109 protein-coding genes, 1 tRNA gene and 2 pseudogenes (1 of these 112 running past the window's edge) are annotated in these 111737 nt (G+C 62.5%); 58 read left to right on the forward strand and 54 right to left on the reverse strand.

Annotated features, from left to right (window positions below; translation table 11 throughout):
* Positions 1–148: 148 nt before the first annotated feature.
* Both msrA and NKI22_RS22570 read right to left on the reverse strand, forming a co-directional pair.
* Positions 149–811 carry a peptide-methionine (S)-S-oxide reductase MsrA gene (msrA, locus tag NKI22_RS22565; RefSeq protein ID WP_023719003.1) on the reverse strand — a complete coding sequence of 221 codons (663 nt, stop codon included), beginning with the start codon at positions 809–811 and terminating at the stop codon, positions 149–151.
* Positions 812–883: 72 nt separating this feature from the next.
* Entirely contained in the window at positions 884–1207 is a 324-nt protein-coding gene (locus tag NKI22_RS22570) for a hypothetical protein (protein ID WP_352958906.1), read from the reverse strand.
* A gap of 421 nt (positions 1208–1628) precedes the next feature.
* Here NKI22_RS22570 and NKI22_RS22575 point away from each other — a divergent pair.
* Positions 1629–1718, forward strand: a tRNA-Ser gene (locus tag NKI22_RS22575).
* Positions 1719–1901: 183 nt separating this feature from the next.
* On the forward strand, positions 1902–2390 hold the full coding sequence (locus NKI22_RS22580) for a GNAT family N-acetyltransferase (protein WP_352548339.1): 489 nt from the start codon (positions 1902–1904) through the stop codon (positions 2388–2390).
* A gap of 419 nt (positions 2391–2809) precedes the next feature.
* On the opposite strand, the gene NKI22_RS22585 is transcribed toward NKI22_RS22580, so the two are convergent.
* The 4 genes from NKI22_RS22585 to NKI22_RS22600 all read right to left on the reverse strand — a co-directional run bounded on the left by NKI22_RS22585 (position 2810) and on the right by NKI22_RS22600 (position 5359).
* On the reverse strand, positions 2810–3217 hold the full coding sequence (locus NKI22_RS22585; protein ID WP_023719001.1) for a heme-copper oxidase family protein: 408 nt from the start codon (positions 3215–3217) through the stop codon (positions 2810–2812).
* Positions 3218–3488: 271 nt separating this feature from the next.
* Complete coding sequence (locus NKI22_RS22590; protein ID WP_031194005.1) at positions 3489–3761, reverse strand: hypothetical protein; 273 nt, start codon at positions 3759–3761, stop codon at positions 3489–3491.
* A gap of 443 nt (positions 3762–4204) precedes the next feature.
* A complete protein-coding gene (locus NKI22_RS22595) occupies positions 4205–4813 on the reverse strand; it encodes a YdeI/OmpD-associated family protein (protein WP_023718999.1) in 609 nt (202 codons plus the stop codon).
* 120 nt (positions 4814–4933) lie between these two features.
* A complete protein-coding gene (locus NKI22_RS22600) occupies positions 4934–5359 on the reverse strand; it encodes a cupin domain-containing protein (protein ID WP_031194003.1) in 426 nt (141 codons plus the stop codon).
* Between the two features lie 320 nt (positions 5360–5679).
* Here NKI22_RS22600 and NKI22_RS22605 point away from each other — a divergent pair, with 320 nt between their 5' ends.
* The 13 genes and pseudogenes from NKI22_RS22605 (at position 5680) to NKI22_RS22665 (ending at position 18628) form a co-directional block, all read left to right on the forward strand.
* Positions 5680–6114, forward strand: a complete 435-nt coding sequence (locus NKI22_RS22605) for a DUF3597 domain-containing protein (protein WP_023718997.1) — start codon at positions 5680–5682, stop codon at positions 6112–6114.
* 408 nt (positions 6115–6522) lie between these two features.
* Positions 6523–6753, forward strand: coding sequence for a hypothetical protein (locus tag NKI22_RS22610; protein WP_023718996.1), 231 nt, complete (start codon positions 6523–6525; stop codon positions 6751–6753).
* Between the two features lie 255 nt (positions 6754–7008).
* Entirely contained in the window at positions 7009–7197 is a 189-nt protein-coding gene (locus NKI22_RS22615) for a DUF3606 domain-containing protein (RefSeq protein ID WP_023718995.1), read from the forward strand.
* Positions 7197–7379, forward strand: a complete 183-nt coding sequence (locus tag NKI22_RS22620) for a hypothetical protein (protein ID WP_036244723.1) — start codon at positions 7197–7199, stop codon at positions 7377–7379. Before NKI22_RS22615 ends, NKI22_RS22620 begins: the two co-directional genes overlap by 1 nt.
* Positions 7380–7535: 156 nt before the next feature.
* Positions 7536–9017, forward strand: coding sequence for a hypothetical protein (locus NKI22_RS22625; protein ID WP_352548342.1), 1482 nt, complete (start codon positions 7536–7538; stop codon positions 9015–9017).
* Between the two features lie 335 nt (positions 9018–9352).
* Entirely contained in the window at positions 9353–9442 is a 90-nt protein-coding gene (locus NKI22_RS22630; protein ID WP_023675300.1) for a K(+)-transporting ATPase subunit F, read from the forward strand.
* A gap of 25 nt (positions 9443–9467) precedes the next feature.
* Positions 9468–11173, forward strand: a pseudogene (gene kdpA / locus NKI22_RS22635) (potassium-transporting ATPase subunit KdpA).
* A gap of 213 nt (positions 11174–11386) precedes the next feature.
* On the forward strand, positions 11387–13480 hold the full coding sequence (kdpB, locus tag NKI22_RS22640; RefSeq protein ID WP_023718990.1) for a potassium-transporting ATPase subunit KdpB: 2094 nt from the start codon (positions 11387–11389) through the stop codon (positions 13478–13480).
* A 12-nt stretch (positions 13481–13492) separates the two neighbouring features.
* Positions 13493–14062: a potassium-transporting ATPase subunit KdpC gene (gene kdpC / locus NKI22_RS22645; RefSeq protein ID WP_023718989.1), complete on the forward strand. Its 570-nt coding sequence runs from the start codon at positions 13493–13495 to the stop codon at positions 14060–14062.
* A gap of 52 nt (positions 14063–14114) precedes the next feature.
* On the forward strand, positions 14115–16850 hold the full coding sequence (locus NKI22_RS22650; RefSeq protein WP_023718988.1) for a DUF4118 domain-containing protein: 2736 nt from the start codon (positions 14115–14117) through the stop codon (positions 16848–16850).
* Entirely contained in the window at positions 16847–17539 is a 693-nt protein-coding gene (locus NKI22_RS22655) for a response regulator transcription factor (RefSeq protein WP_023718987.1), read from the forward strand. The genes NKI22_RS22650 and NKI22_RS22655 overlap by 4 nt, the downstream gene beginning before the upstream one ends.
* Positions 17540–17686: 147 nt before the next feature.
* Positions 17687–17992, forward strand: coding sequence for a hypothetical protein (locus NKI22_RS22660; RefSeq protein ID WP_023718986.1), 306 nt, complete (start codon positions 17687–17689; stop codon positions 17990–17992).
* A gap of 126 nt (positions 17993–18118) precedes the next feature.
* Positions 18119–18628 carry an NUDIX hydrolase gene (locus NKI22_RS22665; protein ID WP_023718985.1) on the forward strand — a complete coding sequence of 170 codons (510 nt, stop codon included), beginning with the start codon at positions 18119–18121 and terminating at the stop codon, positions 18626–18628.
* A gap of 72 nt (positions 18629–18700) precedes the next feature.
* Here the strand turns inward: NKI22_RS22665 and NKI22_RS22670 are convergent, their stop codons facing one another.
* The 6 genes from NKI22_RS22670 to NKI22_RS22695 all read right to left on the reverse strand — a co-directional run bounded on the left by NKI22_RS22670 (position 18701) and on the right by NKI22_RS22695 (position 24709).
* The gene (locus tag NKI22_RS22670; protein WP_023718984.1) at positions 18701–19552 is read right to left on the reverse strand and encodes a citryl-CoA lyase; all 852 of its coding nucleotides are present in this window, start codon (positions 19550–19552) and stop codon (positions 18701–18703) included.
* 19 nt (positions 19553–19571) lie between these two features.
* The gene (locus tag NKI22_RS22675; protein WP_023718983.1) at positions 19572–20756 is read right to left on the reverse strand and encodes a CaiB/BaiF CoA transferase family protein; all 1185 of its coding nucleotides are present in this window, start codon (positions 20754–20756) and stop codon (positions 19572–19574) included.
* A gap of 15 nt (positions 20757–20771) precedes the next feature.
* Positions 20772–22295 (reverse strand): tripartite tricarboxylate transporter permease, encoded by a 1524-nt coding sequence (locus NKI22_RS22680; RefSeq protein ID WP_352483579.1) that lies wholly within the window; start codon positions 22293–22295, stop codon positions 20772–20774.
* Between the two features lie 4 nt (positions 22296–22299).
* Complete coding sequence (locus NKI22_RS22685; RefSeq protein WP_023718981.1) at positions 22300–22833, reverse strand: tripartite tricarboxylate transporter TctB family protein; 534 nt, start codon at positions 22831–22833, stop codon at positions 22300–22302.
* Between the two features lie 155 nt (positions 22834–22988).
* A complete protein-coding gene (locus tag NKI22_RS22690; RefSeq protein ID WP_352453995.1) occupies positions 22989–23966 on the reverse strand; it encodes a Bug family tripartite tricarboxylate transporter substrate binding protein in 978 nt (325 codons plus the stop codon).
* A gap of 203 nt (positions 23967–24169) precedes the next feature.
* The gene (locus tag NKI22_RS22695) at positions 24170–24709 is read right to left on the reverse strand and encodes a GNAT family N-acetyltransferase (RefSeq protein ID WP_352816808.1); all 540 of its coding nucleotides are present in this window, start codon (positions 24707–24709) and stop codon (positions 24170–24172) included.
* Positions 24710–24936: 227 nt separating this feature from the next.
* Between NKI22_RS22695 and NKI22_RS22700 the strand changes: the two genes are divergently transcribed.
* From NKI22_RS22700 to NKI22_RS22715, 4 genes are all read left to right on the forward strand, one after another.
* A complete protein-coding gene (locus tag NKI22_RS22700) occupies positions 24937–25392 on the forward strand; it encodes a DUF2214 family protein (RefSeq protein WP_023718978.1) in 456 nt (151 codons plus the stop codon).
* Positions 25393–25576: 184 nt separating this feature from the next.
* Entirely contained in the window at positions 25577–26554 is a 978-nt protein-coding gene (locus NKI22_RS22705) for a tripartite tricarboxylate transporter substrate-binding protein (RefSeq protein WP_023718977.1), read from the forward strand.
* A gap of 76 nt (positions 26555–26630) precedes the next feature.
* Positions 26631–27098, forward strand: coding sequence for a tripartite tricarboxylate transporter TctB family protein (locus tag NKI22_RS22710; RefSeq protein ID WP_023718976.1), 468 nt, complete (start codon positions 26631–26633; stop codon positions 27096–27098).
* A gap of 9 nt (positions 27099–27107) precedes the next feature.
* Positions 27108–28619 carry a tripartite tricarboxylate transporter permease gene (locus NKI22_RS22715; protein ID WP_023718975.1) on the forward strand — a complete coding sequence of 504 codons (1512 nt, stop codon included), beginning with the start codon at positions 27108–27110 and terminating at the stop codon, positions 28617–28619.
* Between the two features lie 34 nt (positions 28620–28653).
* Here NKI22_RS22715 and nth read toward each other — a convergent pair whose 3' ends face one another.
* A complete protein-coding gene (gene nth / locus NKI22_RS22720) occupies positions 28654–29475 on the reverse strand; it encodes an endonuclease III (RefSeq protein WP_352495480.1) in 822 nt (273 codons plus the stop codon).
* A 22-nt stretch (positions 29476–29497) separates the two neighbouring features.
* Between nth and NKI22_RS22725 the strand changes: the two genes are divergently transcribed.
* Positions 29498–29992, forward strand: coding sequence for a DUF2244 domain-containing protein (locus NKI22_RS22725; protein WP_352816811.1), 495 nt, complete (start codon positions 29498–29500; stop codon positions 29990–29992).
* Between the two features lie 3 nt (positions 29993–29995).
* On the opposite strand, the gene NKI22_RS22730 is transcribed toward NKI22_RS22725, so the two are convergent.
* Positions 29996–30811: a class I SAM-dependent methyltransferase gene (locus tag NKI22_RS22730; protein WP_352816813.1), complete on the reverse strand. Its 816-nt coding sequence runs from the start codon at positions 30809–30811 to the stop codon at positions 29996–29998.
* A gap of 114 nt (positions 30812–30925) precedes the next feature.
* Here NKI22_RS22730 and NKI22_RS22735 point away from each other — a divergent pair, with 114 nt between their 5' ends.
* The 6 genes from NKI22_RS22735 to NKI22_RS22760 all read left to right on the forward strand — a co-directional run bounded on the left by NKI22_RS22735 (position 30926) and on the right by NKI22_RS22760 (position 35930).
* Positions 30926–31819 carry a methylated-DNA--[protein]-cysteine S-methyltransferase gene (locus NKI22_RS22735; protein WP_352816815.1) on the forward strand — a complete coding sequence of 298 codons (894 nt, stop codon included), beginning with the start codon at positions 30926–30928 and terminating at the stop codon, positions 31817–31819.
* A gap of 112 nt (positions 31820–31931) precedes the next feature.
* Positions 31932–32840: a ribokinase gene (locus NKI22_RS22740; RefSeq protein ID WP_352816818.1), complete on the forward strand. Its 909-nt coding sequence runs from the start codon at positions 31932–31934 to the stop codon at positions 32838–32840.
* 6 nt (positions 32841–32846) lie between these two features.
* Complete coding sequence (locus NKI22_RS22745; RefSeq protein WP_352816820.1) at positions 32847–34307, forward strand: amidase; 1461 nt, start codon at positions 32847–32849, stop codon at positions 34305–34307.
* Between the two features lie 103 nt (positions 34308–34410).
* Positions 34411–35025: a LysE family translocator gene (locus NKI22_RS22750; RefSeq protein WP_023675274.1), complete on the forward strand. Its 615-nt coding sequence runs from the start codon at positions 34411–34413 to the stop codon at positions 35023–35025.
* A gap of 98 nt (positions 35026–35123) precedes the next feature.
* Positions 35124–35444 carry a hypothetical protein gene (locus NKI22_RS22755; RefSeq protein WP_352816822.1) on the forward strand — a complete coding sequence of 107 codons (321 nt, stop codon included), beginning with the start codon at positions 35124–35126 and terminating at the stop codon, positions 35442–35444.
* Between the two features lie 249 nt (positions 35445–35693).
* Positions 35694–35930: a hypothetical protein gene (locus tag NKI22_RS22760; protein ID WP_352816825.1), complete on the forward strand. Its 237-nt coding sequence runs from the start codon at positions 35694–35696 to the stop codon at positions 35928–35930.
* 6 nt (positions 35931–35936) lie between these two features.
* On the opposite strand, the gene NKI22_RS22765 is transcribed toward NKI22_RS22760, so the two are convergent.
* On the reverse strand, positions 35937–36878 hold the full coding sequence (locus NKI22_RS22765) for a nucleoside hydrolase (protein ID WP_352816827.1): 942 nt from the start codon (positions 36876–36878) through the stop codon (positions 35937–35939).
* Positions 36879–37022: 144 nt separating this feature from the next.
* On the opposite strand from NKI22_RS22765, the gene NKI22_RS22770 reads away from it, so the two are divergent.
* Entirely contained in the window at positions 37023–37448 is a 426-nt protein-coding gene (locus tag NKI22_RS22770) for an Hsp20 family protein (RefSeq protein ID WP_023718964.1), read from the forward strand.
* Between the two features lie 63 nt (positions 37449–37511).
* Positions 37512–37769 (forward strand): BQ00720 family protein, encoded by a 258-nt coding sequence (locus NKI22_RS22775; RefSeq protein WP_352483584.1) that lies wholly within the window; start codon positions 37512–37514, stop codon positions 37767–37769.
* A gap of 71 nt (positions 37770–37840) precedes the next feature.
* On the opposite strand, the gene ptsN is transcribed toward NKI22_RS22775, so the two are convergent.
* From ptsN to lptC, 6 genes are all read right to left on the reverse strand, one after another.
* Positions 37841–38305 (reverse strand): PTS IIA-like nitrogen regulatory protein PtsN, encoded by a 465-nt coding sequence (gene ptsN / locus NKI22_RS22780; RefSeq protein ID WP_023718962.1) that lies wholly within the window; start codon positions 38303–38305, stop codon positions 37841–37843.
* Positions 38306–38364: 59 nt separating this feature from the next.
* Positions 38365–38949, reverse strand: a complete 585-nt coding sequence (gene hpf / locus NKI22_RS22785) for a ribosome hibernation-promoting factor, HPF/YfiA family (RefSeq protein ID WP_352483585.1) — start codon at positions 38947–38949, stop codon at positions 38365–38367.
* Positions 38950–39237: 288 nt separating this feature from the next.
* Positions 39238–40764 carry an RNA polymerase factor sigma-54 gene (rpoN, locus tag NKI22_RS22790; RefSeq protein WP_352483586.1) on the reverse strand — a complete coding sequence of 509 codons (1527 nt, stop codon included), beginning with the start codon at positions 40762–40764 and terminating at the stop codon, positions 39238–39240.
* 197 nt (positions 40765–40961) lie between these two features.
* Positions 40962–41780 carry an LPS export ABC transporter ATP-binding protein gene (gene lptB / locus NKI22_RS22795; protein ID WP_023718959.1) on the reverse strand — a complete coding sequence of 273 codons (819 nt, stop codon included), beginning with the start codon at positions 41778–41780 and terminating at the stop codon, positions 40962–40964.
* A complete protein-coding gene (locus NKI22_RS22800; protein WP_023718958.1) occupies positions 41780–42391 on the reverse strand; it encodes an LptA/OstA family protein in 612 nt (203 codons plus the stop codon). The genes lptB and NKI22_RS22800 overlap by 1 nt, the downstream gene beginning before the upstream one ends.
* Positions 42378–43091, reverse strand: coding sequence for an LPS export ABC transporter periplasmic protein LptC (gene lptC / locus NKI22_RS22805; RefSeq protein ID WP_023718957.1), 714 nt, complete (start codon positions 43089–43091; stop codon positions 42378–42380). The genes NKI22_RS22800 and lptC overlap by 14 nt, the downstream gene beginning before the upstream one ends.
* Before the next feature lie 305 nt (positions 43092–43396).
* Here lptC and sppA point away from each other — a divergent pair, with 305 nt between their 5' ends.
* From sppA to lhpI, 4 genes are all read left to right on the forward strand, one after another.
* Positions 43397–44353, forward strand: coding sequence for a signal peptide peptidase SppA (gene sppA / locus NKI22_RS22810; RefSeq protein WP_023718956.1), 957 nt, complete (start codon positions 43397–43399; stop codon positions 44351–44353).
* Between the two features lie 78 nt (positions 44354–44431).
* Complete coding sequence (locus tag NKI22_RS22815; protein ID WP_006200394.1) at positions 44432–44716, forward strand: integration host factor subunit beta; 285 nt, start codon at positions 44432–44434, stop codon at positions 44714–44716.
* 49 nt (positions 44717–44765) lie between these two features.
* Complete coding sequence (locus NKI22_RS22820) at positions 44766–45098, forward strand: lipopolysaccharide assembly protein LapA domain-containing protein (RefSeq protein ID WP_023718955.1); 333 nt, start codon at positions 44766–44768, stop codon at positions 45096–45098.
* A gap of 51 nt (positions 45099–45149) precedes the next feature.
* Positions 45150–46115, forward strand: coding sequence for a bifunctional Delta(1)-pyrroline-2-carboxylate/Delta(1)-piperideine-2-carboxylate reductase (gene lhpI, locus NKI22_RS22825; protein ID WP_023718954.1), 966 nt, complete (start codon positions 45150–45152; stop codon positions 46113–46115).
* Between the two features lie 98 nt (positions 46116–46213).
* On the opposite strand, the gene NKI22_RS22830 is transcribed toward lhpI, so the two are convergent.
* Together NKI22_RS22830 and NKI22_RS22835 are read right to left on the reverse strand one after the other, a co-directional pair.
* A complete protein-coding gene (locus NKI22_RS22830) occupies positions 46214–46582 on the reverse strand; it encodes a VOC family protein (protein WP_031193999.1) in 369 nt (122 codons plus the stop codon).
* 86 nt (positions 46583–46668) lie between these two features.
* On the reverse strand, positions 46669–47352 hold the full coding sequence (locus NKI22_RS22835) for a helix-turn-helix transcriptional regulator (protein ID WP_023718953.1): 684 nt from the start codon (positions 47350–47352) through the stop codon (positions 46669–46671).
* 124 nt (positions 47353–47476) lie between these two features.
* On the opposite strand from NKI22_RS22835, the gene NKI22_RS22840 reads away from it, so the two are divergent.
* From NKI22_RS22840 to olsB, 7 genes are all read left to right on the forward strand, one after another.
* Positions 47477–47962: a DUF1772 domain-containing protein gene (locus NKI22_RS22840; RefSeq protein WP_023718952.1), complete on the forward strand. Its 486-nt coding sequence runs from the start codon at positions 47477–47479 to the stop codon at positions 47960–47962.
* 89 nt (positions 47963–48051) lie between these two features.
* Entirely contained in the window at positions 48052–49116 is a 1065-nt protein-coding gene (locus tag NKI22_RS22845) for an RsmD family RNA methyltransferase (RefSeq protein WP_352592651.1), read from the forward strand.
* Positions 49117–49980 carry a TrmH family RNA methyltransferase gene (locus NKI22_RS22850; RefSeq protein ID WP_023718950.1) on the forward strand — a complete coding sequence of 288 codons (864 nt, stop codon included), beginning with the start codon at positions 49117–49119 and terminating at the stop codon, positions 49978–49980.
* Between the two features lie 26 nt (positions 49981–50006).
* Complete coding sequence (lspA, locus tag NKI22_RS22855; RefSeq protein WP_023718949.1) at positions 50007–50483, forward strand: signal peptidase II; 477 nt, start codon at positions 50007–50009, stop codon at positions 50481–50483.
* A 52-nt stretch (positions 50484–50535) separates the two neighbouring features.
* The gene (gene acuI, locus NKI22_RS22860) at positions 50536–51525 is read left to right on the forward strand and encodes an acrylyl-CoA reductase (NADPH) (protein ID WP_023718948.1); all 990 of its coding nucleotides are present in this window, start codon (positions 50536–50538) and stop codon (positions 51523–51525) included.
* 88 nt (positions 51526–51613) lie between these two features.
* Positions 51614–53902 carry a hybrid sensor histidine kinase/response regulator gene (locus tag NKI22_RS22865; protein WP_352483592.1) on the forward strand — a complete coding sequence of 763 codons (2289 nt, stop codon included), beginning with the start codon at positions 51614–51616 and terminating at the stop codon, positions 53900–53902.
* A gap of 149 nt (positions 53903–54051) precedes the next feature.
* On the forward strand, positions 54052–54927 hold the full coding sequence (gene olsB, locus NKI22_RS22870) for a l-ornithine N(alpha)-acyltransferase (RefSeq protein ID WP_023675251.1): 876 nt from the start codon (positions 54052–54054) through the stop codon (positions 54925–54927).
* A gap of 9 nt (positions 54928–54936) precedes the next feature.
* On the opposite strand, the gene NKI22_RS22875 is transcribed toward olsB, so the two are convergent.
* On the reverse strand, positions 54937–55569 hold the full coding sequence (locus NKI22_RS22875; RefSeq protein WP_352483593.1) for a trimeric intracellular cation channel family protein: 633 nt from the start codon (positions 55567–55569) through the stop codon (positions 54937–54939).
* A gap of 75 nt (positions 55570–55644) precedes the next feature.
* Between NKI22_RS22875 and NKI22_RS22880 the strand changes: the two genes are divergently transcribed.
* Both NKI22_RS22880 and NKI22_RS22885 read left to right on the forward strand, forming a co-directional pair.
* Positions 55645–56295 (forward strand): TetR/AcrR family transcriptional regulator, encoded by a 651-nt coding sequence (locus tag NKI22_RS22880; RefSeq protein WP_084642653.1) that lies wholly within the window; start codon positions 55645–55647, stop codon positions 56293–56295.
* Positions 56296–56348: 53 nt separating this feature from the next.
* The gene (locus tag NKI22_RS22885; RefSeq protein ID WP_352495491.1) at positions 56349–57128 is read left to right on the forward strand and encodes a quercetin 2,3-dioxygenase; all 780 of its coding nucleotides are present in this window, start codon (positions 56349–56351) and stop codon (positions 57126–57128) included.
* Positions 57129–57247: 119 nt separating this feature from the next.
* Here the strand turns inward: NKI22_RS22885 and grpE are convergent, their stop codons facing one another.
* A complete protein-coding gene (gene grpE / locus NKI22_RS22890; protein WP_023675250.1) occupies positions 57248–57883 on the reverse strand; it encodes a nucleotide exchange factor GrpE in 636 nt (211 codons plus the stop codon).
* 236 nt (positions 57884–58119) lie between these two features.
* Here grpE and NKI22_RS22895 point away from each other — a divergent pair, with 236 nt between their 5' ends.
* Both NKI22_RS22895 and NKI22_RS22900 read left to right on the forward strand, forming a co-directional pair.
* A complete protein-coding gene (locus tag NKI22_RS22895; RefSeq protein WP_023718943.1) occupies positions 58120–58323 on the forward strand; it encodes a hypothetical protein in 204 nt (67 codons plus the stop codon).
* Positions 58324–58444: 121 nt separating this feature from the next.
* Positions 58445–59467, forward strand: coding sequence for a fatty acid desaturase (locus tag NKI22_RS22900; protein WP_023675248.1), 1023 nt, complete (start codon positions 58445–58447; stop codon positions 59465–59467).
* A 146-nt stretch (positions 59468–59613) separates the two neighbouring features.
* Here the strand turns inward: NKI22_RS22900 and NKI22_RS22905 are convergent, their stop codons facing one another.
* The 6 genes from NKI22_RS22905 to cysG all read right to left on the reverse strand — a co-directional run bounded on the left by NKI22_RS22905 (position 59614) and on the right by cysG (position 65360).
* Positions 59614–60234, reverse strand: coding sequence for a DJ-1/PfpI family protein (locus NKI22_RS22905; RefSeq protein WP_352483597.1), 621 nt, complete (start codon positions 60232–60234; stop codon positions 59614–59616).
* A 137-nt stretch (positions 60235–60371) separates the two neighbouring features.
* On the reverse strand, positions 60372–60908 hold the full coding sequence (locus NKI22_RS22910) for a DUF934 domain-containing protein (RefSeq protein WP_352958909.1): 537 nt from the start codon (positions 60906–60908) through the stop codon (positions 60372–60374).
* A gap of 215 nt (positions 60909–61123) precedes the next feature.
* On the reverse strand, positions 61124–61888 hold the full coding sequence (locus NKI22_RS22915) for a phosphoadenylyl-sulfate reductase (RefSeq protein ID WP_352816834.1): 765 nt from the start codon (positions 61886–61888) through the stop codon (positions 61124–61126).
* Positions 61863–63533 carry a nitrite/sulfite reductase gene (locus NKI22_RS22920; protein ID WP_023718939.1) on the reverse strand — a complete coding sequence of 557 codons (1671 nt, stop codon included), beginning with the start codon at positions 63531–63533 and terminating at the stop codon, positions 61863–61865. The genes NKI22_RS22915 and NKI22_RS22920 overlap by 26 nt, the downstream gene beginning before the upstream one ends.
* A gap of 73 nt (positions 63534–63606) precedes the next feature.
* Entirely contained in the window at positions 63607–63912 is a 306-nt protein-coding gene (locus NKI22_RS22925; protein WP_023718938.1) for a DUF2849 domain-containing protein, read from the reverse strand.
* Positions 63909–65360 (reverse strand): siroheme synthase CysG, encoded by a 1452-nt coding sequence (gene cysG / locus NKI22_RS22930; RefSeq protein ID WP_352592662.1) that lies wholly within the window; start codon positions 65358–65360, stop codon positions 63909–63911. The genes NKI22_RS22925 and cysG overlap by 4 nt, the downstream gene beginning before the upstream one ends.
* Before the next feature lie 441 nt (positions 65361–65801).
* On the opposite strand from cysG, the gene NKI22_RS22935 reads away from it, so the two are divergent.
* The gene (locus tag NKI22_RS22935) at positions 65802–66251 is read left to right on the forward strand and encodes a baeRF12 domain-containing protein (protein ID WP_023718936.1); all 450 of its coding nucleotides are present in this window, start codon (positions 65802–65804) and stop codon (positions 66249–66251) included.
* A gap of 420 nt (positions 66252–66671) precedes the next feature.
* Here the strand turns inward: NKI22_RS22935 and NKI22_RS22940 are convergent, their stop codons facing one another.
* Entirely contained in the window at positions 66672–67169 is a 498-nt protein-coding gene (locus NKI22_RS22940; protein ID WP_023718935.1) for a GNAT family N-acetyltransferase, read from the reverse strand.
* A gap of 451 nt (positions 67170–67620) precedes the next feature.
* On the opposite strand from NKI22_RS22940, the gene NKI22_RS22945 reads away from it, so the two are divergent.
* Entirely contained in the window at positions 67621–69393 is a 1773-nt protein-coding gene (locus NKI22_RS22945; protein WP_352789318.1) for a cation:proton antiporter domain-containing protein, read from the forward strand.
* Between the two features lie 114 nt (positions 69394–69507).
* Here NKI22_RS22945 and NKI22_RS22950 read toward each other — a convergent pair whose 3' ends face one another.
* The 5 genes from NKI22_RS22950 to NKI22_RS22970 form a co-directional block, all read right to left on the reverse strand.
* Positions 69508–70260 (reverse strand): SDR family NAD(P)-dependent oxidoreductase, encoded by a 753-nt coding sequence (locus NKI22_RS22950; protein WP_023718933.1) that lies wholly within the window; start codon positions 70258–70260, stop codon positions 69508–69510.
* Positions 70261–70320: 60 nt separating this feature from the next.
* Positions 70321–72573, reverse strand: coding sequence for a transglycosylase domain-containing protein (locus NKI22_RS22955; RefSeq protein WP_352816839.1), 2253 nt, complete (start codon positions 72571–72573; stop codon positions 70321–70323).
* A gap of 289 nt (positions 72574–72862) precedes the next feature.
* Positions 72863–73114, reverse strand: a complete 252-nt coding sequence (locus tag NKI22_RS22960; protein WP_352816841.1) for a hypothetical protein — start codon at positions 73112–73114, stop codon at positions 72863–72865.
* 43 nt (positions 73115–73157) lie between these two features.
* Positions 73158–73778, reverse strand: a complete 621-nt coding sequence (locus tag NKI22_RS22965) for a ribonuclease D (RefSeq protein ID WP_352816844.1) — start codon at positions 73776–73778, stop codon at positions 73158–73160.
* Positions 73779–73881: 103 nt separating this feature from the next.
* The gene (locus tag NKI22_RS22970) at positions 73882–75267 is read right to left on the reverse strand and encodes a M20/M25/M40 family metallo-hydrolase (protein ID WP_352816847.1); all 1386 of its coding nucleotides are present in this window, start codon (positions 75265–75267) and stop codon (positions 73882–73884) included.
* Positions 75268–75712: 445 nt separating this feature from the next.
* On the opposite strand from NKI22_RS22970, the gene polA reads away from it, so the two are divergent.
* On the forward strand, positions 75713–78661 hold the full coding sequence (polA, locus tag NKI22_RS22975) for a DNA polymerase I (protein WP_352958911.1): 2949 nt from the start codon (positions 75713–75715) through the stop codon (positions 78659–78661).
* A 229-nt stretch (positions 78662–78890) separates the two neighbouring features.
* Here the strand turns inward: polA and NKI22_RS22980 are convergent, their stop codons facing one another.
* The gene (locus tag NKI22_RS22980) at positions 78891–79295 is read right to left on the reverse strand and encodes a Fur family transcriptional regulator (RefSeq protein ID WP_023721937.1); all 405 of its coding nucleotides are present in this window, start codon (positions 79293–79295) and stop codon (positions 78891–78893) included.
* Positions 79296–79506: 211 nt separating this feature from the next.
* On the opposite strand from NKI22_RS22980, the gene NKI22_RS22985 reads away from it, so the two are divergent.
* The 3 genes from NKI22_RS22985 to NKI22_RS22995 all read left to right on the forward strand — a co-directional run bounded on the left by NKI22_RS22985 (position 79507) and on the right by NKI22_RS22995 (position 82892).
* On the forward strand, positions 79507–81708 hold the full coding sequence (locus NKI22_RS22985) for a caspase family protein (protein ID WP_352816852.1): 2202 nt from the start codon (positions 79507–79509) through the stop codon (positions 81706–81708).
* 111 nt (positions 81709–81819) lie between these two features.
* Complete coding sequence (locus NKI22_RS22990) at positions 81820–82191, forward strand: hypothetical protein (protein WP_352483640.1); 372 nt, start codon at positions 81820–81822, stop codon at positions 82189–82191.
* Positions 82188–82892 (forward strand): DUF4760 domain-containing protein, encoded by a 705-nt coding sequence (locus NKI22_RS22995; RefSeq protein WP_352483605.1) that lies wholly within the window; start codon positions 82188–82190, stop codon positions 82890–82892. Before NKI22_RS22990 ends, NKI22_RS22995 begins: the two co-directional genes overlap by 4 nt.
* A gap of 151 nt (positions 82893–83043) precedes the next feature.
* On the opposite strand, the gene NKI22_RS23000 is transcribed toward NKI22_RS22995, so the two are convergent.
* Entirely contained in the window at positions 83044–84126 is a 1083-nt protein-coding gene (locus NKI22_RS23000; protein ID WP_031194911.1) for a trypsin-like serine peptidase, read from the reverse strand.
* Between the two features lie 350 nt (positions 84127–84476).
* Between NKI22_RS23000 and NKI22_RS23005 the strand changes: the two genes are divergently transcribed.
* Positions 84477–85610, forward strand: a complete 1134-nt coding sequence (locus NKI22_RS23005) for a S1 family serine peptidase (protein WP_245278721.1) — start codon at positions 84477–84479, stop codon at positions 85608–85610.
* 73 nt (positions 85611–85683) lie between these two features.
* On the opposite strand, the gene NKI22_RS23010 is transcribed toward NKI22_RS23005, so the two are convergent.
* On the reverse strand, positions 85684–86034 hold the full coding sequence (locus NKI22_RS23010; protein WP_352816855.1) for a hypothetical protein: 351 nt from the start codon (positions 86032–86034) through the stop codon (positions 85684–85686).
* A 191-nt stretch (positions 86035–86225) separates the two neighbouring features.
* Here NKI22_RS23010 and NKI22_RS23015 point away from each other — a divergent pair, with 191 nt between their 5' ends.
* Positions 86226–86555, forward strand: a complete 330-nt coding sequence (locus tag NKI22_RS23015) for a DUF2934 domain-containing protein (RefSeq protein ID WP_352592770.1) — start codon at positions 86226–86228, stop codon at positions 86553–86555.
* 81 nt (positions 86556–86636) lie between these two features.
* Here the strand turns inward: NKI22_RS23015 and mgrA are convergent, their stop codons facing one another.
* The 7 genes from mgrA to NKI22_RS23050 form a co-directional block, all read right to left on the reverse strand.
* Positions 86637–87683, reverse strand: coding sequence for an L-glyceraldehyde 3-phosphate reductase (gene mgrA / locus NKI22_RS23020; RefSeq protein WP_352495501.1), 1047 nt, complete (start codon positions 87681–87683; stop codon positions 86637–86639).
* A gap of 129 nt (positions 87684–87812) precedes the next feature.
* Positions 87813–88961 carry a Gfo/Idh/MocA family protein gene (locus tag NKI22_RS23025; RefSeq protein WP_352816858.1) on the reverse strand — a complete coding sequence of 383 codons (1149 nt, stop codon included), beginning with the start codon at positions 88959–88961 and terminating at the stop codon, positions 87813–87815.
* Between the two features lie 12 nt (positions 88962–88973).
* Entirely contained in the window at positions 88974–89720 is a 747-nt protein-coding gene (locus NKI22_RS23030) for a sugar phosphate isomerase/epimerase family protein (RefSeq protein ID WP_023721947.1), read from the reverse strand.
* An 87-nt stretch (positions 89721–89807) separates the two neighbouring features.
* Positions 89808–90938 carry an ABC transporter ATP-binding protein gene (locus tag NKI22_RS23035; RefSeq protein ID WP_051409752.1) on the reverse strand — a complete coding sequence of 377 codons (1131 nt, stop codon included), beginning with the start codon at positions 90936–90938 and terminating at the stop codon, positions 89808–89810.
* A gap of 5 nt (positions 90939–90943) precedes the next feature.
* Positions 90944–91879 carry a carbohydrate ABC transporter permease gene (locus NKI22_RS23040; RefSeq protein WP_352483609.1) on the reverse strand — a complete coding sequence of 312 codons (936 nt, stop codon included), beginning with the start codon at positions 91877–91879 and terminating at the stop codon, positions 90944–90946.
* Complete coding sequence (locus NKI22_RS23045) at positions 91872–92765, reverse strand: carbohydrate ABC transporter permease (protein WP_023721950.1); 894 nt, start codon at positions 92763–92765, stop codon at positions 91872–91874. Before NKI22_RS23045 ends, NKI22_RS23040 begins: the two co-directional genes overlap by 8 nt.
* 107 nt (positions 92766–92872) lie before the next feature.
* Positions 92873–94111 carry an ABC transporter substrate-binding protein gene (locus NKI22_RS23050; protein ID WP_031194918.1) on the reverse strand — a complete coding sequence of 413 codons (1239 nt, stop codon included), beginning with the start codon at positions 94109–94111 and terminating at the stop codon, positions 92873–92875.
* A gap of 402 nt (positions 94112–94513) precedes the next feature.
* Between NKI22_RS23050 and NKI22_RS23055 the strand changes: the two genes are divergently transcribed.
* Positions 94514–95563, forward strand: a complete 1050-nt coding sequence (locus tag NKI22_RS23055) for a LacI family transcriptional regulator (RefSeq protein WP_352816861.1) — start codon at positions 94514–94516, stop codon at positions 95561–95563.
* Between the two features lie 337 nt (positions 95564–95900).
* Positions 95901–97349 carry a caspase family protein gene (locus NKI22_RS23060; RefSeq protein WP_352816864.1) on the forward strand — a complete coding sequence of 483 codons (1449 nt, stop codon included), beginning with the start codon at positions 95901–95903 and terminating at the stop codon, positions 97347–97349.
* Between the two features lie 273 nt (positions 97350–97622).
* Here the strand turns inward: NKI22_RS23060 and NKI22_RS31530 are convergent.
* A pseudogene (locus NKI22_RS31530) lies at positions 97623–97727 on the reverse strand (hypothetical protein); the annotation flags it as partial.
* A 196-nt stretch (positions 97728–97923) separates the two neighbouring features.
* Between NKI22_RS31530 and NKI22_RS23070 the strand changes: the two are divergent.
* The gene (locus NKI22_RS23070) at positions 97924–100257 is read left to right on the forward strand and encodes a DUF4238 domain-containing protein (RefSeq protein WP_352958914.1); all 2334 of its coding nucleotides are present in this window, start codon (positions 97924–97926) and stop codon (positions 100255–100257) included.
* A gap of 124 nt (positions 100258–100381) precedes the next feature.
* Positions 100382–101470, forward strand: a complete 1089-nt coding sequence (locus NKI22_RS23075; RefSeq protein WP_352958916.1) for a DUF4238 domain-containing protein — start codon at positions 100382–100384, stop codon at positions 101468–101470.
* A 101-nt stretch (positions 101471–101571) separates the two neighbouring features.
* On the opposite strand, the gene gnd is transcribed toward NKI22_RS23075, so the two are convergent.
* The 6 genes from gnd to NKI22_RS23105 form a co-directional block, all read right to left on the reverse strand.
* Positions 101572–102996, reverse strand: coding sequence for an NADP-dependent phosphogluconate dehydrogenase (gnd, locus tag NKI22_RS23080; RefSeq protein WP_352816875.1), 1425 nt, complete (start codon positions 102994–102996; stop codon positions 101572–101574).
* A 140-nt stretch (positions 102997–103136) separates the two neighbouring features.
* Complete coding sequence (locus tag NKI22_RS23085) at positions 103137–104774, reverse strand: copper resistance CopC/CopD family protein (protein WP_502897712.1); 1638 nt, start codon at positions 104772–104774, stop codon at positions 103137–103139.
* Positions 104775–104826: 52 nt separating this feature from the next.
* The gene (locus NKI22_RS23090; protein ID WP_352816880.1) at positions 104827–105345 is read right to left on the reverse strand and encodes a YcnI family copper-binding membrane protein; all 519 of its coding nucleotides are present in this window, start codon (positions 105343–105345) and stop codon (positions 104827–104829) included.
* Between the two features lie 25 nt (positions 105346–105370).
* Positions 105371–105907, reverse strand: a complete 537-nt coding sequence (locus tag NKI22_RS23095) for a copper chaperone PCu(A)C (protein ID WP_352816882.1) — start codon at positions 105905–105907, stop codon at positions 105371–105373.
* Positions 105908–106006: 99 nt separating this feature from the next.
* Positions 106007–106363, reverse strand: coding sequence for a DUF2946 family protein (locus NKI22_RS23100; RefSeq protein WP_352816885.1), 357 nt, complete (start codon positions 106361–106363; stop codon positions 106007–106009).
* 119 nt (positions 106364–106482) lie between these two features.
* Positions 106483–107385 carry a GntR family transcriptional regulator gene (locus NKI22_RS23105; RefSeq protein ID WP_352816888.1) on the reverse strand — a complete coding sequence of 301 codons (903 nt, stop codon included), beginning with the start codon at positions 107383–107385 and terminating at the stop codon, positions 106483–106485.
* Positions 107386–107641: 256 nt separating this feature from the next.
* Between NKI22_RS23105 and NKI22_RS23110 the strand changes: the two genes are divergently transcribed.
* From NKI22_RS23110 to NKI22_RS23120, 3 genes are all read left to right on the forward strand, one after another.
* Positions 107642–109147 (forward strand): UxaA family hydrolase, encoded by a 1506-nt coding sequence (locus NKI22_RS23110; RefSeq protein ID WP_352642651.1) that lies wholly within the window; start codon positions 107642–107644, stop codon positions 109145–109147.
* A gap of 332 nt (positions 109148–109479) precedes the next feature.
* Positions 109480–110475: an ABC transporter substrate-binding protein gene (locus tag NKI22_RS23115; RefSeq protein ID WP_023721963.1), complete on the forward strand. Its 996-nt coding sequence runs from the start codon at positions 109480–109482 to the stop codon at positions 110473–110475.
* A gap of 102 nt (positions 110476–110577) precedes the next feature.
* A protein-coding gene (locus NKI22_RS23120; protein WP_352958918.1) for a sugar ABC transporter ATP-binding protein crosses the window boundary here: on the forward strand, positions 110578–111737 show its 5' portion. Its footprint extends 394 nt past the window's final position; 1160 of the gene's 1554 nt are visible here — the first part of the coding sequence; it begins with the start codon at positions 110578–110580; the stop codon falls past the right edge of the window.

Below are 111737 nucleotides of genomic sequence, written 5' to 3' on the forward strand. Positions count from 1 at the left end.
CGCCCCTGCTCCTTTGTTTAAACCCCCCCCGCGCGGCCCCAACGCCGCCCCCCCCAAAAAAAAATACCTGTTCATTTTTCCCCCTTTTCACCCGGGGGCGCCCCCCCCCGCCCCCCCACAGCATATTCCTTGCGTCAGGGGCGCAAAATCAGGCGGAGACGGCGGCCGGAATGGCGCAGGAGACGCCGGTTCCGTGCAGGCCGCAATAGCCGTAGGGGTTCTTCGCCAGATATTGCTGGTGGTCTTCCTCGGCGAAGTAGAATTCCGGCGCCGGCGCGATCTCGGTGGTGATCTTGCCGCGTCCGGCACCGCGCAGCGAAGCCTCGTAAGCATCGCGCGAAGCGAGCGCCGCCTGGTGTTGCGCGTCGTTGAACGTGTAGATCGCCGAACGGTAGGTGGTGCCGACATCATTGCCCTGGCGCATGCCTTGCGTCGGGTCGTGGCTTTCCCAGAACAGCTTCAAAAGCTCGGCATAGGACACGATCTTCGGATCGTAGACGACGAGCACGACTTCGGCATGGCCGGTGAGCCCGGTGCAGGTTTCCTGATAGGTCGGGTTGGGCGTGACGCCGCCAGCATAGCCGGCCGCCGTGACCCAGACGCCATCGACCTGCCAGAACAGGCGCTCGGCACCCCAGAAACAGCCCAGCCCGAACATCGCCGTCTCAAGCCCTTCGGGATAGGGACCCTTGAGCGGCCTGTTCGAGACGAAATGCTTCGATGCCGTCGGGATCGGCCGGTCGCGGCCGGGCAACGCCTCGGAGGGCTTCGGCAGGTTGAGCTTCTTGTTCAGCATATCGCTGAGAAACATGTGCGATTTCCTTTTCTTCTTGCTTGAGCCTTCCCCGATCCGGGGAACGCTGGATCCGGGAACGCAGGAATTTTAGGTCGCGGCGAACCGCCCGCTGGGGCGCTGCCGCCTGTAGCCGATGGCATAAAGAACGAAGGCCAGCATCGCGAACACGGCAAAGCCGGGCTGGCTGAGCACCCAGGCGATGGCGCCGTCCCACAGCAGCGGATTGAGCTTGTCGCGGACGAAGCTTTCAAAGGCGCTGCGCGTGTCCGGCGAGACGGCGAGCCAGCTGGTGTTGAGCGGGGTCATCACCAGCGCCGAAGCCGCCACCGACCGGGTCGCGTCGAGCACGGCCATGATGACCGAAACCGAAAGCGCGACCATTGCAGCGAGACGAAAGACGAAGCGGAACATCCAGACCCTTCCTCCCCAGGAGTTTATCGGAATGTCGTGTCGGACTGTTAAATAGGATTTACCTGCTTCGTCTGCAATCGCGACACGCGAAGTTGAACTTACGCCGGCGGCTTGCACCTGGGCCGGCTGACGAGCCAGACGGCGAAGACGCCGCGGCCGACTGGTTTGTAGGCGCCCAACGAGCACACTGATGCCATGGGCTGAGCATCCCTATCCGGCAAAGCGAATAGAGTGTCTTGGCATTCGGCACCGGATCGACTAGATGAGCCCCGCGCGTGTTGCTTTGACGGCTCGGGTGCGGGGAAAGGGTATCCGCTGGTTGACGGCGCCCACGGCCGGAATTCCGGGCCGGAATCCCAAAGGAGATGCATCTCCCCAACCCGCACGGCGAAACCGGCCGCGTCGAAGATGCTAAAAGGACGGAGAGGTGGCCGAGTGGTTGAAGGCGCACGCCTGGAAAGTGTGTTTACGGGAGACCGTAACGCGGGTTCGAATCCCGCTCTCTCCGCCAGCTAATCCCGAGAAACCCTTTATTTTCCGGGCGTTTGGTAAGGTTCGGTTAGTAGCCTACTAACCAGCCTACTAATCACTAGGGTCAAAACTCCGCCAATGGCCGAGATGGGTGGAAGACCGACGTTCGCTGACAGAAAGACATCACCGTCGCAGCGTCGTCTACAAACGGGGAGGTGTCTCAATGTCAGTGGAAATCCGGGCTGCCTCGGAGGCAGACTTTGACGCGCTCGTTCGGCTCAATCAGGTGGTTCAGAGTCTCCATGCTGAATTGCATCCAGACGTTTTCAAACAGGCAGCCGATCCGTCTGCGGTGAGGACATTCTTCGCAGCGAGGCTGGCTGATCCGAAGAGCTCGATCGCGATTGCTGAGATTGATCGTGCTCCAGTCGGCTACGTCTGGTTTGAAATTCAGTCGCTGCCAGAAACGCCGTTCACTTTCCCTCGGCCCCTGATCTATGTGCACCACATCTCGGTTATGCCGGAAGCTCGTCGTCGTGGAGTTGCCGCAGCTTTGATGTGCCATGTTGAACAGCGAGCTGCTTGCGAAGGTATCGACGAAATTGCTATGGGCATCTGGGCAGCCAATCTCGACGCGCGGCATTTCTTTGGGTCGCAAGGATGCGTTCCGTACAACATTGCACTTTGCAAGAAGCTTGTGAGAGTCAGCTAAGGGTCAGCAAGCGGACGTTTGAATTACGGTGACAGTGCACTTTGAATTACGGCGACAGAATTACGGCGACAGTGCACTATTTGTCATGTTTGCTCGGCTGTCGCTGTGCGTAAATTGAACGCATGGCTCGACTTGCATTACCGCGCCGCCGATGTCGCGCAACCGATGGGCAGCGAAGCACTTCTCGACCGTGATTGCCGAGCAAACCGGAAAGAGCAGTGAAATTGGGAAACGCGACAGGCGGGAAAAAGAAAATGGTGCACTGTCACCGTAATTCGTAATTTGCAGAGGGCGCGAAGGATCGCTACTGAGCGGCTCCATCTGCGCCGCACCCCTTACCCCAGATCAGCCCACAAGCCGAACGACCCGCGCTCCACCAGAGCGCGGGCTTCGACAGGTTCGTTAGTGTCGCTACGCGTCTAGCGCGGAACGGCTTGTATTCCCGAGACCGAGCGCTCTGTTTCGCCGGAGAAAACCACGAAGGCAAAGATCAGCACGGCGACAGCGACAATCATTGAGCCGGTGGCGACGATCGGCTCGAGCGCCGGATTTCCCTGCAGCATCAGGTAAAGCGCCGGCAACATCACGACCAGGCCGAGATTGTAGACGCCATAGTGGATCATCGCCGTCCTGCGGGCAGCCTTCGCCGGGTTCAGCGCATAATAGCCGCCGAATATTGCACTGGTGACCCATCCCAGCAGGTTGATGTGCGCGTGAGCCGGAAACGCGCCGTGATCGCCTGAAATTGCCATCTGCAGGCCAGCTGCAATTCCCAGAATAAGAAAGACGATGGCTGTCTTGAAAAAGAGCTCCGAAACCTTAGGCATGTCATTCTCCCAAACCCGTTTTGCCGCCGCATCATGCTTTGTTTCCGGCGACCTTGCCAAGGGGGACCATCGGGCCTGCCGAACCATTTGTTGGCGGCCTGACGGCCCGTTGGCGGCCGGCCACCGAGACTGGCCGGTTGCGAGTCCAGCCGGTAAAAAATATGCGCTCACGCTAATTTGATTGCAATATCACCCGCCAGGCTTCCACGTCGTTCTCACAAGGGAAGTGACCTGCACGATGGTGGTGCCATACGCGCCAAAGGTCAGCCTGTCAGTGTTGCAGCAAGGCCTCGCCAAACTTCTCCCACAGCTGTGTGCAATCTGTTGCTCTGAGGCTGGGGGTTCCGAGTGGGCCATATCGGATGACGGCGGCGTGAACATCATAGCCAACGATAGGTGCATTGGCGACAAAGTGGATAGCCTCGCCCAATCGGCGAGAGCCAATTGGCGCATCGGTTTTGTTGGTGATGTCGAAGACACCACAAATATCCACTTCCTGATTTCTGGCTGCCAACGCAGCTTCCATTACCTGTTCGTGCATCATCGAAATCTCTCCTAACGGTCTAAGTCTAAGAACCGCGGCTTTTGCCGGTCCGGCAGCTGACAACCGCCAAGTCGAAGTGCCTTTTGCAGCATCTCGATTGGCTCTTGCTGCGAGCCACTCCGCCCGCTCCCGCGGCAAGCCGATAAGGCAACTGCCCGCGAAATCCGCAGGCACGTCCACGGTCGCATCAAACACGGCCCACGTGCCAGTCGGCTCCTGAACGGGCAAAAACCTCATAACAGCGCCTGCTAATATACCATACCGACTGTGAGGACGGAGCTTTGTTCCTGCATCGATCAAACGAATGAGAGATGTTGTCGAAATGTCAGGCGACGCTCGCCGAAAACAATCGTCGGCGACATCGCCAGGATCGAAGGCTGAGCAGCGATCCGGCCGCATTCGGGACAAGCACAAGATGCGGGAGACAAGCGCGGTCAGAATGTTCAGCCAGAATCGCGTTTTCGTTGCGGATGGATGGTCTCGCCGCGCTTCAGCATCTCCACGAACGCCGCGATCTTCTTCTTGCGTCCGGCTTCGGTCTTCATGTTGTGGGTGCGGAAGGCGAGCGCGAAGCGGTTTTGCTCGCTGAGCTTCGCCAGCATCTCTTTCGCCTTGGGCTCGGCGTCTATTGCCGCCTGGAGGTCGTCGGGGATCTTCATCTCCTTGCCGCTCCTATAGGCGCGCGCCCAGCGGCCGTCGGCCTTGGCTGCCTCGGCCTGCCTCAGCCCATGCTCGGTCATCCGGCCCTCCTCGATCAGCCGGGCGACATTGTCGACGTTGATCTGGCTCCAGGTGCTCTTCTTGCCGCGCGGGGTATAACGCTGCAAATAGCTTTTGCCGTCCAGGGCCTTGCGCACCGCATCGATCCAGCCCCAGCATAACGCCACGTCGATGGCTTGCTTCGGCGTAATCGACGGCAGCCCCGAATCGCGCTTATGGATCTTGATCCAGACTTCGTCCTCGCTGTCGTGATGCTCGCCAAGCCAGGCATGGAAGCTTTCGGCATCCCTGAACTCGCGCACCTTGGCCGGGTCGACCTTGACGGGCGCCATCAGCCGGTCCGCCCGTGACACAGGCGCGTAACGACGCCGAACCGCTTGCCGGCCGCGCGCGCGCTCATCTCAGCTCCAAGTCCGCAATCCGCAGGCCGGATGATTCCCGCTGGCACGCGTTCAGCCTGCGCGATTGGGCGTGCCGAGGACATGGGATTTCGGCGGCAGCATGACGTCGTCGAATGTCTGCGTGAACATCGCCGCCGCAAAGAAAGCGACGGCGCGCAGGGTTTCGGTGCCGGTGTTGACGAGGTCGTGCCGGACCGGCGTCGGAAGTACCAGGACGCTGCCGGGCCTGACCGGGTGGATGCTGCCGCCCTCGATGTGCAGCTCGCCGGTGCCGGCGATGATGTATTGCGTCTCCTCGGTGGCGTCGGTGTGCCAGCCGAGCCGCTTGCCGGGCTCGATCTCGTAGACAATGACTGAGGACTGGGTGGTGCCGTGCCCGCCGTAAACCGCGAAAGCGCCGGCCCATTTGACCGACGGATCGTCCTCTGCCCAAACCAGCGAACGTTCGAGCCTGTCGGATGCGACGACTGCTGTCATGGCTTCGTTCCTCTCAGCGAATGGCGAACACGAATCTAGATGATTTTTCTGGTCTGCGTCAGCAAAACTGGCTGCCAACCGTTTCCCTCGCCCATTGCGCGTAACTATTTGTCGTGCCGCGATCTGACCATTCTACTCTGGGGTCGGATCACTGAGCCGATTTCACCATGCAACCAAGCCTTTACCTTTCAGCCAGTTTGGAGTTGCCCCTGCGTTGCGTTCGTGGTCCGGTACAACCAGGGCGCTCAATGCGAATTCGGCAACGGTCGCCTCACCGACCGTCAAGGCAACACACCGTGAAGGCAACCCAGGAGATAGCAATGGGCATTTTCGACAGTATCAAAGGTGCGATTTTCGGAAACGCGGTTGCGGCCGAAGCGCCGCCGGCGCAACCGTCTCCCGCGCCTGCTTCGAGCACGGCCACCCAGCCGACGGCGCCTACCCGACCCGACCCGGCTGCAACCCCGGCTCCGGCAACGCCATCCGCGCCGTCCTCTGCTCCTGACATCGCTGCCATTCTCGACAAGGCGGTGGCCGCGAAAGGGCAAAAGCTCAACTGGAAGAATTCGATCGTCGACCTGATGAAGGCTCTGAATATCGATAGCAGCCTCGGCGCCCGCAAGGAGCTTGCTCACGAGCTGAACTACACCGGCGACATGAACGACACCGTAACGATGAATCTGTGGCTGCATGATGCACTGATGAAAAAGCTGGTCGAGAATGGCGGCAAGCTTCCGAGCGATATGGCCGCCTAGAGTCATAAGACAAGCAATTCCAGGAAAACGTGTGAACGGTTTTCCATCCGGAATTGCGTCAAACAAAAAAGACAGACCGGTTCGGCGTTCCGTGAAACGAAGAACCGTCCTGGTCCTGCCCGCACCGTGGTTCTTGCTGCGCTGACTTCGACCGCAACCGAGCAGACCCGACTGCCAAGCAATCAAACTGCCAAGTAAATAAATTGAGACCCATCCCGGCCGCCGGGATGGGTCTGTGGCGAAGTCGCATGGCACAAAAGTGCTGCCGCCTCGCGCCTGGATTGCCTCACGCAAAACCGACGATTTCGGTCGCTGCCCCGCGTGCTGGTAGGACCACCATTTCGCTGGCGAAACCCGACGTTCGGCGTATCATTCTCGCGGGAGAGGGTTCATGGTGGGAGGAAGCCAATGAACGTGGTGCAGAGGGTGACTGTCGCCGACTTGACGGCCCAAGAGCTTGTTTCATCTGCGCTTTCAAGATTCGGCGCCGGCGACACCATATCGACGAGGGCGATGCTGGACATCGTTCGCCGGACGGCCCCGGCCTGCGGTGACAGTGACGACGATCTGGTCGAGATTATCGTCATGACGGCCGTTGGTAGGACCATGGGGGTCGTGTTCGACCATCGCTACCCTTAGCAATCCGCAACGAATACCAGGCTGCGCCCAGGAGCAGTGGCGGGCGGTTGGCAGCGCGCGGCGGAAATTTACTGGTGCGGCCAAGGAAGCGAGCCTTTTTGTGCGCGAAGGCCAGCCTGGCGCCGTGCCCTTGCTTTGAGCAAAAACCGCCGCTCATGTCGGGTCATGCCCGAGGGTAGGCAACTGGGCGACACGCTCGAAGGAACTCGCTGAAATCTTGCCCGTTATGCTCTCGTTGAGATGAGGAGAGCTGCCATGGCCGACGACAAAACCAGGACCGACAGTCGCGACCGCTCACGAGTGGCGGGCGGCGAAGACTATGAGGTACGTCATTTCGCCGAGGAAGCGGGCATTACCCCTGATCAGGCACGCACGCTGATCAAGCGCCACGGCACCGACCGCAAGGTGCTGAACGAAATCGCCGAGAGCATAAGAGCGTCGTAATGGCTAACAAGAAAACCGCAATGGCCGACCGCAAGACGCGCGATCCGGACGAAAAGAAGGCTCTGCACCTGGCCGAAACCACCGACGTTTCGCCGAAGCAGGCGAAGGATCTGATGCGCAAGCACGGCAAGGACAGCCCGAAGGTCGAGAAGGAAGCCAAGAACTTCAAGGCCGAGGGCTGAACGGCCGGAGGTCTGCCCGTCACCCGCAACTTAATAGTCGCTGCTCAACGTGCCCAGCCGGTTAGACGCGCGGCACAGGGGTCGCAATCCCGTAGCTTATCGGTTTTCTAACAAATTCGGGCTATCCCTTCCGCTATCGCGGCTCAGGGATGCCATATGCGCGGGATGTCTGGTGAGGCGAGGCCGTCGATAGACGACATACGGCATGTGAGGCTGGTGTTTTGCCTGCTGGCGGCCGTCGTGATGGCGACGGCGCTCCTCGCCTTTGCCACCTCCCTCCTGCAGGATCCCGATAGCTGGTGGCACATCAAGGTCGGCATGGATATGCTGGCAAGCCGCACATTCCCCTCCGTCGACATTTACTCCTACACTTTTGCCGGCCAGCCATGGATCGCCAAGGAATGGCTTAGCCAGGTTCTCCTTGCCCTTGCCTTCGAAGCCGGCGGCTGGAACGGCGTGGTACTGCTGGCGACTGCGGTAATCGCGCTGACGGCCTTCTTGACGTCGTGGTATCTCAGCGCGTCGTTGAAGCCGACGCTGGCGATAGCACTGACACTGGTGCTCGCGCTCTTGATCGGGCCAATCTATGTCGCCCGACCCCACATCTTTACCTTGCCCATTATCGTCGTCTGGACCGCCGGTCTTTTCCAAGCCGCACGCAACGAGAAAGCGCCGCCTCTATGGCTGCTGGCGCTGCTTTGCCTGTGGGCCAATCTCCATGCCACCTTCACCTTCGGTTTCATTATCGCCGCCTTCGCCGGCCTCGATCTCGTCATGCGCACGCGCTTGTCGAACCCCCGGCTGCTGGCCAAGTGGATCGCTTTCGGGCTGCTTTGCCCGCTGGTCAGCCTGCTCAATCCCTATGGCGTCAAGGCCATACTCGCCACATTCACCGTGGCCTATGGCAATGAGGCGGTGCCTTACATTGCGGAGTGGCAACCCTTCGACGCCTCGCGGCATACCCTCCAGGAGGTGGCCCTGCTGGTGGCGTTTTTCGGGCTGCTCGTGTCGAGATTGCGTATTGGCTGGGCCAAGGCGCTGTTCCTTGTCTTCACCTTGCACGTCTATCTCACCCACACACGGTTCATGTACCTGTTCTTTCTTCTTGTCCCGGTCGTCCTTGCCGTCGAGGTTGCGCAACAATATCCAGCGCTTTCAGCCCCTACATGGGCCGCGGAAAAGCGCGACGGACTTGAACAATTTTTCGCGCGGCAATTTTCCAGAATTTGCGCTGGACTTGCCGTTTTGCTGGTTTTGGCGGCCGCGGTCTTCCTGGCCTATCCGGTCGTGCCGAGCCAGAAGACTTCGGCGAGGGATGCGCTGGCCTTCGCCCAAGCCCATAATCTGTCAGGCAATCTGCTGAATTCCTACAATTTCGGCGGCACGCTGATTTTCCATGGCATCAAGACGTTTATCGACGGCCGGGCGGATCAGCTCTTCCTGAACGGCTTTACGGAAACGGATGAGCAGACTGGGCACAGCCGGGGCAAGCCGATCCTGAAAGCCCAGCTCGAGAAATATGCGATAGGCTGGGCATTGTTGACCGCCGACGACAGCCGCATTCCGTTCTTCGACGAACTGGGCTGGAAGCGGGCCTATGCGGACGATTACGCTCTGATCTATACCCGCGCAGACTGATCCCCGGCAGCTTCGCGCGCCGGTGCGCACCTCCCCCTGAAGCTGTGGCCAGCGCCGAGGCGGCGAAATCCTTATGGGATTTTGATTTCTTTGCTCCGCGTCCCGTCTCGAACCTTTATGGCACTTTGATCCATATTCGGCAGAGCGATGTATCCGGCCGCCGATGTGAAGCGGTGAGCGGGCTTGGACAGTTTTGTCAAAGTTGAAAAGAACAAACTCAATATAGGAAATTGCACGATGGACATCATTGTTGTCGGGATAGGAATCTCGTTCTTTGCTCTATGCTTCGGTTACATCAAAGCCTGCGACGGGCTGTAAGTTTAGGGGATCGAAACATGCTCTTCGACTATATCCTCGGCGGCGCCGTGACCCTGTTCCTTCTCGCTTACCTGACATACGCCCTCGTTCGCCCGGAACGCTTCTGATCTCCGCTGGCAAGGAGCCAACCCCATGACAATCAACGGATGGCTGCAGATCCTCGTCTATTGCGGGATCGTCGTTTTGCTGGCCAAGCCGCTCGGCGGCTACATGCATCGCGTTTTCAGCGGCGAGCGCACATTCCTGTCGCCAATTCTGGCCCCGCTCGAGCGCGGGCTCTACCGTATGTCCGGGACCAGCGAGCGCGAGGAGCAGCACTGGACCTCCTATGCGGCGGCCCTGCTGTTCTTTAACCTGGCCGGCTTCCTGGTGCTCTATTTCCTGCAGCGGCTGCAAGGCGGCCTGCCCTACAATCCGGGCGGCATGACCGCCGTCGAACCTGGGCTTGCCTTCAACACCGCCGCCAGCTTCATGACCAACACCAACTGGCAGAACTACGGCGGCGAAAGCACGATGTCCTATCTCGTGCAGATGGCCGGCTTGACCGTGCAGAACTTTCTGTCGGCCGCGACCGGCATCGCCATCGCGGTCGCACTGATCCGCGGTTTTGCTAGAGCCTCAGGCAAATCGATCGGCAATTTCTGGGTCGATATGACCCGCTGCACGCTCTATCTGCTTGTGCCGTTCTGCCCATCGTGTTGACGCTTGTCTATGTCTATCTCGGTATGCCGCAGACGGTTGGTGCTTACGTCAACGCGACGACGCTGGAAGGCGCGCAACAGACGATCGCGGTCGGGCCGGTCGCTTCGCAGGTTGCCATCAAGATGCTCGGCACCAATGGCGGCGGCTTCTTCAACGCCAATGCAGCGCATCCCTTCGAAAATCCCGACGCGATCTCGAACCTGATCCAGATGGTGACGATCTTCACCTTCGGCGCGGCGCTAACCAATGTCTTCGGTCGCATGGTCGGCAACCAGCGCCAGGGCTGGGCAATTCTGTCGGCGATGGGCGTGCTGTTCATCGCCGGCGTTGCCGTCTGCTACTGGGCCGAGGCCGCCGGCAATCCGCTCGTCCATGCGCTGGGCATCGACGGCGGCAACATGGAGGGCAAGGAAAGCCGCTTCGGCATCGCTCTGTCGGCACTGTTTGCCGTCATCACCACCGCCGCGTCCTGCGGCGCGGTCAACGCCATGCATGACAGCTTCACCGCACTCGGCGGCATGATCCCCATCATCAACATGCAGCTCGGCGAGGTCATTGTCGGCGGCGTCGGGGCCGGCTTCTACGGTATCCTGATGTTCATCGTGATCGCCGTCTTCGTTGCCGGGCTGATGGTCGGACGCACGCCCGAATATCTCGGCAAGAAGATCGAGGCCAAGGAGGTCAAGATGGCAATGCTGGCCGTCCTCTGCCTGCCGCTGGCGATGCTGGTCTTCACCGCCATCGCGGTGGTGCTGCCGACCGGCGTTGCTTCCATCGCCAACGCCGGCCCGCACGGCTTCTCCGAGGTCCTCTATGCCTACACCTCGGCCGCGGCGAACAATGGCTCCGCCTTTGGCGGTCTCAGCGGCAACACGCCCTGGTACAACATAACGCTCGGCATCGGCATGCTGATGGGCCGCTTCCTGGTCATTATTCCGGCGCTGGCGATTGCTGGATCGCTGGTGGCGAAGAAGACCGTCCCTGCCTCCGCCGGCACCTTCCCGACCGACGGTCCGCTGTTCGTCGGGCTGTTGGTCGGTGTCATCCTGATCGTTGGTGGCCTGACCTTCTTCCCGGCCCTGGCGGTCGGACCGATCGTCGAGCACCTGGCGATGATTCACCGTCAGACATTCTGAAACGGCCATGCCCTGGTTCAAGATCATATCTCGAAAGGCCCGGCATCGTCCCGAGCCGGAGGGGGAGAAAACACCTCCTCCTTTCCCGACCCTGTCCACATTCCTCGCTATTGCGGCAGCCTTGATCATTATCTGGCTGCTGGCTTACGGGCCGCCGCACCTTCGTTCGGCACACGATCGACCGGTCACCAACATCGACACTGGAGCCACCAAATGAGCCAGTCGAAATCCGTGAGCATCATGGATCCCCGCATTCTGTTGCCCGCCATCGGCGGATCCTTCAGAAAACTGAACCCGCGCACCTTGATGCGAAACCCGGTGATGTTCGTCGTCGCCGTCGTCTCGGCGCTCACCACCGTGCTGTTCGTCAAAGATCTCGTTACCAGCGGCGGCGATCTTGGCTTCACGCTGCAGATCATCATCTGGCTGTGGTTCACAGTGCTTTTCGCCAACTTCGCCGAAGCGGTGGCCGAAGGCCGCGGCAAGGCGCAAGCAGACTCGCTGCGTCGGGCGCGAACCGAGACGCAAGCCAAGCTGTTGAACGGCGGCGATCGGAGCAAGTTCAAGCTGGTGCCCGGCACCAGCCTGAAGGTCGGCGATATCGTGCTTGTCGAAGCCGGCGACATCATCCCCTCGGATGGCGAGGTGGTCGAAGGCGTGGCTTCGGTCAACGAGGCGGCGATCACTGGCGAATCCGCACCTGTCATCCGCGAATCCGGAGGCGATCGTTCGGCGGTGACCGGCGGCACGCAAGTCTTGTCCGACTGGATCCGGGTGCGCATCACCGCGGCTTCCGGCCATACGTTCCTCGACCGCATGATCTCGCTGGTCGAAGGCGCCGAGCGCCAGAAGACACCCAACGAGATCGCGCTCAACATCCTGCTCGTCGGCATGACGCTGATCTTCGTGCTGGCGACAGCGACGATCCCGAGTTTTGCCTCCTATTCGGGCGGCTATATCTCGGTGACGGTGCTGGTCGCCCTGTTCGTCACGCTGATCCCGACCACGATCGGCGCCCTGCTGTCGGCCATCGGCATCGCCGGCATGGACCGCCTGGTGCGTTTCAACGTGCTCGCCATGTCGGGCCGCGCCGTCGAGGCGGCCGGCGATGTCGACACGCTGCTGCTCGACAAGACCGGCACGATCACGCTGGGCAACCGCCAGGCAACGGCATTCCGTCCGGTCAGGGGCGTCACCGAACAGGAACTGGCCGACGCCGCCCAACTTGCCTCGCTTGCCGACGAAACGCCGGAAGGCCGCTCGATCGTCGTGCTGGCGAAGGAGAAATACGCCATCCGCGCCCGCGACATGGCAAGCCTGCACGCGAGTTTCGTGCCCTTCACCGCGCAAACCCGCATGAGCGGCGTCGACCTGGAAGGCTCCTCGGTCCGCAAGGGCGCAGTCGATGCGGTGCTTGCCCGCGTCAACCTCTCGACCATTGCCACAGGCAGTACGCGCCCCGGCAGCGACACCGTCCGCGACCTTCAAACCATCGCCGACGAGATCGCCAAATCCGGCGGCACCCCGCTGGCGGTCGAGCGCGATGGGCGCCTGCTCGGCGTCGTCCACCTGAAGGACATCGTCAAGGGCGGCATCGCAGAACGCTTTGCCGAATTGCGCCGCATGGGCATCCGCACGGTGATGATCACCGGCGACAATCCGATGACCGCGGCGGCGATCGCGGCGGAAGCCGGCGTCGACGACTTCCTTGCCCAGGCGACGCCCGAGGACAAGCTGAAGCTGATCCGCGACGAACAGGCCAAGGGCAAGCTGGTCGCGATGTGCGGTGATGGCACCAACGACGCGCCGGCGCTTGCGCAGGCCGATGTCGGCGTCGCCATGAACACCGGCACGGTCGCGGCACGCGAGGCCGGCAACATGGTCGATCTCGACAGCGATCCGACCAAGCTGATCGAGATCGTCGAAATCGGCAAGGCGCTGCTGATGACGCGTGGTTCGCTGACGACCTTCTCCATCGCCAACGACGTCGCAAAGTATTTTGCCATCATCCCGGCAATATTCGCCGTCTTCTACATCGCCCCGGGCCAAACCGCCGGGCCGCTGCAAGCGCTCAACGTCATGCATCTGGCAACGCCGCAGAGCGCTATCCTCTCGGCCATCATCTTCAACGCGCTGATCATCATCGCGCTGATCCCGCTGTCGCTGAGGGGCGTCAAATACCGCGCTGTCGGCGCCGGTGCGCTGCTCAGCCGCAATCTCATAGTCTACGGCCTTGGCGGCGTCGTCGTGCCCTTCGTCGGCATCAAGGTGATCGACATGGCCATCACTGCTCTCGGTCTCGCATAAGGAACCACGTCGATGCTCAATCAAATCAGGCCCGCTATCGTCATGATCGTCTTCTTCTCCGTTCTGACGGGTTTGGTCTATCCGATCGGCATGACCGGCATTGCCCAGGCGCTGTTTCCGGGCCAGGCCAATGGCAGCCTGATCGAGAGGAACGGCAAGGTCATCGGTTCCGAGCTGATCGGCCAGACTTTCACCAGCGACCGCTACTTCCATGGCCGTCCGTCAGCTGCCGGCGACGGTTACAATGCCGCCGCCTCGGGCGGCTCAAATCTCGGCCCGACTAACCCGAAGCTGATCGACCGTATCAAGAGCGACGCCGAAAAGTTGAGGGCCGAAAACCCGAACCAGCCGGTGCCGATGGATCTGGTCACCACGTCCGGCAGCGGCCTCGATCCGCATATCAGCCCCGATGCGGCCTATTTTCAGGTCACCAGGGTGGCCAGGGCCAGGAACGTCGATGAATCCAGGATCAAATCGCTTGTCGACAGCCATGTCGAGGATCGCGAATTGGGCTTTATAGGCGAGCCGGTGGTCAATGTGCTGGCCCTCAACCTTGCGCTGGACGATGCCACGAAACAATGATGGCGGGCGCCGGGATCGACACCGAAGCCGGCGCCGTTCATGATTGATCCTAATGCCAGACGACAGCCGCACCGCCGAAACCAGGCCCTCTCCCGACGCGCTGCTTGAGCATGCCGAGCGGGAGGAGCGAGGTCGCCTGAGGATATTTCTCGGCGCCGCTCCCGGTGTCGGCAAGACCTACGAGATGCTGATGTCAGGCCGCGCCAGGCTGGCCGACGGGATCGACGTGGTGATCGGCATCGTCGAGACGCATGGTCGCAAGGAGACGCAGACGCTGGTCGAAGGCTACGAGGTCATTCCTCGCCTTGAGATCGACTACAAGGGGCGCATTCTCGAGGAGATGGATCTCGACGCCATCCTCGCCCGGCGCCCGGCGCTGGTTCTGGTCGACGAACTCGCCCACACCAACGTCGCCGGCAGCCGCCACCCCAAGCGCTACCTCGACGTCCAGGAAATCCTGACGCACGGGATCGATGTCTACACGACACTGAACATCCAGCACGTCGAAAGCCTGAACGACGTCGTGGCCCAGATCACACGCGTCAGGGTGCGTGAAACCGTCCCCGACTCCATCATCGATCAAGCCGACGATGTCGAGATCATCGACCTCACCCCCGACGACCTGATCAAGCGGCTGGAGGAAGGCAAGGTCTACTTCCCCAACACCGCCCAGCGCGCCATCGAGAACTATTTCTCGCCGGGCAATCTGACGGCGCTCAGGGAGTTGGCGCTTCGCCGCACCGCCCAGCGGGTCGATGAGCAGTTGCTCAACCATATGCAGGCACACGCCATCCCGGGACCGTGGGCGGCCAGCGAGCGTGTCCTGGTCTGGGTCGATGAGGATCCGCGCAGCGCGTCGCTTGTACGCTATGCCCGCCGCCAGGCAGAGCGGCTTCGCGCCTCGTGGCTGGCGCTCTATGTCGAGACGCCACGCTCGACCGGGCTGTCCGAGCAGGATCGCGACAGGCTGGCATCAACGCTTCGCCTTGCTGAACAATTGGGCGGTGTTGCCGTGACCATACCTGGCCACGACGTTGCCGTAGACATCCTGCGCTATGCGGCGGCCAATAACGTTACCCACATCATCACTGGCAAGCCACGCAAGTCGCGCTGGCGGCAGTTATTTGACGGCTCCGTCACTTATGACCTGATACGCGATGCCGGCAAGATCAGCGTTCACGTCGTCTCCGGTGACGCCCAGGCGCAAGTCCCGCCGTCGCGGGGGCTGACTCCCGCTCAACCACCGCGCCTCGACATCAGGCCCTATCTGACTGTCGTCTTCTATGTCGTGGCAGGGCTGTTGTTCGGCGAATTGCTGTCGCGCGTGCTGGATGTGCGCAACATCGCTCTTGTCTTTCTCATGGCTGTGCTGGCGTCAGCGGTCACGGCCGGGCTTTGGCCGGCGATATTCGCTTCCGTTCTCAGCGCCGTGGTCTTCAATTTCTTCTTCCTCGATCCGCTCTACACGCTGAATATCAGCGATCCTGAAAGCGCCGTCGCACTCGGCTTCTTCTTCTGCGTGGCGATCATCGCCAGCAATTTGACGGCTCGGGTGCAGCGCCAGGTCGTGGCAGCACAATCCCGCGCCCGCACTACCGAGGATCTCTATTTGTTCTCCAAGAAACTGGCCGGAACGGGCACGCTCGACGACGTTCTCTGGGCGACTGCCTTCCAGATCGCCTCGATGCTGAAGCTTCGCGTGGTGCTGCTTCTGCCGGAGAACGGCACGATTGTGGTCAAGGCCGGCTACCCGCCCGACGACACGCTGGCCGAGGCAGACATTGCCGCAGCGCTCTGGGCCTGGGAACACAACCGCGCCGCCGGGCGCGGCGCCGACACGCTGCCGGGCGCAAAACGCCTCTATCTGCCCTTGCGGACCGGACGCACGGCGGTGGGCGTCGTTGGCCTCGACAACGACAAGCAAGGCCCGCTGCTGACACCCGACCAGCAGCGTCTGCTCGATGCGCTCGCCGACCAGGCGGCGGTCGCCATCGAGCGCATCCAGCTCGTCGCCGATGTTGACCGGGCCAAGCTTGCGGCCGAGGCAGACCGTCTGCGCTCGGCCTTGCTCACCTCCATTTCCCACGATTTGAAAACGCCGCTTGCCGCCATCATGGGCGCGGCCGGAACACTCAGGGACTTCGAAGCCGCGCTTCCCGAGCAGGACCGGGCGGGACTGCTGTCGACCGTGCTTGATGAATCGGAAAGGCTGAACCGCTTCATCGCCAATCTGCTCGACATGACCAAGATAGAGTCCGGCACGATGGAGCCAAATTATGCGTTCCACTATGTCGGCGACATTGTCGGCTCAGCCCTGCATCGGGCCCGCAAAATCGTCGGCGAGCACAAGACCGAGATCGATATTCCATCGGATCTGCCGATGTTGCGTGTCGATCCCGTTCTGTTCGAGCAGGTGCTGTTCAATCTCCTCGACAATGCCGCAAAATACGCGCCGCCAGGTTCGACGATCCGCCTGCAGGCCTGGGCCGACAATGGCAGCGTCATCCTGCAGATCATGGATGAGGGACCAGGCATTCCGCCAGCGGACCTGGAGCGCGTTTTCGACACTTTCTACCGTGTGCGCAAGGGTGACCAGGTGCGTGCCGGCACCGGGCTCGGATTGTCGATTTGCCGCGGCTTCATCGAAGCGATGGGCGGGACGCTCTCGGCGGCGAACAGGACCGACCGCTCGGGCGCGGTTTTCACCATAAGAATGCCGGTGCCGGCAGAACTCCCCGATGTCGGTGAACCCGATGCTGACGATCGAAACATGGACCACCTGTCATGACGAATTTGGACGTCAGGATATTGGTGGTCGACGACGAGCCGCCGATCCGGAAACTGCTTCGCGTCGGGCTCGGCAGCCAAGGCTATGCGATCAGCGAGGCGCCGAACGCCAGCGCGGCGATTGAACTCATGGAGACGGAAAAGCCGGACCTGGTCCTCCTCGATCTCGGCCTGCCCGGCATGAGCGGGCATGAGCTGCTGCGCAAATGGCGGGATGATGGCCTGGACATTCCCGTGGTTATTCTTTCGAGCCGCACTGATGAGGCCGGCATCGTCTCGGCCCTCGAACTCGGCGCCGACGATTATGTCACCAAGCCGTTCGGTATGAACGAGCTTGTGGCACGCATCCGCGTGGCGCTGCGCCACAAGTTCCAGCAGCAGGGTGAGAAACCGGTGTTCCACACCGGCGACCTCTCCGTCGATCTGGTGAAGCGCATCGTCAAGGTCGAGGACAAGGAGATAAAGCTCTCGCCGAAGGAATACGACATCCTCCGCATCCTCGTACAGCACGCCGGCAAGGTTCTCACCCACCAATTCCTGCTGAAGCAGGTCTGGGGCGATTCCACCGACGTTCAATATCTCAGGGTCTATGTCCGGCAACTCAGGCAAAAGATCGAAAAGATGCCCGACCAGCCCCGTTATATCACCACCGAGACCGGCGTCGGATATCGGCTGCGCGAAGTCGAGTGAAATGGGAGAGCCAGCCTCGCGTACCGCAATGCCTCCTCAAAGCCGGCAGGACGACGTAGCAATTCGCCGCGAATCAGCGGCGGCCATGGCATCGCCGGGCAAAACCCCTATATTAATCTGAGGTCGGTTTTGTGCGGGAATTAATGAATGTCACAGCTTCGTCTATTGACGTTTTTAGGGTCGGCAATGCTGGCAACGGTGATGCTGTCGGGCGTAAATCCTGCCGCATCGGCACAGATCGTCAGCCCCGCCGACCGCAACGCATTGATCCAGCAAAACCAGTTGCAGATGCTGGAGAACAGGCTGCAGCGGCAGCAATATCAGCAGCAGCAACAGCAATACCGTGCGCAGGACCGCCAAATCCCGGCGCCCCAACCGCAGGTGGTGCCGCAGATGAAGCCGACTTGTCAGTTGCTGCCGTCAGGGAGCGGCTTTGTCAGCACTTGCCGCTAACGTTTTCATTTATTTAGCCGACTTATTATGCTTGGATGCCGCCGCACCTGAGATAACATCGAAGGCGGTTTGGATTTAGCAATGCTGCCCTTCGTGCTTTGGGCACCGCTTCGACTGGATTTTTGAATGGCAGCCAGCAGAAAGAAGGTCGTCCGTAAGGCAAGGAAGGGCGCCCGGATTCGCCAGGTCGCGGCGATCCCCTTTCGGCTGAGCGAGCATGGCGAAGTCGAGGTTATGCTCGTCACATCGCGAACGACGAGGCGCTTCATCGTGCCGAAAGGCTGGCCGATGAAGGGCAAGGGCGGTCGCAAGGCGGCCACCATCGAAGCACAGGAAGAAGCCGGCGTCCTCGGCAGGATATTGAAACAGCCGGCCGGCACCTATTGCTACTGGAAGCGGCTGGCGAACCGCTTCGTCCGCGTCGACGTCGTCGTCTATTTGCTGGAGGTAACCGAGGAACTTGCCGACTGGCAAGAAGCCAACAGGCGGCAGCGGGCATGGCTGGCACCGGCCGACGCGGCGCTGCTGATCGACGAGCCGGATCTTTCGACGCTGGTGAGGAACATCAGGAGTCCCGAGCTGGAGCATACCCCCAAAAAGCAGAATCCGGCTTTCGGAAAAGATCACGCTCAATAAAACATTGGGGGTCTATCCCGACTCTATCGGGAATTGGCTCCAGCGCCCTCCGCTGTCGCTTGAACCGACATCTCACTGACTGCCTTCGTCTTCCTCGGGCAAAGGCCGCGCCGGCGTGCCGGTATAGGCCCACAGCCATTCGCGCGGCAGCGGCCCTTTGTTGCGGTCGCTTTCCTGCGACTGTTCCCATGCATGGGCCAGGATGCCGACCGAGCGCGACAGTACGAAAAGGCCTCGCGTCAGCGGCGGCGGGAAGCCGAGCTCTCCGTAGATGACGGCCGTGGCGCCGTCGATATTCAGCGGGATTTTTTTGCCCTTGCGCCGCGCAACCTCGGCCTCGATCGCCTCGGCGATGTCGGCGAAGCGCCCGCTGACAACGCCGAGCGCGGCAAAGTCGCGGGTCAGCTCGATGAGGCGGGGTGCCCGCGGGTCGACCGGATGGAAACGATGGCCGAGCCCCGGCACATAACCGTCTTCCCCAGCAAGGAAACGATCAACCCGCGCCGACACGGCGTCCGCGAGCGGCACGCCGGCGTCCAGTTCGGCGGCGATGTCTCCGTAGAAGGAAAGCGCCTGTTCGCCGGCGCCGCCATGCACGTCGCCAAGCACGTTGATGGCCGACGCCATGGCGCTGTTGATGCCGACGCCGCAAGTGATCGCCATACGGGCGATGGCGATCGACGGCGCCTGCGGTCCGTGGTCGACGGCGGCACCCAGCGCGATGCCAAGCAGCGTCGCCTGCTCCTCGCTTGGCAGTTCGCCGCGCATCATCAGCCAGATCATTGCGGGAAAGCTGACGCGGCCGATCAGATCCTGGATCTCATAGCCGCGCAGCCGGATGACGCCGGGCCGCATCTCGATGATGCCGGTCTGCCACCATTCCTCGCCGCGCGCGCGGCCAGTCTTGTTTTCCGTGTCGCTCATGCCTTCTTTTCCGTGCCGCTCATACCTTCGCTCTTTTCTTGGCGCGTGGCGGCAAACCGGCAAAAACCTCGTCCATATGCTCGCCGAGCCCCGGCGGCGGCCTGCTCGGCAAAGGTGCCTCGCCATCGACCATGAAGCCGCCGCGCACCACGATCAGCGGCCGGTCCATCCCGGACACAGCCTGGAAGCGCGCCGTCATGCCGCGCTGGATCACCTGTTGCTCTTGCAGTACCTGCGGGATTGTCAGCACCCGGCCTGCCGGCACGCCGGCGCGATTGAACGTCTCCTCCCAGGCGGCGGCAGAGCCGCTCGCCAAGGCATCCTCGATCAGCGCTTTCAATGCAATGCGGTTCTGCTTGCGCGTTTCGCGCTCGGCAAAGCGGACATCCGACGCCAGCTCCGGCCGATCGATCAACCGGCACAGTGTGACGAACTGCTCCTGCTTGTTGGCTGCGATGTTGAGCAAGCCGTCGCCGGTGCGAAACGCGCCAGACGGTGCGGCCGTCATGTTTTCATTGCCCATCGGCTGCGGCTCGACGTCCGCCGTCAGATAGTTCGACACCGGCCAGCCGAGCGCAGAAAGCGTGCATTCGAGCATAGAGACGTCGAGGAACGCACCCTCGCCTGTCGTCTTCTGCTTGACCAGCGCGGCGGTAATGGCGAACGCCCCGACCAGCCCGCCAAGCGTATCGGCGACGGGATAGCCGACACGCAGCGGCGCCGTTTCCGGTGTACCGGTGATGCTCATGATGCCGGAAAGACCCTGGATGATCTGGTCATAGGCTGGATTGTCGCGCATCGGCCCGGTCTGGCCGAAGCCCGATATCGCACAATAGACAAGGCTTGGCCGGACCTCCTTCAGCCTGGCATGGCCAAGCCCCAGCCGGTCCATGACGCCGGGGCGGAAATTCTCGACCAGCGCGTCGGCCGAAGCGACCAGATCGAGGAAGCGTTCGCGGTCGGCCTCCTGCTTGAGATCGAGCGCCACCGAGCGTTTGCCGGCATTCTGCGCCAGGAACGAAGCGCCCATGCCCACCCGGTTGAGCTCCGGCGAGGCGCCAAGCTGGCGCGCCAGATCACCGCCTTGCGGCGTCTCGACCTTGATGACGTCGGCCCCGAGCAATGCCAGCTGGTAGGCGCAATAGGGGCCGGCCAGCACATTGGTCAGGTCAAGGATGCGGATGCCGGAAAGCAGGTCTGTCATGACGTCACGAACAGCTCAGGCATCGCCCGGCACGTGCTCCGGTCCGCGCATGCGCCTGTGCTCGATGTAGGCCCAGATATGCGGTCCAACCAACCCGATGAAGGCCAGCGTCAGCAGCGTCAGCGACAGCGGATGCTTGTAGAACACCGTCCAATCGCCGTTCGAGATGGTCATCGCGCGGCGGAACTGCGTTTCGGCAAGCGGCCCGAGAATCATGCCGATGATGACTGGCGCGGTCGGGAAATCGAAACGCCGCATCAGGAAGCCGGCGGCACCGAGCAGATAGAGGATGATGAGGTCGATCGGCGATTGCGAAATGCCGTAGGTGCCGACCGTGGCGAACACCAGAATGCCGGCATAGAGCTGCGGCGCCGGAATCTTCAGTAATCGCACCCAGAGCCCGATCAGCGGCAGGTTGAGGACGACGAGGATGACATTGGCGATGAACAGGCTGGCGATCAGCCCCCACACCAGGTCGGCCTGCGTCGTCAGCAGCAGCGGCCCCGGATTGATGCCGTAGCTCTGAAATGCCGACAGCATGATCGCGGCCGTCGCCGAGGTCGGCAGGCCGAGCGTCAGCATCGGCACCAGCACGCCGGCGGCGGATGCATTATTGGCCGCTTCCGGCCCGGCAACGCCCTCGATGGCACCGACCGTGCCGAACTCCTCCTTGTGTCTGGAGAGTTTCTTCTCGATGGCATAGGAGAGGAAGGTCGGGATTTCGGCGCCGCCGGCCGGCATGGCGCCGATCGGGAAGCCGATCAGGGAGCCGCGCAGCCATGGCCTCCACGAGCGCGACCATTCAGCCGCGGTCATGTAGAGCGACCCTTTCAACGGCACGATGTCGTCCTTGCCGGCATAGCGGCGCGAGGCCATGTAAAGCGTCTCGCCAACGGCGAACAGGCCAACGGCGACGACGATGACGTCGACGCCGTCCAACAATTCGCTCATGCCGAAGGTGAAGCGCGGCTGCCCCGTCTGCAGATCGACGCCTATCATGCCGACGACGAAGCCGACGAACAGGCTGGTCAGGCCGCGCACCGACGACGAGCCGAGCACCGCCGAAACCGTGATGAAGGCCAGCACCATTAGCGAGAAATATTCGGCCGGACCGAAAGCCAGCGCGAATTTGACGACGATCGGCGCCAGGAAGGCAACGCCGATCGTGCCCAGCGTGCCGGCGACGAAGGAGCCGATCGCCGAGGTTGCCAAGGCCGCACCGCCACGGCCGGAGCGGGCCATCCGGTTGCCTTCCAGCGCGGTGACGATAGTGGCGCTTTCGCCAGGCGTGTTGAGCAGGATCGATGTCGTCGAGCCGCCATACATGGCGCCGTAATAGATGCCGGCAAACAGGATGAACGACGCCTCCGGCGCCACCTGGTAGGTGATCGGCAACAGCAACGCGATGGTCAATGCCGGTCCGAGGCCGGGCAGCACGCCGATCGCAGTCCCCAGCGTGGTGCCGACCAGGCACCATATGAGATTGATCGGCGAGAAGGCGACCGAAAATCCGTGCGCGAGATGGCCGAGCGTTTCCATGGCGTCAGCCCCTCAGCACGGCAACGACCGAATCGACGATCGCGTTCAGCTGGTTTTCGATGAAGCCGGCGCCGATATTGACGCCGAGTGCCCTGGCAAAGCCGAAATAGGCGGCCAGCGCCAGGATCAGACCGAGCAGCACGTCACGCAGCGGACGCCGGCTGCCGAAACCGTGGCAGATGAGAACGAACATGATGACAGATGCGGCGGTAAAGCCGAGCGGCTGGATCAGCACGAGGTTGGCGATCAGTCCGAGGACGACGATGCCCATCGCCTTCCAGTCGGTCGGCGTCTCCTTTTCGTCCTCCGGCTGCCATCCGCCCCGCAAGGCGGCAATGATGAGCAGCAGCGACAGGATCACCATCCCCGTCATGGTGATGTAGGGAAAGACGGTCGGACCGACCTTGGAATAGAGCGGCGACACCGGGATTGCCAGCGTCTGCCAGGCAACCGCACCCGCACAGGCGAGGAGCCCAACGCCGATCAGCAGTTCGGGCACTGCAAGGCGCGGCGGCGCCTGCTGGTCGCTGGTGCTCATCATCGTCCTCCCAATGTCGGTCCCTTGGGGCCGGTTCTCCTTGGACCGGTCTCACTCGGCCGATCTCGGCGTAGTTTCACCTCCGGCGCCGCGTATGTCCATGCGGCTGGCGAAAGTCGGCAAGGGTTGGCGCAGGCCGCGCCTTGCCGAGAGCATCACGCCAGGCCGAGGTCCTTGAGGATCGTCCCGATGCGGGCCGTGTCTTCGGCGACGAATTTCGCATAGTCGTCACCGGTGAGCAGGATCTGCGTCCAGTTGCGGTTCTTGCATTCGGTGGCCCAGGCGTCGCTCTTGGCCATCGTCTCGATCAGCTTGATCATTGCTGCCTTGTCGGCGTCCGAGACGCCGGGCGGCGCGAAGACGCCGCGCCAGTTGAACAGCTCGACGTCGATGCCGGCTTCCTTCATGGTCGGAGCATCGATGCCCTCCTGGCGTTTGTCGGCAGATATCGCCAGCAGCCGCAGCGCGCCCGCCTTGACCTGTTCGGCGAACTCGCCATAGCCCGAGATGCCGGCCGCGACCTGGTTGCCGAGCAGCGCCGACAGCGCCTCGCCGCCGCCGGCGAACGGCACATAGGACAGGTTGGTTGCAGGAACACCGACGGTCTTGGCGATGAGGCCGAACAAGATGTGGTCCGAGCCGCCGGCCGAACCGCCGGCGACTGGAACCTGCGTCGGGTCGGCCTTGAGGGCGGCAACGAAGTCGGCCGCAGTCTTGAACGGCGAGGCGGCCGGCACCACAAGCGCCTCGAACTCGCCGGTAAGGCGGGCGATCGGGGTGACCTCGGTAAGGTTGTTGGCCGCCTTGTTGGCGATGATGGCGCCGACCATGACCATGCCAGCCACCATCAGCGCATTGCCCTTGCCCTTCCACTGGTTGACGAACTGCGGCAGGCCGACGGTGCCACCGGCGCCGCCGACATTGGTGATCTGCGAGCCGGAGATCAGCTTTTCACTACGCAGCACCTGGTCCATGGCGCGCGCCGTCTGGTCCCAGCCGCCGCCCGGCGCCGCCGGCACGAAAATCTGCAGCTGCGGTGCGTCCTGCGCGAAAGCGGGGATAAAATGCGATGCCGCGAGCCCGGCAGCACCTGCCGCCGCGGTGCTCATCAAGAATCTGCGTCTGTTCAGCATGGGATTCCTCCAAATCGCGACACCTCCTCCGGTGCCTGCCAGAAACGTAGCCTGAATTCAGACCCGCTCGATAAAATTCATGCAGAGTTTGCGTCATCCTGTCAAAGACAGAACACTCCCCATGCGCCACAATCGGCCCGTGCGATGTTCAGGCTGGCGAACTCGACGCCCGACGACGGCAGGCAGTGCCCAGACAGCATCCGTCAGGGCTGCCGCTGCAGCAGGATGGTCGGCTTGTCTTGATAGACGGTTCGCAGCACTTCGCCATAACCGCATTTTGCCGCGACGTTCAGCGAGCCGGTGTTTTCCGGATCGATGATGCAGACGGTCTTCGCGGCTGCAAATGCCTCATCGCCCCAGGCAAGCACCCGTGCGACGACTTCGCTGGCCAACCCCTGGCCATGCACGGCCGAAACCAGAGCCCATCCGGCCTCCGGAATGCCCTCGATCGACGGCGTCATGTCGCGTTTCAGATCGTGGAAGCCGGCCTCGCCGATGAAGCGGCTGGTCGCCTTTTCCTCGACCGCCCAGAAGCCGTAGCCCAGAAGCGACCACAGGCCGGCATGGCGCAGGAAACGCATCCAGCTTTCCTCCCGCGTGCGCGGCTTGCCGCCGATAAAACGGGTGACGACGGGATCGGCCCACATTGCGACATAGGCGTCGAAATCGTCCAGCCGGTGCGGTCGCAGGACCGTGCGAGAGGTCTCAATCACTGGGGCGACAATTGTCTGCGGACTGGTCATGGTCATGCCTCGGTTGTGTTGCCGGTGCCTAATGCCGGTCATCCAACGGTTAGGACAGCGACATGCATGAAATGGGGAATCAAAATCCGTTGCGTAAAACAAGAACCAAGGCTGTGTAGATCATCTTCCAGGCTGATGTGAATCCCGCCAAGCGGTGTTAGTTTTTCGCCAGTATTTGGTTCACTGCGTTCGGTTTCGGCGCTGCCGTCCGACAGAGGGGAAACAGCATGGACACCACCGACCTCGTGCTTGCCATCTTCCATCATCTGCTGGTGTTTTCGCTGGCAGGCATCATCGGCGCCGAATTCGTCCTGATCCGCAGCGACCTGTCCGCCGCGACGCTGAAGCGGCTTGTCGGTATCGATCGCCATTACGGCATCATTGCCATGCTGATCATCGTCGTCGGCATCGGCCGCGTCATCTATGGTCTCAAGGGCTGGGAATTCTACGTCTACAACTGGATGTTCTGGGCAAAGATGGCCGCTTTCGCAATTGTCGGCCTGTTGTCGATTATCCCGACCGTCCGATTCCTGTCCTGGAGCAGGCAGGCGAGCGCCAGTCCCGGCTTCCAGGTGCCTGCGGCGGAGCTAGCGTCCGTTCGCACCTATGTCCGCACCGAGGCATTCATCTTCCTGTTGATCCCGGTGTTCGCGGCGGCGATGGCGCGCGGCTACGGCTATTAAGATAGGTCGGAGGAAGGGCATCGCGCGGCCCGACCTTTCCACTCATTTGCGCGGACAAACGTGCAGTTTGCCGTTTGAGGCGATTGTCATTTGTCGGGTTGCGCTAGTTATTGCTCCATCTACATTCGGTTTGAGAGGAACTCCGCGCAGCGGTTGGTAATTCGTATTCTGGGAGGAAATCACGATGAGAAAATTCGTCGCCGCGCTGGCTGCCGTTGCGGTCGCCATGCTTTACCCGTTGGCCGCGGGCGCGCAGACGTACCCCGAACGCACCATCACCGTTGTCGTGCCGTTTTCGGCCGGCGGCCCAACCGACACCGTCACGCGTCTTGTCGCGGAAGCCATGTCGAAGGACCTCGGCCAGCAGGTCATCGTCGAGAATGTCGGCGGCGCCGGCGGCACGCTAGGCGCCGGCCGCGTCGCGAATGCCGATCCTGACGGCTATACGCTGCTCCTGCATCACATCGGCATGGCGACCAGCGCGACGCTGTATAGGAACCTCGCCTACGACACGCTGAACGCGTTCGAATATATCGGTCTCGTCACAGAAGTGCCGATGACCATCGTCGGCCGCAAGGATCTCGAGCCGACCGATCTGAAGGGACTGGTCGACTATGCCAAGGCCAACAAGGACACCGTCACCGTCGCCAATGCCGGGATAGGCGCGGCCTCGCATCTGTGCGGCATGCTGTTCATGAGCGCCATCGGCACGCCGCTGGTCACCGTTCCCTACAAAGGCACTGGCCCGGCCATGACCGACCTTCTCGGCGGCCAGGTCGACATCATGTGCGACCAGACGACCAACACCACCAAGCAGATCCAGGGCGGCACGATCAAGGGCTATGCCGTAACCTCGGCGCAACGCCTCGACGTGCTTCCGGACGTGCCGACAACGACGGAAGCCGGCCTTCCGCAGGTGCAGGTCGGCATCTGGCACGGAATCTATGCACCCAAGGGCACGCCGGCCGAGATCACCGAGCGCCTGTCGAAATCGCTGCAGGTGGCGCTGAAGGATCAGAACGTCGTCGCCCGCTTTGCCGAACTCGGCACCAAGCCGTCGCCCGAGGCCGACGCCACGCCGGCCGCGCTCAAGGCCAAGCTGGAAAGTGAGATCGCGCGGTGGAAGCCTATCATCGAAGCGGCCGGCCAGTACGCCGACTAAAGCTTGAACGGGGCGCCACCAGCGCCCCGTTTTTACACGGCATGGGCAAGCCCGCGGCGCGGCCCGGGAGGACGTCATGAAACCGTTCGCAATCGACAGAACCAACGGCATTTGCGCAGCGCTGTTCATCTTCCTCGGCGCATTTTTCGCGCTGCAGTCGCTCGGCCTCGAAATCGGCACCGCCTTCCGTATGGGACCGGGCTATTTCCCGCTGGTGCTGGCGATCGTGCTGATCCTGCTTGGCGCCGTCATCCTCGTCCAAGCGGTGCGTTTCGAGAGCGACCCGATCGGCCACATCGCGTGGCGCGGCATGCTGTTCATTCTGCCCGCTCCGATCTTCTTCGGCCTGACGGTGCGCGGCCTCGGCTTTATCCCCTCGATCTTCCTGACGGCGCTAATCGCATCGTTCGGCAGCGGCCGTATGAAGCCGCTGACCGCGCTCGTGCTGTCGGCCGGCCTGACGCTGTTCGCATTCGTCGTCTTCAGCTACGCACTCGGCCTGCCGTTCCGGCGTTTCGGCCCGTGGCTGCCCCTATCATTGTGAGGAGATGAAATGGAACTCCTCAACAATCTCGCACTCGGCTTTTCGACGGCCACATCTTTGGCAAACCTCGGTTTCTGCCTGATCGGCGTCCTTCTCGGCACGCTGATTGGTGTCCTGCCCGGCATCGGCGCCACCGCAACCATTGCCATGCTGTTGCCGATCACCTTCCAGATCGGCGATCCGGTTTCCTCCCTCATCATGCTCGCCGGCATCTATTACGGCGCGCAGTATGGCGGTTCGACTACCGCCATCCTCATCAACATGCCCGGCGAATCTTCGTCGGCCGTCACCGCCATCGACGGCTACCAAATGGCCAGGAACGGTCGCGCCGGGGCGGCACTGGCGACCGCGGCGATAGGCTCGTTCTTTGCCGGCACGGTGTCGACCTTCCTCGTCGCCATCTTTGCCCCACCGCTGACGGCGATAGCGCTGAGATTCGGCGCAGCCGAGTATTTTTCGCTGATGATTGTCGGCCTGGTCTCGTCCGTCGCGCTCGCCCACGGCTCGATCGTCAAGGCACTTGCCATGGTCGTGCTCGGCCTGCTGCTCGGACTTGTCGGCACGGATATCTACACCGGCACGCCCCGCTTCACGCTCGGCATCCGCGAATATGCCGACGGGCTGAATTTCGTCGCAGTGGCGGTCGGTGTCTTCGGCGTCGCCGAGATACTGCGCAACCTCGAAAACGAGCATGAGCGTTCCGTGCTGATCCGAAAGATCTCCGGCCTTATGCCGACCCGCGAAGATTTTCGGCGCATGGCGGCCCCCATCGTGCGCGGAACAATCATCGGTTCGGCGCTCGGCATCCTGCCGGGAGGCGGCGCGATCCTTGCCGCCTTTGCCTCCTACACCGTCGAAAAACGTGTCTCGAAAAGTCCGGGGGAATTCGGCAAAGGCGCAATCGAAGGCGTCGCCGGACCGGAATCGGCCAACAATGCCGGCGCACAAACCTCCTTTATCCCGATGCTGACGCTCGGCATTCCGGCCAACCCGGTAATGGCGCTGATGATCGGCGCGATGATCATCCAGGGCATCGTACCCGGCCCCAATGTTGCGATCGAACAGCCTGCACTGTTTTGGGGTATCATCACCTCGATGTGGATCGGCAATCTGATGCTGATCGTCTTGAATCTGCCGCTAATCGGGCTTTGGGTGAAACTGCTTACGATCCCGTATTACGTGCTCTTCCCGATCATCATGGCGTTCTGCTCGATCGGCGTTTACAGCGTCAACACCAACGTCTACGACCTCTATGCAGTCGCACTCTTCGGCTTGCTTGGCTATCTCCTGACCAAGCTGCGCTGCGAACCCGCGCCGCTGCTGCTTGGCTTCGTGCTCGGCCCGCTGCTCGAGGAAAACCTGCGCCGCGCCATGATCCTCTCTCGCGGCGATCCGAGTACCTTCGTGACGAGACCGATCAGCGCCAGCCTGCTCCTCATCGCGCTCGCCGTGCTCGTCATCGTGTTTCTCCCCGCGGTCAGGAAGAAGCGCGAGGAGGTGTTTGTCGAAGAGAGCTCCTGAACGTGGACGGCGCCACATAGGAGGAACTTCAGAGTCACTTGGCTGGCACTGATTCAGTAGCCGCCTCTACTGGCCCGAGCGGCGCGATCTCGACCAGTGGTGCAGGCACGCTGGTCGTCTTTTCCTTGGCCTTGCAGATATCGGCGATGACGCAAGCCGGGCAATCCGGCTTGCGTGCCTTGCAAACATAGCGGCCGTGCAGGATCAGCCAATGATGCGCATGCCGCATATATTCATCCGGAATGATCTTCAAAAACCCTTGTTCGACCTGTTCCGGCGTCTTGCCCGGCGCCAGGCCGAGCCTGTTGCCGATGCGGAAGATGTGCGTGTCGACCGCCATCGTATGCTGGCCGAAGGCGACGTTGAGTACGACATTGGCGGTCTTGCGGCCGACACCCGGCAGCTCGACCAGTTGATCGCGATCATCGGGCACCTTGCCGCCGTGGTCGCGGATCAGGGCTTCCGACAACGCGATGACGTTCTTGGCCTTGTTGCGCCACAGCCCGATGGTGCGGATATGGTCGCCGAGCCTGGTCTCGCCCAGCGCCAGCATTTTCTGCGGCGTGTCGGCGATCTTGAACAGCGCCCGCGTCGCCTTGTTGACACCGGCGTCCGTCGCCTGCGCTGAAAGCACCACCGCCACCAGCAGCGTGAAGGCGTTGATATGTTCGAGTTCGCCTCTCGGTTCCGGCCGCTGAACGGAAAAGCGCCGGAAAATCTCATGCACCTCGGCCGGGCTGTAAAGCGCCCGCGACCTCGCCGGCCGCGGACGCGGCTTGGCGTTCGAGCCGTCGCGGCGGCCGGGCAACAGGTCTTTTTTTAGCGCCGAAGAGTTTTTGGACTTGGGGCTTGTCATTGCTTTCCTATAATATTCTGTAATGAGCGACACAAACGCCTCATTTCAGGCCGACGAGCCATTCTTCCAGGCGCTGCTGATACCGCACCGGTCGCTGGGCAAGACCGGCTTTGTCATCCTGATGGGCGCACTGCTGTTCGGGTGGCTGGTGACCGGAGCGTTTTTTCTGTCGCGCGGCGCCTGGCCGGTGTTCGGCTTCTTCGGCCTCGACGTTATTGCCGTCTATATCGCCTTCCGCGCCAATTATCGTGCCGCCCGGGCTCGCGAGGAAGTATCGGTGTCGCGCACCAGCCTCGATATCCGCAAGACTGCCCCGTCAGGCAAATCGGAAGCACATCGCTTCAATCCGTTCTGGGCACGCTTTTCGATCGCCCGCCACACCGAAATCGGCATCACCAGAATGGCGGTCGAGGCGCAAGGAAAAACAGTCTCGATCGGTGGCTTCCTCAACCCCGACGACCGCGAAAGTTTTGCCACCGCATTTTCGCGCGCTCTGGCGACCGCCAAGGCGCGCTGACGATCAAAACCGAAATCTCAACAGCCTGCCGACCCTCCGAAGAGCCGGAACGTGGCTCCAGAGGCGAAAGACCAGTCCGGCGAACCAGCTCACACGGGCGGCATGTTCGGGTTTGTACGCCATCGTTTCCTCGACCAACCGCAGGCCGGGCACTGACCGTTCCAAGTCGCGCGGACCGTTGATCGCCCAGTGGAGTTCGGCTCCGGTGGCGCGGAACGACCGGTTGAGGCGCACGAGCTTTAGACCCAGGTCGCTGTAGGCATCGCAGATAAATTCGCCGCTGGCCAGATGCGACACAAGCCGCGAAACGAGTCTTGGGCCCTGGTCAGCGGCAAGGTAGGGGGTCAGGCCCTCCGCCACGACCATCGCCGGGCGATCGCCGGGCACTTCATCCAACCAGCCAGGCTCGGTGACGGATGATCCGATCAGGTGGTAATGCTCGCGCATCGGGTAGAGCTTGCGCCTGAGCTCGATGACTTCGGCGTAGTCGACGTCGAACCAGTCGACGCCGGCTGGCGGGTCGATACGGAATATTCGTGTGTCCAGCCCGCAGCCGAGATGCAGCACAATGGCGTTCGGGTTGTTCGCCAGAAAAGCCGCAACCCAGTCGTCCAGCGTCTTGGCCCGGATCGCCAGACCGACGCCGAGATTGTTGTCGACCTTGAGCCGCGAGAAGTCGTAGTCGATGCGGCGAACCGCCTCGTCCGCGAAGCGGTCTTTCAGCAGCGAGTTGGGAAGCCGGCTTTCCAGCGCCTTGCCGTAGACGGTGATCAGCAGCGTTTCTCTTTCCTTGGTCAGCTGCACCTTCTCGCCGGCCATGATTGTCCTCCCCATTCAAAGCCAACTCTATCTGGGTACATGCTGCGGGAAAGCAAGTTTCGGGTGGTGATCGGCGCCGCGAAGGACGATATTCGCACTCAAGGAGATACTGCCATGAACGCCCAAATGCCTCTCAAAACGACAGCAATCCTTCAGAAAGACATCACGCCTGAAGGTGACGACTACGAAATCGTCCGTCGTGCCATCGAAAAGATCAGCCTCGACTATCGCGATCAGCCTTCGTTGGAAGTGCTGGCCGAGGAGGTCGGCGAGACGCCGACCGGGCTGCAGAAGCTGTTCACCCGCTGGGCCGGCCTGTCGCCGAAGGCTTTTCTGCAGGCCGTCACCCTCGATCATGCGCGCAAACTGCTGGATTCCGGCATGCCGCTGCTGGAAACTTCGTTCGAACTCGGCATGTCCGGCCCAGGCCGGCTGCACGATCTGTTCGTCACCCATGAAGCGATGTCGCCGGGCGATTACAAGACCCGCGGCGCCGGGCTCACCATCCGCTACGGCTATCATATCTCGCCTTTCGGCATCGCTTTGATCATGGTGACGGACCGCGGCCTTGCCGGCCTCGCCTTCAACGACCCCGGCGGCGAGCGTGCGGCCTTTGCGGACATGTCCAGCCGTTGGCCGAATGCGACCTATGTCGAGGACATGGCGGCGACGGCGCCCTATGCCGCGCGCATTTTCGATCCGACGCTGTGGCGCGCCGACCAGCCGCTGCGCGTCGTCATGATCGGCACCGACTTCCAGGTCCGCGTCTGGGAGGCCTTGCTGCGCATTCCGATGGGCAAGGCCTGCACCTATTCCTCGATCGCCGCGCGCATCGGCGCACCGAGCGCCAGCCGGGCTGTCGGTGCCGCGGTCGGTGCCAATCCGATGTCCTTCGTCGTGCCGTGCCACCGGGCTCTCGGCAAGTCCGGCGCGCTCACCGGCTACCATTGGGGCCTGACGCGCAAACGCGCCATCCTCGGCTGGGAGGCGGGACAAGTCTCTTCTTGAATAGCCAACGAATGGAACGATAGGAGCGAAGGGCCCCGAGGGTGACAAGCAGCGATCTTACGGAGTAGCTTCCCGCGCAATTAGAGTGACATGCGCTAGCGGGAGGCACTTCTTGATCGTCGTCATCGGTTCCATCAATCTCGACCTCATCGCCAGTGTCGACCGCTTGCCCGGTCCCGGCGAAACGGTGCGCGGCTCCGGTTTCGCCACCGCCCCCGGCGGCAAGGGAGCCAACCAGGCGCTGGCCGCCGCCCGCGCCGGCGCCAAGGTGCGCATGGTCGGCGCGGTCGGCAAGGACAGCTTCGCCGGCGAGGCTTTGGCGCTGCTGCGCGACGGCAAGATCGACCTGTCCGGCGTCGGCGAGACCTTTGCCTCGACGGGTACCGCGTTGATCATGGTCGGCGCCGACGGCGAGAACGTGATCGCCGTCGTGGCGGGCGCCAATGATTCGGTCGTGCCGGGTGACCTTTCCAAGGCTTTCCTGAAAAACGGCGATGTCGTGCTGCTGCAGTTGGAGGTCCCGTTGCAAACGGTCGAGACAGCGCTTGACGCGGCAAGGACGGCCAACGCGGTCACCGTGCTCAACACCGCACCTTTCCACGGCGACGCGGCCGGCTTCCTCGGCAAGGCCGACTATCTCGTCGCCAACGAGACCGAGTTCGATCTCTATGGTGAGGCGCTGTTGTTGAGTGGCCGCGACCGCCCGGCACGGATGCGCGACTATGCCTCGAGAACCGGCCGCACCATCGTCGTCACGCTTGGCCCAGACGGCGTTCTCGCCGCGACGCCGGACGATCTCCTGATGGTTCCGGCGCTGAAGATCACTCCGCTCGACACGGTCGGCGCCGGCGACACGTTCTGCGGCTATTTTGCTGCCGGACTGGCGGCAGGCCTGCCGCTCGACCAGGCGCTTGCCCGCGCTGCCGCAGCCGGTTCGCTGGCCTGCCTGAAAGCCGGCGCCCAGCCTGCCATCCCGCTGGCCAGGGATGTCGACGCCGCCATGCCGACATCTGCGGGCTGAAGCGCGATGACAGCCACGCGCCCGACCACCAGGCATGCCGTGCCGCCCGCCGGCGACATCTGCCGCCTGTCCGCCGTGGAACTGGCCGACAGGATCAGGCGCCGGCAGCTTTCGGTGCGCGAAGTGATCGCTGCATTCCTGGACCGGATCGAGGCGGTGAACCCACAGGTCAACGCCATCGTTTCATTGCGTGAGCGTGCCGACATCCTGCGCGAGGCCGACGAGGCAGACGCTCATTTGGCGCGAGGAGCAGATACCGGATCGCTGTTCGGTCTGCCGATCGCGATCAAGGATCTTGCGCTGACAAAAGGCCTGAGAACCACCTTCGGCTCGCCGATCTTCGCCGATTTCGTGCCTGAGGAAGACGACTTCTTCGTCGAGCGTGTTCGGCAGGCCGGCGCCATCATCATCGGCAAGACCAACGTTCCCGAATTCGGGCTCGGCTCCAACACCTACAATACCGTGTTTGGACAGACGCTCAACGCGTTCGACCCAGCGCTGACCGCCGGCGGCTCGAGCGGCGGCGCGGCGGTCGCGCTGGCGCTCGACATGGTTCCCATTGCCGATGGCAGCGACTTCGGCGGTTCGCTGCGCAATCCCGCTGCCTACAACAATGTCTATGGCTTCCGCCCGTCGCAGGGATTGGTACCGGCCGGCCCTGATCTTGATGTGTTTCATGCGCAAATGGGCGTCGAAGGGCCGATGGGGCGTGACGTGCGCGACATGGCGCTGCTGCTCGACGTTCAGGCCGGCTATCATCCTCGCGCGCCGCTGTCGCATGATAAGCCAGGCTCGTTCCTCGAAGGGCTGGAAACGCCGGCGGCCGGCGGGCGCATCGCCTGGCTCGGCGATCTTGACGGTCATCTGCCGATTGAAGCAGGCATTCTACAGCTTTGCGAGGCAGCACTCGGCCGGTTAGCGGATCTATCCTTCGAGGCCGAGCCGCTGATGCCGGAATTCGACTTCGAAGCGCTGTGGCAGGCCTTTGTAACGCTTCGCCAGGCGAGCAGCGGTTGTGCGCTCAAGGTGCATTACGACGATCCCTTTAAACGCCGCCTTCTCAAGCCGGAGGCCGTGTGGGAGGTGGAACATGCACTGGGCCTCACCGCGCCGCAGGTCCACGCCGTCACGGTGAGGCGCTCGTCATGGCACAAAACCCTGCTGTCGCTCTTCGATCGATTCGATCTCATCGCGCTGCCGACCGCGCAGGTCTTCCCTTTCGAGGTCTCCACCCACTGGCCGACGCAAGTGGCCGGGCGTGCCATGGATAGCTATCATCGCTGGATGCAGGTTTCAGCGTTCGCCACGCTCGGCGGCTGCCCGGCGATCAATGTGCCGGCGGGCTTCGACCCCAAGGGCAGGCCGATGGGCATGCAATTGATCGGGCGGCCACGCGGTGACCTCTCGGTGCTGAGGGCGGCTGCCGCCTATGAGGCAACGCTACCATGGCAGGCCGGCGCCTGCTGAAATCAGCTCCGCATTGTCGGCGCCTCGCCGGCTTGCACGCAACTCATCGCCATGCATTGATCGCGACAGCGCGCCGCACGAGCGGCATTCTGCGGAGGGAAAAATGTCGCTGGAACTCTACGCCACCTACGTCGTCGCTTGCATCGTCATCATTCTTGTGCCGGGGCCGACGGTCACGCTGATCATCGCCAACAGCATCCGCCACGGCTCGCGCGCCGGCCTCGCCAATGTCGCCGGCACCCAGGCCGGGCTGGCCATCATGATCGCCATCGTCGGCATCGGGCTGACCTCGCTTATCGCCGGCATGGGCCACTGGTTCGAATGGGTCCGGCTGATCGGCGCCGCCTACCTGATCTGGATGGGCGTGCAGATGTTCCGCTCGAAAGGCAAGCTGAACGCCGACGGATCGGCTAAAAAGCCGCGCGGCGGCTTCTTCCTGCAGGGCCTGCTGGTGGCGATCAGCAATCCGAAGACGCTGGTGTTCTTCGGCGCCTTCTTTCCGCAGTTCATCGCCCCCGAAGGCAATTACGCGCTACAGATCGGCGTCATGGGTCTCACCGCCATGATCTTCGCCGCCGTCTCGGATTCGACCTACGCGTTGGCCGCCGGCCGCGCCGGACGCCTGCTCTCGGCCGGCCGCGTCAAGCTCTTGTCGCGAATCAGCGGCAGCTTCCTGGTGGGCGGCGGCCTGTGGCTGGCGTTTTCCAAGGCGAAGTAACAGCCGCGAGCCGGGACGCAAATAGCAATCTCCTGGAACAGGAAGCCCGATTGAAAGTCAGCCTTCTGTGCACCACATGAATTGATAGTTGGGGATTCATGCCGGTGCCATGGACTTTTGTGGATGTGAAAAGGCACGCGATCGGCGTGATCCTGATTGTTGCTTTGTTTGCGGCGGTGTTGGCCCTCGATCCGCTCAAGTGGACGAATAACGCCAGCCCGATCCGCTCGGTGGGCCCAATCGATGCAGCCGTCAAAAGTGCCCATTGGGGCAAAGGCCGAAGTGTCTACATGCTGGTCCTTGAAGACGGTTCATCTGTTTTCATCGACGACGATCGTCCGCGCCTGATCGGCTCGCACGTCGGCATCGAGCGCGTCACGCGCGACAATGGCTTTGTCTTCTACCGATTTCCAAATTGAACGGCGATCGATCAATGAAGCTGTTTTCGAAGGTAAACGAGTGACAGAGCTCTCTTCGAAGAAATCGCTCTTGAACAAAGCCCTTACGCCATTCAACTCTAAGTGATGGGGCCGACGAATCTTTCTCTTAGAAACCGCCTTCTTCTGCTTCGGGAAGAGTTTCGCGATACAGTCGTTGGCGTCGCTTTCTTTTGCTCATTCGCTCTTGTGGCCGCCGTGGCGATTGTAACAAGACAGAATAGCCCGATCATGGGCACGCAACGCATAGGAGGCATCGTCGAAGATGTCGCGACGATGCCTCTAAATCCGAAAGGTTCCGTCGGCCATGGACTTTATTATAGATATGAAGTCCGTCTCCATGACGGCAACGCACTGGTATTTATCGATGGTGAGGTGGAGACGCCCCACATGATCGGATCGGAAGTCTCGATCGAACAACAGCGCCGCAAGAACGGCACCAGCACCTACCGCCTGCTCAATGACTGAGCGGCGCTAAAGCCGCCCCAGCCTTTCCAGCAGCAGCGCGAAAAACGCATCATGGTCGATGTCGCGCATCACCATGGCGTTCTTCGGCCGCTTGGTCACCCCCCACCAGTCGATCACCGTCATGCCCATGGTGAGCTCCGAGGCGGTTTCCACGCTGACATTGCAGTTGCGGCCCTTGAACAGCTTCGGCTTCAACAGATAGGCGATGACGCAAGGATCGTGCAGCGGGCCGCCATCGGTGCCGTATTTCTCTTCGTCGAAGCGTTCGAAGAATTCCAGCATGTCCGCCGTCGCCGTGCCGACCCTGGTGCCGAGCTTGCGGAAAGCCTTCGTGCGCTTGGCGGTGGTCAGCGCCTTGTGGGTGACGTCGAGCGGCATCATCACGATCGGAATGTCGGATTTGAACACGACATCGGCGGCATGCGGGTCGACATAGATGTTGAACTCGGCAGTCGGCGTGACGTTGCCGCCCTCGAAGAAGCCGCCGCCCATCAGCACGATCTCCTTGATGCGCGGCGCGATTTTCGGCTCGCGGATCAGCGCCAGCGCAACATTGGTGAGCGGCCCGAGCGCGCAAAGCGTGATCGTGCCGGTCTCCTCCTTCATCAGCGTCTCGACGATGAAATCGACCGCATACTGATCCTGCAGCTTCATCTTTGGCTCAGGCAGTTGCGGTCCGTTGAGGCCGGTCTTGCCATGCACTTCCTCGGCGGTGACGAGTTCACGCGCCAGCGGCCGGATGGCGCCTGCATAGACCTTGACATCCGGCCGGCCGGCCAACTCGCAGATCTTGCGTGCGTTTTTTTCGGTGAGTTTCAGCGGCACGTTGCCGGCCACCGCGGTGATGCCGACGATCTCCAGCTCGGCGCTGCCGAGCGCCAGCAATATGGCGACGGCATCGTCCTGGCCGGGGTCAGTGTCGATGAGGATCCTGCGGGATTGGGGCATTTCAATTCCTTGTTTTGGCAAGTCTTTTTGGGCGGGACGTGTGACGGCTTGAAGTCTGCCGGGCGGCGGACCATATCAAGACCATCGGGAAAAATGCCATCCGGGTTTTTCCACTTTATGTCGCTCTTGAGAGGACACTGTAACATGAGCCGAATGACGCCTTTTTCCAGCCCGCTTCTCCTCGGTTTCGATTCCATGGAAAAGACACTGGAGCGCTTGGCGAAGTCGGGTGACAGCTATCCTCCGTACAACATCGAGCGCCTCAGCGGTGCCGACGGCAAAACCGAAAGGCTGCGCATCACGCTCGCCGTCGCCGGTTTCGCGGAAAGCGATCTCGATGTCTCCACGGAGGAGAACCAGTTGGTCGTGCGCGGCCGTCAGAACGACGACACCGAGCGCGAATTCCTCCACCGCGGCATCGCCGCGCGCCAGTTCCAGCGCTGTTTCGTGCTGGCCGACGGCATGCGGGTGATTGCGGCGGAATTGAAGAACGGCCTCTTGTCGATCGACCTCGATCGGCCGGAGTCCGAACGGCTGGTACGAAAAATAAACATATCGGTGAAAGACTGAGTTTTGCCGATAGCTCTCATGCGGGATGGCCTTGAGCGGCGTCTCGCGGCAAGGAGGCTTGAAATGACCAGAACTGACGAAAATATCATCATGACCAGCGGCGAATTCGCTCATCTCGGCGAAGGTTCGGTCGCCTATCTCAGGAAAGTGTCGAGCGACGATCTGCGCGGCCGTTTCCCGGGCCTCGGCGAAATCGCGCCCGGGCTGGAACTGTGGGCCCTGTTTGCCGCCAACGGCCAGCCGATCCTGCTTTCGGATGCTCGCGACCGGGCGCTGGCCGGCGCCTTGGAAAACGATCTGACCCCCGTCGCTATCCACTAACAACACGGCGCGCCGATCTGGCTGAAACGGACAGGGCCGCTCACGGCGGCCCTTCAACGGGTCCAATCAACTCAGGCGGCGTGCGACGCCTGTGTATCCGACAGCAGCGCGTGGATAGCCACGGCATCGCGCGTGCCCCTGATCTTGGCAACCGTGTCGGCATCGCGCAGCACCCGCGCGATGCGCGACAGCGCCTTGAGGTGGTCGGCGCCGGCACCTTCGGGGGCCAAAAGCAGAAACACCAGGTCGACCGGCTGATCGTCGAGGGCCTCGAAATCGACCGGTGTCTCCAGCCGGGCAAAAACTCCAGCGATCCGCTTCACCCCGGCCAGCTTGCCATGCGGAATGGCGATGCCGTTGCCGACGCCGGTCGAACCCAGCCGCTCGCGTTGCAGGATGGTGTCGAACACCTCCCGCTCCGGAATGCCGGAAATTGCCGCCGCCCTTTCAGACAGCAATTGCAGCAGCTGCTTTTTGGAGTTCGCCTTCAACGCCGGCATGATTGCCGGAACGTTGACGAGATCGCTCAGATCCATGCTTGAAATCCCTTGTTCGCCTGCCGTCGCCAGTCCCCACGCTTGCGTGCGGCTGGTTTTTACCCCTGCGCGACCTTGGCCGTAGACGGGTCGATCCAGCCGATATTCCCGTCCGGCCGGCGATAGACGATGTTGAGATGGTCGTTTCCGGCATTGCGGAAGACCAGGACCGGGCTGTCCTTGGTGTCGAGCTCGATCACGGCTGACGCCACCGACATGGTCCGCAGCGTCATGGTCGATTCGGCGACGATGGCCGGCGCGAAATTCTCCGGTATCTCCTCGTCGTCATCGGCAAGCGGGGCCATCACCGTATAGGCGACGTCGGTGAGTTCGCCATTGCTATTGCCTGAATTGTGCGACTTCAGCCGGCGCTTGTAGCGCCTGAGGCGGGTTTCCAGACGGTCCGCCGCGGCATCGAAGGCAAGCGTCGGATCCTGGGCATCGCCGGTCGCCTGCAGCGAAGCACCGGAATCCAGCCGGATCATGCAATCGGCCGTGTAGCGCGACCCCGATTTGACGACTACGATTTGCCCTGAAAAGCCCCGATCGAAATATTTCCCGATCACTTCCCCGACACGGTCGTTGATGCGCGTACGGAACGCATCGCCGATATCCATGTGTTTTCCCGATATGCGCAGTGTCATCTGAAAACTGACCTTCCTTGCTCAGGCTTCAAACTGTCCCGAGTTTATACTCGTGGTCCGTGCGCACAAGCTTTGCGGCGTCACTTGCGCCGATTTTAAATCCGAACTTTCCGGTTGATCACAAGCCGCCTTCTTGGCCGTCCGTGGCCTACGTCGTGACGGACCATCCCTCGTGCGGGCATCAGCGAACTCAAATCCACTCGCCAGCCCGTCTCATGCGGGCGGGCTTCTAGCCACTTCGTTGCCGCTTGTCAATGAACGCGAAAGCTGTGGAAATTCTGCCGGAGTTCAACGGCCGGCGCTGGCCAAAGCGCGTTTTTCGCGCCGCCGTTGCACCGAAGAGGGTATGTTCATGCCTTCCCGGTATTTGGCAACCGTGCGCCTGGCAATGTCGACGCCGCTTTCCCGCAGCATGTCCACGATGGCATCGTCGGAAAGCACATCGACGGCTTTCTCTTCGTCGATCAGCTGCTTTATGCGGTCGCGCACCGCTTCCGACGAATGCGCATCGCCGCCACCCGACGAAGCGATCGAGGCGGTAAAGAAATAGCGCAGCTCGAACACGCCGCGCGGCGTCAGCATGTATTTGTTTGCCGTGACCCGGCTGACCGTCGATTCGTGCATGCCGATAGCGTCCGCCACCGTGCGCAGGTTGAGCGGCTTCAGGTGCCGCACGCCGTGGACGAGAAAAGCGTCCTGCTGGCGCACGATCTCGGAGGCGACCTTCAGGATAGTCTTCGCCCGCTGGTCGAGGCTGCGCGTCAGCCAGTTGGCATTCTGCAGGCATTCGGCGAGGAAATCTTTTTCCGCCTGGTTTTTCGCATGCGGCGTGACCTGAGCGAAATAGATGTGATCGACCAGCACGCGCGGTAGCGTCTCGGCGTTGAGCTCGACCGTCCAGCTGCCGTCATTGGCTGCGCGCACCTCGACGTCGGCCACGATCGCATCGCTGGCACCGCGCGAAAACGCCATTCCCGGCCGCGGGTCGAGCGCCCGGATCTCGGCCAGCATGTCGAGCAGATCCTCCTCGTCGACACCGCAAATCCGCTTCAGCGTCTGGAAATCGCGCCGTGCCAGGAGTTCGAGATTGGCGATCAATGCCCTCATCGCCGGATCGAGCCGGTCGCGCACGGCAAGCTGCAGCGACAGGCATTCGGCGAGGTCGCGGGCGAAGATGCCGGCGGGCTCGAATGTCTGGCAAATCGCCAGCGCCATTGCCACCGCCGGGGGGTCCGTGCCGAGGCGGGCCGCGATCTCGGCCATGTCCGCACGCATGTAGCCGGCCTCATCGAGGCCGTCGGCAAGCTCGCTGGCGATCAGGCGCGCGGCCGGATCGGCGAAGGCGAGCGCCACCTGCTCGCCGACATGGTCGCGCAGCGTGATGGCAGCCGCCGCCATATCCGCGACGTCGAAGCCGTCGGAGGAAGAGGCGGAACTATTGCCGGACGCCGATTTCCATTGCGCCGTCAGGTCGGGGCCGAGCCGCTCGCTCGTTCCAGGATCGTCGGGAAACAGGTTTTCCAGCGACGTATCGAGCTTTTCCGAGATCGCCTCGGCGCTCCACGCCGTCTCCGCTTCGAACCAGTCGCCGTCGGCGGCCGGTTCCGATGCGGCGTCGCTCTTCTGCGCCTGGTCGCTGGCGGCGTCGTCCTGCGGTTCGGCGCGTTCCAGCAGGGGATTGCGTTCGATCTCGTCGTCGATGAAGCGTTCCAGCTCGAGGTGGGTGAACTGCAGCAGGCGGATCGACTGCATCAGCTGCGGCGTCATCACCAGCGACTGCGACTGTCGTAGCTGTAGTTTTGCCGCCAACGCCATGGTTCGGTTTCAACGCCCCGTCTACGCGCCCGCACTGCTGGAAAGAATTTTCCAGGCCAGCATAGAAACTGGCCCGGCTTTTGCTTGTCAAGGCGAGGTGCGGAAAAACTCGCCTGCCAGCGCGTTTTTCAGGCAGAAAATCGAAGAAAAAGCTGCCGGACTACGCCGGAAATCCCGTTCGAACCGGAATTTCGCATTTAGAGCGTAAATCCCTCGCCAAGATAAAGCCGCCGCACATCGGCATTTGCGACGATTTCGTCGGCTCGGCCATGGGTCAGCACCTGACCGGCATGGATGATGTAGGCGCGGTCGATCAGGCCAAGGGTCTCACGCACATTGTGGTCGGTGATCAGCACGCCGATGCCACGTGCCGTCAAGTGGCGCACGAGCTGCTGGATGTCGGCGACGGCGATCGGGTCGATGCCGGCGAACGGTTCGTCGAGCAGCATGTAGGCGGGGCGGGTTGCCAACGCACGGGCAATTTCGAGGCGCCGCCGCTCACCGCCGGAGAGCGACAGCGATGGAGCCTTGCGCAGATGGCTGATGTGGAATTCCTCGAGCAATTCGTCGAGCAGGCGCTCACGCTCCTTGCGGCTCTTTTCGACCACTTCGAGCACGGCCCGGATGTTTTGCTCGACGTTCAGGCCGCGAAAAATCGACGCTTCCTGCGGCAGATAGCCGATGCCGAGACGGGCGCGGCGATACATCGGCATCGACGTGACGTCGAAGCCGTCGATTTCGATGGTGCCTTCGTCGACCGGCACCAGCCCGGTCACCATGTAGAAACAGGTGGTCTTGCCGGCGCCATTGGGGCCGAGCAGCCCAACCGCCTCGCCGGCGCGCACGCCCAGCGTCACGCCGCTGACGACTTTGCGGCCCTTGTAGCTTTTGGTCAGCCCCTTGGCGATCAAGGTTCCCTTGAACTTTGCCGCTTCGACGGTGACCCTGGCCGGTGCCGCAAGTTTGCTGGCGGCGCGCCCTGGAAGACGCGCCAGCAGCGACGATATGCCGGTCATCAGGGTTTCGCTGCTCCAGACTTCGCCTGCGGCGTGATCGACATCATGACGCGGCCGCCGCAGGCGTCGACCTGGGCAAGGCCGCTCTTCATCTGCACGGTAAGCTTGCAGCCGACAAGCACGTTGTCGCCTTGCGAGAGCACGACCTTGCTGCCCGAAAGCACCAGCACCTCGGTCTTCATGTCGAAGGTGCCGCGGTCGCCGGTGGCAACCTGATTGTCCGATTTGATGTAGACCTTATCGTCGACCACGAGATGGTCGATGTTGGCGGATCCGGTCATCGCCGCGGCACCCGCCGGCTCGGCGCCTTTGGCGGCGGCTGCATCCCTGACGTAATAGACCGTCATTTTGCCGGCCTTGAGTACGGTTGGACCCTGGACGACGTTGACGTTGCCGGTGAAGACGGCGACGCTTTCCGCCTGGCGCACCTCGAGCTTGTCGCTTTCGATCTGGATCGGCTTGTCGCCCGACAGCCTGAGGCCGGACATTTGGCTGGTGGCGCTGGACTGCGCCAGCGACGAAGCCGTCCCCAGGGTGAGCCCCAATGGCAGCCCGAGGGTCAGCAACGCCGAAACCGCGGCGAGGCGCCGTGCCGAACTACTGAACCGCATTGGTCTCTCCGCTCTTTGCCTCTGCCGCCTTCAAACTGGCGGGATCGATGTCGACGCGCACCTTGTTCTCGAAAACCAGGACCTTGCCATTGTCCTGGACCGACATCGAATCCGCCCTGATCCGCGACCCGCCGCGGCTGACATCGACGGGTTCGCTTGTCTTCATAGTGCCTTCGCCCATGTCGAGATAGACTGATTTGAATTTTGCCACCACGCCATCCGTGGTCGATACCGTCACGTCGCTGGTCAGGCTGAACGTGTTGCCGTCGCGATCATAGGTGCCGCGCGCGGCATCGATGGCGGCCGTGTTGTCGGCCGCAATCGGCAGCCTGGCCTTGATGCCTTCCAGATCGATGATGCCTTGTTTGCTGACGTCCTGTATGGCGCGCAGGGCCGTCATCGAATAGGGCAGGTTCTGCTTGGTGAAGCCGTTGAGCTTGGGATTGGCCATCACCAGCTTGCCATTGGCAAAGGAGCCGCCGTCGGCCTGCACCTCGATTGCAGCGGGAGCCATGAGATAGGAATAGACCGGAAACGCGACCGCGATCAGGGCGGCGACCAGCGGCACGGCCAGCTTGAGGATCCGCACCCGGCGCGAATGACGCTGCGCGATGTCAAAGGCGTCGACCCGCGCCCGGCCTGCGGCCTTGGGAGCCAACTCCGTCTCGGTGTTGGTCGGTTCGATTGGTCCCGCTAACATGACTGCTTCTTCTAAACCCCTGCCCGCCAGGCCGCCCTATAGGTGGGGTGCCGGCACCCTCAAGCAAGCACAAGCCGAGGAAAACCGCAAAAATATGACAGCCGCCCCTATACAACGAAAATGGCCCCAGCGCAGCCTGAACCTCATACCAGATATGGGCGCACAGTGTTAGAGCCTGTGGAACGCGACAGATTGAAGCTTGCCCGAACGCCGAAGACGGCTTTGGCGAAGGCCGTCAGGAAACGGTAGCCGGGCGCGAATGGTTACTTTAAAAGCATCTGCTCCCACCGACTACGAGGCTGACCATGGCATTGAGAGCCGACGACCTGATCGACCGCCGCCGCTTGCGCCGCAAGCTGACATTCTGGCGTGTTGCGGCGATTCTTGTCGCCGCAGCCGGGCTGATCGCCTTTTCCGCGTGGATTTATGGTGACGAATTCACCGGCGCGGCTGTCGACCACATCGCTAAGGTCAAGATCGAAGGTACCATCACCGAAGACGAAGAACTGATCAAGCGGCTGGAAGCCATCCGTCAGTCGCCGCGCGTCAAGGCTGTGATCCTGTCGATCGATTCACCCGGCGGCACCACCGTCGGTGGCGAGTCGATCTACGAGGCAGTGCGCAAGCTCGCCGCCGACAAGCCGGTGGTGGCCGAGGTCGGCACGCTCGCGGCGTCGGCGGGTTACATGATAGCCACCGCGGCCGACCATATTGTCGCACGCAAATCCTCGATCGTCGGCTCGATCGGCGTTCTGATCCAGTACCCGGACGTCAGCGGCCTCATGGACAAGCTCGGCGTCAAGCTGGAGGAGGTGAAATCCTCGCCCTTGAAGGCCTCGCCTTCCCCCTTCAAGCCGACCAATGACGATGAACGCGCCATGGTCCGCAAACTCATTCTCGACAGCTACGACTGGTTCGTCGGCATCGTCGCCGAGCGCCGCAACATGACCAAGCCGGAGGCGCTGGCGCTCGCGGACGGGTCGATCTTCACCGGCCGGCAGGCGGTCACCAACAGATTGATCGACGCGGTCGGCGGCGAGGCCGAAGCGATCGACTGGCTTGCAGGCAAGGGTGTCGATGCCAAGCTCAAGGTGGTGGAATGGAAGGACACGGAAAAACGCGGTGGTTTCCTGTTCTCCAAGGCGATGGCGCAGACCGTCGGCGCTGCGCTTGGCCTGCCTGGCCATGGCGGCGACGTCCTTCACGAAATTGGAGCGGACCGCTTGTTTCTTGACGGTCTCGTTTCCGTCTGGCACCCTTGAGGAGCCGCTTGGGAGTGAAAAAGCAAATAAAATCATTCTGATAATTTCGGCGGCACTGCTTTCACGGGGAGCCTTTTCATGATCAAATCCGAACTTGTGCAGATCATCGCCACGCGCAATCCGCATCTTTTCCTGCGCGATGTCGAAAACATTGTCGGCGCCATCTTCGATGAAATCACCGACGCGCTTGCCGAGGGCAACCGGGTCGAGTTGCGCGGCTTCGGCGCGTTTTCGGTGAAAAACCGCCCTGCCCGCACCGGCCGCAATCCGCGCACCGGCGAATCCGTAGAGGTCGAGGAGAAATGGGTGCCGTTCTTCAAGACCGGCAAGGAATTGCGTGAAAGGCTGAACGGAGGCAAATAGGCGCGGCGCCCGCCGACCCGTTGCTGCCTTTTCTTCCGAACGGAAAAACATGTTCAATCGCTTCATCCTCATCGTGGTTTTCGTGCCGCTGGCCGTCATCCTGATTGCGCTGGCCGTCGCCAACCGCGAACCGGTGGCCTTCACGCTCGATCCGTTCAATCCCGGCAATCCGGCGCTGACGCTGACCGTGCCGCTGTTCATTTTCCTGTTCCTGGCGCTGGCCATCGGCATGATCGTCGGCAGCCTGGCGACCTGGATCAAGCAGGGCCGCTACCGCAAGCTGGCGCGCCAGCGCGCCGCCGAGGCCGAGAACCTGCGTCTGGCAGTCAGCCGCGCGCCCACAGCGGCGCAGGGCCCGGCCTTGCCGAAGCCGATGAACTGAGCCGCGGCTCGGGCAGGAAGCGCAACCGGCCTATTTCTCCACGGAGCCATCATGCTGACCATTTCCGCCGCCGAGGTCGACCGCGCGCTGACCTTTCCCGGGCTGGTCGAGACATTGCGCGCCGCTTTTCGCGACGGCGCCGTGCAGCCGGTCAGGCATCATCACACGGTCGAGCGGCCCGACGGTGCCGCCTCGACGCTGCTTCTGATGCCGGCCTGGACCGACTTCAACGCCGGCACCTCGGCCGATGGCCATATCGGCGTCAAGATCGTCACAGTGTCGCCCGACAACAACGCCGTCGGCAAGCCTGCGGTGATGGGCCTCTACCTGTTGCTGGACGGCGCCACCGGCGAGCCTCAGGCCTTGATCGATGGCCAGCGGCTGACGCAGTGGCGCACCGCCTGCGCCTCGGCACTGGCCGCGTCCTATCTGGCCCGCGAAGACGCATCACGGCTGCTGGTGGTCGGCGCCGGCGCGCTGTCGCCATTCCTTGCAAAGGCGCATTCGGCGGTGCGGCCGATCAAGAACATCCGCATCTGGAACCGCACGCCGGCCAATGCCGAAAAGGTCGCGGCAAAATTGCGTGCCGAGGGTTTTGCGGCCGACGCCGCAGGCGATCTCGACGTCGAACTCGGCCAGGCCGATATCGTGTCATCGGCGACCATCACCACCGCGCCACTGATCAAAGGGGTACTCTTGAAACCGGGAACCCATGTCGATCTGGTTGGCGGCTTCACGCCGGCGATGCGCGAAAGCGACGACGACGCGATTGCACGCGCCCGCGTCTATGTCGACACCCGCGCCGGCGCCACCAAGGAAGCCGGCGACATCGTCCAGCCGCTGGCCTCCGGCGTGCTGAAGCCGCAAGCCATCGTCGCCGACCTCTATGAACTGGCACGCGGCCAGAAAAAAGGCCGGCAGGGCAATGACGAGATCACGCTGTTCAAGTCGGTCGGCGCGGCCCTCGAGGACCTGGCCGCCGGCATTGCCGTGTATCGCGCAAGCGTAGGGCAGTAGGGCAGTAGGGCAGTAGGGCAGTAGGAAACCGTGCTAATCGTGCGGCGCCGCGCCTAGTGCTACTTTGCTCTCGCCTACTGCCCTACTGCCCTACTGCCTTACTCCTTTTGCCAATAAACCCGTAGCCGGTGGTTGTCCGGATCGAGCGCGACGAAGGTGCGGCCGAAATCCATGTCGGTCGGGCTCTGCAGGATGGTCAGCCCACGGTCGGCCCACTCGGCATGGGTGGTGTCGACAGCGCCAGGCGTATCCAACGCAAAGACGACCTCGGCGCCACCGCCTGCGGCCGCCGCGGCCGGCTCTACGGTATGACGCGACCAGAGGCCGAGTTTGAAGCCGTTGTCGAGCACGAACAACACGAAGGTCGGCGAGGTGTCGACCGGCTCGCGTCCGAGCAGCGCGCTGTAGAAGGCGCCGCTTTGCTCAGGCTTGTCGACATAGAGGATGACGAAATTGGGCGGTGTCATGAATTGCTCTCCAGATGGTTTCGACTGGAGCAGCATAGCGTGCACCACTGCCAGATTCTGGCAGCAGTCTTAACTGAGCGGCAGCCTTAGCTTGGCTTGTCGAGCGTCGCCCGCCATTCTTTGAGCAGCACCTGGCGACGGCGCGGATAACGCGTCTCGGTGGCGTTGAGGCCGGATATCCGATCGGCGCGAAAGTGCCTGAAATCCTGGCGCATCTCGCACCACGCCGCGACGACGCGCACCTTGTCGAAGAAGCCGAGTGCAAACGGCCAGACGGTGCGCTCGGAGGCAGCGCCGCCGGCATCGCGATAGACAAAGCTCAACTTGTGCTCCTCGCGGATGGCTTGCCGCACCACGCCGAGATCGATGCCTTCGGTGACCTCGGTGCGCGACCCGACCAGCAGCGTCGAGGCATCGAGCTCTTCGCGCAAATCGTCCGGCAGCACGGCGGCGATCTTGGCCAGCGCGTCGGTGGCGGCGTTGGCAAGCCGCCAGTCCGGCTGCTTGGCCACCCAGCGCGAACCGAGCACGATCGCCTCGATCTCCTCGTCGGTGAACATCAAGGGCGGCAGCATGAAGCCTGGCCTGAGCACGTAACCCAGCCCCGCCTCGCCCTCGATCGGTGCGCCCTGCCCCTGCAACGTGGCGATATCGCGATAGAGCGTGCGGATCGACACACCCATTTCGCCGGCAAGGCTGCGGCCGCTGACTGGCCGGCGATGCCGGCGCAGGATCTGGATCAAGTCGAGCAGGCGTTCGGCGCGGGACATGGATCGCAACCCGGTTTGGATGGATGCCCAATTTGGATGGACGATAGTGCGCCTGCGCTTTCGGCGGCAAGCAGGATGATCGCCGACCGGAACGTATGCGGCCTGACGCCGTTGTCTGGCCATTATGGATATACGCGGTCTTCTGTTGTTCTGGTCTGTTTTGACCGCCACCGTTGCTGCCCTAAGCCTCGGACCATCCTTCGCCCACGTACTGGAATCGGTGCCGCGGCTGACCAGATGGCCGCCTTCGCTCTGGCGAGAAACCACGGTCTTCAATGCTCAGTTCCAGTTCTTTTTGACTGTCGGCGCACCGCTGGACGTGGCGGCCGTCGCCTGTCCGGGGCTCCTCGCATGGATGCTGCGCGGCGACCGCCCGGCATTCTGGTGGGTGTTGGCCGCCACCATGCTTTATCTGATGGCGCTTGTCGCGTGGGTTGCGCTCGTCAAACCGGCAAACGATGTCCTGGCCACCTGGGTGCCTGGACCGATCCCGGGCAATTTCGAAGCTATCCGGAGCCGCTGGGAAGCCGGCCATATGGTCGTCACCGGCTTCAAGGCCGTCGGTTTCATCGCGCTCGCAGTCGGGCTGCTGTCGATCAGGCGTGGCTGATCCGTTCGCAAACGCCTGCAGCCCTTTTGTTGCGCCGGTCAATTCGCTGTGGCAGAAGCGGCGCAGCCGCCGTCCGGAGATGCGCCTTCTTGAAACCTTTTCGCGACAAACGCCGCGACAGCCGCCCGCCCGCGAAAAAAGGCGGGATAGAGCAGCCGCGGCGGCGCGACCCCAATCCAACCGCTGGTCCGGAGACGAAACCGCAGGACCGGTCCGAGCAGAAAGCAGCGCCGCGCCCACTTTCGCGCCGCGATGGCGCGCTGCCTGCCGAACATCTGCCGCTGATCCTCGAAGTCGGCGCCAATCAGGATTACGCGCTGCTCGACAGCGGCGCCGGAGAAAAGCTCGAGCAATACGGCCCCTACCGCATCGTTCGGCCGGAGGGCCAGGCGATCTGGCAAAAGGCATTGCCGGCCAGGGACTGGGAACGCGCCGATGCCATTTTCACCGGCGATACCGACGAGGAAGGCATCGGCCGCTGGCGCTTTCCGAAGACGCCGCTCGGCGAGACCTGGCCGATGAAGCATGACGGCATCGACTATCTCGGCCGCTTCACTTCGTTTCGCCATGTCGGTGTCTTTCCCGAGCAGGCCTCGCACTGGGACCACATGGCCGGGCTGATTGCGGCGGCAAAACGGCCGGTGAAGGTGCTGAACCTGTTCGGTTATACCGGTCTTGCCTCGCTGGTGGCGGCGCGTGCCGGCGCCGAGGTCACCCATGTCGATGCTTCCAAGAAGGCGATCGGCTGGGCGCGCGAAAACCAGGAGATGGCGGGCCTGTCGCAAAGGCCGATCCGCTGGATCGTCGACGATGCCGTGAAATTCGCCGAGCGCGAGGAGCGCCGCGGCAGCCGCTACGACATCATCCTGTTCGACCCGCCCGCCTATGGCCGCGGACCGAAGGGCGAGGTCTGGCATCTGTTCGAAGATTTGCCGGCGCTGACCGACATCTGCCGTGCGATCCTGACGCCGAAGCCGCTCGCTGTGGTGCTGACCGCCTATTCGATCCGCGCCTCTTTCTTCGCCATCCACGCCTTGATGCGCGACACCTTCGCCGGCATGGGCGGCACGGTCGAATCCGGCGAATTGATCATCCGCGAGAAATCCGCCGGCCGGGCGCTTTCGACCTCGCTGTTCTCGCGCTGGGTGGCCTGAATGAGTGCGTACGAACGGCACGCGGGCGCGCCAGGGCAGGTGAAGGAAGTCACCAGCCTCGCCAATCCGCTGGTCAAGGACATCAAGGCGCTCGCGCAGAAGAAATTCCGCGACCAGCAGAATGCCTTCATGGCCGAAGGCCTGAAGCTGGTCATCGACGCGCTCGATCTCGGCTGGTCTATCAGGACATTGGTTTTCGCCAAGGCCGGACGTGGCAATGCGGCGGTTGAAAAAGTTGCGGCGCGCACGGTTGCCGCCGGCGGCACCGTACTTGAAGTTTCGGAAAACGTGCTGGTCGCCATCACCCGCCGCGACAATCCGCAAATGGTCGTCGGCGTGTTCTCGCAGAAATTGCTGCCGCTGAAGGACATTCGCGCCCATGATGGCGACGTCTGGGTGGTGCTCGACCGCGTCCGCGACCCCGGCAACCTCGGCACCGTCATCCGCACGGTCGACGCCGTCGGCGCCAAAGGCGTCATCCTGGTCGGCGAGACCACCGATCCCTTTTCGGTCGAGACGGTACGCGCCACCATGGGCTCGATCTTCGCCGTGCCGGTCGCCAAGGCGTCGGCCGAGGCTTTTCTCGCCTGGCGAAAGAGCTTTCCCGGCCTCGTCGCCGGCACCCATCTTAAGGGTGCGGTCGATTACCGCTCGGTCGATTTTTCAAAAGGCCCGGTGCTTTTGATGATGGGCAACGAGCAGCAAGGCCTGCCTGACGAGCTTGCCGCAAGCTGCGACAAGCTGCTGCGGATACCGCAGGCAGGCCGCGCCGATTCGCTCAACCTTGCGGTGGCCACCGGCGTCATGCTGTTCGAGATCCGGCGCGGCGCGCTGAAGCTCGGCCCGGAGGATGCCCGATCGTGACATCCCAAACCGTGAAACTGCAAACCATGAAGTCCTGGAGCCCCTACGCTTTTCTGGTTGTCGCCGCGATAGCGCTCGACCAGTGGCTGAAATATCTGGTCGAGACCGGCCTTGCCTTCCAGGAAAGGCTCGATCTCCTGCCGTTCCTGGCGCTGTACCGCACCTACAACACCGGCATCGCGTTTTCGCTGTTTTCGTCCTTCGGCGACACCGGCCTGGTGGTCGTCGCGGTTCTGGTGGTCGCTTTCGTTCTCTATCTTGCGGCCCGCACGCCGCCCGGCCACCTGCTTGCCCGCGTCGGCTTCGCGCTGATCGTCGGCGGCGCGCTCGGCAATCTGATCGACCGCGCTGCCTATGGCCATGTCATCGACTATATTCTGTTTCACACGCCGGTCTGGTCCTTCGCGATCTTCAACCTCGCCGATGCCTTCATTTCGGTCGGTGCCGTGCTGGTCGTCTTCGATGAGCTCATTGGCTGGTGGCGCGGAACATCGAGCGATTGACCTCACTCGCCCGGCACCGCACATTTCTTATTTGCAAGCCCGAGGAGAAAAAATGCCCGAAGCCTTCAAAGCCATCCTCGTTTCGCGCGACGCCGAGAAAAACCAGTCGGTCGCGGTGACCGAGCTCACCGAGGCAGACCTGATGGAAGGCGACGTCACCGTCGCGGTGGAGGCGACGACGGTGAACTACAAGGACGGCCTTGCAATCACCGGCAAGGCGCCGGTGATCCGCCGCTGGCCGCTGGTGCCGGGCGTCGATTTCGCCGGCACCGTCATCTCGTCTTCCAATCCCGACTGGCGCGAGGGTGACAAGGTCATATTGAACGGCTGGGGCGTCGGCGAGACGCATTTCGGCGCCTTTGCCGGACGCGCCCGCGTCAAGGGCGACTGGCTGGTACCGCTGCCGGACGGCATGAGCCCGCATGATGCGATGGCGGTCGGCACCGCCGGCTACACCGCCATGCTTTGCGTCATCGCGCTGGAGCGCCACGGCATCGTGCCCGACCGCGGCCCTGTGGTGGTGACGGGCGCTGCCGGTGGCGTCGGGTCGGTCGCGGTCTCGATCCTGTCCAGCCTCGGCTATCACGTCATCGCCTCGACCGGCCGCAGTGCCGAAAGCCCCTATCTGACCGACCTCGGTGCCGCGGAAGTGATTTCACGCGACGAGCTTGCGCAGCCTGCAAAACCGCTAGCCAAGGAACGCTGGGCCGGCGGCATCGACGCTGTCGGCAGGCACACGCTGGCCAACGTCCTGTCGATGACCTCCTATGGCGGCGCCGTTGCCGCTTGCGGCCTCGCCGGCGGCATGGACCTGCCGGCAAGCGTCGCCCCGTTCATCCTGCGCGGCGTCTCGCTGCTCGGCATCGATTCGGTGATGGCGCCCAAGGCGGTCCGCATCGAGGCCTGGCGCCGCATCGGCACCGATCTCGATCACGCAAAGCTTGCCAGCCTGTCGACGAGCATCGGCTTCGACGGCATCATCGGCGCCGCGCATGACATCGTCGAGGGCAAGATCCGCGGCCGCGTGGTGGTGGACATGTGAGGCTCCAAAGGGAAAAAAAGAGCGCGACCGCTAAAATTCGAACGATCAACCACAACCTTCAATAAGCTCTGTCTGGCAGGAATTCCGTATGATTGCGGAACCCGGCATCAGAGAGGCGGAACCAGCCGAACGGGCCGACCGGGCGGCCCCCGAGGCGTCAGGGCGGCAGCTTGTCGCCGCGCCGCCGCTGGCGCCGGAATTGCCGGACGCCAACCGCCACGGCCTGCCCTTCCTGACTCTCGTCGCCATCGTCGTGCTGGCAGGCCTGTCGCATCTGACCGGAGCGCCGATCTTCATCACCATTGGCCTTTTGGCGACAGCCATCGCCGGGCTCGCCATGCATCTGCGCAACAGGCGCACCCAGCGTCGCGCGGTGGCCCTGCTCGATGCCACGACCGCCCGCAGTCGCGCCGAGATCGAGACGCTGGCCGACCGCATGTGGGAGATGCAGGAGAGCGAGGAGCGCTTTCGCGGTCTGATCGATGCACTCGGCGATCTCGTCGTCCACCGCGACCGCGACGGCCATATCGTCTACGCCAACAAGGTTTTCGCCGACCTTGTCGAAACCGACCAGCGCGACCTCGCCGGCAAGACCCTGGCCGAACTAGGCATCGATGTCGGCATCGTTCCCGACGCCGCCTTTTCCGACCATGAATGCCTGAGTTCCACTGATGTCGCCATTCGCACGCCGGACGGCCCACGCTGGTTCTCTTGGATCGAGCTGTCGGTGCGCGACAAGGACAGCGGCGCCGTTTCGCATCGCGCCATCGCCCGTGACATCACCGCCCGCAAACGCGCCGAATCCTCGCTGATCACCGCCCGCGAACGGGCCGAATATGCGAGCCAGGCCAAATCGCGCTTCCTCGCCACCGTCAGCCACGAGATACGCACGCCGATGAACGGCATCATGGGCATGGCCCGGCTTCTCGCCGACACCAGCCTTTCGCCCGAGCAGCGGACCTATGTCGGCGCCATCTCGACCTCGGCCAGCGCGCTGCTGGCGCTGATCGAGGACCTGCTCGACTATTCCAAGATCGAGGCCGGCCGCTTCGATCCCGAACCGCAACCGATGTCGGTGCGCGAGATCGCCGACAATGTCATCGAGCTTTTGGCGGCGCGGGCTTTTGCCAAGGATATCGGCCTCGGCTGCCATGTCGAACCCGACGTGCCGCAGCTGATCACCGCCGACCCCGGCAGGGTCAGGCAGGTGCTGCTCAACCTTATCGGCAATGCCGTCAAGTTCACCGACAGCGGCGGCGTCCTGGCAAGCATCGGCCGCGTCCGCACCGAAACCACCAACCGCATCCGCTTCACCATCAGCGACACCGGCCCCGGTCTGCGCGAGGAGGACATGGAGCGCATCTTCGAGGACTTCGAACAGGCTGACGGCACCTCGACCCGTACGCATGGTGGTGCCGGCCTCGGTCTCGCGATTTCCAAGCGCCTGGTGACGGCGATGGGCGGCACTATCTCGGTGTCGAGCCGGCTTGGCCAGGGATCCGAATTCGTCTTCGAGATTCCCGCTATTTCCGCCGTCGAGGCGCTGCAGATCCGCCAGAACGCGCTGTTGGGCCGGCATGCGGTAATCGTGTCGAAGAACCTGGTCGAGGCCGAAGCCATCGCCCGCACCATTCGCGCCAATGGCGGAACGGTCGATCTGGCCGCCGCCGCCGCCCAGGCCGCCCCTTTCGCCGAGGGCTGCAACGTGCTTCTGGTCGATGCTGCCATGGAGCAAAGCGACGGCAGGCTGCTCAGGCGCCTGCGCCAGAGCGGATTTGTCGATTGCGAGGCGGTGACGCTGATCGCGCCGACCGACCGCGGCATGCTTGGCGAGTTCCGTGCCAACGGTTACGCCACCTTCCTGGCGAGGCCGGTGCGCGGCGAGACATTGCTGCGCGTGCTTTTGACCAGCCACGCACCGGTCATCGCCGAGCCGCAACCGCAAAAGCGCGGCGCGCAGGCTGGGCACGCCATTGGCGGCCGCCAGCAGGGCCTGTCGGTGCTGATCGCCGAGGACAACGACATCAACGCCATGCTGGCCCGCGCCACCCTCCTGAAGGCCGGGCATCGGGTGAAAGTGGTCGGCAACGGCAAGGCCGCGGTCGAGGCGGTCATCAGCACCGGCCATAAGCACCGCTACGACGTGGTGCTGATGGACCTGCATATGCCTGTCATGGACGGGCTGGACGCCATCGCCGCCATCCGCCGCCATGAGGAGGAGACCGCGGTTCCGCCGGTGCCGATCATGGTGCTGTCGGCCGACAGCCAGGAAAAGACCCGCCACGCCGTGCTCGCCCACGGTGCGAGCGGCTTCGTCACCAAGCCGCTCGACCCTGATGCCCTGGTTCATGCGGTTGAAGGGCAAGTGGCCGCCTGAGGCACAACATAGACGGTCGATAGATTACCCAGCCGACGAAGTATTGCCCGCAGAGCCGTATCACGGTACTGTCACAATCCTGTTGCACCTACACCGTATCCCCGTGCCAAGAGGGATGGCTCGAAGGAGAATCACTCGTGCATACAGTCATGCCGGAATGTGATGCTCGGCCGAACGCCAGCGGGCCTTTGCTCGTCGGCCGGAACGCCGATGCCGTCATAAAAGGCGCATCGCTCGGCCGCATCGGCAATCTCGAAGTGCGGCTCGCCCGCAACGAGGCCGAGATCGCTGCCGCGCAGGAAGTGCGCTACCGGGTGTTCTACGACGAGCTTGGTGCCAGGAAGGACCTGTTCCAGATGCAGGACCGCCGCGATGCCGACCGCTTCGATCCCCTCTGCGACCATCTGCTGGTCTTCGATACTTCGCTTTCCGGTCCCGAGCATCGCCGCATCGTCGGCACCTACCGCCTGCTGCGGCAGGAGATTGCCGCGGCGGCGGGCGGCTTCTATTCCGAAGGCGAATTCGAGTTGACCAAGCTGATCGCGCGACATCCCGGCCAGCGCTTCCTCGAGCTCGGCCGCTCCTGCGTTCTGCCGGAATACCGCTCCAAGCGCACCATCGAGGCGCTGTGGCAAGGCATCTGGGCCTATATCAATCATTACGGCATTGGCGTGATGACCGGCTGCGCGTCGTTCCACGGCACCGTGCCGGCGGCACATGCAGAGGCGCTGACCTATCTTGCCCACCACTGCCGGACGAATTCATCGTGGGACGTGCGTGCCGTCGCCGGGCGCTATTGTTCGATGGATCTGATGCCGATCGAAGCCGTTAACACCAAGGCGGCGATCGCCGCGATGCCGCCGCTGGTCAAGGGCTATCTGCGCGTCGGCGCGCGCATCGGCGACGGTTGCGTCATCGACCGTGAATTCTCGACGGTCGACGTGTTCGTGGTGATGCCGGTCAAGGAGATCGGTGCCCGCTACGTCAATTATTATGGCGGGGAAGCGCAGCGGTTTGCAGCCTGACACCTTAAATCAGGGAATATCTTCCGGACGCCGGCCAGGCTTGCTTTTGTAGGACGGAAAGGCCCAGCCGAATTTCAGCGCGCCGCCGCGTACGCAGAAAGCCGCCATGAAACCTGCCAGGCCCGACGCAAGCGGCGGCAGTCCGGCGAAATCGCCAAGTGTGTAGAGGCCGGCGCCGGCAAGCGCTGCGGTAACGTAGATTTCCGGTCTCAGGAGCACCGAAGGCTCGCCTGTCAACAGATCGCGCAGAATGCCGCCAAGGGTTGCGGTGAGCATGCCGGTGACGATCGAAACTGCAGGTGACCCGGTGATCGTCAGCCCCTTGGCCGCGCCAATCACCGAAAATGCGGCAAGACCTATGGCGTCGAGCCAGAGCAGCAATTTGTAGCGCGACTCGAAACGATGTGCGCTGAAGAAGACGACGAGCGCCACCGCCGCACAGATTAGCACATAGTCGCGGTTTCCCACCCAGAACACGGGCACGTTGAGGATGACGTCGCGAAACGTTCCGCCCCCGATGCCGGCAACGCTAGCCAGAAACAGGTAACCGATAATGTCGAGCTGTTTGCGCGAGGCGGCCAGCGCACCGGTCGCCGCGAAGACGGCGACGCCGGCATAGTCGAGAAGCTCGATCGGGTTCATGGAGGGAATAATGAAATACCGAGTGGGGAATAGCGAGTGGCTCCTGCGAATCTGGATTGACTCCAGATAAATTAAATGATTGAATTGTTCATTCAATTATTTGGGTGGACGTCTATGTCCCCTCGCCGCTACAGCATGGCTTCCCGGACTGCCGCCTTCGCCAAGACGAGGCAGCGCATTCTCGACGCGACAATCAAGCTGCACACCCAGAACGGCATCTTTGGCACGACTTGGAAGGATATCGCTACGGAAGCCGATGTCGCCGTTGGCACCGTCTACAAGCATTTTCCTACTCTGGATGACTTGGTGCCGGCGTGCGGCGAATTGCTGATGGAGCGCCTGCGTCCTCCGTCGCCCGAAGCAGTGAGGGAGATAATCGGCGACGCGACCGATCCTGAAGAACGGCTACGCCGGGTCGCCAACGAGCTGTTCGCCTTCTACCAACGTGGCGGACGGCATCTCGAAAGCGACCTGCGCGAGCGCGAGCTTCCGGCCATGCGGGAATGGGAGGAATACCTGCGACACATGGTGGCCGGATTCGTGCGTGAGGCACTGGCGCACGACGGTCCGGGCGATGATGTCGTGCAGGCAATCAGCTTTCTATTCGACTTTCCGACGTTCAACGCCATGCGGATACGCGGTATGACGGTGGACCTCGCCGTCGAAACGGCAACGACAATGGCGCTCTGCTGGCTCAAAGGCAGAGGCCGGACGAGCACGTCTTGAGCGAACAGAATGCGGGAGGCGAAACAAAGGTCAGATGGCAAAGGGAGGAAGTCATGGACACGAATGTCGTTGAAATCACTGAATTTGCATTGAAGCCCGGATTCACCGAGCAGATGTTCCTGCAGACTAGGGATGAAGTGAATGACGAGGTGCGAAAGCTCAGGGGTTTCCTCAACCGTCGCCTGCTCAAATCCGCAGGCGGCTGGACGGAGATATTCGAATGGGCGGACATGGACAGCGCCAAGGCGGCCGGCGAGGTCTGGTCCTCCCTGCCCGGCATCAAAAACTATTGCTCGATGGTGAATTCCGCCTCGATCAAGGTCGGCTACCATTCTGTGGCGGCCGTGGCTGGCGGCGAAGCTGGCAGGAGCACTCCCCACGCCTTTTGCAGTCACGCCTTGGAAGGAGAGGCGCGCTGGTGGCTTGGCTCGCTAGCGGTGATCAAGGCGACAGCGGTCCAGACCGCGGGCCAGTTCACGCTGATCGAAGTGCTCGAGAGCGAAGGTGAGGCGCCGCTGCATGTGCACCATCGCGAGGACGAGTCATTCCTGGTGATGGAAGGCGAGATCGAGTTCGAGATCGGCGGTAAGGCGATTATGGCTGGACCCGGTTCGTTTCTCTTTGGGCCACGCGATGTGCCGCACCGCTATACGGTCAAGCGTGGGCCGGCCCGGATGCTGTTCTTCTTCACGCCTGGCGGTTTCGAGGAACTTCTGAGGGCGACCAGTGTGCCCACCGCCGACAGGCGCATTCCTCCGGACGGCGAAGGAATGCCGGACATGGAGACATTCCCCGACGTGGTCCGCCGCTATGGCTGTGAACTGCTGAGCTGAGGGCAGGAAAGCCTGCACGGCGAACTGTTTGATCGCCCTGAAATCGGATAGGTTGGGGGCGGTCGATCATCCCTCACGCTTTGATGGCGGTTGCTGGCTAACGGAGCCCTACTCCCAGTTCACGCATCCTTCTCAGCCTGCTCGTTCACCGGCCCCGGCTCCACCGGCGCTTCGCTTGCCACATGCTTGGGGCCGCCCTTGGCGACGCCGACCATGGCCGGCCGCAGCACGCGCTCGCCGATCGAATAGCCGGGCTGCACGACCTGGACGACCGTGTTGGCCGGCACGTCGGGATTGGGCACCTCGAACATCGCCTGGTGGAAATTCGGATCGAATTTCTCCCCCTCGGGCTCGAGCTTCTTCACGCCGTGGCGCTCCAGCGCCGACAGCATGGCGCGCTCGGTGATCTCGACGCCGTCGATCAGCGCCTTGAAGCCGGCATCACCCGACGCCTTGGCCTCCTCCGGGATGGCATCCAGCGCACGGCGCAGATTGTCTGATACCGACAGCATGTCGCGGGCAAAATTGGCGACCGCATAGGCGCGCGCATCGTGGACGTCTCGGGCGGTGCGGCGGCGCAAATTCTCCATGTCGGCCGCCACGCGCAGCGCGCGATCCTTCAGCTCTTCGTTTTCCTTCAGAAGCCGCACAAGCGCTTCATAGTCGCCGTCGACGCCGCCTTCCCTTGGCTCCGCGGCAGCCTCGGTCTTCTCGGCTTCATCGGGCGCGCGTTCGTCTTTTGCCTGGTCGCTCATCGCCGTTTCCCGTCATTTTCAAATGGTGTGGATTTGCGCCCGATATCGAGGTTTAGCGGCCAAAAATCAAGGGGCAAGCGATACTGCAGCCGCTGTTGCGGCTCGATGGCGGACGGCGCAAACCTTTCGATTTAATTCAAACTTTACCGTAACCGCCGGCTTTGCTTGCCAGGCTACTACAATGCGGGAACCATTCCTCCCTTGGAAGAGTTTCGAAGCCGACACAGGATTTTGAGATGATGCCCCGCAGGAACGGCGAAAAACGCAACGGGCTCGCCGCCGATATCCGGCGCCAGCTCGGCACCGAAGCGACCAAGCGCTTTCTGCGCACCTTGCCGGCCTTCCGCACCGAGTCCGATATTCCCGACCGTCTGAAGGAATTGCTCGACCGCCTGGACGGCGTGGAAGCCAAGGTGGTCGCAGGCGGGCGCCGTCGGTAGCGCGCCGTTGCCAGGGACGCGACCGGCAATTGTGGCCGGTTGCCATCGCGCGACGTTTACGCGCAGTAACTTTGCGTGATCTCCGTCTTGCGGCAGCGCCCTGCTCCGCCTATGTTTCATGATGAACATGATTTCCCCCGAAGCTGTGGCAAACAGCAAGCGCGCCTGGTTGAAAATCCTGTCGCGCTATAAAAAGCCCGACAGACGTCGCAGCGCTGTCGAACTCGCCATCACCCTCATCCCTTTCGCCACGTTATGGGCGCTGTCCTCGGCCGCCTATGCCTATGGCCATTGGTGGGGTCTGGTCCTCATCCTTCCGGCCGCCGGCTTTCTGGTGCGGATCTTTATGATCCAGCACGATTGCGGTCACGGCTCCTTCTTTGCCAATCGCTATGCCGACGACTGGATCGGCCGCGTCCTTGGCGTGCTGACGCTGACGCCCTACGATTGCTGGCGCCGCGCCCACGCAACCCATCACGCCAGCGCCGGCAATCTCGACGAGCGCGGCACCGGCGACATCAAGACACTGACCGTCGCCGAATACCGGCAACTGTCGTGGCGGGGCCGGCTCGCCTATCGCCTCTATCGCCATCCGCTGGTGATGTTCGGCCTTGGCCCGATATGGATTTTCATTTTCGAGCAGAGACTGCCCTTGGGCATGATGCGGGGCGGCCTCACCCCTTGGGTGTCGTCGATGTCCACCAACCTCGCCATCGCCGTCATCGCCGCTCTGCTCATCTGGTTCGTCGGCCCCGGCGCGTTCTTGGTCGTGCATCTGCCGATCGTCATTCTCGCCGGATCGGCCGGCATCTGGCTGTTCTACGTCCAGCATCAGTTCGAGGAAACGGAGTGGACAAAGGACTCCGAGTGGGAATTCCAGCACGCTGCCCTGCACGGCTCGTCCTATTACGACCTGCCGCCGGTTCTGAACTGGATCACCGGCAATATCGGCGTCCACCATGTGCACCACCTCTCGGCCAAAGTGCCGTGTTACCGGCTTCCGGAAGTGCTGAGGGACTATCCGGAGTTGCGTGAGATCGGCCGCGTCACGCTTCTCGACAGCCTGCGCTGCGTCAAGCTGGCGCTATGGGACGAGAGCCGCAGCAAGCTGGTCTCGTTCCGCGAAGCGCGGATGGCCGTGTAGACGCACCGCCGCACCTAAAGCGCGTCGCGCTCGACCGGCCTCATGCGACGCGCTTTAAGTTCTTGTTTATGCATGCCGTTATCGCAAAACCGCTGCACACTTTTGCGCGACATGCATTAGGGGCGCGGCGGCTCCAAATTCCGAGCTTAAGCCGCCTGGCGTTGGTCGCGCATCAGGATCTCTCCCTGGCGGATCTCGGTGCCCAGCACTTTCAGACATTCGCGCATGAAGGCGGCAAGGCCCGGCCAGCCCTTGGCCGACACCAGATTGCCGTCGACATGGGCACCGGTCGGCGCAACATCGATATAGATGCCCCCGGCCAGCGTGACTTCCGGCTCGCAATATTGCAGCGCCGCGACTTCCCTGCCGCGCACCACGCCGTCGACCGCGATCAGGATCTGCACGCCGTGGCAGATGGTGAAGATCGGCTTGCCGGCCTCATGGAAATGCCGCACCAGCGCCTGCACGCGCTTGTCGATGCGGATATATTCCGGCCCGCGCCCGCCCGCCGCGTAGACGGCGTCGTATTCGGCCGGGTTGACCTCGGAAAACGTCTTGTTGAGGATGTAGTCGTGGCCGAGCTTTTCCGTATAGGTCTGGTGGCCTTCGAAGTCGTGCAACGAGGTCTTCAGGATGTCGCCGGCCTTCTTGTCGGGGCAAACGACATGGACCGTATGGCCCACCGCATGCATGGCCTGTTCAAAGACGAAAATCTCGTATTCCTCGCTGAACTCGCCAACGAGCATCAATATCTTCTTGCCAGCCATACCCGGTTCCTCCCTTGTGGCCACATTTATTCGGATCGCGAAATAATGGAGCTATCCTAAGACGGGGACGGGCAAAATAAAAGATCGAATCGGCAATGTGGTCCGACCAGATCGTGCTTCTGGTCCCCTGGAGCAGATCAGCTGGCGCGCACCCGCCGCCAGGAATATTTCGGGCCTTTGGCCTCCGGCTTCACCGCCGGCTGGTAGAACAGCGGCAGTCCGCCGGTGCGGCCTTGCTCGAGCCGCTTCAGCAGCACCGGGTGCGAGATCTCGAATTCGTCGAAGCCGAGGCGCAGCATGTGCGGCAGCTGGTCGATAAGCACCTGCCCGGTGGCGCGCATGGCGCCGGTGAAATGGTAACGGCTGCGCAGCAATTCGCCCTTGGAGAACGAGCGGCCGTCATTGAACGCCGGGAAGGCCAGCGCCACCAGCGACAGCTGGTCGAGCAGGCCGGCGATCTTCTCGAGCTGATCGCCGGGCTGCAGCAGCACGCCGATGCGTTCCTTCGCCGACCGCCGCACCTCCCGATCGAGGCCGAGAAACACCTGCAGCGGCAGGATGAAGCGGCCATTGCCGACCAGCGCCTCGGCGCTTTCGGCATGAACCCACTCGTCCTCGCAAAAACCATTCGGCGTCCACAGCCGGGTGGCGTTTTCCGCTATCAATTCGCTCATCAAGAAATTCCCAAGTCCACAAGGTTCTAAAGTGCAAAACACCTCAGGGGGTGTTGAGATTCAGGTCAGGCCGAGCCGGAGCCGAAGGCGGGCGCGAAGCGACCAAACTGCGTGGCTTCCGAGAACCGGAGCGGAGCGTACTTTTGGGTACGTGAGCGCCGGAAGCGCAGGAAGCCGCCGTTTGCAGGCCGGCATCACCTGAATATCAATATATTCTAAAGTGAGGCATCGGTCAGCGACTTCTCCAGCCCCGACAAATGGATGCCGCATTCGGTCTTGGCGTGCCCGGCCCAGCGGCCACTGCGCGCGTCGTCGCCCGGCTGCACCGGCTGCGTGCAAGGGAAACAGCCGATCGACAGATAGCCATAGGCGACGAGCGGGTTTTCACGCAGCGCATGTGCGCGCATGTAGCTGGCCTGGTCTGATGTCGTCCAGTGCGCCAGCGGATTGATGCGGATGCGCGAGCCGACCGCCTCGAACACCGGAAGCGCTGCCCGGGTCGCGGCCTGGAAGCGCTTGCGTCCGGTGAACCAGGCGCGGAACGGCTCGACGCCGCGCGCCAGCGGCTCGACCTTGCGCACGTCGCAGCAGGCGTCGGTATCGGTCTCGTTCAGATTGCCGGTCGGGTCGATCCTTGCCAGCGCCGCATCGTCGGGCCTGATCACCCGGATATCGGTCAACCCGAAATCGGCGACCAGCGCGTCACGATAGCCGAGCGTTTCCTCGAAATGCTTGCCGGTGTCGAGAAAGATCACCGGCAGCGTGCGGTCGAACTCCGCGATCATGTGCAGCAGCACCGCCGAATCCGCGCCGAAGGACGAGACGGCGGCGATTTCGCCGTGAAAGAATTCCCGGGCCGACCGCTCGATAATCTCCAGCGGCTTTAGATGGCCATAGAGCGCGTCGAGACCCGCCGCTTCGGCGGCGATGCCGGCCTCGACGTCGATGATCCGGTCAAGCGGCCTTGGTTTCGCCAGCATAGAGCGCCTCCTTGAACGGCGCGGGACCGACACGGCGGTAGGCGTCGATAAATCTTTCGTTTCTGTCCAGCCGAAGCCCGAGATAGGTCTCGACGATCTGCTCGATGGCATCGGTGATCTCTTCCGAACTGAAGCCGCGGCCGATGATCTCGCCGACCGAGGTGTTCTCGTCGGCCGAGCCGCCGAGCGTCACCTGGTAGAGCTCGGCGCCTTTCTTCTCGACGCCGAGGATGCCGATATGGCCGACATGGTGATGGCCGCAGGCATTGATGCACCCGGAAATCTTCAGCTTCAATTCGCCGATCTCGCGCTGGCGCTCCAGCGAGGCGAAGCGCCGCGAGATTTCCTGTGCCACGGGAATCGAACGCGCTGTCGCCAGCGCGCAATAATCGAGGCCGGGGCAGGAGATGATGTCGCTGATCAGGTTGGAATTGGCCGTCGCCAGCCCGATATCGACAAGCGCGTCATAGACCGCCTTGAGGTCGGCACGCGCGACATGCGGCAGGATCAGGTTCTGCTCGTGACTGACGCGCAGCTCGTCGAAGGAATATTTTTCGGCAATGTCTGCGACCGCTTCCATCTGGCTGTCGGAGGCGTCGCCGGGCGTCTCGCCAATGCCCTTGAGCGAGATGGTCACCGCCGCGTAGTCGGGATGGCGATGGGTGACCACATTCTGGTCCAGCCATTCGGAAAAGCTCTTCGAGTCGAGCCGGGCAAGCTTGACCGCCTCGTCGCCTTCCGGCCGATCGACAAGCGCCGGCGGCGCGAAATAGGCGTCGATGGCGCGGATGTCTTCTTCCGGCAGCCTCAGCTCGGCGTCCTTCAACTCCTGCCATTCGGCCTCGACCTGGCGGGTGATCTCCTCGACGCCGGTCTCGTGGACCAGGATCTTGATGCGCGCCTTGAACTTGTTGTCGCGACGGCCGTAGAGGTTGTAAACGCGCAGGATCGCCGTGCAGTAGGACAACAGATCCGCTTCGGGCAGGAAGTCGCGGATCTTCTTGGCCACCATCGGCGTGCGGCCCTGGCCGCCGCCGACATAGACGGCGAAACCAAGCTCGCCGGCGGCGTTCTTCTTCAGATGCAGGCCGATGTCATGCGTCTGGATGGCGGCGCGGTCGCGCTCGGCGCCGGTCACCGCGATCTTGAATTTTCGCGGCAGGAACGAAAACTCCGGATGCACCGACGACCATTGCCGCAGGATTTCGGCATAGGGGCGCGGATCGGCAACCTCGTCGGCGGCGGCGCCGGCGAAGTGGTCGGCGGTGACGTTGCGAATGCAGTTGCCACTGGTCTGGATGGCGTGCATCTCGACGCTTGCCAGGTCCGCCAGGATCGCCGGGATGTCCGACAACGCCGGCCAGTTGAACTGGATGTTCTGGCGGGTCGTGAAATGCCCATAACCCTTGTCGTATTTGCGTGCGATGTGGCCGAGCATACGCAGTTGCTTGCTGTTCAGCGTGCCGTAGGGCACGGCGATGCGCAGCATATAGGCATGCAGCTGTAGATAGACGCCGTTCATCAGCCGAAGCGGCCGGAACTGGTCCTCGGTGATCTCGCCGGCAAGCCGCCGTGCGACCTGGTCGCTGAACTCGGCGACGCGGGCCTTGACGAAATCGTGGTCGAACTCATCGTAACGGTACATTTTCAGGTCTTTCCGGGCGCGTCCGCCCGTTATTTTCTTCGTTCGAGCACGATCGGGATCATGCTTGTGTCATCTATGCCGCGCGTGCGGCCTGCGGACGGGCCTGCTTGCCCAGATCGTGGCGGGTGGTCGGGCCGGCGGCACGGATCTTTTCGCGCAGCCGGACCGCCTCGACAGTGCCGTTGACCACAGTCACGTCGATCAGATTGACGTCGACCACCTCGTTGTCGGCGGAGGCCTTGGCGCCGATCGCCTCCAGCCGGTCCTCGGCCGCCTTGTCATGGGCGATGTCGGCATGGTCGATGATCTCGGCCCAGCCGCCATTGGCGTACCAGACGGCTATGCCGTCGGCGAGACGGTTCGCGGTCAGCACTTTCATTGGTTCACTCCTTCCGCGGCAGCACGGGCCACGCTGTCCTGCCTGTGTGCGGCCAGCGGCTCGGACCGTTCGAAATTGGCGCCGGCGACGGCGTCGCCGATGATCGTCATCACCGGGCCGCTGAGGTCGGCGCGCGCCTCCAGCGACGGCAGGTCGGCGAGCGTGCCGTGGAAACGGCGGCGGTTGGCAAGACTGGCATTCTCGACCACGGCGACGGCCGTGTCCGGCGACAGGCCGGCTTCGATCAGCCGGCCGGCGACCTCGGCGGCGACCGAGCGCCCCATATAGACGGCGACCGTCGCGCCCGAAATGGCGAGCTTTGCCCAATCGGGCAGCGAATTTCCCTTGAGGTCGTGGCCGGTGGTGAACACCATCGACGACGACACGCCGCGCAGCGTCAGCGGCAGTTCGAAATCGGCGGCGGCGGCGAAGGCCGCGGTGACGCCCGGAACCACTTCGTAGGCGACGCCGGCATCGCGAAGTGCCGCCATCTCCTCGCCGGCCCGGCCGAACACCAGCGGGTCGCCGGACTTCAGCCGCACGACGCGCTTGCCGGCGTGGCCAAGCTCGACCAGCAGCGCATTGATCTCGGCCTGGCTCTTGGAATGGCAGCCCTTGCGCTTGCCGACCGGCAGGCGTTCGGCATCGCGGCGGCCCATGGCGACGATGGCCTCCGGCACCAGCGCGTCATGGACGATCACGTCGGCTTCCATCAGCAGGCGATGGGCGCGCAGCGTCAAAAGGTCCTCGGCGCCGGGACCGGCGCCTACAAGCGCGATATGGCCCGATGCCGGTTCGTTCGAAAGCAACAGGCCGACGGCGGCATCATGCGCCTGCGAAAGCTCGCCGGCCTCCACGGCACGGGCCGGCGCGCCGCCAAAGAAATCGCTCCAGAAGCGGCGGCGGGCATTGCCCTTCGGCAGCAGCTTTTCGGCGGCGCCGCGAAACGACGCGGCAAGTGCCGCGAGCGGCCCGAGCGAGGGCGACAGCATGCGGTCGATGCGGCTGCGCAGCATCTGCGCAAGCACCGGGCCGGCACCTTCCGTGCCGATGGCAATGGCGACCGGCGCGCGGTTGACCAGTGCCGGCGTGAAGAAATCGCAGAGCTCCGGCCGGTCGACGGCATTGACCGGAATGCCCAGCCGGCGCGCATCCCCGGCAACGCGGCGGTCGAGCGCCTCATCGCCGCTGGCGGCAAACACCATCACCGCACCATTGAGATGTGCTGCATTATAGGCGTCGGCAATGTGGGTGGCGCCCGTCTCGGCGATGCAGGCCAGCAGATCGGCGCTTGCGGCATCGCTGACGATGCGCAGCACAGCGCTCGACTGAGCGAGCAGCCGCGCCTTGGCCAGCGCTTCCTCGCCGCCGCCGACGATGGCGACGGCTTCGCCCTCGACCCGCATGAAGACGGGAAAGGCATTGAGCTTAGGCTTGGCTTGCGGCATGACGAGCGGAATCCTGGAACCGTTTGCCAGTTCTACGCGGGGGCGCGAAAAACCAGAAGGCACCCACTCGCGCATCGCTTCGTAGCAGGCAATCTCTTTTCTGCAAGCATAACGGCCAAGAGAAAAATATTCCACATTCAGATGCGGAGCGGATTGAAGCTGCTGTTGCGGCCCTTGATCCGCTGCCTTTCTAGCGGCTTGCCGAGCCAGCCACAAAACAGATTTTTCCAATTTCTACCAATTTAGTAGATTAAAGGCGCCGCATGCCAGCCGAGCCATCAAAGACAGCCTGGCGCTCTCGCCGGCTCCTGTCGGAGATACCGGGTCCGAGTACCGGAACATTCACGCCTCGGCACGCGTTTGCTCTATAGGGCCAAGCCCGGTCATGCCCCTGCGGCAAAGGCCCGGCTATGGGCTTGAAAAATCAAAAAGGAGCGCCCCATGAGCAACGTCAGACTGAAACGCGGACTGTGGATCGTGGTGGCAGATGGCGAAAAGGCGCTGTTCCTCGAGAACCGTGGAGACGTCCAATATCCCGACCTTCAGGTCGTGCACGAGATGGAGCAGGAAAATCCGGCAACCCGAGAGCAAGGCACGGACCGCCCCGGCCGCTACAGCGACGGCCCTTCCGTCCACCGCAGTGCGGTCGAGGACACCGATTGGCACCGCCTCGGCAAGGAGCGTTTTGCCGACGAGATTGCCGACCGGCTCTACAAGCTCGCGCATCGCGGCACCTTCAAGGAGATCGTGCTGATCGCACCGCCGCCAGTGCTGGGCGACATGCGCCGGAAACTGCACAAGGAGGTCACCGACAAGATAACGGCCGAAATTCCAAAGACGCTGACCAACCACAGCATACCCGATATCGAGAGCCTGCTGCAGGCGACCTGATCGGGCATCGGCGGTGCGTACATTCCTTATTGATCGTGAGGCTGAAGCAGCCCAGGGCAATCGCATCAGGTTTGTGCTGCCCCTCACCCTTACCCATTCCGGGGCGAGCCGCTTGTCTCGCCCGTCCTTCGGCCCCCCGTGAAAGACGGGGAGAGGGGGTTGCCAGCGTTGCGTCCAAGCCCCTTCTCCCTGTCACTTACGGGGAGAAGGTGCCGGTAGGCGGATGAGGGGCAGCGTTCCGCCCTCCCACCCCGACGCAAGGGTGAGGAGAGAAACACAAGGCGGCACGTTCACCCTCCAAGCCTCGCTCCGGAAGATGTCGAAATGGGCCTCCTTCGCCACGTTCCAATCGGTTCAAAGCTGACCGGGGGCCGGATCACGGCGACAAAACGTACTGTCGGTCGGGATGCGCCAGCATCGTCATTGACCGTCGAGCATCACGGCCATGCAGATGGTGTCGACATAGCGACCATCAATGCAAACGCTACGCCTGAGGACACCTTCCGTAACGAAACCAGTTTTCTCATACAGCGTTATGGCCCGGCTATTATCGGCGTGCACCGAGAGTTCAACGCGAACGAAGTTTTCTTGCCGAGCCTTTTCTAAGGCGGCGGTGATAAGGCGACGGCCCAATCCTTGTCCACGATAATCGGGTATGATTCCTATCGCTAAACTTCCGCGATGAGCGTGAGATGGAAAGAAATGGCGGGTGATGTCGCACCATCCCACAACGCGGTCTCCTTCCGTCGCCACGATATGCGGGTTTCGCTGCTTAATCATATTCAAAACGAAATCGCGTGTCTCAGGAAGCGGGAACGCTTCAAGCATGGTCAGGTATTTTCGCTCCCGCGCGACAACGTCGAGAGCCGCATGGAAACTCTCAATGTGCTCTGCGGCTGTATTGGCGATTTCAACCATACTTCCTCCAAGGTTCTCCGCTTTCCCAAAGTCTTTGTCGAAGATTGTCTCATCCGCAAGCGCCCGGCTTCAAAAACGCCTGTGGCGCAGTAGGAGGCTGCCACGATCTGACAGGACACGGGTTGGCGAATCGTGCCTGATGCGTCGCACCCATCTTCCATCCCGAGGACCGCTTCGGTCTGCTAACGGATGAATCCCAGTTCTATCAATGCACAATTAGCAGCGTCTGCCTGCGCGAACGGGATAAGCCCTTTTCCGTATCAATCGCCTGCCTAGAGCAGGCCGCGCCGGGTGGCAACGCTTACCGGCTCTTTGCCTTTTGCTTCTTTGCCATCGATTTCATGGGGATTGCGGGTTGTCTCGCGACTGTCCGAGCCCCCATACTGCCGAGGCGGCGGCTTTCGGGCGGCGCACGTCCGACATGGCAATTCCTGAAGGCGCTCCATAGACAATGCCGCATGACACGCCCCTTATCGCCACCATCGTTGCCGGTCTGGGGCTGGCTTTCGTCTTCGGCGCACTTGCCAACCGTTTTCGCGTGCCGCCGCTGGTAGGCTATCTCATCGCCGGCGTTCTGGTTGGACCGAACACGCCGGGTTTCGTTGCCGATGCCGGCCTCGCCAATGAACTGGCCGAGATCGGCGTCATCCTGCTGATGTTCGGCGTCGGCCTGCATTTCTCGCTGAAGGACCTGTTGTCGGTCCGCGCCATCGCCGTGCCCGGCGCCATCGTGCAGATCGGCTTCGCGACAGCCCTTGGCGCCGGCCTCGCCTGGATGCTCGGCTGGTCGATGGGCGCCGGGCTGGTCTTCGGCCTGGCGCTTTCCGTGGCCTCGACCGTGGTGCTGTTGCGCGCGCTGCAGGAGCGGCGGCTGATCGAGACCGAGCGTGGCCGCATCGCTGTCGGCTGGCTGATCGTCGAGGATCTGGCGATGGTGCTGGCGCTGGTGCTTTTGCCGGCATTGGCCGGCGTGCTCGGCGGCCAGGAGCAGGTGGGGGTGCACTCCGGCGGTCTGCTGTCGCTGCCGGCGAGCTACGGCGTCTGGGGCGTCGTCGGCATCACACTGGCCAAGGTCGCGGCCTTTGTCGTGGTCATGCTGGTGGTCGGCCGCCGGCTTATCCCCTGGATCCTGCACTACGTCGCCCATACCGGATCGCGCGAACTGTTCCGGCTGGCGGTGCTTGCGATTGCGCTTGGCGTCGCCTTCGGCGCGGCCAAGCTGTTCGGCGTGTCGCTGGCTCTCGGCGCTTTCTTCGCCGGCATGATCATGAGCGAATCCGAGCTCAGCCATCGGGCGGCCGAGGAATCGCTGCCGCTGCGCGACGCCTTTTCCGTGCTGTTCTTCGTTTCGGTCGGCATGCTGTTCGACCCGTTCAGCCTGATCAGCAATGGCTGGCCGATCCTGGCGACGCTGGCCATCATCGTTATCGGCAAGTCGCTGGCAGCCTTCGTCATCGTCGTCGTTTTCCGCTATCCGGTCGCAACGGCATTGATGATTTCGGCAAGCCTTGCCCAGATCGGCGAATTCTCGTTCATCCTGGCCGAACTCGGCGTCGGGCTGAAACTGCTGCCCGAACAAGGCCGCGACCTCATCCTCGCCGGCGCCATCCTGTCGATCGTCCTCAATCCGCTGATGTTTCTTGCCGCCGACCGGATGAAACCCTGGCTGGAAGCACGCGCCGGCAGGACGGCGCCGTCCGGCGAAGCAAGGCCGATCGGCCCGGCGACCGAACCCGGCCAGGTGGCTTCGGTCGCGGCGCCCGCGAAGGAGGATGGCCCGCCGCCCAGGACGAGGCTGACCGGCCACACCATCCTGATCGGCTACGGCCGCGTCGGCAGCCTCGTCGGCGCGTCGCTGAAGCAGGCCGCCCTGCCCTTCCTCGTCATCGAGGATGCCGACAAGACGTTGGCGAAGCTCAAGGCCGAAGGCGTCGAAACCGTGGCCGGCAACGCGGCGAATGGCGACGTGTTCGCCGCATCCAATGCCGAGGGCGCGAAGCGGCTGATCCTGGCCATCCCCAACGCCTTCGAGGCCGGGCAGGTCGTGCTGCGCGCCCGCGCCGCCAATCAGACAATCGAGATCATCGCCCGCGCCCATTCCGATGCCGAGGTCGAGCACCTCAAGGGCCTTGGTGCCGACACCGTCATCATGGGTGAACGCGAGATCGCCCGCGGGATCGTCGAGGAGGTTTTGGCAGCACCGAAAGCGCCCACGGCAGCCTAAGCCTGCGCTGCCCCGCCAGCGTAGCGGTCAAGCCCCTTCTCCCCGTTCTTCACGGGGAGAAGGTCCCGGCAGGGGGATGAGGGGCAGCGTCAACGATTGATCAAAACCAACCGCTCAAACGTGCTGGCCGCCGTTGATGTGGATTTCTGAGCCGGTCACGTAGGACGCCTGCTGCGAGCACAGGAAGAAGATGATGTCGGCGACTTCCGCGGTGGTGCCGAGCCGCCTCAGCGGAATGGTCTCGACGATTTTTTCCGTGCCCGGCGACAGGATCGCGGTGTCGATCTCGCCCGGCGCAATGGCGTTGACGCGAATGCCGTGCGGACCGAAATCATGCGCCATCTCGCGCGTCAGCGAGCCGAGTGCCGCCTTCGAGGTCGCGTAGGCGGTGCCGGCGAAAGGATGCACGCGGGTGCCGGCGATCGAGGTGACGTTGACGATCGAACCCTTGGCTGACGCCAGCTCCTTGAACAGGCCCCGCGCCAGCATGATCGGCGCGAAGAAATTCACCTGGAAGACGTCGCGCCAGACATGCATCGGCGTGTCGATCGAGTTCATGCGGCTGTTGCCGTCCTTGAGCTTCGGCGAGATGCCGGCATTGTTGACCAGCGCGTGCAACTGCCCGCCATGGGCCTCGAGCCGGTGGCGGATCTCGGAGATGGCGATGCCGACATCTTCCTGGTCGGCGAGATCGACCTTGATGTGGTCTTCCGGGCCGGCCGGCCACGGGCAGTCCTCGGCAAAGGCCTGGCGCGAGCAGGTGATGACGCGCCAGCCTTCGCGTGAAAAGCGCTTGACCGTGGCATGGCCGATGCCACGGCTGGCGCCGGTCAGCACGATGGTTTTTCTGGTGTCGGGTTCAGCCATGTCGCGTCTCCAAGCGGGAGATGTAGCGGAACGCGGCAGCGGTGGCGAGGGGCCTGTCGTTCAGCCGCCTGTCAGAATGTCCAGGATCGAGGTCTGCCGCTTCTTGACCGGGCCGCCGACATTGCCGGGCGGCACCGGATGCTTGATCGATCCGGTTGTGCCGTCGACACCCGGCATGGCCAAGCCGCCGGCATCGACCGTCTCGGCGGGACGCACGGGACGCGAAGCGGGCTGCGTAGCTGCCGCAGGCGGCGCCGATTGGCCAACGGACGCGACCGGCGCCGGCGGTGCCGTGTCGGCCGGTATCTCGTCCGGGACGACGGTGTCGGGCGGCGTCGATTTCCAGGTTCCGGGCAGCGGCCGCACCGGCACGCCCTCATGCGCGGCGACCATGAACTCGTGCCAGGCCTGCGCGGGCAAGGCGCCGCCGGTGACCTTCTTCATCGCGCTGCCGTCATCATTGCCGAACCAGACGCCGGTGGTGAGGTTGGCGGTATAGCCGATGAACCAGGCGTCGCGCGAGTTCTGGCTGGTGCCGGTCTTGCCGGCGGCCGGCCAGGCGAACGCCGCCTTCCTGGCAGTGCCGATCTCGACCGTGCCGGTCATCATCGAATTCATCATGCCGACAATGTCGGCCTTGACGACGCGCGGCGCGCCGCCGCCATTGTTTTCGTAGAGCACCTTGCCGTCGCTTGTCGTGACGCGGTGGATGAAATGGATGTCCGGCTTATAACCGCCATTGGCGAAGGGAACATAGGCCGACGTCAGTTCCAGCGGCGTCACTTCCGAGGTGCCGAGCGCGATCGAGGTGTTGGCCGTCAGCTCGGACTGGATGCCCATGCGGTGCGCTGCCTCGACCACCGCATTCGGCCCGACTTCCATGGTCAGCTGCGCGGCGACCGAGTTCAGCGACTTTGCCAGCGCCGTCGCCAGCGTCACCTTGCCGAAATATTTGCCGCCGTAATTGTCGGGCGTCCAGTTGCCGATCTTGATCGGCGCGTCGTTGCGCACGCTGTCGGGCGTACGGCCGGATTCCAGCGCCGCCATATAGACGAACGGCTTGAACGCCGAACCCGGCTGGCGGCGCGCCTCCGAGGCGCGGTCGAACTGGCTGGTCGAATAATCATAGCCGCCGACCATGGCGCGCACCGCGCCGGAATTGTCGATCGACACCAGCGCGCCCTGGCTGACATTGAGCTTCTTGCCGCTCTGGTCGATCAGCCTCCGGATCGATTGCTCGGCGAGCTTCTGCAGCGTCAGGTCGACGGTCGTGTCGACGACGATGTCGCGACGCACGTCGCCGATCAGGTCGGGCAGTTCTTCCATGATCGTGTCGGCGACATAGTTTTCCGAGCCGGTCCAGTAGGACGGCGCGCGTGTCGCCGGCGCGCTCATCGCCGTGGTCATCTCCTTGGCGCTGATCTTGCCCTCGTCGCGCATCGCGGCGAGCACCAGCTGCGAACGCTGTTCGGCCGCCTTCGGGTCGCGTGCCGGCGACAGCCGCGACGGCGCCTTGAGCAGGCCGGCGAGAAGTGCCGCCTCCGACAGCGTGACATCGCGCGCACTCTTGCCGAAATAGCGGCGCGAGGCCGCTTCGACGCCATAGGCGCCGGAGCCGAAATAAACCCGGTTGAGGTACATTTCGAGGATCTGGTCCTTCGTGTGCTTGTGCTCCAGCCACAGCGCCAAAAGCACTTCCTGCACCTTGCGTTCCAGCGTGCGGTCCGGTGTCAGGAACAGGTTCTTGGCCAGCTGCTGGGTCAGCGTCGAACCGCCCTGCGAAAAATGCCCGCCGAGCACATTGGTCACCATGGCCCGGGACAGGCCGATCGGATCGATGCCGAAATGCGAATAGAAGCGGCGGTCTTCGATGGCGATCACGGCCTCGGGAATGTAGGGCGACATTTCGTGCAGGCCGACGGCTTCGCCGCCGCTCATGCCGCGATTGCCAAGCAGCTGGCCGTCGACCGAGACGATCTTGATGTTGGGGGCGCGGTCTGGAATGGCCCAGGTGGTGGCCGCCGGCATTTTCGCGCCGTAATAGACGACGATGCCGGCAGTGGCGATACCGCCCCAGATGGCCAGCACGAAGCACCAGTAGAACAGCCGGCCAAGCACGCCGAACGCGCCGCGCCGGCCTTTGCCGCGCCCGCCGCGTGACGGCTTGGCCTTGGACGATTTGCGCTTTGCAGCGGCTTTGCGGTTGCTCGGCACGACGCGGTCCTCCTCGCTCACCGAAAAACCGGCCGAGGATCTCGCCCCCGGCGATGCCTCGAAGCTGGGCTCGATGCGGCTGTCTTTCCGGTTCGCCATGCGCTGTGCTGTCTTCCCATGCCTATGGCGTTCGGGTTGAAGACTAGATGCGGCGATTTAAGGGCGGGTTAAGTCGGGAAAAATCGAAGTAAACTGTATTCAATCACTTGCGAAGCACGCGCGGCCCGCGACAGCGCCAAAGCCGAAACGAAAAACCCGCCTCGGCAGGCGGGTCGTTGGCGCCAATGAGCACCATAGTGGAATTAGTAGCATAGCTGCCGGCACAAAGCAAGAACAAAATACGCTTCGCCTCAGAATAATCACTTCAGGTCGGCGGTTGCGACAACCCTCAGTCGTCCGCGTCCGGGTCGTCGGAGGCCGGCCGCCAGCTGATCGGTTCGATCTTCTTTTGCGTATGGCCGTCCGTATAGACCCACCAGCCGGCGTCGCTTTCGTCCCAGTCGCCGCCGGCCGCCTTCAGCCGGTCGAGCGAACGGTATTGCGCGATGCTTTCGTTCATCACGCCGTCGCTGTCCTGCCAGTAGACGGTGACCTTGGAGCCGTCCTTGGGTGCCGTTTCGATCGGTTTTCGCGCAGCCATTTCCATTCCTCCCGGCCGATGGCGTTAAAGTGCCAGAGGGCCATCAGCTGTGGGCGAAGATATCCTCCTCACCCCAGCCCATTAGGTCGAGTTTCGCACGCGTCGGCAGGAAGCGGAAGCAGGCATCGGCCTCCCTGGTCCGGTTGTCGCGCGCCAGCCGCGCGCTCAGCACGTCGCGCAGCCGGTGCAAATAGAGCACGTCGGAGGCGGCATATTCGAGCTGCTCGGGCGACAGCGTCTCGGCCGCCCAGTCCGAGGATTGCTGCGCCTTCGACAGGCCGACCCCGAGAAGCTCGAAGCAGATGTCCTTCAGCCCGTGCCGGTCGGTGTAGGTGCGCGTCAGCCGCGACGCGATCTTGGTGCAGAACACCGGCTCCGGCATGACGCCAAAGGCGTTGTAGAGCACGGCGAGATCGAAGCGGCCGTAGTGAAAGAGCTTGGTGATGCTGCGATTCTTCAGCAGGCTGACGAGGTTCGGCGCCTTCCTCTGGCCGGGCGCGATCTGGATGACGTCGGCCGAGCCGTCGCCCGGTGAGATCTGCACGACGCAGAGCCGGTCGCGATGCGGGTTCAGCCCCAGCGTCTCGGTGTCGATAGCGACCGCCCCGACATCGTAATGCAGCAGGCCGGGCAAATCGTTTTTGTGGAAACGTATGTCGCTCATCGTCTTCTCCGGTCGCGGCCCCGTGCACCGATGCGCGACGGGCCGTGCCCGTCCTTGCCGTGATCCGGTGAAAAATCAACACAAAGTTGATTGTGACGCAATTTCAGCGTGTCAGCGCCTCGAGAATGCGCGCCCAGGAGCGCTGGCCCTTGTGGAAGGAGCTCATCTCGTACTTCTCGTTCGGTGAGTGGATGCGGTCATCGTCGAGGCCGAAACCGACCAGCAGCGATTCCATGCCGAGATAGGTCTGGAAATCGCCGACCACCGGGATCGAGCCGCCGCTGCCGGTCACCACCGCCGGCTTCGGCCACTCGTCGGACAGCGCCTGCTTGGCCTTGGCGAGAAAGGGCGAGTCGTAGGAAAGCTGGATCGCCGGCGAGGCGCCATGCGGGTGGAATTCGACCGAGCAGTCGGCCGGAACGCGCTGCCTGACGAATGCCTGGAAGGCGGCGCGGATTTTTGCCGGATCCTGTTTGCGAACGAGGCGGAAGGAGACTTTTGCCGAGGCTTGCGCGGCGATCACCGTCTTGAAGCCCTTGCCGGTATAGCCGCCGATGATGCCGTTGAACTCGGCCGTCGGGCGCGCCCAGGTCAGTTCGAGCACCGAGCGGCCCTTTTCGCCGGACGGAATCGACAGGCCGATCGGGCCGAGGAAGGTCTCGGCGGTCTCGCCCAGCGACAGCCACGACTGCAATATCTGCGAGGGCGTTTCCTCGACGCCGTCATAGAAACCCGGAATGGTGACGTGACCATCCTCATCGTGGATGTCGGCCAGGATTTTTGCCAGGATGCGGATCGGATTGGCGGCCGCACCGCCATAGAGCCCGGAATGCAGGTCGCGGTCGGCGGCCGTCACCGTGATCTCCTCGCCGACCAGCCCGCGCAGCGAGACGCAGATCGACGGCGTATCGCGGTCCCACATGCCGGTGTCGCAGACCAGCGCGAAATCGGCCTTGAGCTCGTCCGCATTCGCCTCGAGAAACGGTTTCAGCGACGGCGATCCGGACTCCTCCTCGCCCTCGAACAGGATCGTGATCCGGCACGGCAATCCGCCATGCACCTGTTTCCACGCGCGACAAGCCTCGACGAAGGTCATCAGCTGACCCTTGTCGTCGGCCGCGCCGCGGCCGGTGATCACCTTGTGGCCGGGCTCGATCTCCTTGACCGCCGGCGCGAACGGGTCGCTTTCCCACAACTCGATCGGATCGATCGGCTGCACGTCGTAATGGCCGTAAAACAACAGATGCGGCGCGCCGGCTGGCCCGTCGTGATGCGCGGCCACCATCGGATGCCCTGGCGTGTCGCGCACGCTGGCGTCGAAGCCGATCAACTTGAGCTCGGCGACCAGCCATTCGGCGGCCTTGCGGCAGTCGGCCGCGTAGTCCGGATCGGTGGAGATCGACTTGATACTGAGCAGGCCGAACAGGCGTTCCAGGCTCTGGTCGAAGTTCTTGTCGAGGCGGTCGAGGACAGGGGAAACTGCGGACATAGGCGGGCCTTTCGATTCTGGCGGCGAATCTAGAGCCCATGCGGCCAAACGGAAAGCCCGCGAACGTTGGGCCACGGGCAGGATCGGGTCGAAAGGCAAAAAAATGCCGCCGTGGTGGAGGGGGAACCACGGCGGCCTTACTCGAAACGATGCGGCAGCCCGGAGAGGGGGGATAGGCTGCCGCAAGTGTCCGGGATAGGCGGGGGACGGGCCTTGCTCCGGACTTCGGCGAAAACTGCCGATAGCGTTTATCTGTGTCTGCGAACGTGGCGATTCAAGGGCACAAAAATTACACTTTTGTAACATAGGCGTGAGCGAACAAAGTTCCGGCCAAGCCGCCAGGCCGGCCAAGCTCACACGCCATTTGTCAGGGTGTTGCCGGAACCCTTGGCGCAAGCCGCCTTTGGCATGGACCGCGGCGCTGCGCCGCGCTATCCCTCGTGCCATGAAAAAAGGCGATCATCTCTTCCTTGTCGACGGCTCCGGCTACATCTTCCGTGCCTATCACGCGCTCCCGCCACTTTCCCGCAAGTCCGACGGGCTGCCGACCAGTGCCGTGCTCGGCTTCTGCAACATGGTCTGGAAGCTGACCCAGGACGCCCGCAACACCGATGTCGGCATCGTGCCGACGCATTTCGCCGTGATTTTCGATTATTCGTCGAAGACCTTCCGCAACGACCTCTACCCCGAATACAAGGCCAACCGCTCGGCGCCGCCGGAAGATTTGATCCCGCAATTCGGCCTGATCCGCCAGGCGACCAGGGCCTTCAACCTGCCATGCCTTGAGACGGAAGGCTACGAGGCCGATGACCTGATCGCCACCTATTGCCGGCTTGCCTGCGAAGCCGGCGCCGACACCACCATCATCTCTTCCGACAAGGATCTGATGCAACTGGTCGGCCCAACGGTTGCCATGTACGACCCGATGAAGGACCGCCAGATCGGCGTTCCCGAGGTGATCGAGAAATGGGGCGTGCCGCCGCAGAAGATGATCGACCTGCAGGCGCTGACCGGCGATTCGGTCGACAATGTGCCGGGCGTGCCCGGCATCGGGCCGAAGACGGCGGCGCAATTGCTCGAACAGTTCGGCGACCTCGATACGCTGCTCGCCCGCGCCGGCGAGATCAAACAGGACAAGCGGCGCGAATCGATCATCGCCAATGCCGACAAGGCGCGCATCTCGCGTGACCTGGTGACGCTGAAGAACGACGTGCCGGTGACCGAGGGGCTCGACGAGTTCGTGTTGCACGCGCCGGACGGCCCCAGGCTGATCGGCCTTCTCAAGACCATGGAATTCTCGACGCTGACCCGCCGCGTGGCCGAAGCGACGGGAACCGACGCGGGCGACGTTGCGGCCACTCCCGTCACAATAGAGCGTGCCGATACCGCGCATGGCCCCGATATGGGTTTTGGGCTGCCCGCGGCCGCCGAGAGCGCACCGCCGTCGGACGAAGCGGCACTCGAAGCCCCGGCCGCAGCCAGGCAAGGCGACACCCCATCCCTGCTTTCGGCGCTTCGCCTGGAGGCTGCCACCGCCCGCAAGATCGACACCAGCGCCTACGCCTGCATCCGCGACGCCGCGACGCTGAAGGTCTGGATCGCCGAGGCGATGGAGAGAGGCATCGTCGCGTTCGACGTTAAGGCCTCCTCGCCCGATCCGATGCGGGCCGAACTGATCGGCCTTGCCATGGCCGTCGCGCCTGGCCATGCCGCCTACGTGCCGCTTGCCCATAAAAACGGCAATGGCGACCTGCTCGGCGGCGGCGCGGTCGACAACCAGATCTCGATCCGCGACGCACTAGCGTTGCTCAAGCCGCTGCTCGAGGACAAATCTGTCCTCAAGATCGTGCACGACATGAAATACCGCCTCGTCGTCATGAGCCGTCATGGCATCGAGATCGGCCCCTATGACGACACCATGCTGATCTCCTACGTGCTCGAGGCCGGCACCCATGGTGGCCATGGCCTGGAGGCGCTGGCCGATAAATGGCTCGGCCACGCGACCATTCCGCTGAAGGAACTGGCCGGTTCGGGAAGAAACTTCGTCGGCCTCGATCAGGCCGACCTCGGCAAGGCGACGGCTTACGGCGCCGAGCACGCCGACGTCGCGCTCAGGCTCTGGCAGGTGCTGAAGCCACGCCTTGCCGCCAAGGGCCTGGTCTCGGTCTATGAACGGCTGGAACGGCCGCTGGTGCCAGTCCTGGCACGGATGGAACAACGCGGCATCTCCGTCGACCGGCAGATCCTGTCGCGGCTCTCCGGCGAACTGGCACAAGGTGCGGCGCGGCTCGAGGACGAGATCTACCAGCTGGTCGGCGAGCGCATCAACATCGGCTCGCCAAAACAGCTCGGCGACATCCTGTTCGGCAGGATGGGCCTGCCCGGCGGTTCGAAAACCAAGACCGGCCAATGGTCGACCTCGGCGCAGCTTCTCGAAGACCTCGCTGCCGAAGGCCACGAATTGCCGCGCAAGATCGTCGATTGGCGCCAGCTGACCAAGCTGAAATCGACCTATACCGATGCCCTGCCCGGCTTCATCCATCCCGACACCAAGCGCGTCCACACCTCCTACGCGCTTGCCGCGACGACGACCGGCCGGCTATCGTCCTCCGACCCCAATCTGCAGAACATTCCGGTGCGCACCGTCGAGGGCCGAAAGATCAGGACGGCCTTCATCGCCGACAAGGGCAACAAGCTGGTTTCCGCCGACTACAGCCAGATCGAATTGCGCGTGCTCGCCCATGTCGCCGAAATCCCGCAGCTCAAGCAGGCCTTCGCCGACGGCGCCGACATCCACGCCATCACCGCCTCGGAAATGTTCAACGTGCCGGTCGAGGGCATGCCTTCGGAAGTGCGCCGCCGTGCCAAGGCGATCAATTTCGGCATCATCTACGGCATTTCCGCCTTTGGCCTCGCCAACCAGCTGTCGATCGCACGCGAAGAAGCCGGTGACTACATCAAGAAATATTTCGAGCGCTTCCCCGGCATCCGCGACTATATCGACGCCACCAAGGCCTATGCGCGCGAGCACGGCTTCGTCGAGACCATCTTCGGCCGCCGCATCCACTACCCGGAGATCAGATCGTCAAACCCCTCGATCCGGGCGTTCAACGAGCGCGCCTCGATCAACGCACGCCTGCAGGGCACCGCCGCCGATATCATCCGCCGCGCCATGATCCGCATGGACGAGGCGCTGGAGAAGGCGAAGCTTTCCGCCCGCATGCTGCTGCAGGTGCATGACGAACTGGTCTTCGAGACGGCCGAAGCCGAGGTCGAGGCGACGATCCCGGTCGTCTGCCACGTCATGGAGAACGCCGCCATGCCGGCGGTATCGATGTCGGTGCCGCTGCACGTCGACGCCCGCGCCGCCAACAACTGGGAAGAGGCGCATTAACGTCCCGTCTGCAGCCGGCTAAGTCGCGATCCTTCCCACCCCCCTCTGTCCTGCCGGACATCTCCCCCGCAAGGGGGGAGATCGGATGTCGCCCCGGCTTTCGCCAACCGTCGGCGTTGCAAAAATGGGCGGTGAAATTGAAGCTGCCGATCTCCCCCCATGTGGGGGAGATGTCCGGCAGGACAGAGGGGGGCGCTGTCCCGCCAGCATCTCGCGGCTTAGTAAGCCCTCAAGCCGCCTCAGCCAAACACTTCGCACAGGTGCCGCGGAACTCGATCACCGCCTTCTTGGCGGCGAAGCCGGTCGAGCGCACCCATTCGTCGAGCCGGTGGCCGACATCATGGTCGGAGAACTCGGTCACCTGGCCGCAGCTGTCGCAGATGGCAAACGCCGTCATCGAATGGCTGTGGTCGTGCGGCTCGGCACAGGCGACGAAGGAATTGAGGCTTTCGAGCCTGTGCACGAAGCCGGACTTCACCAGCGTGTCGAGCGCCCGGTAGACCTGCAGCGGCGCGCGAAAACCGCGCTCGCGCAGTTGGTCGAGCAACGTATAGGCGCTGAGCGGCCCGCTGGCGGCCTCGAGTTTCTCGAGAACGCAAAGCTGGTTCTTCGTCAGTACATCCCTTGCCGCCATGATCCTGTTCCAAGCCGCTCTGTGCCGATCACTGCCAGTTCGCATGCAATCCGGCCTCGTCCACTGAGATAGCGACGAACGGCCATTTTTGCTACTGTTTCTATTCGCAGCCGGTGGTCGGCTGGCTGGCGGCGTCATATTCAAAATACTGACAAAATCCTCGGCCAGGCTGGCCGTGCTTGGAAATTCGATCGGGCTTGGGGAAGCAATCATGATCAAAGTGACACGGCGGACGCTGCTTGCCGGCACGTCCGCGCTGGCCGCCGCCGGCCTGGTGCCGTTTCGGGCATTCGCAGCGGCGCGCACCTATCATGCGCTGCTTGTTGCCTGCACCGATTATCCGAACCTGCCGAAGAAAAACTGGCTGATCGGACCGAAGAACGACGCCGGCCTGGTGCGCGACTACCTTCTGAAAAACACGCCCGCGCCGGTGAAATTCCTGGCCGAAAACGTTACGCTACTCGCCAAGGATGTCGAAGGCACCAATGGCCCGCCGACACATGCGGCGATCAAGGCGGCGTTGGCCGATCTTGCCGCCAAGGTCCAGCGTGATGATTTCGTCTATCTGCATTTGTCCGGTCACGGCGCGCAACAGCCCGCGGCGACCAAGGGCGACGAGACCGACGGCCTCGACGAGATTTTCTTGCCGTCCGACATCGACAAATGGGTCAACCGCGAACAGGGCGTGCCCAATGCGCTGGTCGACAACGAGATCGGCACCGCACTCGACGCCATCCGCGACAAGGGCGCCTTTATCTGGGCCGTATTCGACTGCTGCCATTCCGGCACGGCGACGCGCGCCGCCGAGGTCGACGACGAGCTGGAACGCAAGGTCGAGTTCGCCGATCTGGTCGGCGGCGACGATGCTGCCAGGGCGGCTGCGGTGAAAGCCTATGACGGGATTGCGTCGGCCGCGCCGCGCGGCTTTGACGAGGACGGGCAGCGCAAGCCGGCCTTTAAGCTGGCGCCGACCGGCGCCGAGCCGACCACCAAGGGTAAATTGGTCGCCTTCTACGCGGCGCAGACGGTGGAGACGACGCCTGAGATGCCGCTGCCCAGGGGCACGGCCGATGCGCCGCGTTTCGGGCTGTTCACCTTCACCATCCTGTCGAAACTGGGCGAGAACCCCAACATCACCTACCGCCAGCTCGGCCAGGCCGTGCTGCAGCAATATTCGGCGGACGGCCGCACCCGGCCAACGCCGCTGTTCGAGGGAGAACTCGACGCACGCGTCTTCGGCACCGACAAGACCGATGCGGTCATGCAATGGCCGATCGTCGTCAAGGACGACAAAGCCACCATCGGCGCCGGACTGCTGCATCGCCTCACGCCCGGCAGCAAGCTGGCAATCTTGCCGTCGGCGCTGTCGCCGCTGTCCGAGGCGCTTGGTTATCTCCAGGTGCGATCGGCAAAGAACCTGGAGAGCCGGGTCCAGCCGGTCGAGTTCGGCGGCAAGCCGGCGCTCAAGCTGGCTGACATCCCCGCCAATGCCTATGCCCGGCTCGCCGAGCTCGCCGTCGACTACAAGCTCGTGGTCGCGCGGCCGGCAGCGGCCAAAGGCCTCGAGAAAGAGGCTGCGCTGGCGAACTCGGTTCTCGACGATCTGGCGGCCAGGGAGAACTCAGGGTTCCACATCGCGCTGGTCGAGCCGGGCAAGAGCGCAGATCTGCGTCTCGCCGTGCTGCGCGAGAATGCCATTGCCGGCGCCGCAGAAGACGCCACCGACGCGCCGGCGCTGTGGTTCCTGCCAGCTTCGGGCGACATGACGCTCAAGGATGGCAGCAAGCCGCCGCTGATCGTCATTCATCCGGACGGCCGCGAAAAGCTGATCGACGCCGCGGCCAGGAACCTGACGAAAATCTTCCGCGCCATCGGCCTGTCGAGGCTGGCCGCCGCTTCGGATTATCGGCCGGAAGAGGTCGACGTCGAGTTCCGGATCAAGCGTCTGGACAGTGACGCGCTGCAGCCTATCGAGCCGTCGACGGTGCCGCGTGTTTCGCCCGACGATCAGGTGCATGTGCTGGTCTGGAACGGCTCGACCAACCTGGTTGACATCAACGTGCTCTATGTCGGCTCCGACTATTCCATCCAGCATTTTCTTGCCGAGCGCCTGACCGAGGGCGCCGTGCTCGAGGAAGGCCTGTTCAAATTCACCGACACCAGCTTCGGCATGGAGCAGATGATCGCCGTCTTGACCGAGGCGCCGCCGCAGAGCGAGAAGCAGGACCTGAGCTTCCTGGCGCAAGCGGGGGTTGTCTCGGTAACGCGCGGACTGGGACAGCCAAGTTTCTCCGATATGCTGGCCGATATCGGCATGGCGCCGGCGACGCGGTCGGCCATGCGGCTCACCGACGACAAGGCATCGAAGGGCGCCGTGATGATCTTCCCGATGGAGACGGTGCCGCGCGCCTGAGGCGGGATCAAGCGCCCGGCCAGGCCTCTTGCCTGATCGGCTGATAATGAACATTCTTCGACCGCCGCTGTCGGCGGCCGAACGGAACGGATGAGGGCGTTCGTGAACAGGATGGTATTTTCGTGGCGCGCAACAACCGCCGGCCTTGTCGCCGGGCTGTTGCTGGCCGCCAATGCCTCGGCGGACGAGATCTGCGGCCTTTGCGCCAAGGAGGTCGTCATCAACTCCGAACTGGCGAGTTGCTTTCTCGATCAGTACGACCAGATCGCCAAAACCGGCAACACCGCCGTCGTCGTCGATCTCAGCAGCTGCACCTCACGCGGCGTGGTCGAGCCGTTGCCGTCGCCTGGCAAGCCGCAGGTGGAGCCTGACGTGCAGTTCATCGTTTCGCGGGCGCAGCTGGATTGCCTGAAGAAGAAGCTGGAGACGCCGGGCATCGTGCTCGATCCGTCAGCTATCATCGAACTGGACAGCTGCGGATGACGAAAGCAGGGAGCGACGCAACGCAGCAGGCAGGGGCGGCGCCGGTACCGCAAAAGAAGCCGGCGTCACTGCCGGAAACCGTCGAAGGCCTGCCTTGGGTGAGCAATCACGAGGTCAAGAAGGAGGCGAACCCGTTCACCGATCGCGACTGGCGCATGCTTGTCTATGCCTGGTCCGGATTGCTGGTACGGCTGGCGATCATCTTCACCTTGATCTTTTCGGTCTACCAGTTCCTGGCAAACCAGGAGCAGAAGCGTGTCGAACAGACGATGTCGCTGGTCGAGCTCTGGGAAAGCAAGGATTACCAGCAGGCGCAACGGGCCCTCAAGCAACGCCTGGCGACGCTCAATGCCAAATACGGCAATCTGCTCAGCGCCAATCCCACGCCGACCGAGGAACAGGTCTATCGGCAACGCATCGGCATCGAGGCGATGAGCGCAACCGGCGGCGACATGCCGCTTGCCGAGTTCAGCGACAATTTCGACCGCATCGTCTATTTCCTCAACCGTCTTTCCTTCTGCGTCGAAGGCAGGCTTTGCTCGCGTCAGGTCGCCGACTCGTATTTCCGCGACTATGCCGCCTCGTTCTGGAGCTATTTTGCCGGCTATATCGACAAGGAGCGCAAGGCCGGTTCGCCGACCTTCGCCCTGCCAATCGAGAACTATGTCCGCCAGGCGCCACCCCCGGCCCAATCCAGATAATCCCCGAAAATGCGAAAGCCGGCGACGGAAATGCTCCGCCGCCGGCTTTGATTGGAGCATTTTGCAGCCAAGTGTGATCATATTTGGCGTCGCAGAAATGCCGCTAAAATAGATAACCCGCCCCGATGATCGCGGCGCGCACTCTGCAGGCCTATTTGTACAGGCTGTTGATCCACTGGACGTTGATGGCGTTCAGGCGCACGGCGGTATTGGCATCCGGGCTCTCGGCCACGTTCACGCCGGTGATGACGCGCTGCTTGGAGCCATTGTCATAGGCATAGACCGAGCTGCCGCTCGAACCTGGATACGTGTCGCAGTCGTACTGGAAATACTCGGTGGCGATGTTTTCGGCGTGCACTTCGCAGGTCGCCTTCCACATCGTGCCCATCGGCTTGTCGCCGGGATAGCCGATGATGTTGGCGGTGAAATCGCCGAGATCCACATAGTTGGCATAGCCCAGCCAGCCGAGATTGGTGCCGACATCCTGCTTGAGAGTGACGATGCCGAGATCCCACGGCACGACAGAGCCGTAAAAGCCTTGGTAATTGTCGATGAAGCCCTGGACGATATAGGCGCTTTCATAGGTGAAGGCGCCGAACGGAGCGTCGTCGGCGGTCTTGCCATTGAGAGCCGGCACGAACAGGATATCGTCGAGCCAGGCCTTGTCCTCGTGGCTGTAGAGGCAGTGCGCCGCGGTGAGCACCGTGCGCGGGCCGATCAGTGTCGCCGAGCAGCTGCCATAGCTGCCGCTCTTCGATTTGCCTTCGAGATAGCCGATCGCGGTGAACGGGTAGGTTTTGGTATTCTTGATCTGCTCGCGGTCGTCCGTCCCGAACACCTGGCGGCCGGCCTCTTCGCCTCCGCTTAGTCCGGAATTATCGGACTTCTGCCCGTCGGCGGGCGCGTTCATTTCCTTGATGACAAGGTCCTTCAGCGTCTCGTTCGGGTCGATCTTGATGTCCTTGCCATCGGCGGAGCGGCCGACGATGCCATAAGATTTGACTGCCGTTGCTTCGTCGGCGAGCGGCGCGGCGCGGTTGGCCTCGTCGTCGGTCAGTTTCGGCGGGGCGATCGGTTTCGCCCGGCCGGGCTTGTAATCGCCCGATGTCACGTCCCGCATGCTTTCGCCGTTGCCAGCATTGGCGGAGCCTGGATCGGCAGCCAAGGCAGGAACCGCCCACATTGCGGTGGAAAGCAACGCGGACGCAATAATGCTATGTGTCAGTTTTGTCATGGTGAGACTCTCCCAAAAGTCAGCAAGGACTGGATCAAGATAGAGAAATATTGTCGAGATCGTGGTGGTGACGAAAAATGAAATTGGTTGCCGGCGCCTTTACCGGGCCATTATTCAGTGCAGCCAGTTTAGGTCCCCGCCAAAAATGCCCGCAACGGTATACTGCCTAAATTAATCCAACATTGGCAATGACAAATTGCTTTCACATAGCCCGTGGGGGGCTATAGGATTTGGGCGGGCTTGGTTCGACAGCACGATTAGCAAAAGTGGTGCTCGGTTTTGTGACGGATCGCGCTCCGCCTTGGAGCATGATCTCACCGGCCGGTTCCATTTCAGTGGATCATGCGTCCGTGGCTGACCTGTCGGAATATTGTCTCAGGGGGTTCGAGGTGAAGATCATCCATAGGTTCAGACCGATTGCCGCCGCCGCGCTGCTCGGCATCGCGGCGGCCTTGCCGGTCGTTGATTCCGTTCATGCCACGGACGCGGCCGCCCGGCCGGAGGCGGCGATCTCGCCGATGAAACGCGTGGCCGAGGCCAGGGCAAAGGCCAGGGCGGAGAACCCCGACGGCGCCGATCGCGTCTACGGCGGCAAGCAGGCCGAGACGGGCGCCTACCCGTTCCAGGTGGCATTGCTGACCACGGGCAAGCTGGACAAAAGCCCGGCCTCGCAGGCGAATGCGCAGTTCTGCGGCGGCAGCCTGATCGCGCCGCAATGGGTGCTGACCGCGGCGCACTGCCTCAATGACGACGGCGAGCCGATTTCGCCTGATGTGGTCACCGTGCTCACCGGCGCCACCGATCTCAGCGAGGGCAAGCGCTACAAGGCGGTGGAGATCATCGTCAACGAGGGCTACAGCGAGCAGACGCTGGACAACGATCTCGGCCTGATCCGGCTGGCCGAGCCGGCCGATGCCCCGACCATCAAAATTGCCAGTGAGCCGACCCCCGACGCCGGCAAGACGACAGTCACCGGCTGGGGCAAGATGCAGGACGGAACATTTCCCACCGCGCTGATGGTCGCCGACCTGGACCTCCAGCCGAACGCAACCTGCAACAGCGGCATCAAGGCGATTTATGCGCATGATTTGAAAGCAGCGCTCGGCGAGCTCGCCCGCCGCATGCGTTATTCGGAAAGGGGCATCGAGGCGGCCGCCAACGCGATTGCTGCCGACATGGCGGATCCGCTGACCGGCAACATGATCTGCGCCGGAACGGCCAGCGGCGAGCGCGACGCCTGCAATGGCGACAGCGGCGGACCGCTGTTCATGACCGGCGCCGATGGTCCGGTGCAGGTCGGCGTCGTCAGCTGGGGCGAAGGTCCGGCCGACGGCGGCACCGCCTGCGGCCACAAGAACGCCTACGGCATCTACACGCGGCTGGCCAATTACACCGGCTGGATCGAGGAGAAGATGAAAAGGGCAGCGCCCGTGCCCGCAGCACCCAAAGCCCTCGGCACGGCGCAGAAGCCGGCGACCCCCTGACCGGCGTCACCCGCTGAACGAACGAACGGCGCGAGCAATCCCGCCGCTTCTGCCCGGAAACTTTTGGTCGGAACTAGAACCAGCGATCGCGGCGCTGGTCTGTGGCGGCCAAGGCGAGGCCCAGTAGCGCCCCTACTGCCGCTCCGAGTATGAATGCGGACGATACTGTGCCGGGATTCTCCTGGACGACCCCGGAAACCGTTTGCGCCCTGTTGCGCAGGGCTTGCGCCGTCCGGGACGCGCGGTCAGCAGCGCTGTCATACCAGTCGCCGGCCTCTTCGATCGTCTCTTCCGCGCGTTCGGCCAAGGTCCGATTGATCTTGTTGATCTCACGCCTCAGCTGCGCGACCTGCTTCTCCAGGGCTTCCTGAGCTTCACGTTGAGTCATCTTCGGTGCTGCGGATTCGTTCGGGTCGTCGGCCATGGTAATCTCCTTTGCGGAAGGCTCGGCTCAACGGTCGGCCCACTGTACAGGTTCCTCGGCAAAACGATTCTGTCCGGTGTTTGTTCTGTGAGAACCCGGGATTTGTCCGGCATGTGTGCGAAATCGGCTTGAACATCGGATCGTTCCGGCGCTCCCCGCGTTGGTGAAAACGCCACAAGGGAGGAGCCGTCATGGACAACGATCGGCATGAAAAGATTCGGCAACGAGCCTATGAAATCTGGATGCGCGAGGGCCGCCCGGATGGCGCGCATGAGCGTCATTGGCAGCAGGCGAAGCAAGAGCTTGGCTACGATGAGACGATGACCGGCCAGGCTGATGATGACGCGGCCGAGCACGGTCCGGCTGGAACGATCGCCAGTTCCGACGTTCTGACGGTCGAGGCACTGGCGATGCGCACCGGGATAACCGGTGATCAGGCGCAAGAGTTGATCGACAGGCTCGGCAACGACAGAGCCGCACTCGAAGAAGCCGCGCGGAACCTCAAGGCAGCCGAAAGTTAGCCGCTGGCCACCGTGTCGAAGACAGCTATCAGTTTGCGCTGCCGCGTCTTTCGATGAAAACGGACCGCGGACCGTCTCCGCCTACTTCCTTGGCGGCCCCTTGCGCTCGGCCGACGTCGCCCAGAGATTGATATCCGACTCGCGTGCAAAGGTGTCGATCTCGGCGAGCTCGGCATCGCTGAAGTCGAGCGTCTCGAGCGCGCCGACGCAATCCACGACCTGTTCCGGCCGGCTGGCGCCGATCAGCGCCGACGTCACCCTGCCCCGGCGCAACACCCAGGCCAGCGCCATCTGCGCCAGCGTCTGGCCGCGGCGACGGGCGATGACGTTCAGCGCCTCGATATTTGCGATCGATTTGTCGTTGATGAATGCCGGGCGCAGCGACTTGCCCTGGCTGGCGCGGCTGCCATCGGGGATGCCGCCGAGATATTTGTCGGTCAGCATGCCTTGTGCCAGCGGCGAGAACACGATGGAACCGACGCCAAGCCCCTCGAGTGTATCGAGCAGGCCGTCGTCCTCGACCCAGCGGTTAAGCATCGAATAGCTCGGCTGATGGATCACGCAAGGCGTGCCGAGCTGCTTCAAAATGTCGGCGGCTTCGCGGGTGCGCTGTGAATTATAGGAGGAAATGCCGGCATAGAGCGCCTTGCCCGAGCGCACCGCGTGATCGAGCGCGCCCATCGTCTCTTCCAGAGGGGTGTCGGGGTCGAAGCGATGGGAATAGAAGATGTCGACATAATCGAGCCCCATCCGCTTCAGGCTCTGGTCGAGGCTGGCCAGCACATATTTGCGGCCGCCCCATTCGCCGTAAGGTCCTGCCCACATTTCGTAGCCGGCCTTGGTCGAGATGATCAGCTCGTCGCGATAACCGGCAAAGTCCGTCCGCAGGATCTCGCCAAAGGCCCGCTCCGCCGAGCCGGGCGGCGGGCCGTAATTGTTGGCGAGATCGAAATGCGTGATGCCGAGATCGAAGGCCTTGCGCGTGATTGCCTGCTTGGTTCTATGCGGCGTGTCGTCGCCGAAATTGTGCCACAGCCCGAGCGAGATCGCCGGCAGCTTCAGGCCGGACCGCCCGCAGCGATTGTAGACCATCTTTTCGTAGCGGTTCTCGGCGGGAACATAGGGCATGGGAAATCCTCATATCGAAACGAGCCCGACGGCTGTCGCCGCGACGCACGGCAGCCGAGCCTTCCGCACCTTTAGCCTCTCCCCGCGCAAACGGGGAGAGGCTTTTACGGTGCTTGGGAGGTGCGCCGCCTACTTCGTTTTCTTCTTCGCCAGCAGCTCCTTCGCTGCCTTGACGCCGAGTGCCGCGGGCCGCTCGCAGCTGGTCTGCATGGCGACGAACTTTCCGGTCTCGCCAGAACGCAACAGGCCGGTCATGACATCGACGGCATGCAGCGCCAGTTCCATCGAGCAGCGGTGCGGCCGGCCTTCGGTAATCGCGATCGCCATGTCGGCAAGGCCGGCGGTGCGGTAGTTGGCCATCATGCCATGCGAATGCATCTCGTTGGGCACGCCGAACGGATGCCGCCATTTCGGCAGCTTCTTCACCGGCTTGGCGGCCTCGGTGTAGCGCACCTCGCCGCCGAAGAAATTCGGATCCGGCACGAACACCGTGCCTGCCTCGCCATAGAGCTCCATCGGCGCGTGGCCATGGCTCCAGACATCCCAGCTGGTGTTGAGCGTCACCACGGCGCCGTTCTCGAATTCCAGCACGCCATGGATCGTCGTCGGCGTGGAGACCGGGATCTTTTCGCCGGCGCGCGGCTTCGAGCTGATGATGCGTTCCGTCATCGGGATCGAAGCAAAAGCCGCGACCTGCTTCACCGGCCCGATCAGCTGGATCAGGTTGGTGATGTAATACGGTCCGATATCGAGCACCGGCCCGGCGCCCGGCTGGAAGAAGAAGTCCGGATTGGGGTGCCAATGTTCCATCCCATGGCTCATCACATGACAGGTGCCGCTGGTGATCCTGCCGAGCCTGCCGGTGTCGATCAGGTCGCGGACAAGCTGGTGCGCGCCGCCGAGGAAGGTGTCGGGCGCCGAACCGATGCGCAGCCCCTTGCTTTCGGCCCGTTTCTTCAGGTCGAGCCCTTCCTTGACCGAGAGCACGAAGGGCTTCTCCGAATAAACATGCTTGCCGGCGTCGAGAATCTGCTTCGACACCTCGTAATGCACCGCCGGAATGGTCAGGTTGACGATGATGTCGATATCGTCGGCCTTGAGTAGCCCCTCGACGGTCTCGGCGCGCAGCTTGAACTCTTTTGCCCGCGCTTTCGCCGCTTCCATGTTGATGTCGGCGCAGGCGCGCATCTCGATGCCACGGAACAGCGGCGCCAGCGAGAAATACGCCTTCGAGATGTTGCCGCAGCCGATGACGCCGATGCCAAGTTTTGTTGCCATGCTGGTGTGCTCCTAATAGGTCTTGGCGGCTGCGATCGAGCGGCGGGCGAAGCGCGCGATATCGTTGGGATTGTCCTGTTCCATGACGTAGTATTTTGCGGCGCTTTTGGCGCGCAGCGCCTTGATCAGGCCGGGCCAGTCGATGGTGCCGTGGCCGACATCCGACCAGCCGTCCTCGTCGAGTCCCTCGCCCGCCTTGGCCATGTCCTTGACGTGGACGGCGACGATGCGCTTGCCGTGCTTCTCGATCCAGGGCAGCGGATCGACGCCGCCGCGCACCACCCAGGCGACGTCCATCTCCCAGCCGATGTCAGGCGCCGAGGACAGAATATGGTCCTGCGGCACCGAGCCGTCGGCAAGCGCCTTGAACTCGAAATCATGGTTGTGCCAGGCAAAGCCATAGCCGGCTTTCCTGGCCGTCTCGCCGACCTTGGCCAGGCGTTCGCCGAAGCCGCGCCAGCCGGCTGTGTCGGCCGGCCTGAACTCGGCGTTCAGGAACGGGCAGATGAGCAGCGTGATGCCGAGCGCGTCGGCCGTCCTGCGCACGCCATCGAAATCCTTCTCGAGCGCGTCGATCGAGAAATGCCCGGTCGGCATGGCAAGCCCGTTCTTGTCGAGTTCCGCACGGAATGCCTTGGGATCGTCATAGACACCACCGAACCCTTCGACTTGGCTGTAACCAAGCTCGCCCAGCATCTTGAGCACGCCCTCCCAGGGCTGGAAATTGCGGGCACTGTAAAGTTGGAATGACCAGTTCATCGTCTCTGTCCGTTTTCTTGTGGATGGTTAGTCTTGGGGGGATGAGTCTTGGGGGGAATGGAAGAGTCTTGGGTGGCTAGATCTGCTCTAGAGGCGGTTACCTGTGGCGGCGTCGAACAGCGAGGCGCGCATCGGATCAAAACCGATGCCGACCGCCTCGGCGTTGTTTGGCGTGCGCTCGGCTGTCACCCGTACCGTGAAATTCTGGCCGCCGAGCTTCAGCCAGACCAGCGTGTCGGAACCCATGGGCTCGACGACCTCGACACTTGCCGTGGCTGCGAATGGCCATCCCGTGCCGCTGTTGAACGCGACGTGCTCGGGGCGGATGCCGAACACGGCCGGCCCCGGCACCGGGTCCTTCTCGAAAGCATAGGTGGCAAGCGGAATCCGTACATCCTCGGCGACGAAGTGCCAGTCGCCGTCCGCCTGCTCCAGCCTGCCGTCGAGGAAGTTCATCGCCGGCGAGCCGAGGAAGCCGGCGACAAACCGGTTGACCGGCCGGTTATAGATGGTCTGCGGTGCATCGAGCTGCTGGATGACGCCGCCCTTCATCACCGCGATGCGGTCGGCCAGCGTCATCGCCTCGATCTGGTCGTGGGTGACGTAGATCATGGTGTTCTCGAGCTTGCGATGCAGCAGCTTTATCTCGACGCGCAATTCCGCGCGCAGCTTGGCGTCGAGGTTGGAGAGCGGCTCGTCGAACAGAAAGACATCGACGTCACGCACAAGTGCGCGCCCGATCGCCACGCGCTGGCGCTGGCCACCGGACAGAGCCGCCGGCTTGCGATGCAAAAGCGGCTCGATCTGCAGGATCTCGGCGGCCCGGGCGATGCGCTTGGCGATCTCGTCCTTGGCGAGGCCGGCAACGCGCAGCCCAAACGACAGGTTCTTCTCCACCGTCATCTGCGGATAGAGCGCGTAGGACTGGAACACCATGCCGATGCCGCGATCCTTGGGCTCTTCCCAGGTGACGTTCTTGCCCTTGATGAAGATGCGGCCTTCGGAAACGTCCAGCAGCCCGGCAATGCAGTTGAGCAGGGTCGACTTGCCGCAGCCGGACGGGCCGAGCAGCACGATGAACTCGCCTTCTGCGACATCGAGGTTGAGCGTCTGCAGCACCGATATCGCGCCGAAATTCAGCGACAGGTTCTGGATCGAGACACTGGTGCCGTTTGCCCCGCTGCTGCCGTTTACCTCAACACTGCCGTTTGCGTTCATCGCCATCATCCTTTCACCGCGCCGGCGGCGATGCCGCGCACAAACAATTTTCCGGACAGGAAATAGACGATCAGCGGCACCAGGCCGGTCAGGATGGTGGCTGCCATGTTGACGTTGTATTCCTTCACGCCTTGCACCGAGTTGACGATGTTGTTGAGCTGCACCGTCATCGGATAGGTGTCGGGGCGGGTGTAGACGACGCCGAACAGGAAGTCGTTCCAGATGCCGGTCACCTGCAGGATGATGGCGACGACGAAGATCGGCAGCGACATCGGCAGCATGATGCGGAAATAGATGCCCCAGAAGCCGGCGCCGTCGACACGCGCTGCCCGGAACAGCTCCTCCGGCATGGAGGTAAAGTAGTTGCGGAACAAAAGCGTGAGGATCGGCATGCCGAAGATGGAATGGACGATCACCAGGCCGCTGAGGCTGCCGTAGAGGCCGACCTCGCGCAGGATAATGACGATCGGATAGATCATCACCTGATACGGGATGAAGGCGCCAACGATCAGGATGATGAAGAAAGTGTCGGCCCCTTTGAAGCGCCAGTTGGCCAGCGCATAGCCGTTCACCGAGGCGAGCGCGATCGACAGGATCACCGACGGGATGGTGATGCGCACCGAATTCCAGAAGCCACGCGACAGCCCGTCGCAGTTGAGCCCGGTGCAGGCGCTCGACCAGGCCTTGACCCAGGGCTCGAAGGTGATCTCCATCGGCGGCGAGAAGATGTTGCCAAGGCGTATCTCAGGCATGCCTTTAAGCGATGTCACCACCATGACGTAGAGCGGCAAAAGATAGTAGAGCGCCACCACGATCAGCGTGCCGTAGAGGAAGATGTTGCGGCGCGAGAACGTGTGGCGCGGCTTCGGTCCGCTCGGCCCGTAGGCTTCGAGCCCGCCGGCGCCGCCAATGGCAGGCAATGAGACGGCATGGTCAGACACGCTTCTTGCCTCCGAACTCGAGATAGGCCCACGGCACGATGACGATGATCACCGACAGCAGCATCATCGTCGAAGCGGCGAACCCTTGGCCGAGGTTCTGGGCGAAGAACATGTAATCATAGACATATTTGGCCGGGACTTCGGAGGCGATACCGGGCCCGCCGCTGGTCTGGGCGACGACAAGGTCGTAGACGCGAACAATGTTGGAGGCGACGATGACCAGCGTGGTGATGAAGACCGGCCGCATCATCGGTATGATGATGAACAGATAGGTCTTCCAGGTCGGTATCCCGTCGACCCGCGCGGCCTTCCAGATATCCTCGTCGATGCCGCGCAGGCCGGCCAGCATCAGGCACATTATCAGCCCGGTGCCTTGCCAGAGAGCGGCGATCAATATGCCGTAGATGACGATGCTGGAATCATAGAGCGGATTGAAGCTGAAGCTCGTCCAGCCGAGGCTGCGCACCACTGCCTGGACACCGAACTCGGGGTTGAGCAGCCATTGCCAGACGAGACCGGTGACGATGAAGGACAGGGCGAAGGGATAGAGGAAAATGGTCCGGAATGTGTCCTCGAACCGGATCTTCTGGTCGAGCAGGGCAGCAAGCAGGAAACCGATTACCAGCGAGAACACCAGCGACAGCACGCCGTAGATCAGCAGGTTCTCGATCGAGATCAGCCAGCGCGGCGTCGCCCACAGCCGGTAATACTGGTCGAGACCGACGAAGTGCAGCCGCGGCAGCAACTTGGAATTGGTGAAGGAATAGAACACCGTCCAGACGGTGCCGCCAACAAAGATCACCAGCGCGGTGAAGATCATTGGGATCGAGGCGATTTTCGCATTGAGGTTGCGAAAGAGTTGGCTGGGGCGTTCGCTCTTGCTCATCTGCACAGCCGCGCTGGATCGGGTAAGGGCGGGAGGGTCAAGAGGTCTTGACCCGAGCTCCCGACCCTGCGCTCGCAGGGGCGGGAGTGAGGCGCTTGATCGATCGCTCAATCGGCCGAACCGACGATGGCGGCGAAGCGCTTCTGCGCATCTTCCACGGTCATGTCCTGCTTGGCGAAGAACTCGGAGAACAGATCCTCCTTTTGCTTCTGCGTATCCTGCGAAAGCAACTGGTCCGTCCAAGGCATGACATTGCCCTTGGCGAGGATTTCGAGGCCCTTCTTCATGCAGTCGTTCGCCGCCTTGAGGTCGACGTCGCCGCGCACCGGCAGCGAACCCTTCTTGAGATTGAAGGCGACCTGCGTCTTGGGATCAAGCAGCGTGTGGGCCAGCACTTCCTGCGCCTTCGATTTTTCGGGATCCTTCAGCAGCGGGAAGTAAAAAGCGTCGCCGCCGGTGGCGATCATCTCGTTGAGGCCGAGGCCCGGAAGGCAAGTATAGTCCTTGCCGGCGGTCTGGCCGGCAACCTGGAACTCGCCCTGCGCCCAGTCACCCATGATCTGGCCGCCGGCCTTGCCGGTGATGACCAGGTTGGTGGCCTGGTTCCAGTCCTGCACATTGGTGTTCTTCGCCATCTTGCGGGCGTCGTCCGCGGCCTTGAAGACCTTGGCGACTTCGGGCCCGGCGGCGAATTCCGCGTCCTTGTCCTTATAGACCTTGAGGAAGGCATCGGTGCCGCCGACCGCCGCGAGCAGCACGTCGAAAGCGCCGGAGGCCTGCCAGGGCTGGCCGCCGACCGCGAGCGGCTGGATGCCTGCTTTTTCAAGCGCGGGCGCCGCAGCGACATATTCATTCCAGTTCTTCGGCACCGGCACGCCGGCCTTTTCGAAGGCGGCATTCGATAGCCACAACCACTGCCAGGAGTGGATATTGACCGGCACGCAATAGATCTTGCCATCGAGGGTACAGCCGTCGAGCAGGCTCTTCGGCTGCACGATTTCCGTCCACTTTTCCTTGGTGGCGAGATCGGTGAGGTCGCGCATCAGCCCGGCCTGCACCAATTCTTCCGCCTGCCGGCCATGATTGAACTGGGTCGCGCCCATCGGGTCGCCGCCGGTGATGCGGCTGATCATGATCGGCCGCGCCGTGCCGCCGGAGCCGGCGATAGCGCCGTCTACCCAATGATTGCCGGTTGCGTCGAAAGCCTTGGCAAGTTCGGCGACCGCTGCCGCCTCGCCGCCGGAGGTCCACCAATGGGTGACTTCCAGATCCGTCGCGGCCGCCGGGCCGGCGAATTGCAGCGCGGTCGTCAATGCCAGCGCAGCAGTCATGAGTTGGTATCGCATTTCGTTCCTCCCAGAATCTGAAACGTTACAGATTTTGGATACGGCAATTGCTTCGGACGCGCAACCCCTCAGGCAAATCCGGCATCAAATTTTTTCGAAGCGCGAATAAAATCGCCTGGCCGCCGAGCTACCGCACCGCAACAAGCAAGGTTGCGCTGCAAAAAAATCGATGCTGCGACGCCATAAAGCCGGAAAAGCCCCTTCAATCGTTCTTTTTTTGCGCCGACCGGAGTACCGCTCGTTTTGCGCCTGTCACCAGTATATCGCGACGGCAGTGACAATCTGTAACGTTTCAGTATATAGTATATAGCGGTCTCATTCGGTGAAGGCCCGCGGCGTACCCGCGGCCCGCCGATTGCCGGCCTGCCCGGCAACTGCTATGCGCCTGACGGGGCGGGACGAATGAACAGGCATCAAAAAGAGAAGGCCGACGAGGCGTCGGGCCAGGGCCGGCCGACATTGAAGACGCTCGCCTTCATGACCGGGCTGGGCGTCACCACCGTGTCGCGCGCGCTGAAGGACGCGCCCGAGATCGGCGCCGAGACCAGGCGTCGCGTCCAGCTTGTCGCCAAACAAATCGGCTATCGGCCCAACCGTGCCGGCGTCCGCCTGCGCACCGGCAAGACCAATGTCATCAGCCTGGTGCTCAACACCGAGCACGAGATCATGAGCTTTGTCTCGGACATCATCTACGGCGTTTCGGAAGTCATTGCCGACACGCCCTATCATTTGATCGTGACGCCCTATTCGCGCTCCCAGGATCCGCTCGACCCGATCCGTTACCTCGTGGAAACCGGTTCAGCCGACGGCGTCATCATTTCGCGCACGCAGCCGAACGATCCGAGGGCGCGTTATATGCTGGAGCGCGGCATCCCCTTTGCCACGCATGGCCGCACCGACATGGGGCTGATCCATCCCTATCATGATTTCGACAATTACGCTTTCGCGGCCGAGGCAGTGCGCCATCTGGCCGGCCTCGGCCGCCGCCGGCTGGCACTGCTGGCGCCGCCGGTCGAGCTGACCTATCACGGCCACACGCTCGCCGGCTTTGCCGATGCGCTGAGCGAGGTCGGCGCCAGCGAGATCCCGTTCAACACCGTTTCGATCGACCATTCGATCGAGCAGATCAGAATGCGGACGGCGCAGCTGATGCGCCGCGATGTCAGGCCGGACGGTTTCATCAGCAGCGCCGCCGCCGCGACGCTTGCCATCGTCGCCGGCATCGAAGACGCCGGCCTCAAGCTCGGCCGCGATGTCGATGTGGTGTCCAAACAATCGTCGGAGCTTCTGCACCTGTTTCGCAGCGAATTGCTGGTCGTCAACGAGAACTTCCGGCTGGCCGGCGCCGAACTCGCCCGCTCGGTGCTGGGCTGGATCGGCGGCGCCGCACCCGGCACCCTGCAAAGCCTGAGCGAGCCAGGCGAAGTCCAGGCCTATCGCCGCCCGGCGTGAGCGGGACATGTTCAAAGTGAACTGGCTCCATCTATTGTCTTAGCCGCATTTCTGCGGCGCCAAGTGATTCCACTTGAATGCAAAATGCGCTCTGCCGACTGGCTACCTTGGGGCCGGAAGAGGTCCGTCCGCTTATGGCGTCCAGGGAGCGATAGCGGACGTTCAACCTGCGAAGCCCAATGCCTCGACTGTGCTCTTTCGAGACCTTCGACATGGCTTCAAGTGCTATCACTTCCGGCCCATAGCCGACATTGACCGTTTCCCTCTTGTACAGCGCTTCGCCTAGCCAAAGCGGCCATTCGCGTCTACATTTGGCAAGAAAATCGGTGGGCCAAAGATGGAGCGCCGCTCAAGCTTGAGGGATATTATGGGGCAGAGCATTGCAGTCTTGATTGGCAATACAAGGTACAACGAATTATCAGCTTTGGACTGCTGCGCGAACGATGTTGCCCAGATGCGTGGATTGCTTTCAGCGACCCGGAAATTCACTCAGATCTTGGACTTCGTAGATATTCCGGTTTCCACGGTAAAAGATGAATTACGTATACTGTCGGAATCGGAAGACGGATTTGAAGAGGTTTTCCTTTATTTCACAGGGCATGGACTATCGAATGCTGATGACTTTTATATGTGTTTCGAGGGATTTAAGGAATCTTCGCCGAACACAACTGGACTGTCGCGTACAGACGCATTTGAACTGGTCCGACAGTTTGCCGCTGAACTTTCAGTGTTTGTTATCGATGCCTGCGAAGCCGGTCGCAGCCTAATCAAGAGTGATGTGGCGCCACTGGCGCGGTCGTTGAAATCTGGATTTACGAGCTTCGTACATTTTTCATCCTGCGCAGAGAGCCAGTATTCTTTGGCGGGGGATCAAATAAGTCTCTTCACAGACGAGTTCATCAAGGCATGTCTGCAAAAAGAACAAGGTTCCGTGTATTACTCTGACGTGGAAAGTGCTTTGCGAGACGCCTTCTTAAATCACTCCGGTCAAACGCCCCACTTTATACGCCAAGGTACATCACAAGAGAAATTCTGCAACGATGCCAACCGTCTTGATGATTTTCGAAGGACATTCTTGGCATCGCCTGGTAATGATGGGGTGCAGGAAGAGACAGCGCCACCCGTATCGGCATTTGCCTTGGCAAAAGCAGCAATCGAAGGCGTTGAGGCGCGAGTGCCGACTAAGGAAGACGCGCAGGCATTCATTGACGGAGTGTTCGAAGCTACATTGAGCAATTCTGGTCTTACGGCGGAGGTGGCAGATTTCTTTGAAGTCCGCACAGTCAAATACGACGACTTTGAATATGTGCAGAACAAGCGGTCAATCGTCAGTTTGTTGGAACGTCGCGGCGGCTCTGACTCCTTTGTCGAAAGTGATGTAGAGAGAAAGAAGCGGCGACAGCCATTTGGCGGGCTTGGCCTCAGTGCACTCGCCGCTCTGGGTACGCCGGACGAATACGACGAGACCTACAATTTGTTCAACCACTGCAAATTGGAGTCCGTGCATGTCGGCATCTACTTTGAACCAAAATTTATGGCGCTCAACCGGATTTTTTCGGAGATTGTATTCCTGCCCCGTCTGACAGAGTGTTTGATACTGACGTGCAACTCAAAGGAGCGTCGCTCTGGCTGGGGTTCGTTCAACGAATATGAAGGCACTAAGAAATGGAAGTGGTCGCACCATGCTTGGTCAGACAATCCGGCTGGGGTCGCCAGCAAGTACGTGTCTGACCCATATGATTTTACAAAGAAGTATGTCCTTTCGTTTGGTGAGGAAATCGAATGAGGATTCACGAATCTGAATGCGAAACGGCTCCTTAGGAATGAAGATTGGAGCAGCTAAGCCAAAAGCAGTTCGCCTTACCGCGTAGTGTCCGCTATCTGTGAGGCTCATCATGTCCGCGAAGTCACAACCAATATCCGCTCCCCGTCCAACTTTCCAAATCAAGCACCTTCGGCGAATGTCTCAAACGTCCGCAACCGCGACCTCCGACGTGGTCGCCGGCAGTGTCTCCTTTCAGGAAGTGGCAAGGGCATCCTGAACCGCCGACATAGGGCGCTAACCCGCCGCCCCACTGCCCCAGGGGCCATGGAAGGCGCCCGGTCCATCGATGCGCTCGAAGCCGTGCGCGCCGAAGAAATCGCGCTGTGCCTGGATCGCTGAGATTTTCAACGATAAGGCATTTCTCAAACAACCGTTTCGCCTCATCTTGGCGCTCAGCTTAGTATCGCCAAGTACAACAGACCGTATATGCTTGGCAGATGACGAAGACACGCAACAATCATTACGTTCCGCAATGGTATCAGGAAGGCTTCTTTGAGCCGGGGCGGAACAGCTATTCGTATATCGATCTGAGCCCATGCCAGCACGCGCTATCGGATGGTCGCGTAGTCACCGAGAAATCGAAATTCGTTTCGCCGACGTCCCGGGCGTTCTGCCAGCGGACCTTTATTCGACCTTCTTTGGCACGTCTGTGAATGACGAGATTGAGCGCAAACTCTTCGGCGACATCGACACACGCGGGGCTCATGCCGTCCGCGCCTTTGTGGGTGGGGATGCCGGCGAATGGCATCGTCACTTCACGACCTTCTTCGAGTATCTCGACATCCAGAAAATCCGCACGCCCAAAGGGCTTGACTGGTTGAGCGCACAATACCCGCGCCTGACACAGAACGACCTCATGTTTGAGATGCAAGGCATCCGCATGATGCACTGCACGATCTGGATGGAAGGGGTACGAGAAATAGTGTCGGCACAGGACGCCGACATCAAATTCATTGTGAGCGATCACCCGGTCACGATCTACAATTATGCGGTATCGCCAGACGCTGGCAGCGGCTATCGGAACGAACCCTCGATCGCGCTAAAAGGCTCGCAGACCATCTTTCCTCTGAACAGAGATTTTTGCCTCATCCTTACAAACCTCGAATATGCGCAAGACCATTCGGCTAACCCGCTCGAAAAACGGACGTTTGCCGGCAACTATCGCAACTCGATGGTGCGCACCGACGCGTTTATTCGCACGCGAAAGCTGACGAGCGAGGAGGTCATTCGGGTCAATCGCGTGCTCAAAACGCGAGCCAAGCGGTATATCGCCGCCGGCAAAGAGGAATGGCTTCACCCGGAGACGTCGTCCGCCGAGCCTTGGGCTGACCTGCGTAGTACCTTCCTCCCGCCCAAGAACGGCCTTTGGCATTTCGGCGGCGAGATGTACGCCGGCTTCGAGAGCGGCGAAGTCTACTATCAGGACGCGTTTGGCCGAACCGAAAAGGAACGCGATTTTCTCAAGAAGAAGCCGCCATCGAAGCCGCCTCGCCTCGGCGATCTCTGCGGTTGCGGATCGGGCCGCGCGTTCGGTTCTTGCTGCGAGCGCAAGCCAGTTGCGCTCCGCCCAACATGGGAGGAGCGCAGTATCCGCGAGCGCAACTTGATGCTGTTCACCGGCATCTCCGAAATCCTCGGGATCACAGGAGACTGCGATTGGGTCACCGTCCGCCGTGAGATTACCGACGAGAAGATCAGAGACGTCTACGGTCTCTACGACGCCTTGTGGCCGCGCGAGACGAACTTGCTGGCGATGCTCCCGAAGCCGGATGGTAAAGCGCGCGCGACTTACACCGGGGCTCTGCACCCGTCGCTCATTTCGAACTGCGCACTCGGCCTATCACTCTATTTCGACGAACTGCTAATTGAGCACCCATTCATACATCCAGGCACCGTCAACAAGAAGTTCAGTCCCCTCGAGCACCCCAAAATGTATCGGCAGGAATTCGTGAAGTCGGTCAGCTTATTCACGATGATAATGCCGCTTGTCGAAAAAGGGCTCGTCACTCTGTTCCCCGATCCTTGCAACTTCGATTTTCACCTGCGCAATCAGATGTTCGAAATGGCCAGGGTTCGCTCGAAAGGGATGAAAGTCGATCCAAAGGAAGAAGCCGGTTTCACGGAGATGATGAAGGAGGAGCACAAGCGGGCTATGTTGCTGTTGCCACGCGACGCGCTTCGGCACCAAGTTCTCCGGGATTCTCCTGAACTGGATGAAAAGGCTGTGGAGGCTGTTCTTGATAGTTTCGATCTGCTTCGTGAACGAGACCCACTCGCTGTGCTGCAAGAGGGGTCGCTTGAAGGCGGGAAGGGCGGCGGACAACTCACGCCGTTTAAGATGGCGCCAAACTTTGAGATCACGATGTACGTCGCACAGGCCACCGGCTCATGCATCGTCACCGACAGCGTGTTCCGCTGGCGCGAGCTTAGAACGGCCGCGACGCGCGGAATCCAGGGCGCGTCGCCGGCGCCCCTGCTACGCGCTGGCATGGAACAAGCTGAGTTTGTCTTGCCCTACGATGTGCAGCAGATCAGTGTGCTAGCCGAGCGTGGGGTATTTGGAGATTACCCAAACATCATGCGAAAAATCTTCAAGTACCTTTCGACCCTTTCGGCGAGAGGTTCAAAGCCCAATGTCGAAGCCAGCCTCAATGCCGAATTCAAGCGCGTCCTCGCCTCAACCCTACCGATCGCAAAGAAGTCTGGGGCTCGCCTGTCGGAAGCGCGGTTATCATGTCTTTGGCCTGCTGGGGGCATCCAGGACAACACAGTCAATCGGCTCCTCTTGATGTCTAGCTCTGAGCACCACCTGGCCAGTGCGCCGATGGCGTTGTTTGTTAAGGGCAATGCGCCGCAAAGGGGAAGCTAGCTGAGGGTGGGCATGGCCAGCCGAATAGGAACGTCGCCATTTTCACACGGCCGCAGATTCTAGGCAGCCAAGGGCGCTGCACACGGATGCTGACTCTGCAGCGGAACGATTGTCGTAAGATCAGATGCCAGCTAACAAGATCCAGCACTATGTACCACGTTGCTACCTGCGGCCGTTTTGCGTCGATGATGACGGCGCTGGGATCAACCTTTTCAACATCTCTCGTGGGGTCGCCATAAGAGGCGCGCCGGTTAGGGGCCAGTGCGCGCGCCCATATTTCTACGGCAAAGATGGTGAGCTTGAAAAGGCGTTGCAGGAGCCCGAGGGGCTTTACGCGCAATGCTTAAAAAAGGCTGTAGCCGATCCGTCCAGCTTAGAGACAGCAGATCTACATGCACTGCGGACACTGATGTTCCTGCAAGTGTTTCGAAGCGCTGCTTGGATCGACAGGCAACGTACCCTCCTCGACGCGCACCGGGAGATGTTCCAAGACGAGGGGACACCGGAATTTCTAGCGCAGTTTACGCGCCCCAATATGGAAATCGTGGAAATGGCGATCGAAATGTATGCGTCGACCCTCCCTGCCATAAGCGACTTAGAAACCTGCGTACTGGTCAATAAAACAGTCCGCGAGTTCATCTCCTCGGACGATCCCGCAGTGCACACGAACAGGTACCATGTGCAGAAGCGTTTCTTAGGCGGCCATGGCTTTGGCAACTCGGGTGCCATGCTGTTTATGCCAATGTCGCCCGGACTGTTACTCACAGCCTTCGACCCATTCGTTTACCGCTTAGTAGGTCGGCGCGGACATCTCGGGCTAGTCTCCGACGTTCGTGACGTGGACAGCTTTAATCAGTTGCAAGTACTTCACGCAGCCTCCAACATTTACTTCCGCTCTTGGGCTGAGAAGGATTTCGTGGCGGCAGCAGTCGATCGTGGAAGGGCGTGCAGGCGAGATCATTGGTTCAAGTTGCAAACACTACAAGAGACCGCTCCGAACAGTGGTAAGTTCATTCCAGTGGCCAAGCCGTTCGAGCATGATGCGGACCGTCGCGAGCTACTGCATACCGAGCAGGTTCTGCCGAAGCCGGATCAATGGCCACGACTGATGCCGTACGTGCTTCGGCCAAAAGTAGTCGATACTGGCTCTGGCGGCGGCTTGGTCAGACCCAACGCGTCGGTCGGCAAGCAGCGGCTTGGAGCCAACCTTTAAGAACATCGGTCAACAGGCCAATGTGCGGCGTTACCAGTGTGCTTGTGACCGAATGGCCGCTTCTGGGAACGCCGCCGTTCGGGAACGGCAAAGAAGAGGCACTAACCCGCCGCCCCACTCCCCCAGGGACCATGGAACGCACCCTGCCCATCGATGCGCTCGAAGCCGTGCGCGCCGAAGAAATCGCGTTGCGCCTGGATCAGGTTCGAAGTGCCGCGGCCCTGCCGGTAACTGTCGAAATAGGCAAGTGCAGATGACAGGGCCGGCACCGGCGAGCCGGCTTCGGCCGCCCTTGCCACGACACGGCGAAGCGACGGATGTGCCTCCTGCATCAACGAGACGAAAGCCGGCGCCATCAACAGGTTGGTGGCCGCACCGCCGGCGCCGAAGGCCTCCGCCATCGTATCCAGCAATTGCGAGCGGATGATGCAGCCGGCCCGCCAGATCTTGGCGATGACCGGCATCGGCAGGTTCCAGTTGAATTCCTTCGACGCGCCGCTCATCACCGCGAAGCCTTGCGCGTAGGCGGCGACCTTGCCGGCAAACAGCGCCAGCTCGAGATCGGCGAGCAGGGCGTCCCTGTCTCCGGAAATCCTGCTCACGCCGCCGCCATAGACCTTTTCGGCGGTCAGCCGCTCGTCCTTGATCGACGACAGCACGCGGGCCGCCACAGCCGCCTCGATCGCGGTGGCCGGAATCCCGAGCTGCTGCGCCTCGATCACCGACCATTTGCCGGTGCCTTTCTGGCCGGCGCGGTCGAGGATGATGTCGACCACCGGTTTGCCGGTCTTAGGATCGTCGGCGGCCAGCACTTTGGCGGTGATCTCGATCAGGTACGAATTGAGCCGGCCCGTGTTCCACTGCGAAAACACCTCGGCGATCTCTTTCGGCCCCATGCCGAGCCCGTCGCGCAAGATGCCGTAGATCTCGGCGATCATCTGCATGTCGGCATATTCGATGCCGTTGTGGATGGTCTTGACGAAATGGCCGGCGCCGTCGGTGCCAAGCCACGCCGCGCAAGGCTCGCCCTTGAACTTGGCCGAGATCGCGGTCAGCACCTTTTCGACGCGCTTCCAGGACTCTTCGGTGCCGCCGACCATGATCGAGGGACCGTGGCGTGCGCCCTCCTCGCCGCCGGACACGCCCATGCCGATGAAGGTCAGGCCCGAATCGGTAAGCTCCGAGAAGCGCCGCATCGTATCGCGGAAATTGGCATTACCGGCGTCGATGACGATGTCGTTGGCCGACAGGACGCCGCGCAATGCCGCGATCTGCTCGTCGACCGGCTTGCCGGCCAGCACCATGATGATGATCGGCCGCGGCGGCCGGATCGCGGCAGCCAGTTCCTCGAGGCTGTAGCAAGGCACCACCCTGTCCCTGAGCGCGCCGGCATTTTCGACAAAGGCATCGGTGCGCGCCGCGGTGCGGTTGAAGACGGCAATGCGGTGCCCCTTCTCGGCGATATTGAGCGCCAGGTTGGAGCCCATCGTGCCAAGGCCGATCAGGCCGATTTCGGCTTTTTCCATCGTTTCTTCCCTGCTTTCGGATCTTGTTGGTTTGAGCCCGCGATTGGGTTGGATGCCCATTCTTGATGACGATGATTGACGGGCCTTCAAGGCGGCGTCAACCGTCTCGCCGAATTGTGTTGCGCAGACCAGCGCCGTCTTCATGGCCGGATATCGATCGGCGCTTCGATCTTCACCATCTCGAAATCCGAGACCAGGATATCGAGCCGCGCTGTCCACCGGCCGGCGACCGGAATGACGAGATCGTCGACGCGCCAGGTGCCGTCGCCGGGCTTCGTCGCAGGGCGTTTTATCGGCTCGATGCCGGAATCGGGCTTTGACAGCACCAGCGTCACCTGCTTGGCGTCGAGCGGGCCGAAATCGCCGCTCATGATGAAGATCGAAGCAGCAACAGGTCCGGTGTGGCCGGGCGCAATGCTGAGATCGGCCATCGCTTGCTGCGTGTGGATATGCACCGATGCCGGCTGTGCCGCGGCGATTGCCAGCGCCCGCGGCGGCGGCGTGAAGCGCCAGCCGGCGCCAACTCCGAAGATCGCCACCACGATCAGCACCTCGATGGCGATCGAGCGGGCCAGCCGCCGCTGGACTTCCGTATTTCCTGCCTCGGCCGAGGCCGTGAGCTTGAAGCGGTTGACGGCGGCGAGCGTGAACAGAAAGACGAGCAGCACGAGCTTGAGCAGCAGCAGACGGCCATAAGCGGTGTTGACCAGCGCCGACGGCGTTTGCACCTGGATGACGGCGAGCACGATGCCGGCTGCCGCAAGCACGGCCACGACGAACAGGATCGCTCGCGAAAACCGGCGCAGCAACGGCCCGGCTTCGGCCGGCTGCCGTTTCAAGGCTAGACCGAGCGGCATCAGCGCGCCGGCCCAGACAGCAATGCCGACGCCGTGCAGAAACACCATCGGCCTTGTCAGCCATTGCGGCTCGGCGGCACTGGCATGCCCGCTGGCGGCAAGTGCAGCGCCGACGCCGACCAGTCCGGCCAAGGCGAGCGGCCTTGCGTCGGCGGGCGGCACGACCAGCGACAACAGGCCAAGGCCGAGCGCCATCAGCGCGATCAGCACCGTCCAGCCAAAGCTGGTACCGAGCGCGGTCTGCCAGATGACCGGCTGCGCCAGCCGGGCGAGCGGCGCACCGAGTGCATCCAGCCCCTGGAAACCGAGCGACAGCGGTGCCGCCGCCAACCCGCACAGGATCGCAGCGACGATCATGTTCCGGCCGGATCGCCCGCCTTGCGCCAGCCAGGCCTGCGCAAAGGCACCGCCGACCCCGAAAAACAGGCCGATATACAGAAAAACCTTGCCGATCCAGATCGCCGTTCGAAGCCCCCGGTCAACGGCATCGGAGGCGGCCGGCGCAGCACTCGGTGCACCGACCGAGAACAGCACCGAGCCGCCGACCGGATGCCCGTCGGCGGAGATTACCCGCCAGCTCAGCACATGCGTGCCCGATTTCAGCGCCTGCGGATTGTCGATCTCGACGGTCTGGCCGCTGAGCCGGAAGGAGGTCAGCGGGACCGCCGTGCCGTCGGGCCGCACCAGCGTCAGCACCAGCGGCGAAACCGGCTCGCTGAAGGTCAGCGATAGCTGCGACGGGCTCTGTGCCAGCACCGCACCGTCAGCCGGCTCGGCCTTGATCAGCGCCGCATGGGCGAAGGCCGGATCAGGCATGGCAATTACGGCGAGCAGCACGATGGCGGCGAGCAGGCCAGCCACAAGCCGGCCAGAATGGTTGCCGGCCATGCAAGCTCGCCGCAGGAAGGATGCCGCGCTCATCTCACCGCCAAGAGTAGCGGCGCGCTCATCCGCCAAAGCGCGCCGCTGGAGCTCACTTCTTCGGCAGCAGCTTGAGGCCGGGCGCCGGAAATTCCAGCGCATCCTCAGCCTGCCCGGCCGCCGGAATCTCGATCCAGCGATCGGCAACGCCGTCACATTCCTGCACCACCGGGAAATGCAGCGTCTGGCCTGCCGGCAGGTCGGACGCCAGTGTCGTGCGAAAGACGAATTCGTCGTAGAATTCGTCCGGCAGGCTGCCGGCGCTCCAGTCGACCTCCTTGACGCCGCTGGTCACTGCCTGGCCGTAGAGCTGGTAGGACTTCTCGTATTTGCCGTTCTTGACCTGCAGCGTCCAGCCCGGCTTCGGCATCGGTTTGACCGAGAGCACCCCTTCCGGGATCTGCACGCGCAAGGCGGTCGTTGCCTTGCCCTCGCAGCCATGCGGCACCCGAAGAACCGCCTTGTAGGTCGAGCCGACCGCCGCCTCCGGCGTTTCGAGCGTGATGTGGGCGAAGGCCGCGCTGGTCCCGAGGACGAAAAGCGCGCAGCCGGTCAAAAGAGATTTCTTCATGATGGTACCTCTCGAAGCGGCCAAGTCAGTGGTCGTCCTGGGGCGCCGGGCTGCCGATGCCTTGCACGGCGAATTCAATCTGCACGGGCCCGGCTTTTTCGAAGGTCAGCGTGGCGGAGAACATTTCGCCCTCCTTGGGTTGCCGCTTCAAATCCATGAACATCAAATGATAGCCGTTAGGCGCCAGCGCGACCTTGCCGCCAGCCGGGATTTCGAGGCCGCCCGTGACCGGCCGCATGGTCATGACGCCATTGCTGACGCCCATCTCGTGCAGTTCGGCCTTGGCCGAAATGTCGGAGGTGATCGACAGCAGGCGATCCGGCGCACTCCCGGTGTTGGTGACGGTGAAGTAGCCGCCGGCCACCTTGGCGCCGGCTGGTGTGGCGCGCGACCAGGGGTGCCCGATCTCGAGATCGCCAAGCTTGAACTCATGTGCCAACACCGTCTGGGCGCTGGCGAACAGGAAGGCAAGAACGCAAAGGGCGACGCCGAGACGCTGCTCGAAACCACCCAGTGAGAAGCGCCTGCGGCTGGATGCGGCAGCGCGAAAAGAGTGAGACATGATTGCTCCGTGGATTTTAAGAGATCGCGCCGATGCCGGTCGCGAACGATGTCGATAAACGCGCCGGCCAAGGGTGTGCGCGGCGCAAACCAGAACGGATCAGGCCGTCGCCGGTGGTGCGCGCGGATTGGACGGAGTGCGGGCGCGGGCGAAATCGCGATGCCGGAAGGTCGGCAGGAAAAAGGCGATGGTTTCGACGGAAGGGCTGCGAGACAGGCTCCCGGTGGCATCGGGCGGCGCGTAGACCGCCGAGACGAGGTTGCAGCCAAGCATGCAGCAAGCCGGCATGTGCTGCTGATGCGGATCCCCGGCCGGGAGTTGCGCCGCACCGTCATGGGTGCAGATCGTGTTGCCGAAAGCATCGAATTGCGAGGCGTTCGGCTCGATGCCGGAAGCAAACGCGCCGAACATCGACTGGAGCACGAAAAGCCAGGCCGCGGCGAACGCGACCGGCATGCTCCATCGTCTCCGGCGTATGGTCAAGAACCAGCCTCTTCACGCAGCAACGTCAGCTCTCTAGCACGGAGCCGGCGGCCGGAAAATCGCCAAAACGTTGCTGCGGCAACGCAACACAATCACGCGCGTTGCAGCTGCCTGCCCTCGGGAATCGACGTCAGCAGCGTGTGGCGGGCCGATTTCAGGTGCTTGCGGCAGGCGGCGTCGACCTTGGCGAGATCGCGCGATTTGAGCGCGGCGATATAGGCGAGATGCTCCTGGACCGCGACTTCGTTGCGCTCGCGCTCCTGCGCCTTGTTCCACTGGTAGTGGTAGTGGAAGATCATGGCGATGACGTCGTAGAAATCGACGATGAAGCGGTTGTGCGACGCCCGGTGGATCAGCCGGTGAAAGCGCTCGTCGAGCTCGGAGAATTCGCTGAAGCGCACGGCGATCTCGCGCGCCAGCCGGTGATGCTCGTCTTCCAGGCGGTCGAGGTCGGTCCACACCGGGCTGTCCTCGGGCAGAGCGGCAAAGGCTGCGGCCGAGCGCAGTTCGAACATCTCGCGGATTTCGGTCAGCTCCAGCGCGAAGGCGCGGGTAAAGCCTTTCAGCACCCAGTGGCTGTTGCGGCGCTTCTCGATCAGCCCAAAGCGCGAGAAGCGGATCAGGAATTCGCGCACGCTGGTGGTGCCGACGCCGATCTCGCGCGCCAGTTCGAGTTCGTTGATCTGCATGCCGGCCTCGGCGCCACCGGCAAGCAGCCGCCGCATGAAGGAGCGTTCGATGATCTCGGCCAGCGTGTCGGTCTCTTCCTCGGGAAAAAAATCCTCCGGCCGCGTCTCGCGCAGAACCGTCTTGCTGCGCTTGTTCCAATCTATCAGCCCGGTCTCTTCCATGCGGGCAAGGATGGTGCGGACGGTCGTGCGGCTGACGCCGAGCAGCGTGCCCAGCTCCGGCTCCGAAGGCAGGCTCCTGGTTTCGTCGAGCAGCCTCAGACCGCGATTATAGGCATCCTTGTAAACGTTGTTGCTCTTCGACATCCCCTGCCCCGTGGCCCGCCGGCGTTTGCGGCCGGCGTGAAGCTTTTCTCGCGCATGAAATCGGAATCGCTTCGGAAAACATCATGCGCAACGCTAGTTTTGGTTGTAGAGCCTACGTCGCGCATCCAAAAGACGCGTCGCGCTCTGGCGAAAAAACAATTGACGCAAAAATGTTTTTTCACGATAAAAGACATTATATGTTAAGAGCCGCATGTCAATCCGCTCGCGCACCCAGGAACATACCCAGGAAGCTCCCGTGAACGCCGCAAACAGCATTCTTCTGTCTCCCGCCGACAATGTCGCGGTCGCCAATGGCCGCATCGAGATCGGCACCGTACTGCCGGGCGGCGCCGCCGCCGCCGCGCTGATCGAGCCGGGCCACAAGGTGGCGATCAAGCCGATTGCCGCCGGCGAAGCCGTGGTCAAATACGCCCAGGCAATCGGCCGTGCCACGCAGGATATCGCGCCCGGCGAGCATGTCCATTCGCACAATCTGGTCTTCGAAAGCGGGCGTTTGCCGGTGGTGCCGCCGAGCGAGGCCGTGCACGCGACCGAGGCCGACCGCGCCCGCACCTTCATGGGCTACCGCCGTGCCGACGGCCGTGCCGGCACGCGCAACTTCATCGGCATTCTCGCCAGCGTCAATTGCTCGGCCACCGTCTGCCATGCCATCGCCGACGCGGCGAACCGCACGCTTCTGCCGCAATATCCCGGCATCGACGGCTTCGTCCCGATCGTCCACGGCCAGGGCTGCGGCATGAGCGCCACCGGCGATGGCATGATGGTGCTGCACCGTACGCTGGCCGGCTATGCACGTCATCCGAATTTCGGCGGCGTGCTGATGGTCGGGCTCGGCTGCGAGGTCAACCAGCTCACCCTCTATGGCCAGAAGGGCGTCGCCGCGGGAAAACGCCATTTCAACATCCAGGAAGCCGGCGGCTCGCGCAAATCGGTCGAGAAGGCGCTGGTCGTGCTGGCCGAGATCGCCGAAGAGGTCGGCAAGCTTCAGCGTGAGCCGATCCCGGTCAGCGAGATCGTCGTCGGCCTGCAATGCGGCGGCTCCGACGGCATGTCCGGCATCACTGCCAACCCGGCGCTGGGTGCGGCCGTCGACATTTTGGCCGGCGTCGGCGGCGTCGGCATCCTCTCCGAAACGACGGAGATCTACGGCGCCGAGCACCTGCTTGCCTATCGCGCCGCAACTCCCGAGATCGCCGCCAAGCTCGACGGCTACGTGAAATGGTGGGAAGACCATGTCGCCAAGCATGGCGCATCCATCGACAACAATCCCTCGCCGGGCAACAAGCGCGGCGGCCTGACCACCATCCTGGAAAAGTCGCTCGGCGCGGTCGCCAAGGGCGGCCAGACGCCGCTCAACGGCGTCTTCGGCTATGCCGAAAAGGTCACCGGGCACGGGCTGGTGTTCATGGACACGCCCGGCTACGACCCGGTCTCGGCCACCGGCCAGGTGGCGGGTGGCGCGAACGTCATCGTCTTCACCACCGGCCGCGGCTCCTGCTTCGGCTGCCGGCCGACGCCGTCGATCAAGGTCGCCAGCAACTCGACCATGTACCACACCATGGAAGAGGACATGGACGTGAATTGCGGCGTCATCGCCTCGGGCGAAAAGACCATTGCCGGCATGGGCCGCGAGATCTTCGAACTGATCGTCGAGACAGCTTCGGGCCGCAAGACCAAGAGCGAGGAATTCGGCTACGGCGACAACGAGTTCGTGCCGTGGCACCTCGGTGCGACGCTCTAAGCCGGACCGCTCGCGACAGTCGCGAACACCTGACGTGATCGCCAGGTGTCACAGTTCGTACATCCCCGAAAAAAGAATGAACATTCCATATTGACTGAGTGATGGAATTAATATTCCATGCGACATATTGGAGGAGATTGGCAGCGGAGCTCCGACAGAAAGAACTCTTCCGCCCAGCCATTCGAAGCAGGCATCAAACAGCGCTTGCGCCTACCGAGATGATGCATTATCAAAATGCGGCAAATGTTTTTTATTGATAAAGTTCCGTTTCGGCCGCGCCATCCGAATGGAGCTTCCATAACATTCACCGGGCGACTTAGGGAGGACTCCTAATGAAATTCGTGACCAGCATTCTCAATCGCCGCGCCTTCGTGGCACTCACAGCCGCCTCGATGCTTGCCGGCGTGATGCATTCGGCCCCGGCATCCGCGGCCGACGTGACCATTCCGATCATCGTCAAGGACACCACGTCCTTCTACTGGCAGATCGTCCTGGCCGGCGCCCGCAAGGCCGGCAAGGACCTGGGCGTCAACGTGCCGGAGCTCGGCGCCCAAGCCGAGACCGACGTCAACGGCCAGATCTCGATCCTCGAAAATGCCGTCGCCGGCAACCCGGCCGCTGTCGTCATCGCGCCAACCGAAGCCAAGGCGCTCGGCAAGCCGATCGACGAGGCCGCCACCAAGGTCAAGATCATCGGTATCGACTCCGGTGCCGACTCCAAGGCCTTCACCTCGTTCCTGACCACCGATAACATTCAGGGCGGCCGCGTCGCCGCTGACGGCCTTGCAGCAGCCATCGGCGAAGCCAATGGCGGCAAGGTCGAGGGCGACGTCGCCCTGATCACCGCGCTTCCGGGGGCCGGCTCGCTCGAACAGCGCGCCCAGGGTTTTAAGGAACAGCTCGCCGCCAAATATCCGGGCCTCAAGCTGGTCGCCGACAAATACGCCGACGGCCAGGCCACCACCGGCCTCAACATCGCCACCGACCTGATTACCGCCAACCCCAACCTCAAGGGCATCTTCGCCTCCAACCTGATCATGGCGCAGGGCGTCGGTCAGGCGATCGCCGAGAACAGCCTCGCAGGCAAGGTCGGGCTGGTCGGCTTCGACAGCGACGAGAAGCTGATCAAGTTCCTCAATGACGGCGTCATTTCGGCGCTCGTCGTCCAGGATCCGTACCGGATGGGCTATGACGGCATCAAGACGGCGCTTGCCGCCTCGAAGGGCGAGAAGGTCGAAGCCAATGTCGACACCGGCGCCAACCTGGTCACCAAGGCCAACATGAAGGATCCGAAGATCGACGCGCTGCTCAACCCGAAGCTCGACTGAGCATCGCCACTGTGAACTGTTCCGGGGCCTTTTCGCCCCGGAAACATCCCACTCGTGCCAATCGCGAGGCCAATCTTTGGGGGCCAATCTGGGAGGATTGTCATGATGTCGACGGCGCAGGAACTCCATCCGGCCCCAACGCTTGAACCGGGCAGGATCATCCTCGAACTCCGCGGGCTGGAAAAGCGCTATCCCGGCACTCACGCGCTGAAGCCGGTCGACCTCGCCTTCAAGGCCGGCGAGATCCACGCCATCGTCGGCGAGAACGGCGCCGGCAAATCCACCCTGATCAAGCTTCTGACCGGCGTCATGCCGCGCACCTCCGGCGACGTCATCTGGGAGGGCAAGCCTGCCGCATTGGCGACGCCGCATGAGGCGATGGCGCTCGGCATCAATGCCGTGCATCAGGAAGTCGTCCTGTGCCGCCATCTCACCGTCGCCGCCAACATGTTCCTCGGCGAGGAGGATTCCCGTTTCGGCATCCTGCAGCAGCGGGCTATGGTCAGGCAGGCGCAGAAGATCATCGACGATCTCGGCTTCGACCTGCCGGCGCATGTCATGCTGGGTGACCTGACCATCGGTCAGCAGCAGTTGATCGCCGCCGCCCGCGCCACCGTGCGCGGCACCAAATTCCTGATTTTCGACGAACCGACCGCCTACCTCACCCGCAAGGAGGCCGACCAGCTGTTCACGCTGATCCGCCGGCTGAAGGGCGAAGGCGTCACCATCATCTACATCAGCCATCGCATGGAAGAAGTGTTCGAGCTCGCCGACCGCGTCTCGGTGCTGCGCGACGGCACGCTGGTCGGCACCAGGAATATCGCCGAGACCAATGACGCCGAGCTGGTCAAGATGATGATCAACCGCTCGATCGAGCAGGTCTACCACAAGGAGCATTTCACCCCGGGCGCGATGCTTGTAGAAACCAGGAACCTCTCCGGCAAGGGTTTCGAAAATGTCTCGATGTCCGTCCGCGCCGGCGAGATCGTCGGCCTCTACGGCCTGATCGGCGCCGGCCGCAGCGAGTTCGTCACCACGCTCTATGGCCGACACCGCAAATCGGGCGGCCAGATCCTCTGGGAGGGCAAGGAGGTCAAGGTCAATTCAGAACACGACGCGATCAGGCTCGGCATGGCGCTGGCCCCGGAAAGCCGCCGCGACCAGGGCCTCTGCCTCAACCTGCCGGTCGGGCTCAACCTCAATCTGCCGATCTACAAGCGCATCTCGAGCAATCTGCTGATCTCCCGTGCGCAAGAAAAAGC

The sequence above is a fragment of the Mesorhizobium sp. M0778 genome (assembly GCF_040320105.1).
Taxonomy (GTDB): Bacteria; Pseudomonadota; Alphaproteobacteria; order Rhizobiales; family Rhizobiaceae; genus Mesorhizobium.

Coding starts and splice junctions, on each gene's coding strand:
- msrA (WP_023719003.1), bottom strand. CDS start 811: ATGTTTCTCAGCGATATGCTGAACAAGAAGCTCAACCTGCCGAAGCCC.
- NKI22_RS22570 (WP_352958906.1), bottom strand. CDS start 1,207: ATGTTCCGCTTCGTCTTTCGTCTCGCTGCAATGGTCGCGCTTTCGGTT.
- NKI22_RS22580 (WP_352548339.1), top strand. CDS start 1,902: ATGTCAGTGGAAATCCGGGCTGCCTCGGAGGCAGACTTTGACGCGCTC.
- NKI22_RS22585 (WP_023719001.1), bottom strand. CDS start 3,217: ATGCCTAAGGTTTCGGAGCTCTTTTTCAAGACAGCCATCGTCTTTCTT.
- NKI22_RS22590 (WP_031194005.1), bottom strand. CDS start 3,761: ATGATGCACGAACAGGTAATGGAAGCTGCGTTGGCAGCCAGAAATCAG.
- NKI22_RS22595 (WP_023718999.1), bottom strand. CDS start 4,813: ATGGCGCCCGTCAAGGTCGACCCGGCCAAGGTGCGCGAGTTCAGGGAT.
- NKI22_RS22600 (WP_031194003.1), bottom strand. CDS start 5,359: ATGACAGCAGTCGTCGCATCCGACAGGCTCGAACGTTCGCTGGTTTGG.
- NKI22_RS22605 (WP_023718997.1), top strand. CDS start 5,680: ATGGGCATTTTCGACAGTATCAAAGGTGCGATTTTCGGAAACGCGGTT.
- NKI22_RS22610 (WP_023718996.1), top strand. CDS start 6,523: ATGAACGTGGTGCAGAGGGTGACTGTCGCCGACTTGACGGCCCAAGAG.
- NKI22_RS22615 (WP_023718995.1), top strand. CDS start 7,009: ATGGCCGACGACAAAACCAGGACCGACAGTCGCGACCGCTCACGAGTG.
- NKI22_RS22620 (WP_036244723.1), top strand. CDS start 7,197: ATGGCTAACAAGAAAACCGCAATGGCCGACCGCAAGACGCGCGATCCG.
- NKI22_RS22625 (WP_352548342.1), top strand. CDS start 7,536: ATGCGCGGGATGTCTGGTGAGGCGAGGCCGTCGATAGACGACATACGG.
- NKI22_RS22630 (WP_023675300.1), top strand. CDS start 9,353: ATGCTCTTCGACTATATCCTCGGCGGCGCCGTGACCCTGTTCCTTCTC.
- kdpB (WP_023718990.1), top strand. CDS start 11,387: ATGAGCCAGTCGAAATCCGTGAGCATCATGGATCCCCGCATTCTGTTG.
- kdpC (WP_023718989.1), top strand. CDS start 13,493: ATGCTCAATCAAATCAGGCCCGCTATCGTCATGATCGTCTTCTTCTCC.
- NKI22_RS22650 (WP_023718988.1), top strand. CDS start 14,115: ATGCCAGACGACAGCCGCACCGCCGAAACCAGGCCCTCTCCCGACGCG.
- NKI22_RS22655 (WP_023718987.1), top strand. CDS start 16,847: ATGACGAATTTGGACGTCAGGATATTGGTGGTCGACGACGAGCCGCCG.
- NKI22_RS22660 (WP_023718986.1), top strand. CDS start 17,687: ATGTCACAGCTTCGTCTATTGACGTTTTTAGGGTCGGCAATGCTGGCA.
- NKI22_RS22665 (WP_023718985.1), top strand. CDS start 18,119: ATGGCAGCCAGCAGAAAGAAGGTCGTCCGTAAGGCAAGGAAGGGCGCC.
- NKI22_RS22670 (WP_023718984.1), bottom strand. CDS start 19,552: ATGAGCGACACGGAAAACAAGACTGGCCGCGCGCGCGGCGAGGAATGG.
- NKI22_RS22675 (WP_023718983.1), bottom strand. CDS start 20,756: ATGACAGACCTGCTTTCCGGCATCCGCATCCTTGACCTGACCAATGTG.
- NKI22_RS22680 (WP_352483579.1), bottom strand. CDS start 22,295: ATGGAAACGCTCGGCCATCTCGCGCACGGATTTTCGGTCGCCTTCTCG.
- NKI22_RS22685 (WP_023718981.1), bottom strand. CDS start 22,833: ATGAGCACCAGCGACCAGCAGGCGCCGCCGCGCCTTGCAGTGCCCGAA.
- NKI22_RS22690 (WP_352453995.1), bottom strand. CDS start 23,966: ATGCTGAACAGACGCAGATTCTTGATGAGCACCGCGGCGGCAGGTGCT.
- NKI22_RS22695 (WP_352816808.1), bottom strand. CDS start 24,709: ATGACCAGTCCGCAGACAATTGTCGCCCCAGTGATTGAGACCTCTCGC.
- NKI22_RS22700 (WP_023718978.1), top strand. CDS start 24,937: ATGGACACCACCGACCTCGTGCTTGCCATCTTCCATCATCTGCTGGTG.
- NKI22_RS22705 (WP_023718977.1), top strand. CDS start 25,577: ATGAGAAAATTCGTCGCCGCGCTGGCTGCCGTTGCGGTCGCCATGCTT.
- NKI22_RS22710 (WP_023718976.1), top strand. CDS start 26,631: ATGAAACCGTTCGCAATCGACAGAACCAACGGCATTTGCGCAGCGCTG.
- NKI22_RS22715 (WP_023718975.1), top strand. CDS start 27,108: ATGGAACTCCTCAACAATCTCGCACTCGGCTTTTCGACGGCCACATCT.
- nth (WP_352495480.1), bottom strand. CDS start 29,475: ATGACAAGCCCCAAGTCCAAAAACTCTTCGGCGCTAAAAAAAGACCTG.
- NKI22_RS22725 (WP_352816811.1), top strand. CDS start 29,498: ATGAGCGACACAAACGCCTCATTTCAGGCCGACGAGCCATTCTTCCAG.
- NKI22_RS22730 (WP_352816813.1), bottom strand. CDS start 30,811: ATGGCCGGCGAGAAGGTGCAGCTGACCAAGGAAAGAGAAACGCTGCTG.
- NKI22_RS22735 (WP_352816815.1), top strand. CDS start 30,926: ATGAACGCCCAAATGCCTCTCAAAACGACAGCAATCCTTCAGAAAGAC.
- NKI22_RS22745 (WP_352816820.1), top strand. CDS start 32,847: ATGACAGCCACGCGCCCGACCACCAGGCATGCCGTGCCGCCCGCCGGC.
- NKI22_RS22750 (WP_023675274.1), top strand. CDS start 34,411: ATGTCGCTGGAACTCTACGCCACCTACGTCGTCGCTTGCATCGTCATC.
- NKI22_RS22755 (WP_352816822.1), top strand. CDS start 35,124: ATGCCGGTGCCATGGACTTTTGTGGATGTGAAAAGGCACGCGATCGGC.
- NKI22_RS22760 (WP_352816825.1), top strand. CDS start 35,694: ATGGGCACGCAACGCATAGGAGGCATCGTCGAAGATGTCGCGACGATG.
- NKI22_RS22765 (WP_352816827.1), bottom strand. CDS start 36,878: ATGCCCCAATCCCGCAGGATCCTCATCGACACTGACCCCGGCCAGGAC.
- NKI22_RS22770 (WP_023718964.1), top strand. CDS start 37,023: ATGAGCCGAATGACGCCTTTTTCCAGCCCGCTTCTCCTCGGTTTCGAT.
- NKI22_RS22775 (WP_352483584.1), top strand. CDS start 37,512: ATGACCAGAACTGACGAAAATATCATCATGACCAGCGGCGAATTCGCT.
- ptsN (WP_023718962.1), bottom strand. CDS start 38,305: ATGGATCTGAGCGATCTCGTCAACGTTCCGGCAATCATGCCGGCGTTG.
- hpf (WP_352483585.1), bottom strand. CDS start 38,949: ATGACACTGCGCATATCGGGAAAACACATGGATATCGGCGATGCGTTC.
- rpoN (WP_352483586.1), bottom strand. CDS start 40,764: ATGGCGTTGGCGGCAAAACTACAGCTACGACAGTCGCAGTCGCTGGTG.
- lptB (WP_023718959.1), bottom strand. CDS start 41,780: ATGACCGGCATATCGTCGCTGCTGGCGCGTCTTCCAGGGCGCGCCGCC.
- NKI22_RS22800 (WP_023718958.1), bottom strand. CDS start 42,391: ATGCGGTTCAGTAGTTCGGCACGGCGCCTCGCCGCGGTTTCGGCGTTG.
- lptC (WP_023718957.1), bottom strand. CDS start 43,091: ATGTTAGCGGGACCAATCGAACCGACCAACACCGAGACGGAGTTGGCT.
- sppA (WP_023718956.1), top strand. CDS start 43,397: ATGGCATTGAGAGCCGACGACCTGATCGACCGCCGCCGCTTGCGCCGC.
- NKI22_RS22815 (WP_006200394.1), top strand. CDS start 44,432: ATGATCAAATCCGAACTTGTGCAGATCATCGCCACGCGCAATCCGCAT.
- NKI22_RS22820 (WP_023718955.1), top strand. CDS start 44,766: ATGTTCAATCGCTTCATCCTCATCGTGGTTTTCGTGCCGCTGGCCGTC.
- lhpI (WP_023718954.1), top strand. CDS start 45,150: ATGCTGACCATTTCCGCCGCCGAGGTCGACCGCGCGCTGACCTTTCCC.
- NKI22_RS22830 (WP_031193999.1), bottom strand. CDS start 46,582: ATGACACCGCCCAATTTCGTCATCCTCTATGTCGACAAGCCTGAGCAA.
- NKI22_RS22835 (WP_023718953.1), bottom strand. CDS start 47,352: ATGTCCCGCGCCGAACGCCTGCTCGACTTGATCCAGATCCTGCGCCGG.
- NKI22_RS22840 (WP_023718952.1), top strand. CDS start 47,477: ATGGATATACGCGGTCTTCTGTTGTTCTGGTCTGTTTTGACCGCCACC.
- NKI22_RS22850 (WP_023718950.1), top strand. CDS start 49,117: ATGAGTGCGTACGAACGGCACGCGGGCGCGCCAGGGCAGGTGAAGGAA.
- lspA (WP_023718949.1), top strand. CDS start 50,007: ATGAAGTCCTGGAGCCCCTACGCTTTTCTGGTTGTCGCCGCGATAGCG.
- acuI (WP_023718948.1), top strand. CDS start 50,536: ATGCCCGAAGCCTTCAAAGCCATCCTCGTTTCGCGCGACGCCGAGAAA.
- NKI22_RS22865 (WP_352483592.1), top strand. CDS start 51,614: ATGATTGCGGAACCCGGCATCAGAGAGGCGGAACCAGCCGAACGGGCC.
- olsB (WP_023675251.1), top strand. CDS start 54,052: ATGCCGGAATGTGATGCTCGGCCGAACGCCAGCGGGCCTTTGCTCGTC.
- NKI22_RS22875 (WP_352483593.1), bottom strand. CDS start 55,569: ATGAACCCGATCGAGCTTCTCGACTATGCCGGCGTCGCCGTCTTCGCG.
- NKI22_RS22880 (WP_084642653.1), top strand. CDS start 55,645: ATGATTGAATTGTTCATTCAATTATTTGGGTGGACGTCTATGTCCCCT.
- NKI22_RS22885 (WP_352495491.1), top strand. CDS start 56,349: ATGGACACGAATGTCGTTGAAATCACTGAATTTGCATTGAAGCCCGGA.
- grpE (WP_023675250.1), bottom strand. CDS start 57,883: ATGAGCGACCAGGCAAAAGACGAACGCGCGCCCGATGAAGCCGAGAAG.
- NKI22_RS22895 (WP_023718943.1), top strand. CDS start 58,120: ATGATGCCCCGCAGGAACGGCGAAAAACGCAACGGGCTCGCCGCCGAT.
- NKI22_RS22900 (WP_023675248.1), top strand. CDS start 58,445: ATGAACATGATTTCCCCCGAAGCTGTGGCAAACAGCAAGCGCGCCTGG.
- NKI22_RS22905 (WP_352483597.1), bottom strand. CDS start 60,234: ATGGCTGGCAAGAAGATATTGATGCTCGTTGGCGAGTTCAGCGAGGAA.
- NKI22_RS22910 (WP_352958909.1), bottom strand. CDS start 60,908: ATGAGCGAATTGATAGCGGAAAACGCCACCCGGCTGTGGACGCCGAAT.
- NKI22_RS22915 (WP_352816834.1), bottom strand. CDS start 61,888: ATGCTGGCGAAACCAAGGCCGCTTGACCGGATCATCGACGTCGAGGCC.
- NKI22_RS22920 (WP_023718939.1), bottom strand. CDS start 63,533: ATGTACCGTTACGATGAGTTCGACCACGATTTCGTCAAGGCCCGCGTC.
- NKI22_RS22925 (WP_023718938.1), bottom strand. CDS start 63,912: ATGAAAGTGCTGACCGCGAACCGTCTCGCCGACGGCATAGCCGTCTGG.
- cysG (WP_352592662.1), bottom strand. CDS start 65,360: ATGCCGCAAGCCAAGCCTAAGCTCAATGCCTTTCCCGTCTTCATGCGG.
- NKI22_RS22935 (WP_023718936.1), top strand. CDS start 65,802: ATGAGCAACGTCAGACTGAAACGCGGACTGTGGATCGTGGTGGCAGAT.
- NKI22_RS22940 (WP_023718935.1), bottom strand. CDS start 67,169: ATGGTTGAAATCGCCAATACAGCCGCAGAGCACATTGAGAGTTTCCAT.
- NKI22_RS22945 (WP_352789318.1), top strand. CDS start 67,621: ATGCCGCATGACACGCCCCTTATCGCCACCATCGTTGCCGGTCTGGGG.
- NKI22_RS22950 (WP_023718933.1), bottom strand. CDS start 70,260: ATGGCTGAACCCGACACCAGAAAAACCATCGTGCTGACCGGCGCCAGC.
- NKI22_RS22955 (WP_352816839.1), bottom strand. CDS start 72,573: ATGGCGAACCGGAAAGACAGCCGCATCGAGCCCAGCTTCGAGGCATCG.
- NKI22_RS22960 (WP_352816841.1), bottom strand. CDS start 73,114: ATGGCTGCGCGAAAACCGATCGAAACGGCACCCAAGGACGGCTCCAAG.
- NKI22_RS22965 (WP_352816844.1), bottom strand. CDS start 73,778: ATGAGCGACATACGTTTCCACAAAAACGATTTGCCCGGCCTGCTGCAT.
- NKI22_RS22970 (WP_352816847.1), bottom strand. CDS start 75,267: ATGTCCGCAGTTTCCCCTGTCCTCGACCGCCTCGACAAGAACTTCGAC.
- polA (WP_352958911.1), top strand. CDS start 75,713: ATGAAAAAAGGCGATCATCTCTTCCTTGTCGACGGCTCCGGCTACATC.
- NKI22_RS22980 (WP_023721937.1), bottom strand. CDS start 79,295: ATGGCGGCAAGGGATGTACTGACGAAGAACCAGCTTTGCGTTCTCGAG.
- NKI22_RS22985 (WP_352816852.1), top strand. CDS start 79,507: ATGATCAAAGTGACACGGCGGACGCTGCTTGCCGGCACGTCCGCGCTG.
- NKI22_RS22990 (WP_352483640.1), top strand. CDS start 81,820: ATGGTATTTTCGTGGCGCGCAACAACCGCCGGCCTTGTCGCCGGGCTG.
- NKI22_RS22995 (WP_352483605.1), top strand. CDS start 82,188: ATGACGAAAGCAGGGAGCGACGCAACGCAGCAGGCAGGGGCGGCGCCG.
- NKI22_RS23000 (WP_031194911.1), bottom strand. CDS start 84,126: ATGACAAAACTGACACATAGCATTATTGCGTCCGCGTTGCTTTCCACC.
- NKI22_RS23010 (WP_352816855.1), bottom strand. CDS start 86,034: ATGGCCGACGACCCGAACGAATCCGCAGCACCGAAGATGACTCAACGT.
- NKI22_RS23015 (WP_352592770.1), top strand. CDS start 86,226: ATGGACAACGATCGGCATGAAAAGATTCGGCAACGAGCCTATGAAATC.
- mgrA (WP_352495501.1), bottom strand. CDS start 87,683: ATGCCCTATGTTCCCGCCGAGAACCGCTACGAAAAGATGGTCTACAAT.
- NKI22_RS23025 (WP_352816858.1), bottom strand. CDS start 88,961: ATGGCAACAAAACTTGGCATCGGCGTCATCGGCTGCGGCAACATCTCG.
- NKI22_RS23030 (WP_023721947.1), bottom strand. CDS start 89,720: ATGAACTGGTCATTCCAACTTTACAGTGCCCGCAATTTCCAGCCCTGG.
- NKI22_RS23035 (WP_051409752.1), bottom strand. CDS start 90,938: ATGAACGCAAACGGCAGTGTTGAGGTAAACGGCAGCAGCGGGGCAAAC.
- NKI22_RS23045 (WP_023721950.1), bottom strand. CDS start 92,765: ATGAGCAAGAGCGAACGCCCCAGCCAACTCTTTCGCAACCTCAATGCG.
- NKI22_RS23050 (WP_031194918.1), bottom strand. CDS start 94,111: ATGCGATACCAACTCATGACTGCTGCGCTGGCATTGACGACCGCGCTG.
- NKI22_RS23055 (WP_352816861.1), top strand. CDS start 94,514: ATGAACAGGCATCAAAAAGAGAAGGCCGACGAGGCGTCGGGCCAGGGC.
- NKI22_RS23060 (WP_352816864.1), top strand. CDS start 95,901: ATGGAGCGCCGCTCAAGCTTGAGGGATATTATGGGGCAGAGCATTGCA.
- NKI22_RS23070 (WP_352958914.1), top strand. CDS start 97,924: ATGCCAGCACGCGCTATCGGATGGTCGCGTAGTCACCGAGAAATCGAA.
- NKI22_RS23075 (WP_352958916.1), top strand. CDS start 100,382: ATGCCAGCTAACAAGATCCAGCACTATGTACCACGTTGCTACCTGCGG.
- gnd (WP_352816875.1), bottom strand. CDS start 102,996: ATGGAAAAAGCCGAAATCGGCCTGATCGGCCTTGGCACGATGGGCTCC.
- NKI22_RS23085 (WP_502897712.1), bottom strand. CDS start 104,774: ATGAGCGCGGCATCCTTCCTGCGGCGAGCTTGCATGGCCGGCAACCAT.
- NKI22_RS23090 (WP_352816880.1), bottom strand. CDS start 105,345: ATGAAGAAATCTCTTTTGACCGGCTGCGCGCTTTTCGTCCTCGGGACC.
- NKI22_RS23095 (WP_352816882.1), bottom strand. CDS start 105,907: ATGTCTCACTCTTTTCGCGCTGCCGCATCCAGCCGCAGGCGCTTCTCA.
- NKI22_RS23100 (WP_352816885.1), bottom strand. CDS start 106,363: ATGCCGGTCGCGTTCGCCGCGGCCTGGCTTTTCGTGCTCCAGTCGATG.
- NKI22_RS23105 (WP_352816888.1), bottom strand. CDS start 107,385: ATGTCGAAGAGCAACAACGTTTACAAGGATGCCTATAATCGCGGTCTG.
- NKI22_RS23115 (WP_023721963.1), top strand. CDS start 109,480: ATGAAATTCGTGACCAGCATTCTCAATCGCCGCGCCTTCGTGGCACTC.